Consider the following 115,343-nt stretch of genomic DNA (forward strand, 5'->3'; position numbering starts at 1 on the left):
AGGGAGCAGCGGGCGTGGATGGACTGGATATCAACCAGACTTCACGCCTTCTGGCGACCGAATGGCCGAACATCCGTAAACAACTGCTGGCAGGGGCGTATCGGCCTGAGCCGGTACGTCGGGTGACGATCCCGAAGCCGGACGGTGGCGAGCGCGAGCTTGGCATCCCGACGGTGACGGATCGCCTGATCCAGCAAGCACTGCTACAGGTGCTGCAACCGATACTTGATCCCACCTCCTGACCTCAACTACTCGAACCGCCCGGTGCGGACCCGCATGCATGCCGGGTGGTGTGGCAGGGGAGCGGCCATTCGCCGCCCCCTATGCCGATTTTACGGATGAGTGTGTTGCTGCGGTAATGGATATTTCCACGATTAAAAGGCTATGTGCGGTGGCGAACGGAGTTGAGGGTGTTAAAGGGCAATAGTGACTGACGTCGCTGCTTTCCGGCTATACGCTCACAACCAAGGAACCACAATGAAAATTACCACACACGCGAGGGCACTCATCTGCGCCGCGGGATTGCTCGCCGTTTCCCTATTAGCCGCCTGCGGCGGCGGCGGGGACCAGGGACGCGACCCGATCCTGGGCCAGCCGGCCGCGGCCCTGGTCAGCGTCGCCGTCACGCCAGCCAACGCCACGGTACTCACCGCTGAAACGCGCCAGTTCATCGCCACCGCCACTTACGCCGATGGGTCGTCGCGCGACGTGACGTCGACCTCGGCCTGGCTGTCCGCCTCGCCCGGGATCGCCGGCGTGGCCCCCGCCACCGGCCTGGCCACCGGCGTGACTGCCGGCAGCGCTGCCATCACCGCCACTTTTTCCAGCAAGACCGGTGCCGCCACCCTGGCCGTGACGACACCGTTGCCGCCGCCACCGCCGGTGGTCACCCTGTCGTCCATTGCGGTCACGCCGGCGACTGCGTCCATTACCGTGGGAGCGACCCAGCAATTCATTGCGATCGGCACCTACTCGGACAACTCGACCGCCATCATCACCAATGCGGTGACATGGAACTCGGCCACGAACGCCAGCGGCACGATCGCGGCGTCCGGCATGGCCTCCGGCGTTGCTGCCGGCACCACTGCGATCAGCGCCACCGGCGGCGGCAAAACCGCCAGCGCCGTCCTGACGGTCACCGCGTTGCCGGTCGTGCCGCCAGTCGTGCCGCCGGTCGTGCCACCAGTCGTTCCGCCAGTCGTACCGCCAGTCGTACCACCGGTCGTACCACCGGTCGTGCCGCCAGTCGTGCCACCGGTCGTTCCACCGGTGGTGCCGCCAGTCGTGCCACCAGTCGTACCGCCGGCTACCGATATCAGCCTGGGCCGCGCCGCCAGCTTTGCCGTGCTCGCCGGTACCTCGATCACCAATAATTCCGGCGGCACCACCTTGGTCACCGGCGACGTCGGTGCCCCATCGCAAACCACCGCGCCAACCCAGTCCGCCGGCTACGCGAATTACAGCTCCGGCGCGATCCTGGCAGGTGCACTGGAAGACTTGCAAATTGCCGTGACCAGCGCCAATAGCCAGACCTGCACTGTCAGCTCGGCGTCGGGTGTCGATCTTGGCGGGCTGGTGCTCACACCGGGCGTGTACTGCTATGCCGGCGCCATCAGCATCACCGGCACGCTGACGCTCAACGGTCCTGGTGTCTACATCTTCCGCACTGCCTCGACGCTCAACAGCACGGCCAATGCCATCGTGGCGCTGACCGGCGGCGCATCGGACGGCAGCCTGTACTGGATTCCGGCCGGCCCGACCACCCTGGGCGCGAACGGCGTCTTCAAGGGATCGATCTTGAGCCAGTCCGCCGCCATTACCGTCGGCGACAACACGAGCCTGTTGAGCGGCCGTGTACTGAGCGGCGCCGCGGTCACTCTGCGCAATAACCAGATCAGCAAATAATCCGCCCCAGGCCGACTTCCATTTTTTGAAAGCACATCATGACATTAGCAAAACACATCGGCGCCCTGAGCGTCATCGGCTGCGCCCTGCTGGCGAGCCAGGCCGCACGGGCCGACGAGCCCTTCGTCAACCCGGAGTGGGCCAACAGCGCCTGGTACATCGGTGCCGGGATCGGCCAATCGCGCGCCAATATCGACAATGAGCGCCTGACGCGCAGCCTGACGGCCAATGGCGCCATCCTGAACTCCTTCAAGGTCGACGAGCGCGACCTGGCTTACAAGCTGTTCGTCGGCAAGCAGCTGAACCGCTACTTCGCGGTCGAGGCAGGCTTTTTCGACCTGGGCAAATTCGGCTTCGATGCGAGCACGTCCCAGAATGGCCGGCTGGTCGGCCAAGCCGGTTTCCGTGGCGTCAACATGGATCTGGTGGCGCAGTTGCCGCTGTCGGACCGCTTTTCGGTACTGGGCCGGGTCGGCATGAATTACGCCAAGGCCAGCACGCACTTCAGCGGCAACCGTCTGTTCGCGGTGACCAATCCCAACCCGAGCGAGCGCAAGCTCAATGCCAAGGCCGGGGTGGGGCTGGAATTCAAATTCAGCGAAGCGCTGGCCCTGCGCGGCGAAGTTGAACGCTACCGCGTCAACGATGCCGTCGGCAATCGCGGCGATGTCGATATGGCATCGCTGAGCCTGGTGTACAAGCTGGGCCGTCCCGCAGCGAGCCGGCCGGCGCCGGTCGAGCCGATGGCGGCGCCTGCGCCAGTCGCGGCGGCACCGGCGCCGGTCCCCGTTGCGCCAGCGCCAGCCGCGCCGGTTGCCGTATCGGAAAAAGTGTCCTTTGCCGCAGAAGCGCTGTTCGACTTCGACAAGTCGGTGGTCAAGCCGGAAGGCAAGGCTGCGCTCGACGACCTGCTGGGCAAGCTGCAAGGCATGAATACCGAAGTGATGGTCACGGTCGGCCATACCGATTCGGTGGGTACCGATGCCTACAACCAGAAGCTGTCGATGCGCCGTGCCGAAGCGGTCAAGGCCTACATCGTCTCGAAAGGCGTGGAAGCGGCGCGCGTGTACACGGAAGGCAAGGGCGAATCGCAGCCGGTTGCCGACAACAAGACGGCCGAAGGGCGTGCCAAGAACCGCCGCGTGACGGTGGAAGTCGTTGGCACCCGCAGCGTCAATAAGTAAAGTGCCTCCAGCAACCGTTGCCTGACCGGGGGCAGGCCCCTTTGCATTTGCGGGGTCAGACCCCTTTGCACTGGGGTCATGTGACCGGGGTCAGACCCCTTTGCATGTGTGTTTGCATGACCTGACCGTGCATTTGTGGGGTCAGACCCCTTTGCACTGGGGTCATGTGACCGGGGTCAGACCCCTTTGCATGGGGGTCAGACCCCTTTGCATGACCTTTGCATGTGTTTGCATGACCTGACCGGGGGCAGACGCCGTGGCATGTGACCGGGGTCTGACCCCTTTGCATTTGGGGGTCTGACCCCTTTGCATTTGCATGTGTTTGCATGACCTGACCGGGGGCAGACGCCGTGGCATGTGACCGGGGTCTGACCCCTTTGCAGTGACCCCTTTGCAGGAATGGCAACGGTTGCAGGGGCAGCAGGAACGTGGAATGGGCCACCGGCCCCGTTTTTTGCCCGACCAAGGCATGCAAAGGGGCGCGCAGGACTTTCCCGTTGCGTTTTAGTACAATGTTGCCAATCTTTAAGTCGTTATGTTCGCTGACGCACAGAAGACCCTGATGCGTAGGAGAATAGTGTTGAATACGCTTCGTAGCGGCAAGAAATTTTCATTCCCAAGGATGCTTTGATGAACATTAAAAAATATACAACAACCCTGTTATGCGCGACCGGCCTGCTGGCCGCGTCCCTGCTGGCAGCGTGCGGCGGTAGCAGTGACCACGGCCGCGATCCGATTCTCGGCCTGCCGGCTGCGGAACTGGTCAGCGTCACGGTCACGCCGCCAACGGCCACCGTACTGACCGGCGCCAGCCAGCAATTCACCGCAACCGCCAGCTATGCCGACGGTACCTCGCGCAACGTGACCGATGTGTCGGTGTGGGCCTCGGCCTCGCCGACCATCGCCCGCGTCACCCCGTCCAGCGGCCTGGCCACCGGCCTGACCCCTGGCAGCGCCGCCATCACCGCCGCCTTCGGTGCCAAAACCGGCGCGGCGACCCTGGTGGTCAACGCACAAGTACCGGTCAACCCGCCTGTGGTCATCAGCCTGAGCGGCCTGTCGGTCACCCCGGCCGCTGCCAGCGTGCGCGTTGGCGCCAGCCAGCAGTTCACCGCGATCGCCACGTATTCCGATAGTTCGACCGCCGTCGTCACGAATGACGTGAAGTGGGCTTCGGGCAGCACCGCCATCGCTACCGTTGCCGCTTCGGGCAGCGCGACCGGCGTTGCCGTTGGCAATACCCTGATCACGGCCACCTCGGGCGACAAGAGCGCCACCGGCGCGCTGACCGTCACCCCGGCATTGATTATCGACCCGCCGCCGGTGGTTCCACCCGTCGTTCCGCCAGTCGTTCCACCAGTCGTGCCGCCAGTGGTGCCACCGGTCGTGCCGCCAGTGGTGCCGCCAGTGGTGCCGCCAGTGACCACCCCGCCAGTGGTGACGCCACCCGTCATTGACGTGCCTGCCGATGGCGGCATCGGCCTTGGCCGCGCGCGCGAATTTGCCGTGCTGGCAGTGACCACCATCACCAACAACGCTGGCGGCACCACCCTGGTGACCGGTGACGTCGGTGCGCCCGTCCAGAATGTCGAACCGCCGCAGCCTATCGGCTTTCGCAACGTCAAGTCCGGCTTCGAGCTGAGTGGTCCATATGAAGATCTGCAAGTGGCCGTGATCAATGCCAACAACCGTCCTTGCGCCATCCTGTCCGACGCCGGCATCGACCTCGGCGGACTGGTGCTCCAGCCTGGCGTGTACTGCTATTCCGGCGCGATCAGCCTGACCGGCAAACTGACCCTGAGCGGCAACGGTACCTACATCTTCCGCGCCAAGTCGACGCTGACCACGATGGCCAACTCCAGCATTGAGCTGACCAACGGTGCACGCGCCGACAATCTGTTCTGGGTGCCGGTCGAAGCGACCACCCTGGGCGCCAACAGCGCGTTCAAGGGAACAATCCTGAGCCGTGGCGAAGACATCACGGTCGGCGACGGCGCGACGGTGTTGAACGGTCGTTTGCTGAGCGGCAAGGCTGTAACGCTGCGCAACAACAAGATCACCAAATAAAAATAATTTTCGAGAGAGAGCAATGACATTTACTAAAAAAGCGGGCCTCATGGGCGCCATTGGCTGCGCCCTGGTCGCTGGCCAGGCAATGGCGGCGGACGACGTCTTCATCAACCCGGAGTGGGCCAACAGCGCCTGGTACGTGGGTGGCAACATCGGCCAGTCGCGCGCCAACATCGACGACGTGCGCCTGATCCGCAGCCTGACCGCCAACGGCGCCGGCCTGAACTCGTTCAACGCGGACGAGAAAGATGTCGGCTACAAGCTGTACGTCGGCAAGCAGCTGAACCAGTACTTCGCGGTCGAGGCCGGCTTCTTCGACCTGGGCAAGTTCAGCTTCAAGTCGACCACCACCCAGAACGGCACACTCAACGGCGAAGCCGGTTTCCGTGGCGCCAATCTGGACCTGGTGGCGCAAGTGCCGCTGTCGCAGCGCTTCTCGGTATTCGGCCGTGCTGGCATGAACTATGCCAAGGCGAGCACGCGCTTCAATGGTAACCGCCTGTTCGCGGTGACCAATCCGAGCCCGAGCGAGCGCAAGCTCAACGCCAAGGCCGGCTTGGGCCTGGAATACAAGTTCAGCGAAGCGCTGGCCTTGCGCGGCGAAGTCGAGCGCTACCGCGTCAACGATGCCGTGGGCAACCGTGGCGATGTCGATCTGTTCTCGTTCGGCCTGGTCTACAAGATCGGCCGTCCGGCCGCCAAGGCCGCACCGGCACCGGTTGCGCCGGCAGCGGCGCCAGTGGTGCCGACCGTGGCGCCGGAAGCGGCCCAGCCACAGCTTGAACCAGCCAAGCCGCTGAAACCGGTCGCCGAAAAAACCACCTTCTCGGCCGAAGCCGCGTTTGCCTTCGACAGCGCCGTGCTACGTCCGGCGGGCAAGGAATCGCTCGATGGGCTGCTGACCAAGCTGCAAGGCATGGATGCGGACGTCATGATCACGGTCGGCCACACCGACTCGATCGGGCGCGCCGCCTACAACGAGAAGCTGTCGCTGCGCCGCGCCGCGTCGGTCAAGGCTTACCTGGTGTCGAAGGGCGTCGACGCCGCGCGCGTCTACACCGAAGGCAAGGGCGAAACCCAGCCGGTGGCCGACAACAAAACGGCCGAAGGCCGCGCCAAGAACCGCCGCGTGACGGTGGAAGTGGTCGGTACGCGCCGCTAAGCCGATCCGGCTTGCTGTGCAAAAAAACCGCCGGGCTGCGCGCCTTGCGGTTTTTTTTCGTCGATGAGCGGCGTTTACGCATGCCACCGATCAATTTTTGTGTGGCAGCGTACGGTCGGCCGAGGCTGGCGGGGGTGTAATGGCGGCTGGCATATCATCGGCAGCTCCCCATGCGCAAGAAAAACGGCGACGCCCACGCCATCGCAGCGCTGGCCCGGCCCGGCTTCGTCCAGGTGCGCGGCGCGCGCGAGCATAATCTCAAGGACGTCGATGTCGACATTCCGCGCGACGCACTGGTCGTGTTCACCGGCGTGTCCGGCTCGGGCAAGTCCTCGCTCGCTTTCGGTACCCTGTACGCCGAGGCCCAGCGGCGCTACCTCGAATCGGTATCGCCCTACGCGCGCCGCCTGTTCCACCAGATGCCGGTGCCCGACCTCGACGATATCGACGGCTTGCCGCCCGCCGTCGCCCTGCAGCAGCAGCGCGGCTCGCCCACCACCCGCTCGTCGGTCGGCAGCGTGAGCACCTTGTCCAATTCCCTGCGCATGCTGTATTCGCGCGCCGGCGACTATCCGGCGCGCCAGCCGCTCCTGTACGCCGAATCGTTTTCGCCGAATACCCCGGAAGGGGCGTGCACCGAGTGCCATGGGCTGGGCCGCGTGTACCAGGTCACCGAACAATCGATGGTCCCCGACGACAGCCTGACCATCCGCGAACGCGCCGTCGCCGCCTGGCCCACCGCCTGGCACGGCCAGAACCTGCGCGATATCCTCGTCACGCTCGGCCACGATGTGGATAGGCCCTGGCGCGACCTGCCCAAAAAGGTGCGCAACTGGATCCTGTTCACCGACGAGCAGCCCAGCGTGCCGGTGTACGCGGGCTTCACGCCCGACGAGGTGCGCGCGGCGCTGGGGCGCAAGGAAACGCCGAGCTACCAGGGCACCTTCACGGGTGCGCGCCGCTACGTGCTGCACACCTTTGCCAGCACCGAAAGCGCCTCGATGAAAAAGCGCGTGGCGCGCTACATGGTCAGCGCCGAATGCCCGCTATGCCGCGGCAAGCGCCTGCGCCAGGAATCGCTGTCGGTGACGTTTGGGGGCATGGACATCGCCGACATCTCGCGCCTGCCGCTGGAACGCTTGTCGACACTGCTGCGGCCCTTCGCCGATGGCAGCGCGCCGCGCAATGCCAGGGCGGCGGCGCTGCATCCCGAAAAAACCATCGTTACGCGCCGCATCGCCGAAGACCTGGTCGCGCGCCTGGACGTGCTGCTGGCGCTGGGCCTGGGCTACCTCTCGCTCGAACGCAGCACGCCGACCCTGTCGCCGGGCGAGTTGCAGCGCCTGCGCCTGGCGACTCAGGTGCGCTCCAACCTGTTCGGCGTGGTGTATGTGCTCGACGAGCCGTCCGCCGGCCTGCATCCGGCCGATACCGAAGCCTTGCTCACCGCGCTGGCCCTGCTCAAGGCGGCCGGCAATTCGCTGTTCGTGGTCGAACATGCGCTCGACGTGATCCGCCACGCCGACTGGATTGTCGACGTCGGCCCCGAGGCGGGCGAGCAGGGCGGCCATGTCCTGTACAGCGGCCCGCCCGATGGCCTGCGCCATATCGAGGCTTCGCACACGCGCCGCTATCTGTTCGCGGCCGACCCGCCGGCGCCGCGCACGCCACGCACGCCAGGCGCCTGGCTGCGTCTCGAAGGCGTCAGCCGCAATAACCTCGACCGCCTCGATATCGACCTGCCGCTCGGCGTGCTGGCCAGCGTGACTGGCGTCTCCGGCTCGGGCAAATCGACCCTGGTCAGCCAGGCGCTGGTGGAACTGGTGGGCGCCGCGCTCGGCCAGCCGCAGGCGGCGCAGGCCGACGAAGCCGAGGAGCCGGAACACGAAGAGATCATTGCCATCGAGGGGCGCATCGTGTCGGGCATGGAGCGCATCTTGCGCCTGGTGCGGGTCGACCAGAAGCCGATCGGGCGCACGCCGCGTTCCAACCTGGCCACCTACACCGGCCTGTTCGACCATGTGCGCAAGCTGTTCGCCGCCACCGGCACCGCACGCGCGCGGCGTTACGACGCGGGCCGCTTTTCGTTCAACGTGGCCAAGGGACGCTGCACGCATTGCGAAGGCGAGGGACAGGTCATGGTCGAACTGCTGTTCCTGCCCAGCGTGTACGCGCCATGCCCGACCTGCAACGGCGCGCGCTACAACGCGAAAACGCTGGAGGTGACGTACAACGGCAAGAATATCGCCGAGGTGCTGGCCATGACGGTCGATGCCGCCGCCGCCTTCTTCGCGCAGGAAGCGCCGGTGGCGCGTTCGCTGGAGGTGCTGCGCGATGTCGGCCTGGGCTACCTGCGCCTCGGCCAGCCGGCCACCGAGCTGTCGGGCGGGGAGGCGCAGCGCATCAAGCTGGCTACGGAATTACAGCGCGCCGCGCGCGGCAGCATGCTGTATGTCCTCGACGAACCGACCACCGGCTTGCATCCGTCCGACGTCGACAAGCTGCTGGTGCAGCTGGAACGGCTGGTCGAAGCGGGCAACAGCGTGATCGTGGTCGAACACACGATGCGGGTGGTGGCCGCCAGCGACTGGGTGATCGATATCGGTCCGGGCGCCGGGGACGCGGGCGGGAAGGTGGTGTGCTCAGGGCCGCCGGCCGTGCTGGCGCGCGAGAAACGCAGCCGCACCGCACCGTATCTGGTCAAATTCCTGGCGGCGAAAAGCTGATGCGGCGAAGGGAAGGGAAGGTCAGTCGTGACGCTTGCGGCGGCTCCAGGCGCACGCCAGGGGCGCAGCGCATGGAGCGTGCACCGGTTTAATGAAAGAACAAGGCCGCCGCGGTACCGCTTAACACATCGGTGGAGCACAACAAATACGTTGCGGCGCTAGCCAGGGCGACGTGCAGGGCAGCCCAAGTCAGTGGAAATAAGCGCATCATGATGTCCTCCGGTCGTGCGTTAAGAGAATTGCTTTCGGTATGTGATCATCTTAGTCAATGTTCTCTGTGGAAACTATCGGCAAAACGTCCGACGACATGTAGGACTTTGGCTCGCCAGTTTCGCTGTTGCCATTATCCTACGAAAAATGTAGGCGGCGTCCTATGGTGAACCGTTGGCGTGCGCCATAAAGTCGTGCCATGACTACTCACAACCAACAACTCCTGCATAACGGCGCCCGCGCCGTCCGCCGCCATACCATCAACAAACTGCTGCGCTCGATTTTTGGGGTGGAGAGTTTGCGGGATGGCCAGCAACAAGTGATCGACAGCGTTCTCGACGACAAGGATACGCTCGCGATCATGCCGACCGGCAGCGGTAAATCGCTGTGCTACCAGATTCCAGCGCGCATCTTGCAAGGGACGACGATTGTCGTCTCGCCGTTGATTTCGCTCATGAAAGACCAGCTTGAAAAGCTCGACGCACTTGGCGTGCTTGCCGTGCAGGTCAACAGCAGCCTGACGCGAGAAGAGGAAGACGCGGCCATGGAGGGCATCCGCAGCGGCGTTCACGAAATCGTGTTCTGCACGCCGGAGCGGCTGTCGATGCCATCTTTCCTCGACGCGTTCAGGCAGATCGAGGTGGCGCTGCTGGTGATCGACGAAGCTCATTGCATTTCGCAGTGGGGCCACGATTTCCGCCCCGCTTACCTTGACATGGCGGCCGCCATCGATGCCCTGAAACGCCCGCCCGTGCTGGCGCTGACCGCCACCGCGACCGACGACGTGGTGACCGACATCGCCCGCCAGCTTGGCCGCGCGCGCATGAACGTGGTCAATACGGGCATTTACCGTCCCAACCTGCATTACCGCGTGGCGCAGGTCACCAACAACGACGAGCGCTATGCGCGCGCGCTGGACTATGTGCAGGCCTCGCAGGGCGTGGGCATCGTCTACGCGGCCACCGTCAAGGCGGCCGAAGAGATGCTCGCCATCCTGGTCAATGCCGGCGAAAGCGCCACGCTCTATCACGGCAAGCTGCCTGCGGCTGTGCGCAAGCGCAACCAGGATGAATTCATGTCCGGCGAAAAGCGCGTGATGGTCGCCACCAACGCGTTCGGCATGGGCATCGACAAGCCGGATACCCGTTTCGTGCTGCATTTGCAGCTGCCTGCCAACCTGGAAGCCTACTACCAGGAGTCCGGCCGCGCCGGGCGCGATGGGCTCGACGCCGAGTGCACCCTGCTGTACTTCCAGGACGACAAGCGCCTGCAGCAGTTCTTCCTCGTGAAGCACTACCCGACTGCGAACGACCTGAAAGCGCTCTACGACACCGTGTGCGCGATGGGTCAGGAAGAGAAGGTCAGTTTCGAGCGCGTGAACGGTGAACTGGACGAACTGGCATCGGGCAAGCTGAAAATCTGCCTCAAGCTGCTCAAGGACGGCAAGCTGCTGCGCCAGAACCGCAAGCTCGATTACATCGTGACGCCGAAAGAAGCCAGCGCCGGCCTGTTCGAGGAGCTGTCCGCCATTTACGCGCGCAAGCAGGAGCGCGACCGCGAATCGCTGGCGCAGATGGTGTCGTACGCGGTGAGTGGCTTTTGCCGCTGGAAGGTGCTGCTCGATTACTTCAAGGATGAAGTCGAGGGCTTCGACAAATGCTGCCGCTGCGATAACTGCCTCAATCCGCCGGCGGTGGCCGAGATCGAGATCCGCGACGACGAATTCGAGCGCGATCCCGAACCCGTCCCGGCCGCGCCGCGTTTCGAACCGGGTACCCAGGTGCGCGTGCCCAGGTTCGACGTCGGCACGGTGGTGTCGATGGCGGGCGACCAGGTGACCATCGTCTTCCCCGAACATGGCGAAAAGACCTTCCTGGCCGATTACGTGGAAGTCGCCTGAGCAGCGGTCTGACTGTCAGCGCCGTCCGGCGGCGCGAGGAGAAAAACATAGGAGTGCACGCATGTCGGACATGGTAGTGGTACGCAAGGAGGGACTGTTTTGCGTCCCTGGGCAGTTCTATATCGACCCGTGGCGGCCGGTGGACCGCGCCGTGATCACCCACGCGCATGGCGACCACGCGCGCGTCGGCCACGGCCACTACCTGTCGGCAGCCGGCGGCGTGAATGTGCTGCGCTCGCGCCTGGGCGACATCCACATCGACGGCCTCGAATACGGCGAGCGCATCGTGCACAACGGCGTGACGGTCTCGCTGCATCCGGCCGGTCACGTGCTTGGCTCGGCCCAGGTGCGCATGGAGCATCGCGGCGAAGTGTGGGTCGCTTCCGGCGACTACAAGGTCGAACCGGACCGCACCTGCGCGCCTTTCGAGCCGGTGCGCTGCGATACCTTCATCACTGAATCGACATTCGGGCTGCCGATCTACCGCTGGCAACCGGAGCAGGAAATTTTCGACGACATCAATCGCTGGTGGCGCAAGAATGCCGACCAGGGCCGTGCCAGCGTGGTCTTCGCCTACTCGTTCGGCAAGGCACAGCGCATCCTGTCCGGCCTCGATCCATCGATCGGCACCATCATCTGCCACGGTGCGGCCGAACCGATCAACCGCGTCTACCGCGAAGGCGGCGTGGCCCTGCCGCCCACCGTGCTGGTGACCCAGGTTGACAAGGCGGCCATCAAGCGTTCGATTGTGATCGCGCCGCCATCGGCGGGCAATTCCACCTGGATGAAGCGCTTCGGCGACTACAGCGATTCCTTCGCCAGCGGCTGGATGCAGTTGCGCGGCGCGCGCCGCCGGCGTGGCGTGGACCGCGGCTTCGTGCTGTCCGACCACGCCGACTGGCCCGGCCTGATGACGGCCATTCGCGCCACCGGGGCGCCACGCGTGATCGTCACCCACGGCTCGATTCCCATCATGGTGCGCTGGCTGCGCCAGGTGGGCCTGGACGCCTCGGGTTTCGATACCGAATACGGCGACGAGGACGAAGCCGTGGAAGCGGCGGCGCCGGTGGCCGATCCCGCGCCCGATGGGACGCCCGATGGGACGCCCGATGGGACGCCCTATGGGACGCCCTATGGGACGCCCTATGGGACGCCCTATGGGACGCCCGAGGTGACGGATGCGTGAGTTTGCCCGCCTGTACACCGAGCTCGACGAGACCACCGCCACCAACCGCAAGCTCGAGGCGCTGCAAGCCTACTTTGGCAGCGCGGCGCCCGACAACGCTGCCTGGGCGGTCTACTTCCTGGCTGGCGGCAAGCCGCGCCAGGCCGTGCCGAGCAAGCTGCTGCGCCAGTACGCCATCGACTACGCGCAGCTCGACGAGTGGCTGTTCGAGGAGTCGTACAACGCGGTCGGCGACATGGCCGAAACCATCGCCCACATCCTGCCGCCGCCCGGGCGCCAAAGCGACATCGGCCTGGCCGAGTGGATGCAGGAGCGCATCGGTCCCTTGCGCGGCGCCGATCCGGCCACCATTCGCACGGCCTTGTTCGGGTTCTGGAACGAACTCGATTGGCGCGAACGCTTTTTGCTGACCAAATTGATCGGTGGCGGCTTTCGGGTCGGCGTGTCGAAACTGCTGGTCACGCGCGCGCTGTCTTCGCTGGCGGCGGTCGACAGCAAGCTGATTGCCCAGCGCCTGATGGGCTGGACCGATGGCAGTGTGCGGCCCACGGCGGCCGGCTTCCTGCAGCTGATCGCCGCCCAGTCGGACGATGAGCACACACTGCGCGGCGGCCAGCCCTATCCCTTCTTCCTTGCGCACCAGTTGCAGGGCGAGCCGGAAGGACTGGGGGAGGTGGGCGACTGGCAGGTGGAATGGAAGTACGACGGCATCCGCGCGCAGCTGGTGCGGCGCGGCGCGCAAAACTATCTCTGGTCGCGCGGCGAAGACCTGATCACGGAACGCTTTCCCGAGCTGGCGGCGCTGCCTCTGCCCGAGGGCACGGTCATCGATGGCGAAGTGCTGATCTGGACCGGGGAAGACACGCCGGCCGCGTTTGCGGACCTGCAAAAGCGCATCGGCCGCAAGACCTTGTCCGCCAGGCTGCTGGCCGAACTGCCAGCGCTGCTGGTGGCCTACGACCTGCTGGAGCAGGATGGCGTTGACCTGCGCGCGCTGCCCCAGCACGAACGGCGCGTCCTGCTGGAGGTGCTGGTGCGCGAGACTGCCAAGCCGCAACTGAAGTTGTCGCCCCTGATCCGCGCGGCCAGCTGGCACGAACTGGCCAGGGTGCGCACCGAATCGCGCGCGCGCGGCGTGGAGGGCATGATGCTCAAGGCGCGCGACGCCCAGTATGGCGTGGGCCGCACCAAGAACGTGGGCACCTGGTGGAAGTGGAAGGTCGATCCGTACACCATCGACGCGGTGCTGATCTACGCGCAGGCGGGCCACGGCCGGCGCGCCTCGCTCTACACCGACTACACCTTCGCGCTGTGGGACGGCGAGGACGGCGAGCGCAAGCTGGTGCCGTTTGCAAAGGCGTATTCGGGCCTGACCGATGCCGAAATCGCGGTGGTCGACAATGCCATCCGCAAGACCACGGTCGAAAAATTCGGGCCGGTGCGCTCGGTGCGCCCGACCATGGTGTTCGAAATCGGCTTCGAGGGCATTGCGCTCTCCAGCCGCCACAAGGCCGGCATCGCGGTGCGCTTTCCGCGCATCTTGCGCAAGCGCGACGACAAGACCGTCGATGACGCCGATTCGCTCGATACACTCAAGGGCCTGCTGGCCGCCGCCGGTTCATGAGCAAGAGCCAGATGGGGCAGGCCATCGACGCCTGGTTCGCTGAGCGCAAATGGAAGGTGTTCCCGTTCCAGCGCGCGGTGTGGCGCGCCGCGCTGGCCGGCGAATCGGGCCTGCTGCACGCGAACACGGGCGCCGGCAAGACGTACGCGGTATGGCTGGCGGCGCTGCTGCGCGGTGCGCTGGCGGGCAAGCGCAAGGCGTCCGGCCTGCGCGTGCTGTGGATTACGCCGATGCGCGCGCTGGCTGCCGATACCCAGCGCGCGCTGGAGGAGTCTGCGGCGGTGCTGGCGCCCGGCTGGACGATCGGCGCGCGTACCGGCGACACCAGCTCAAGCGAGCGCGCGCGCCAGTCGCGCGCCATGCCGTCGGCGCTGATCACCACGCCCGAGAGCCTGTCGCTGTTGCTCAGTCACGCGGCGGCGCAGACCCAGTTCGCCAGCCTGGACATGATCATCATCGACGAGTGGCATGAACTGATGGGCAGCAAGCGCGGGGTGCAGGTGCAACTGGCGCTGGCCCGCCTGCGTTACTGGAACCCGCAACTGGTGGTGTGGGGCTTGTCGGCCACGATGGGCAACCTGGCGCAGGCGCAGGACGTGCTGCTTGGCGTTGGCAAGGGCACGCTGGTCGAGGGCGACCTGAAAAAGGAAATCCGGGTCGATACCCTGATTCCCGCCAATGTGTCGCGCTTTCCATGGGGCGGACATCTGGGCATCGCCATGCTGCAACCGGTGATCGACGAGATCGAGGAATACAACGCCACGCTGGTGTTTACCAATACCCGTTCGCAGTCGGAGCTGTGGTACCAGAACATCCTGGAAGCGCGCCCCGACTGGGCTGGCGTGATCGCGCTGCATCACGGCTCGCTCGACCGCGAGGTGCGCGAGTGGGTCGAAAACGGCTTGAAAAAGGGGGAGCTGAAAGCGGTGATCTGCACCGCCAGCCTGGACCTGGGCGTGGACTTCCTGCCGGTCGAACGGGTACTGCAGATCGGCAGTGCCAAGGGCATCGCGCGCTTGCTGCAGCGCGCCGGGCGCAGCGGCCACGCACCGGGGCGCGTCTCGCGCGTGACGCTGGTGCCGACCCACAGCCTGGAATTGCTGGAAGCGGCGGGCGCGAAGCACGCTGTCGCGGCGCGCCGCATCGAAGGGCGGCTGGTGCCCAACAAGCCGTTCGACGTGCTGGTGCAGCATCTGGTGACGGTGGCGCTGGGCGGCGGCTTTCGCTCCGAACAGCTGTACCAGGAGGTGCGCAGCGCCTGGTCGTACCGCGCGCTCACGCCGGAGGAGTGGCAATGGGCGCTCGATTTCGTGGCGCGCGGCGGGCAAAGCCTGACCGCGTATCCGGAATACCAGCGCGTGATCGCCGACGACGTGGGCGTATACCGCGTGCCGAGCGTGGCGCTGGGGCGGCGTCACCGCATGGGCATCGGCACCATTGTGTCCGATTCGACGATGCAGGTGAAGTACATGAGCGGAGGGCGCATCGGCAGCGTCGAGGAATCGTTCATCTCGCGCCTGAAGGCGGGCGATCATTTCCTGTTCGGCGGACGGATCCTGGAGTTCATCCGGGTGCACGAGATGACCGCATTCGTGAAGCGCGCCACCGGGGCGCGCGGGGCGGTGACGCGCTGGCAGGGCGCCAAGATGCCGATGTCGTCGGAACTGGCGCACGCCGCGCTCGAAGAATTACGCCACGCGGCACGTGGCGAGTTCCGAGGTCCGGAAATGGAGGCGATCCGCCCGCTGCTGGAAATCCAGCAGCGCTGGTCCGCGCTGCCGACCATCGATACGCTGGTGGTGGAGGCCATGACCAGCCGCGAGGGCTATCACCTGTTCATGTATCCGTTCGCGGGACGCTCCGTGCACATGGGACTGGCCTCGCTGTTCGCCTACCGCATCGCGCGCGTGCAGCCGATCACGTTTTCGATCGCGATCAATGATTATGGCTTCGAGCTGCTGGCGGCCGAACCGGTGGACTGGGCGCGCGCGTTTGTGGCGGCGTCGGCCAACGTGACGGGGCTTGAGGTGCCCTTGTTTTCCACCGAACTGCTGCTCGACGACGTGCTGGCGAGCCTGAACGCGACCCAGCTTTCGCAGCAGCGCTTCCGCGAAGTGGCGCGCATCGCCGGGCTGGTGTTCCAGGGCTATCCGGGCCAGCCGAAAAGCACGCGCCAGATCCAGGCATCGTCGTCGCTGTTTTTCGAGGTATTCCGCAAGCACGATGCGGGCAACCTGCTGCTCACGCAGGCGCAGCGCGAGGTGATGGAGCAGGAGCTGGAATTGACGCGCCTGCGCGACACCCTGATCGAGCTGCATGCGCGCAGCGTGGCTTTTCGCGAAGTCAAACGCGCCACGCCGTTCGGCTTTGCGCTGATGGTCGAGCGCTTTCGCGAAAAACTCAGCACCGAAAAGCTGTCGGACCGCGTGGCACGCATGCTGCGCGAACTGGAGAAGGCGGCCCTGCCATGACGTTCCGCGCGATGCAGCTGGCTGATGAAACGGTCTTGCTGCTGCCCGAAAAGGCCTTGTACTGGCCGGCGCGCCGGATGCTGGTCATCGCCGACATCCACTTCGGCAAGGCGGCCTCGTTCCGCGCGCAGGGCGTGCCGGTGCCGCGCGGGACCACCACCGAGAACCTTGACGCCCTCGACGCGCTGATGGCCGCGCATGAAACCCGCGAGATCGTCTTCCTGGGCGACTTCCTGCACGCGCGCGCCGCCCATGCCCCGGCCACGCTGAACGCGATGCTGGCGTGGCGCGCGCGCCATCCGGACCTGGTCCTGACCCTGGTGCGCGGGAACCACGACAAGCACGCGGGCGACCCGGCGGCGGCGCTGGCGATCGGCATGGTCGACGAGCCGCACACGGTGGCGCCGTTCTCGTTTTGCCACCATCCCGACATCGCCGCGCCGGGCTACGTGCTGGCGGGGCATGTGCATCCGGTATTCCGGATCTCGACCCGGCTCGATTCGCTGCGCCTGCCATGCTTCCTGATCGGACCGGCACGCATGGTGCTGCCATCGTTCGGCGCGTTTACGGGCGGCTTCGTGGTCGCACCGGGGCCGGGGGAGCAGGTGTGTGTCAGCTCGGGCGAGGCTGTGCATTGCGTACGCTAGCGCACCGACGCCCGTATACGTTGCGCGTAACTTGACATGACTGCTGGAAATATCCGGCTTCGCTGAACAACCTCCTAGGAGATCATCATCAAACCGACAACAATATTTCGCGCCGCATCGCGCGTCGCATCGCGCGTCGCATTCCTGGCTGCGCTGCCACTCTTTTCCGTGACCCTGGCCGCGCCTGCACTGGCGCAGCAATACAACAACAATGCCGCCGCCTACACTCCGGTGATCCGCGGTTTTGATGTGGAAGAAGTGCGCCGCCTCAAGCCAGGCGTGGAATTGAACTTCAACCTGTACGGCACTCCGGGCGGACGCGCGACCCTGAGCATCGCCGGCGCCAACCGCAACCTGAACCTGACCGAAACCGAGCCGGGCCAGTACGAAGGCACCTACACCCTCGGCGGGCGCGACAACATCACGGGCGGCAGCGCCGTGACCGCCAACCTGCGCGTCGGTAACCAGGTCACCAGTGGCGTGCTCAGCGAATCGCTGTTGCGCGACGTCGGCCGCCATCCGCGCGACAACCAGGGCCGCGAACGCACCGCCGATGTGCCGCGTATCGCGCGCTTCGAGGTGCAGGGCGATGATGATTTAACGCCGGGCAATGAACTGGTGTTTTCGGTCTACGGTACGCCGGGGGCCAAGGTCGACATGACCATCGCCGGCACCCGTGGCGTGTTCTTCTTGCCGGAAGTTAATCCCGGCGAATACAGCGGCGGTTATACGATCCGCCGCGCCGACCGGATTGCACCGAACAGCGCCGTGACGGCCACCATGCGCGTGGGCGGCCGCGTGTCGACCGCCGTCCTCGGCAAGCCGCTGCGTGTCGCGGCCGCCACGCCAACGCCACGCGAAGTGCGTTACTGCACCAATTGCGCCACGGTGGACGCGATCAATGTGGTCGAGGTCAATGGCGACGGTAATTATCTCGGCACCATCGGTGGCGGCGTGCTTGGCGCCGTGCTGGGCAGCCAGGTCGGCAAGGGCCACGGCCGTACCGCGGCACAGATCGCCGGCGCAGTCGGCGGCGCCTATGTGGGCCGCAATATCGAGCGCAATGCCCGCAAGACCCAGCATTACGAAGTGGTGATCCGCTTCAGCAACGGCGGTACCCAGACCGTGACGTACGAAAACGACCCAGGCCTGCGCGTGGGCGAAAAGGTCCGGATCACGGACGGCGTGCTGTCGCGCGACCAGTAACATGGTGTGATGCAATGCAAACGGCGCCCCGCAGGGCGCCGTTTTTGCAGGCGGAAACGTTTCAGACGGTGGTGGTGGCCAGCAGCTTGGCGTCGCCAGCCTGTTCGGCTTCGGCCTTGGCCTTGGCGGCGCTGTTCTGCTTGGCGCGCGAGCGCGATGGCGGCAGGCGGCGCAGGGTCTTGAGGGCATCGGCATCCTTGATGCCGATGGTGCGCTGGTCGACCGTGATCAACCCGATTTCGTTGAAAGCCGACAAGGTGCGGCTGACGGTTTCCAGGGTCAGGCCCAGGTAGCTGCCGATTTCATGGCGCGTCATGCGCAGGTTGAACAGCTTGCTGGAATAACCCATGGCGGCGAAACGGTCGGCCAGCGACACCAGGAAGCGCGCCACGCGGGCTTCCGCGCTGAGCGCGCCCAGCATGCCGATCATGGCTTGTTCGCGCACCAGTTCGCGGCTCATCACGCCGTACATGACGTTTTCCAGTTCCAGGTGCACGCGGCCGAGGGCCGTGAGCTTTTTGAACGGCAGCAAGATCAGATCGCAGTCGGACAGGGCCACCGCTTCGGAAGCGTAGTGGCGGGTGTGGATGCCATCGACGCCGAGCATGTCGCCCTTCATGGGGAAGCTGAGTACCTGTTCGTTGCCGAATTCGTCGATGAGCACGGTCTTGAGGAAGCCGGAGTTGACGATGTAGAGGGTGTCGAAGGCCTGGCCGATGGTGTGGACGCGCTGGCCGGTCTTGAATTGCACATGCTGGAACAGCAGTTCTTCGCTGTTGATCGACACCGCCGCGCTGATGTGCAGCAGGTCGCAGACTTCCTTGAGATTGGACCAGAGGCGGCCCTGGCGCTGCCGGCCTGCTTCCATCGGAGAGGAATGCATGGTCGACGTGGGGGTGTTGCGGTTGTCTTGCGGTGGCGTGGTCAGCATGCTCATCTCCAGGGTAAGGAAAATTCGAAGTTTCAGGCTGCGGGTATCAGGCTTGAACAACGATCTGAACGACCTGCGACCGGAGCTTCAAAAGTGATGTACAGCACGGCTGGCTAGCTTGCGTAAGAACAATTTATGAACCGCAGGAAAGCCGAATCGCTGGATTTAAGTATGCCAACACGAGCCCGGCATTGATATCAGCGAACGCTGAATCTGGGAGTAGGATAGGGCGCGCCCTTGTAGGACTATTCCTAGTGGAAGTGCCGATCCACAGAGTGAAAACATGATCGTGGGAGCGAGGCGGAGTGCGTGCTACTGATGGGTACAAAAGGCGATTACTTGAGGTTTCTCGGCACGAATTTATCGCGCCGGTGTCTAAAACTTTTCGCCCCCTGTTACGTCTTGAATGGCGACAGCAGGCGATGGGCCACGGCGTACTGCACCATTTCCGATAGCGAGGTCATGCCCATTTTTTGCATGATGCGCGTTTTGTGGGTGCTGACCGTCTTCACGCTCAGGTGCAGGCTGTTGGCGATCTCGGTAATCGACTTGCCGCCCACCAACAATGAAAAGACTTCGAATTCGCGGTCCGACAACTGCTTGTGCAGCAACTGTTCGTTGGGCGTCATGATGTTCAGCGCCAGCTGCTCGGCCACTTCGGTGCTGATGTAGGGCCGCCCCGAGGCCACCTTGCGGATCGCCCCCACCAGCTGGGTGCCGGCGCTTTCCTTGGTCAGGTAGCCCTGGGCGCCGGCCCGGATGGCACGCACGGCGTACTGCTCTTCCTCGTGCATGGTGAGGATCAGGATGGCCAGCTTGGGCGCTTCGCTGCGGATCTGGCGGATCAGGTCGACGCCGCTGCGCCCCGGCATCGACAGGTCCAGCAGCAGCAGGTCGAAGCCGCCCTGGCGCACGTGCGACAGCACTTCAAAGCCGTTGATGGCTTCCCCGACAATATCGATGTCGAGGGCGCCGTCGAGGATGCGCTTGAGGCCCTCGCGCATGATCGTGTGGTCATCGGCAACAACAATGCGTATCATAAAATTACAATCAGATAAGTGAGCATGGGACGGCAAACACGCCGCTGAAAAAGACGACTGGGCAGCAAGACGGCGGCAACGCCAGCGCGGACGCCCCGCAGCCCGGGACAGGGTACGGCAAAATGGTCGCTTGCGCTATAGGCAAATCTGCTAGGTAACTGCTAGGTTCCCGGTTCCTTGATCAGCCGGTGCACCAGTACCGGCTTGCTGGTGTGCGAGAGCACCTTGTTCGTCACGCTGCCCAGCAAGAGCTGGCCCCAGCCGCTGCGCCCGTGCGAACCCATGAAGATCAGGTCGCACTGGCGCTGCTCCGCCACCTCGACGATCTTGAGCGCGGCGGCATCGGCAAAGGCCGTCATGCCCTCGCAGCGCAGCCCCGCATCCTGCGCCGCCCGCAGGACCGAATCGAGGTGCTCCTGGCCGACGCGCCGCATCTGCGCCAGATATTCCTCTTCGCTGGGATAGGAGGGCGGGATGATTTCCACGTACACCGGGTACTGGTACTCCGGCGCCACATAGAGGGCCAGCACATCGGCCCCCATCTGTTTGGCGAAATCGACGCCGGCACAGGCGGTGTGTTTCGATACCGCCGAGCCATCTGTCGTAATCAGGATCTTCCGATACATGATGAGTTCTCCCCGCAGCAGGTCGTATTCTGTATTGTAGTGCGCGTTCTGACGATTGATAGAACGCAAACCTTTGATCTTGATCAAACCGACAAGCAAGCTGGAGGCGGCTGATGTCCCATTTTTTGCCGGGCGCGCGCGAATTGCCACTGCCCGCAGCGCCGCGCTTACGAAATACAACACTCCACAGTGTCAATTGCACATCAAAGTCACGTTTTCATTAGCGATGGCACAAGTTTCACGTGCCATTTTGGCGCGACCCATGCACAGTGATTTACCAAGGGCACCGCACGCTGCTAAACTCGCGTAAACCGGCGATGTTGCCGCGCATCATGCTCTACCCCGAACTTGCATGGCACCACCAGACACCAGCAGATTGATTGCGAACACCTTACAAACATGGAGAAGCAGGGACTATGACCGACGCCGCTGATGATTTCGACGCATTATTCGAGGAAGTGTCCGCGCAGCGCAGCAGCGAACCGGCGCCCGCAGTTGCGCCGGCGCCGGCCGCGGCTGCTGAAGACGATATGGAAGCATTGTTCGACCAGGTCGCTTCGACCCGTCCGCCCGAGTCCGCGCTCGCCGCCGTGGCTGCGCCAGCCGCCGTCGCTGCCGTCCCCGCAGCGGAAGGAGCCGTCGAAACCGACGAACACGGCAAACCCATGTTCGAACGCCTGGGCGGCATCGTGCGCCTGCTGCACGACTCCCTGCGCGAACTGGGCTACGACAAGGCCCTGTCGGAAGCGTCGACCCAGATCGTCGATGCCCAGGACCGCCTCGAATACGTCGCCAGCCTGACCGAGCAGGCCGCCAACAAGGTCCTCAATACGCTCGACGAAGGCATGCCGGCGCAGGACGTGCTGTCGAAGAAAGCCAAGGTCATGGACACGCGCTGGGCCGACCTGTTCGCGGGCAAGCTCAGTATTGACGAATTCAAGACCCTGGCCGGCGACTCGCGCGCCTTTGCCCAGGCCGTCACCGACGCCACCGAAGCGGAAAAAGCGCGCCTGCTCGACATCATGATGGCCCAGGACTTCCAGGACATCACCGGCCAGCTGATCAAGAAAGTGGTGATCATCACCAAGACGGTGGAACACGAACTGGCCGAATTGCTGCGCGATAACGCGCCGCCGGCCGTCCGCGAAAAACTGTTGCACAAGCCAGCGCTGATGTCGGGGCCATCGTTCCCGTCAGTCGCACTCGATCAAGACAATGTTGACGACTTACTTGCCGACCTGGGATTCTAATGGACGATATGCTCAAGGATTTCGTCGTCGAGGCGATGGATCTTGCAGTCAACGTAGAAGAACACCTGCTCGCCCTCGAGCGCGATCCGAACAATAAGGAAACGCTCAACGCGGTGTTTCGCTCGTTTCACACGATCAAGGGCGGGGCGGGCTTCATGAACCTGCCAGCCCTGGTGGCAGCCTGCCACCTGACCGAGAACCTGTTCGACGCGCTGCGCACCGGCGCCGCCCCGGTCACGCCGATCGCCATCGAAGCGGCGCTGCAAGCCTCCGGCTTCGTGGCCGACCAGCTGACCGACCTGTCGAACGGCGCCCGTCCCGAACAACTGGCCTCGATGCCCGACTCGCTCGAACGCATCCTGGTCAACGCCATCGAAGGCAAGGGCGACGCCCCGCCCAAGGCAGCCCCGGTGGCAGCGCCGGCACCCGCAGCGGTTGCCGCCGCCCCGGCCGCAGCCGCTCCCGTCGCAGCCGCCGCGCCCACCAGCACGCCCGGCTCCGATGGACTCGACTGGGAAGCCATGTTCATCTCGGTCACGCCGGCCGGTACCTACACGCCGGCCGACAAGCCTGCCGCCGTTCCCGCAGCCGCAGCCGCAGCCGCTCCCGTGGTGGCCGCCGCCGCGCACGCACCTGCCGCCGCCAAACCGGCTGGCGCCGACGCCGGCGCCGACGCCGGCGCCGACCGGCGCGAAGAAAAAGTGCAGGAATTCCGCGCCGCCTCCGCGCCCGCCAAGGAAGACAGCATCCGCGTCGACGCCGTCAAGCTTGACGCCCTGCTCGAAGTGGCCGGCGAGTCGGTGCAGGCCGCCAACCAGGCCGCCGTGCTGCTCGAACGCCTGCTGCAATTCAAATTCGAAGGTCCCGCCGCCACCCTCATGGCGACCCTGACCGAAACGCTGGAACGCGCCTCGCGCTATTCGGCCGAACTGCAGCGCGCCACGCTGGCCACGCGCATGCAGCCAGTCGGACGCCTGTTCCAGAAATTCCCTCGCCTGGTGCGCGAACTGGCCAAGGACCTGGGCAAGGACGTCGAACTGACCATCGAAGGCGCCGAGACCGAAGTCGACCGCGTGGTGGTCGACAGCCTGTACGACCCGCTGGTGCACATGCTCAGAAATGCGCTCGACCACGGGGTCGAGTCGCCCGAAGACCGGCTCGCGGCCGGCAAGCCGTCCAAGGCCTTCATCTCGCTCAAGGCCTGGCAGGAAGCGAACAGCGTCATGATCGTGCTGCAGGACGATGGCAAAGGCATGGACCCGAACGCGCTGCGCCGCAAGGCCGTGCAAAAAGGCCTGATCAACGAAAACGGCGCCCAGAGCGACGAAGAAGCCTACCAGCTGGTATTCCTGCCGGGCTTTTCGACCAAGGAAGTGGCGTCCTCGGTGTCCGGGCGCGGCGTCGGCATGGACGTGGTCAAGACCGCCGTGGAAAAGAACCGTGGCGCGATCCACATTGATTCCTCGCTCGGCCACGGCACCAAGTTCGCGATCCGCCTGCCGATCGAACTGTCGATCGTGCCGACCATGCTGGTGTCGACCTCCGGCGCCGCCCTGGCGCTGCCGATGGCGGTGGTCCAGCGCGTGGTCGAACTGCCCGATAACTTCATGAACGTCGGCGGCGCGCCGGTGCTCAAGGACCAGGGCCGCCCGCTGCCGGTGCGTTCGCTGGCAAGCTCGCTCGGCTACGAAGCCTGTTCCGAAAAAGTCGGCATCGTGATCGCCGCGCCCCAGCCTTACATCCTCGCGGTGGAAGCGGTGGACGGTACCGCCGACCTGGTGATCAAGCCGATGACCGCCATCAGCGTCGACGGCATCACCGGCACCGCGCGCTCGGCCGAAGGCGAGCTGGTACTGGTGGTCGGCCTGTCGTTCCTCATGGATGGCTGCCGCGGCACCCTCAAAGTCGCCGCCTGATTGTCCCCCCCGGGCGCTGCCGCCGGACCCGTTCCGTGGCAGCGCTTCTGGTTTTCTTCCCATATTGACGAGATTTCAGTTGTGCCGCCTGGCAATACATGTCAGGATGGCATCTTTTGTTTATTTTTGAAAACTTTAACTGAAAGTCGTTTATCGATGGTGTCGGAAACTTTTGAGCAAGTGCTGAGCGCTGCGCAGGCGGATGGATCCTTGCATCCGGCCTGGAAAAAATTGGTGAGCACGCATTTTTTCGTTCCCGTCCGATCGGCTTCCGGCAGCGCCGAATTGCATCTGACCGATGCTGCGGGCGACGGCAAGCGCTCTATCCTGATGGCGGAAGTGCGCGAGCGGGTCGAGCCGCTGCAAGGCAGCGTGCTGACCTCGCTGCGGGGGCTGGATCTGGTGCGCATGCTCCAGCCCGACGCCGGCATCCGGATCGCCTTGAGCGATCGCGTCTTCGACATCGCCAGCGACCGGGTCGAGTGGCTGCGGAAGGGCATCGAAGCGTCGCTGGCCAAGGCCGCAGCCAAGGCGCAGGCCGCCGCATCGGCAGCCGCACCCGCATCGGCAGCCGCACCCGCACCCGCACCCGCACCCGCACCCGCACCCGCACCCGCACCCGCACCCGCACCTGTCCCCGTGCCTGCTCGCGCAACTGAACCGGTGCGCGCGCCGGTCATCCTCGACAAGGCCCCACCGGCTCGGGCCAGCGTTCGCCGACCTGCCGTCGCCGCCCTCGACATCGCCGCGCTCCAGCCGCGCAGCGTCGTCATGCCCAACATCGGCCTGGCCTTGTTCGTGCCGGCCGCTTGGCGCGAAAGCAGCACGCCCGGTGGCCTGCGTTTTCAGGACAAGCAGGGCGGCACGGTGCTGGAACTGAGCGGATCACTGCGTCCCAACGTCTCGCTGACCCAGTCGATGAGCAACCGCGTCGGCATGGTGCAGCAGCAAATGCCCTGCCTGACGCAGGACGGCGCTGCCTATGACCTTCACGGCGAAGGCTGGGGCGAGCGCATCGAAGGCAAGGCCGCCGAATTTAGCGGCACGTTCGCCGGCGACAAAGCCGCGAGCCGCTTCCTGCTGGCCTGTTTGCGCATCGAGGGCACCGTGGTGGCGATCACGATCCGTGCCCCGGCGGCCGCCTTCGAGCGAAACCGCGCCGTGTACCAATGGCTGCTCGGTCGCGTCAATATCAATCCGGTGGCGGCCGAGCTGTACAGCATGGCCGCGGCTTCCGCCGGCGCCGGCACCAATGCCCTGGAAGCCGGGGTCTACAGCGTATCAGCGGCCTCCATGGGGAACGGCGCCGTCGCGCAGCGCGAAGCGGGCGACGAGCCGGCCATGATCGGCTGGTCGATGAAAGGCCGCATTGGCCGGCTCCGGGCAATGGCCTACTCGACACCGATCGTCGTCATGATGTACGGCTGCGCGTTGGTGGCGATGTTGGGCGGAATCAAAGTGGACGGGGCCGGGGTCATGTATGTCGTCGGCGGCCTGCTTTTCATCGTGACCTTGTATTTTCCCATACGGCTGATGGTGTTGCGCATGCACGATCTGAACTTGAGCGGCAAATGGCTGATCGGATTTATCGCGGCCATGATGCTCATGGGCGCCACCGGCATGGCGGTGTTCCTGGTTGCGGCGTCGACTATTTTCTCGTTGGGATTCATGCTCGTTTACTGCCTGCTTCCAGGTACCGATGGCGAGAACGACTATGGCGGTGTTCCCTCGCCCAATTCCACCTTGGTCAAGGTGGGCGCGGGGCTGTTGATCTTCCTGCAGTTCGGTTTCTTTCTGGTCAAGACGCTGTTCGGTTTCGTGCTGAGCACGCTGCTGTAGGCAAGCCGCGCGCCATCGCGCCGCGGAGGCGCGCTCCCGCTATCCTTACATTGAAAGTTGTTATTAGATGTCGCAAGATTTCGAGCAGGTGCTTAGCGCCGCGCAGGCGGACGGATCGTTGAATCCGGCATGGGAAAAATTCGTTAATACCAAATTTTCCGTCCCGGTCATCCAGCCGCCCGGCAGCGATGCCAGCAGCATCACGCTGCACCTGTCCGGTAGCGCCGGCGCCACCGGGCAATCGATCCTGATCTCGGAAGTACGCGAGCGGGTCGAGCGGCATCATGGCGGCGCCATTGCGACGCTGTCGGGCGCGGAGGTGGTGCGCATGCTGCATGCCGACGCGGGCATCCTGGTCGCTTTGAGCGACCGTACCTTCGACATCGCCGGCGACCGCGTGGCGTGGATCAGGAAGAGTATCGACGCCACTCTGGCCAAAGCGGCCCAGGCGCGCGCCGCCGCCGTTCCGGCCCCTGTTTCCGTTCCCGCTCCCATTCCCGCTCCCGCGGCACCGCGCGCCCCGGTTGCCCTGGAAAAAACAGATCCCGCCGCAGCGCAGCGCCGCGTGCGCGAAGCGGAAAGCATGCGCGTCCACGCGGAATCTGCGGAATCGGTTCACATGGACCCCGAACCGTCGCTGTTCGCCTTGTCGATGCAGGGCCGCGTAGGCCGTATGCGCGCGCTGGCCTGCAGCCTGCCGCTGTTTGTCGCGCTGGGCGCGCTGTTCGCGGTTGGCCTGCGGCTTTCGGCGCAATTCCAGTGGGTGGCGCTCACTCCGGTCGTTGCGGCCGGCCTCATGGTACTGTATTGGATGATGCGCTTGATGGTGCTGCGCCTGCACGACGTAAACCTGAGCGGCGCCTGGCTGGCCGGCGTCGTCCTGCTCATCTTTATCGGGGGCTTCGTGGGAGGCGAGCACCTCGTGGAGTTGATGTGGACCATGTTCTGGCTCGGCACGACAATCGTCTGCTGCCTGATTCCAGGCACTGACGGCGCTAACGCCCACGGCCCCGCGACGGGTCCGAATTCCACCCTGGTCAAAGTGGGCGCCTGGCTGTTCATCCTTACGTATCTGGTCTCGCAGGGAACAAAATCGACGCTGCGCGATGAGGCCGGGCGTGCACATTCCGCGCCGCAGCCCGAGCGCGCCGGCGATGCCGGGACGTGGCAAGCCGCGCCTGCCGGCAGTGCAGGCAAAGCCGGCGCGCCGCTCGCCGGCCAGTTCTGGACCTCGCCCGACGGCGCCATGACGATCGCGTTTCCCATCAAGCCGGACGAAGATGCCGTCCGCGCCAACGTGCTGCAACGTATGGGTGCGGTCCGCATGCGCCAATTCAGTGCATTCGCACACAGCGAAAACTACCGGGTCCAGGTGCTCGACCTGGGCGCGGCGCCCGCCGATCCCGAGACGGTCATGCTCCAATTGCAGGCAACCCTGCTCGGACTCAACGACGTCATGACCGTGCCGCCGATGGAGTTGATATTCAAGGGCTACCCCGGACGCGACATCAAGGCCGGGCAGCGCCTGATCCGAATGCTCGTGGTGGGCTCCACGGTGTATATCGTAACGGCCGACGCCGATCCCGCCCCGGCATCGATGGCGCGCGCCGGCGCCTTCATCGGATCACTGGCGCTGATCCAGTGACGATGGCTTCGTTCGCTGACACGATACATTCGGTGAATAAACTTCAGGAAACGCGTATCGAAAACTGCGAAAGTATCAAAATGGGGCAAGGCTTACTGCGCTGCACAAATATGGCATAATCAAATGCGGTACTTGATTCATGCAGTCGCCTACTACCTTCCATCATGATAAAAACGCTCTACGACAAACTCTGGGAATCGCACATCGTGCGTTCCGACGACGACGGTACGACGGTGCTTTACATCGACCGCCACCTGCTGCATGAAGTGACCAGCCCGCAGGCCTTCGATGGCCTGCGCGCCGCCAACCGCAAGCTATGGCGCAATTCGGCCAACCTGGCGGTGGCCGACCACAACGTGCCGACCACCGACCGCAAGGACGGCATCCTTGACCCCACCTCGCGCCTGCAGGTCGAAACGCTGGACGCCAACTCCAAGAGTTACGGCCTGACCTACTTCAACATGAACGACAAGCGCCAGGGCATCGTGCACGTGATCGGTCCGGAGCAGGGCGCCACCTTGCCCGGCATGACGGTAGTATGCGGCGACTCGCACACCTCCACCCACGGAGCTTTCGGCTGCCTGGCGCACGGCATCGGCACCTCCGAAGTCGAACACGTGCTGGCAACGCAAACGCTGCTGGCCAAGAAATCCAAATCCATGCTGGTGCAGGTCGACGGCGTGCTGCCGGCCGGGGTGACCGCCAAGGATATCGTGCTGGCCGTGATCGGCAAGATCGGCACCGCCGGCGGCACCGGCTACGCCATCGAATTCGGCGGCGCCGCGATCCGCGCACTGTCGATGGAAGGGCGCATGACGGTCTGTAACATGGCGATCGAAGCGGGCGCGCGCGCCGGCATGATCGGCGTGGACGACACCACCATCAATTACGTCAAGGGCCGCCCCTACGCGCCGGCCGGTCCGCACTGGGACCGCGCGGTCGACTACTGGCGCACCTTGCATTCGGACCAGGGCGCCCAGTTCGACATGGTCGTGCTGCTCAACGCCGCCGACGTCAAGCCGCAGGTCACCTGGGGCACCTCGCCCGAAATGGTCACCTCGATCGATGGCCGCGTGCCCGATCCCGACCAGGAAAAAGACGCCGTGCGGCGCGACGCCATGGAAAAGGCGCTGGTCTACATGAACCTCCAGCCCAACACCCTGATCGCCGACATCCGCATCGACAAGGTGTTCATCGGTTCGTGCACCAATTCGCGCATCGAAGATTTGCGCGCGGCTGCGGCCGTGGTGCGCGGCAAGCAGCGCGCGTCCAACGTGCGCCTGGCGCTGGTGGTGCCGGGCTCCGGGCTGGTGAAAGACCAGGCCGAGCGCGAAGGACTGGACAAGATTTTCAAGGACGCGGGCTTCGAATGGCGCGAGCCAGGCTGCTCGATGTGCCTTGCCATGAATGCCGACCGGCTTGAGCCGGGCGAGCGCTGCGCCTCGACCTCGAACCGCAATTTCGAAGGTCGCCAGGGGCAGGGCGGGCGTACCCACCTGGTATCGCCCGCCATGGCGGCGGCGGCCGGCATCACCGGCCATTTCGTCGACGTGCGCGCACTGCGCTAACATCCATCGTCAGTGAGTTTGTAATGAAAAAGCTGTTTGCCCTGTTCGCCATCGCACTGCTGCTCGCCGCTTGCAACACCGTATCGGGCCTTGGCAAGGACATTCAAAAAGTCGGCCAGAAAATAGACGGCGCCGGCAAAAAATAACAGGCGGCTCCGCGGACCGCCGCGTCGCTCCCGCCCAGGCGGGGGCGCGCCCACACTGCAAAAGACCATGGATAAATTTACGATATACGAAGGCCTGGTGGCCCCGCTCGACCGCGCCAACGTCGACACCGACGCCATCATCCCCAAGCAGTTCCTCAAGTCGATCCTGCGTACCGGCTTCGGCCCCAATCTGTTCGACGAATGGCGCTATCTCGACCACGGCGAGCCGGGCAAGGATAACAGCAGCCGTCCGCTCAATCCCGACTTCGTACTCAACGAGGCGCGCTACCAGGGCGCCTCGATCCTGCTCACGCGCAAAAACTTCGGCTGCGGCTCCTCGCGCGAACACGCGCCGTGGGCGCTCGACCAGTATGGTTTCCGCGCCATCGTCGCACCGAGCTTCGCCGATATCTTCTTCAACAACTGCTACAAGAGCGGCCTGCTGCCGATCGTCCTCACCGAGTCGCAGGTCGAGCACCTGTTCAACGAAGTCAAGGCGTTCCCGGGCTTTCGCCTGGTGGTGGACCTGGAGCAGCAGCGCATCTCGACGAGCAACGGTTCGCTCACGTATGAATTCCAGATCGACCCGTTCCGCAAATACTGCCTGTTGAATGGCCTGGACGACATCGGCCTGACCTTGCGCCACGCGGACGAGATCCGCGCCTTCGAAGAGCGCCACCTGGCGGCCCAGCCCTGGCTGGCCAACGTCATCTGAACCCCATGCATTATCTGACGACAAAAGAGATCACATGAAGATTGCAATCCTGCCGGGCGACGGCATCGGCCCTGAAATCATGGCGCAAGCGGTCAAGGTACTGAACGTCCTTGGCGAACAATTTGAAATGGAAACCGCCGACGTCGGCGGCGCCGGCTACGCCGCCCACGGCCACCCGCTGCCGCCGGCCACGCTGGCGCTGGCCAAGAGCGCCGACGCGGTGCTGTTCGGCGCCGTCGGCGACTTCAAGTACGACACCCTGGAGCGCTCGCTGCGCCCGGAACAGGCCATCCTCGGCTTGCGCAAGGAACTGGGGCTGTTCGCCAACCTGCGTCCGGCGATCCTGTATCCGGAACTGGCCGGGGCGTCGACCCTCAAGCCCGAAGTGGTATCGGGCCTGGACATCCTGATCATCCGTGAACTGACCGGCGACATCTATTTCGGCAAGCCGCGCGGCGTGCGCGAATGCCCGGATGGCCCGTTCAAGGGCGAGCGCGAAGGCTTCGACACCATGCGCTACGCCGAAACGGAAATCCGCCGCATCGCGCACGTGGCCTTCCAGGCCGCGCAAAAGCGCAGCAAGCGCGTCACCAGCGTGGACAAGGCCAATGTGCTGGAGACGTTCCAGTTCTGGCGCGACATCGTCACCGACGTGCACAAGGAATATCCGGACATCGAGCTCGATCACATGTACGTCGATAACGCCGCCATGCAGCTGGTGCGCGCGCCGAAGAAATTCGACGTCATGGTCACAGGGAATATGTTCGGCGATATTTTGTCCGACTGCGCGGCCATGCTCACCGGTTCGATCGGCATGCTGCCATCGGCCTCGCTCGACGCCAGCAACAAGGGCTTGTACGAGCCTTCGCACGGTTCCGCGCCCGACATCGCCGGCAAGGGCATCGCCAATCCGCTGGCGACGATTTTGTCGGCCGCGATGATGCTGCGCTTCTCGCTCGGTAAAACCGAGCAGGCCGAGCGCATCGAGACCGCGGTCAAGAAGGTGCTGGCGCAGGGCTTGCGCACCGGGGATATTTTTGAAGCCGGTACCACCAGGGTCGGTACCGAGGAAATGGGCAATGCAGTGGTCAAGGCGCTTGGGTAAAGCAGTCTCTTACATTAACGAGGAAAGAAGATGAAATTAGTTGGCTTGGTAGGTTGGCGCGGTATGGTGGGTTCGGTCCTGATGCAGCGCATGCAGGACGAGGGCGATTTCGCCCACATCGAACCTGTGTTCTTCACAACGTCGAACGCGGGCGGCAAAGCGCCTGCGATGGCGAAGAACGAGACTACCCTGAAAGACGCAACCGACATTACCGAGCTGTCGAAATGCGAGATCATCATTTCCTGCCAGGGCGGCGACTACACCAGCGAGGTGTTCCCCAAGCTGCGCGCAGCCGGCTGGAACGGCTACTGGATCGACGCCGCCTCGACCCTGCGCATGAATGACGATGCCGTCATCGTGCTCGACCCGGTCAATCTCGACGTCATCAAGAATGCGATGACGCGCGGCGTGAAGAACTACATCGGCGGCAATTGCACCGTGTCGTGCATGCTGATGGGCCTGGGCGGCCTGTTCCAGCACAAGCTGGTCGACTGGATGAGTTCCATGACTTACCAGGCGGCCTCCGGCGGCGGCGCCCAGCATATGCGCGAGCTGCTGACCCAGTTCGGCACCATCAATCAATCGGTGAAAGCGCTGCTGGACAACCCGGCTGCCGCCATCCTGGAAATCGACCGCACCGTGCTGGCGACCCAGCATGGCATGTCGGCTGACGAGACCAAGCAGTTCGGCGTGCCGCTGGCCGGCAACCTGATTCCGTGGATCGACAAGGACCTGGGCAACGGCCAGTCGAAGGAAGAGTGGAAAGCCGGCGCCGAGACCAACAAGATCCTGGGCCTGGGCGCCGCCTTCGGCAGCAGCGAGATTCCGGTCGATGGCTTGTGCGTGCGCGTGGGCGCGATGCGCTGCCACTCGCAGGCGCTGACCATCAAGCTGAAAAAGGATGTGCCGCTGGACGAGATCAACGACATCATCGCCGCCAATAACCAGTGGGTGAAGGTGGTGCCGAACACGCGCGAAGCGTCGATGCGCGACCTGTCGCCGGCGGCGGTCACGGGCAGCCTGACCATTCCAGTCGGCCGCCTGCGCAAGATGTCGATGGGCGGCGAGTACCTGTCCGCCTTCACCGTGGGCGACCAGCTGCTGTGGGGCGCGGCCGAACCGCTGCGCCGCATGCTGCGGATTATTCTCGATAAGTAAATACGTGTAGAATGGCGTGTTGTGCATGCAGTCGGTGCACAGCACGCAGCGGTGGCCTGTGCGTAACTTGCGTTTTTAGCCACCATTACCCCGGTTTTTCGTATACTTCTTGATAATTCAGTTGTTATATCTTGCAAGGTACTTGACATAGCGGCATGAATGCGGTTCTGACCGAGCTGTTACAGAAAGCGCGAAATTGCGTATTTAGTGAGCAACTGCCCGACATAGTTGCTCCAAAAACTTGCATGCTCTAGTGCATGATGATATGTTGAGACCTCCGGGAAACCAGCCTTCTCCCCCGTCAACTCATGATGCCGCCAACTATGCATTTAAACACTCGCTCCAAGCTCACTTCGTTCGCGTTGAAATCCCTCACAGGCGCAGTCGCCAGTGCGGTGTTTCTGTCCACCTCGGCATACGCGGCGGGTCTCGGTAAACTGACCGTACTGTCCGCACTCGGCCAGCCCCTGAACGCAGAGATCGAACTGACCTCGGTTGCCAATGACGAAGCGGGCGGTATGACCGCCAAGCTGGCCCCGGCGGAAGCCTTCCGTCAAGCCAATATCGATTTCAATCCGGCCCTGCTGTCGCTGCGTTTCAGCGTCGAGCAGCGCGGTGGCCGCCAGTTCATCAAAGTCACTTCTTCGCAACCTGTCAACGAACCGTTCGTCGATATGTTGCTCGAATTGAACTGGGGCTCCTCGGGCCGACTGGTTCGTGAATACACTTTCCTGCTTGATCCTGTCGAAATGCGTTCGACCCAGACCGCGCAAGTATCCGCGCCGGTCGACGTGCTGTCGCAGGGTAACCGCAACGGCGCCAAGGCGGATGCGAAAGCCGGCGCCAAGGCCGGCGGCAAGACGGGTGCGGCCACTGCCGCCAAGCCGCCTGCCGACGCGCCTGCGGAACCGAAAGCCGAGCCAAAGGCAGCGCCGTCGCAAGAGCCGCAGCGCGCCGCCGGCAAGGGCGAGGGCGACAGCGAGTACAAGGTCAAGCGTGGCGATACGCTGGGCAAGATCGCAGCACAGATCAAGCCGGCCGATATTTCGCTCGACATGATGCTCGTTGCGCTGTACCGCGCCAATCCGGACGCCTTTGCAGGCAACAACATGAACCGCCTGAAGTCGGGCCAGATCCTGGCGGTGCCCGAGGCGGCATCGATCAAGGGTTCCGAAGGCGAAGCGCGCGGCGTCGTGGTGGCCCATGCCACCGACTTCAACGCGTACCGCAACAAGCTGGCCGGCCAGGTCGCCAGCGGCTCGGCCGACAAGGAACCTGAAAAGACCCAGAGCGCCGCCGGCAAGATCACCGCCAAGGTGGCCGAGCGTCCAACCGCTGCCAACGAATCGAAAGACCAGCTCAAGCTGTCGAAAGCGACTGGCGCGACCGACGCCGCCGGCAAAACCGGCGCGCTGACGGCGGAAGACAAGATCGCCAAAGAAAAAGCCATGGCCGACGCCACCAAGCGCGTCAAGGAACTGGAAAAGAACGTTGGCGATCTCGAAAAGATCATGACGGTCAAGAGCAAGGCCGCCGCCGGCGCCACCGCGCCGAAGACGCCGATCACGGAAGTGGTCAGCGCCAAGCCGCCGGTCACGCCTGCGCCGGCCGCCACGCCTGCGGTGGTCGCGCCGCCACCGCCAGCGGCCGTACCAGTGCCGCCGCCTGCCGCCGTGACCCCGGCTGTCACCCCGCCGGCCGTGACGCCAGCGCCAGTGGTGGCCGATGCGCCTGTGGCAGCGCCAGTGCCGGCCGTCGTGCCTGCGCCGACACCGGTGATCAAGCCGGCTGCGCCAGCGCCGGAGCCCAGCTTCTTCGACATGTTGATGGAAAACATCGTCCTCGTGATCGCTGCCATCGTTGCCTTGCTGGCCGGCCTGTTCGGGCTGTCGAAATGGCGCGAGCGCAAGCAGGTCGAGCGCAATCCGTCGGAGCCGTCGATCCTCGGCGCGCCGACCGACCAGGCGCACTCCCTGTTCGCCGAAACCGGCGGCCAGAGCGTGGACACCAACAACAGCGTGTTCAACTCCAGCTTCGCCCCATCGGCCAGCCAGCTCGACACCAATGAAGTCGATCCGGTCGCCGAAGCCGACGTCTACATCGCCTACGGCCGCGATGCCCAGGCTGAAGAGATTCTCAAGGAAGCGCTGCGCACCCATCCCGACCGCTATCCGGTCCGCCTGAAACTGCTGGAAATCTACGCCGCCCGCAAGGATCAGCGCGCGTTCGAGAGCCAGGCCAGCGAACTGTATGGCATGACCAAGGGCCAGGGCGACGAGTGGGCACAAGCGGCCGCACTGGGCCTGTCGATCGATGCGATGAACCCGCTGTACGCCAGCGCCGGCAGCAGCGCAGCCGCCGCGACCAGCCAGCCAGTCGATCCGGCCGACCAGTTCGATGCTTCGGCAATCGACAACGGTCCGCACAGCGCACTGATGGACCTCGACCTCGACCTGAGCAAGGACACCAGCGCCGCGCCAGCTGCACCGGCACCGGTCGCGCCAGTCGCCAAGGCAGCCGAGGAGCACACCCTCGATTTCGACCTGGGCGGCCTGAGCTTCGAGCCAGTCACCCCAAGCGCGCCGGTGGTGACGCCGGCCGCCGAAGTCATGGACGAGCATCACCTGTCGTTCGACACGCCAGCGGCAGCGCCGGTGCACGTCGAGCCGGTCAAGGCGGAGACGCCGAACATGGACTTCGACATGGACTTCAATGCACCGGCGCCGGCAGCGGCCGCGGCCGCGGTGACACTGTCGAAGGCGCCTGCGGACGACGATTTCAACCTCGACGGCATGAACTTCGACCTGCCGCAATCGACCACGCCGGGCGCCGTGCCTAGCCTGGCCAACGACGATCCGTTCGGCGCCGATACCAAGAGCGCCAAGGCTGACGCCGTGCCGGAATTCGACATGCACTCGCTCGACCTCGACCTGCCCGCAGGCAGCGCCGACACCACCGCACTGCCGGACTTCAACGACATCGGCAGCGCCGGCGACGTGCAGGTCGGCGAACTGACGGCGGTCCAGATGGAGATGGAGACCAAGCTTGACCTGGCCATCGCCTATCAGGAAATCGGCGACAAGGAAGGTGCACGCGAACTGCTCGATGAAGTCATCAAGGGCGGCAGCGCTTCCCAGGTGGCCAAGGCGAACGACATGCGCATCAAGCTGGCTTGATGAGCGACGGCTGTTACTGGATCTAGATTGAAGCGAATAGCACTGGGAGTCCAGTACGACGGTACCGCCTTCAACGGTTACCAGAAGCAGCCAGACCGCAACACGGTGCAGGACCGGCTCGAAATCGCGCTCGAAAAATTCGCGCGCGTCGAGCTGGGTACCACCTGCGCCGGCCGTACCGATACCGGCGTTCACGCGCTCGAACAGGTGGTCCACTTCGACACCGGCCTCTCGCGCGGCATGCAATCCTGGGTGCGCGGCGTGAACGCCTTTTTGCCCGACGCGATCGCCGTGCGCTGGGCCACCGAAGTGCCCGAGCATCCGGGGCAGGAGTTCCACGCCCGCTTCGCCGCCTTTGCGCGCACCTATCACTACGTCCTGTACAACAATCCGATCCGCTCGCCGCTACTGGTGGGCCGCGCCGGCTGGGTGTTTCGCCCGCTCGACGTGGACCTGATGCGCGCCGCCGCCCAATGCCTGGTCGGCACCCACGATTTTTCGGCTTTCCGTTCCTCGCAATGCCAGGCCAAGTCGCCGGTCAAGCAGATGCACGCGGTGAACATCGAGCGGCACGGCGAGGTGATCGTGTTCACCTTGCGCGCCAGCGCCTTCCTGCATCACATGGTGCGCAACCTGATCGGCTCCCTGATCTATGTCGGCCAGGGACGGCATGCGCCTGGATGGCTGCGCGACGTGCTCGAAGGGCGCGACCGCAACGACGCCGCGCCCACTTTCATGCCCGATGGCCTGTATCTGGCCAAGATCGACTACGATCCCAAATGGGGCTTGCCGCACGAGGCGGCCCGTCCACTGCCCTGGTTCTGAGGCCACGCATGCAACGCACACGCATCAAGATTTGCGGGCTGACCCGCCCTGAAGACGTCCAGGCCGCGGTGGCCGCCGGCGCCGATGCACTCGGCTTCGTGTTCTATCCGAAAAGCCCACGCTCCGTGACGGCCGCGCAGGCCGGCGCCTTGATCTCGGCCGTGCCGCCGTTGGTCTCCACGGTGGCGCTGTTCGTCAACGCCAGCATCGACGAGGTGAGGGCGGTTGCCGCCGTGGCGCCGTTTGCGCAGTTGCAGTTCCATGGCGACGAAACGGTGGAAGAGTGCGCCGCTATCGCTGCTGCCGTTGGACGGCCGTTCATGCGCGTGTTCCGCGTGCGGCCCGAGACCACCGGCGCCGACCTGCTGGCCGAAGAGGCGCTGTGCCGCGCCGCCAGCCCGTTGTTTTCCAGCCTGCTGCTTGATACCTTCGTGGACGCTTACGGCGGCGCCGGCAAGGTCTTCGACTGGGCCGTCATTCCAGCCGAACTGGCCCCGCGCGTGGTACTGAGCGGCGGCCTGACGGTTGACACGGTGGCCGGCGCGGTGCGCCAGGTGCGTCCGTATGCGGTCGACATCAGCAGCGGCGTCGAACAGGGCAAGGGCATCAAGGATGGCGCCAAGATCGACGCCTTCACCGGCGCCGTACGGATGGCCGATCACGGGGCCTGAACCGCCTGCTGCGTCGGCGCCACCACAAGCGGCGCCGATTTGCTAGAATACGTTCAACAATACCGCACTACCAGTTGCCCGCAGCGGGGTACCGCCCTTGCGCAGATGACATCCACGGTGGTGCAGGAAAGGCTGCGATTGGTTTCTCATTCCAAAAGAACGCGCGCCTCGGGTCGTTTTGTGTGGTGGCTCGGGCGTACTAAACGCGATTGACGCGGGGCTGGTCACGCCCCCTGTTTTGCCAGCCATGGACCGCTGCCTTCGCGGCTGCGGCCGGCCTGCCGATATCACCTTTGAAAAGCGAGCACTCCCATGAAAGACGCACCTGCGCGCGGCCCTGCCGCCCCGATTTTCCATACCACCGACTACCAGCTGCCCGATGCGCGCGGCCACTTTGGCCCGTACGGCGGTTCCTTCGTCGCCGAAACGCTCACCCACGCGCTGGCCGAGCTGAAAGAAGCGTACGCCAAATACAGCCATGATCCCGAATTCCTCGACGAATTCCGCTATGAGCTCAAGCACTTCGTCGGCCGCCCATCGCCGATTTACCACGCCAAGCGCTGGTCCGAGCAGCAGGGCGGGGCGCAGATTTTCTTCAAGCGCGAAGACCTGAACCATACCGGCGCGCACAAGATCAATAACGTGATCGGCCAGGCATTGCTGGCCAAGCGCATGGGCAAGCCGCGCATCATTGCCGAAACCGGCGCCGGCCAGCACGGCGTGGCCACGGCCACCATCTGCGCCCGTTTCGGGCTCGAATGCGTGGTCTACATGGGCAGCGAAGACGTCAAGCGCCAGGCCCAGAACGTGTACCGCATGAAGCTCCTGGGCGCGACCGTGGTGCCGGTGGAATCGGGCTCCAAAACGCTCAAGGACGCGCTCAACGAAGCGATGCGCGACTGGGTCACCAACATCGAAAATACGTTCTACATCATCGGCACGGTGGCCGGTCCGCACCCGTATCCGATGATGGTGCGCGATTTCCAGTCGGTCATCGGCGAGGAATGCCTGGTGCAGATGCCGGAACTGGCCGGACGCCAGCCCGACTACGTGGTCGCCTGTATCGGCGGTGGCTCGAACGCGATGGGGATTTTTTATCCTTACATCGACGACAAGAACGTCAAGCTGATTGGCGTGGAAGCGGCCGGCGAAGGCCTCGATTCGGGCAAGCATTCGGCCTCGCTCACGGCCGGCATTCCGGGCGTGTTGCACGGTAACCGCACCTATCTTCTGCAGGACGAGAATGGCCAGATCATCGAGACCCATTCGGTATCGGCGGGCCTGGATTATCCGGGCGTGGGGCCGGAGCACGCATGGTTGAAGGACCTGGGACGTGCGCAGTACGTCTCGGTGACCGATGACGAAGCGTTGCAGGCGTTCCATGACTGTTGCCATATCGAAGGCATTATCCCGGCGCTGGAATCGTCGCACGCGCTGGCCTATGCGGCCAAGCTGGCGGCCACGCTGCCCAAGGATGAGCTGATCCTGGTGAACCTGTCGGGCCGCGGCGACAAGGACATGCACACGGTGGCGGAGCGGATGGGGCTCGATTTCAGCTGATTTTTCAATTCAGTTGTTTTCTGAAGCCCGACCTTTTCGACCACACTACAAGAAAGCATCGCCATGTCCAGAATCGCACCAACCTTTGCCGCTTTGGCGGCCAGTAAAAAAACCGCGCTCGTCACCTTCATCACGGCGGGCGACCCGGGCCCGGAAATGACCGTGCCGCTGATGCACGCCCTCGTTGCCGGCGGCGCCGACATCCTCGAACTGGGTGTGCCGTTTTCCGATCCGATGGCCGAAGGCCCGGTCATCCAGCGCGCCTGCGAACGCGCGCTCAAGTTCAATGTCGGTATCGGCGACGTGTTTGGCTTCGTGCGCGAGTTCCGCAAAACGAACCAGAGCACGCCGGTGGTGCTGATGGGGTACGCCAATCCGATCGAGCGCATTGGTACCGATACCTTCATCGCGCGGGCCAAAGAGGTGGGCGCGGATGGCGCCATCGTGGTCGATTATCCGCCCGAGGAATGCGAGGAATTCGCCACGGCGATGCGTGCCAGCGAGCTCGATCTGATCTTCCTGCTGGCGCCCACGTCGACCCCGGAGCGCATCGCGCAGGTGGCCAAGTTCGGCAGCGGCTTTAGCTATTACGTGTCGCTCAAGGGCGTCACGGGCGCGGGCAATATCGATGTGGACGATGTGGCGCGCCGCCTGGCGCCGATCCGCGAGCGTGTCAAGCTGCCAATCGGGGTGGGCTTCGGGATTCGCGATGGCGAAACGGCCAGGGCGGTGGCGCAGGTGGCCGACGCGGTGGTGATCGGCAGCCGCATCATCCAGGAGATCGAGGCGACGCCGAAGGACCAGGCGGTGGAGGCCGTGCAGCGTTTCGTCGCGGGCATCCGCAGCGCGCTCGATCGCTGACTTCGGCCCGAAGCGCGCTGCCTGCTTTTTGGCGGCTTGGCAGCCGCTTCCGCTCAGGCAGCCGCTTCAGGCCGGCCAGGGCCCGGTGTTAGCGGCGGCGGCGGCGCGCCGTTGCCGCCAGTACCCCAAGGCCAGCCAGCAGCATCCCGTAGGTAGCCGGTTCCGGCACCGGCGAGGTAGCCAGGGTGTGGGCCGAGGCCATCGCGTTGAAGGTCACCATATTGGTGATCGAGGCGCTCGAGCGGTTGTTGAGCACATAGTCCACATGGGTGGCCTGGAACAGGCTGGTGGTGCTCTCGTCAGGCATGTAGGTGGCGGCCAGGTGCTCGTCCGGACGGGAGTAGCTGGACGACTCGGGAACGTCCTGGAAAATCAGGAAGTGCACGTCGGCATACGAGCCGCCGTCGATCAGGCCCGGGGCGCGCGTCGCGCTTGCGTACAGGTCGGCCGTGATGCGCACCGCGGTGTTCGGGGACGGGATGAAATGAACGTGGCCCGAGGTGGCGAGACTGGTGGCCTCGGCCTCGCCACCCGCGCTGCTGGCCTGCGCCTGCATCACCAAGCCGTCCAACAAGTGGCCGCTCACGCCTGCCTAGGCATTCAGCGCCGTGCCGGCGGAGGGTGCATACGATGCGCTGCGCTGGTACGGTTCAGACATGGTCTCGTTGTGCCGCTGCGTGTCGGTGTAGCCGCTGCGCTGGTCGGCCAGCTTCAATTCCGTGTACGGATCTTCAAAATAATAACCGCCCGTGACGTTGAAATTGAGCGAAGGCGTGATGCCGTCGTTCAGATCGAGATCGATCAGCTCGAAACCGATATTGCTGACCGTGCCGCGTGCGGTCGTCGCGGCGTACGCGGGCGCGGCAGCGGCCAGACTGAGGACGGCCGACAGGATGGCTGTGCGGTAGGTGTTCATGAACTCTCCGTTAAAAAAAATGCAATCTTAATCGAAGATATAGCACAGCGCACATGATCTTTTTGCTGTCGTGTCGATCGTTTCCGCGTCAGACCTGGCAAACCGCCGTGCAGGCAAAAGCGAACCGGCAAGTGCCCGGATGCTCGTCTTGGTCGCCGCCTTATTCCACGCAATCGTCTCTTGCTTATGGACTGTATTTTTTGCTTGTAAACCATGCTAATTCGTCCATTGTTTTGTCAAATGCTTTCAAAATAAAGATTAGACACCCGTACATACGGGGCATAGCATGCTTTCGCTAACGTGTGCAAACGTTTTCATTTTCCACGCCAACAAGAAAAGCGAATCCCATGACCTTCATGCATCGACTCTCGACGATTGCAGCGGCTTGCGCCCTGTGCGCCGCCGCCTCCACACCGGCCTGCGCCGCGTCCGAAACTTACCAATGGAACAGCGTCGCCATGGGCGGCGGTGGCTTCGTCTCGGCGGTGATTCCGAGCAAGACCCAAAAAGGCCTGGCTTACGCCCGCACCGATGTCGGCGGCGCTTATCGCTGGGACAATACCGCCGCGCGCTGGGTGCCGCTGATCGATTGGGCGTCGGATGATGAAACGGGCCTGCTCGGCGTCGAATCGATCGCCCTCGACCCGAAAAATCCGGCCAAGGTCTACATGCTGGCCGGCATCAGCTACTTCAACAATGGCAAGACCATGATCCTGCGTTCTTCGGATTACGGCAAAACCTTCATCAAGACCGATGTGACGGCCCTGTTCAAGGCGCACGGCAACGGCATGGGCCGCCAGACTGGCGAGCGCCTGCAGTTCGATCCCGGTTCGAGCAACATCCTGTACGTGGGCACCCGCGCCAACGGCTTGTTCATAAGTAGCGACAGCGGCGCCACCTGGGCCCGCGTGAGCGGCCTGGACGTGACCACGACCCCGAACGAAAACGGCATCAGCTTCGTCGCGCTCGATCCGGCCAGCGTGGTGGGTGGCGCAGCCCAGCGCATCGTGGTCGGCGTGTCGCGCTTCGGCTACGTGGCTCCCAATCTGTACCGCAGCAACGATGGCGGCAAGACCTTTGCGCCCGTCACCGGCGCGCCGACCGACCTGATGCCGCAGCGCGTGGCGCGCGCCAGCGACGGCACCCTGTACCTCACCTACGCCAACGGCGCCGGTCCGCACGGCCACTGGGCCCAGCCGGAACCGATGGACCGCGGCCAGATCTGGAAGTACAACGTCGGCACCGGCGCCTGGACCAATGTCACGCCATCGGGCATCAGCTCGGCGTTCAGCGGCATCAGCGTGGCGCCCGACAATCCGAACAATCTGGTGGCCTCGACCATCAACACCTACCAGCAGCAGGGCAATGCCTGGGGCGACCGCATCTACACCTCGGCCAATGGCGGCGCCAGCTGGACCGACGTGGTCCAGCGCGGCTTCGCCAAGGAGAGTGCGGGCGTGTCCTGGGTCGGCGACAAGGCGATCCACTGGGCTGGAACGGTCGAGCTCGATCCTTTCGATACCAAGGCGGCGTGGGTGTCGTCCGGTAACGGCATCTTCAAGACCGCCAATATCAACGCCACCCCGGCCACCTGGACCTTCAACGTGGCCGGGCTGGAAGAAACCGTGCCGCTCAACCTGGTCAGCATCCCGGGCGGACCGCTGGTATCGGCCATTGGCGACTACGATGGTTTCCGCCATACCGATCCGACCCGCTATGCGCCGATCCACACGCCATCGATCGGCAGCACCACCGGCCTCGACTTTGCTGCGCGCAAGACCTCGGTGCTGGTGCGCGCCGGCGGCAACGATAACCCGGCCATGTATTACTCGACCGATACCGGCACCAGTTGGAAGAAGAGTGCGGCGATGAACGGCAAGAACGGCCAGGTCGCGCTCTCGTCCGACGGCACCGTCTTGCTGCACAGCCCGGAAAATTCGGCCACCAGCTACCGCTCGACCGATTTCGGATCGAGCTGGAGCGCCGTGAATGGCCTGAACGTGAGCGCTGCCCGTCCAGTGGCCGATGCCGTCAATCCGCGCAAGTTTTACGCGTATGACAATGGGCGCATGTTCGTCAGTACCGACGGCGGCGTGTCGTTCGCCCCGAAAGCGAGCTTGCAGTCGGGCGGCTCGAAAGTGATCCGCGCGGTGCCGAACCGCGAAGGCGAGCTGTGGGTGCCGCTGTACGGTGCGGGTCTTGCCCGCTCGACCGATTCGGGCGCCACTTTCAGCAGCATCGGCAGCGTGAGCTACGCCGCCGCGGTCGGCTTTGGCGCCGCCGCAGCGGGCGCGACTTTCCCGACGGTGTTTATCTGGGGGACGGTCAACGGCGGCAAAGGCGTGCACCGCTCTGGCGATGCAGGCGCCACCTGGGTGCGCATCAACGATGATGCCCACCAGTACGGCGGAGCGGGCAATGGCCAGTTCGTCATCGGCGACATGAACCGTTACGGCGTTGTGTATATGAGTACCGCCGGACGCGGCATCGCCATGGGCGTGCCGGGCGGAACCACGACCCCGCCGATCGATCCGCCGCCACCGGTGGAACCGCCGCCAACCCCGCCCCCAAGCAAGCAGTGCGTGTATCAGGTGCGCAGCCAGTGGCCGGGTGGATTCAACGGTGCGGTGCAGATCACCAACCGCGGTACCAGCGCCATGAACGGCTGGAGCGTGAGCTGGACCTACTCCGATGGCGCGACAGTGGCCAGCATGTGGAATGCGGTCTTGAGCGGCAGCAATCCGTACACGGCGAGCAATGTGGGCTGGAACGCGCTCATCCAGCCGGGTCAGACTGTCGAGTTCGGCTTCCAGGGCACCAGCGGCAGCGCCGCTTCCCAGGTGCCGGTACTGGGCGGCAGCGCCTGCGCCAAGACTGCAAAGTAAGTGCTCACTCCGACGCAAGTGGGCGCCAAGTGAGCATTTACTAGCGCCGCACGCAGCCGGGTCATTGATCCGGCTGCGATTTCCTTACAGCCAACCCTGGCGCCACTGCGTTTCGTCGCGCAGGGTTTTGCATGCGATGCGCCGCGTCTGCCGGCTGTGCACGGCATCGAGATCGACCCATTCCACGGCCTCGCCGGGCGGCTCGGACTCGATCACCTTGATGACAATGAAATGCTTCTCCTGGTTCACGGGAGCCAGCGCTGTCCATTTTGAAAGCAGTAATTTTTTAGGATGCAAGGGATTCATGCCTGGAGCATAACGCATCGCACGCCGTCGCGCCGCACGGGGAACCGTGCTGCTGAGTTGACGATCCAACCGCCATGCCACGACTGAAAAGAATGTTTAAAAGGTAATTTTCATTCCGTTGTGTTCGACAAGCAGTGTCTTAACGGCTAAACTACCGACCACTAAGATGCCGCAGAAGGAGAATGTATGAGTTGGTTAGAGAAACTACTGCCCCCACGAATCCAGCGTTCCGACGCTGCCGCGCGCAAGACCATGCCCGAAGGCCTGTGGGTCAAGTGCCCCTCCTGCGAAGCCGTCCTGTACCGTACCGACCTCGAATCGAATCTCCACGTCTGCCCGAAATGCAGCCACCACATGCGCATCCGCGCGCGCGAGCGCCTCGATGGCTTGCTCGACGAAGGCGGCCGCTATGAAATCGGCCAGGAAACCCTGCCGGTCGATACGCTCAAGTTCAAAGACAGCAAAAAATACCCCGACCGCCTGAAAGCGGCGATGGAAGCGACCGGCGAGACCGATGCGCTGATCGTCATGGGCGGCGCCATCATGAGCCTGCCGGTGGTCGTGGCTTGCTTCGAATTCGAATTCATGGGCGGCTCCATGGGTTCCGTGGTCGGCGAACGCTTCGTGCGCGGCGCCCAGATCGCGCTGGAGCAAAAAGTGCCATTCATCTGCATCACCGCCACCGGCGGCGCGCGCATGCAGGAAGGCTTGCTGTCGCTGATGCAAATGGCGAAAACCACGGCCATGCTGACCAAGCTGTCCGAGAAAAAGCTGCCGTTCATCAGCGTGCTGACCGACCCGACCATGGGCGGCGTATCGGCCTCGTTCGCTTTCATGGGCGACGTCGTCATCGCCGAGCCGAAAGCGCTGATCGGCTTTGCCGGCCCGCGCGTGATCGAGAACACTGTGCGCGAAAAGCTGCCTGAAGGCTTCCAGCGCGCCGAATTCCTGGTCACCAAGGGTGCGGTCGACATGATCGTCGACCGCCGCAAGATGCGCGAAGAAATCGCGCGCCTGCTCGCGCTGCTGCAAGACCAGGCGGTTGAAGTCCTGGCCTGATCGACTATTCTGACTGGTTGACGCCAGTTGTTTTATCGCGGTTCATGGCGGACGGGCATGCATGCCCGGCTCCCATGAGCCGCCGTTGTTTTTACAGGCTCTTTTCATGTCCACACTCCCCACCACCTTGCCCGCCTGGCTGGCCCTGCTCGAATCGCGCCACGCCGAAGTCCACATCAACATGGGCCTCGAGCGCGTGCGCCAGGTCAAGGAGCGCCTTGATCTGGCGTTCAGATGCCCGGTCATCATGGTGGCCGGCACCAACGGCAAGGGCTCGACCTGCTCGATGTTAGAGGCGATCCTGCTGCGCGCCGGCTACAAGGTGGGCCTGTACATCAAGCCGCACTTCCTCGACTTCAACGAGCGCGCCCGCATCAATGGCGACATGGCGTCCGATGACGCCCTCATCGCCAGCTTCAACGCGGTCGAAGCGCAGCGCGGCGACATCGACCTGACGTACTTCGAATTCACCACCCTGGCCATCATGCACCTGCTGGCCGGATCAACGCTCGACGTGGCGATCCTGGAAGTGGGCCTGGGCGGGCGTCTGGATGCGGTCAATGTGATCGACGCCGACGTGTCCATCGTCACCTCGATCGATATCGACCACACCGACTTCCTCGGCACCACGCGCGCGGAGATCGGGTTCGAGAAAGCCGGCATTTTCCGCCCGGGTAAAGCGGCCATCTGCAGCGACCCGGTGCCGCCGCCGTCCCTGATCGCACACGCCGAAGCGATCGGCGCCGACCTCTGGCTGCTGGGCCGCGACTTCAATTATTCCGGCGACAAGCAGCAGTGGAACTATGGCGGGCGCGAACAGCGCCGCAATTCGCTGGCTTACCCGAGCCTGCGCGGCGCCAACCAGCTGCTCAACGCCTCGGCCGCGCTGGCCGCGCTGGAAGTGCTGCGCTTCGAGCTGCCGGTGGGCGCGCAGGAAGTGCGCACCGGGCTGGTGGTGGTCGAGCTGCCGGGGCGCTTCCAGGTGCTGCCGGGACGCCCGACCGTCATCCTCGACGTCGCCCATAATCCGCACGCGGCATCGGCCCTGGCCCAGAACCTCGGCAACATGGGCTTCCATCCCTACACGTATGCCGTTTTCGGCATCATGCAGGACAAGGATATCGATGGCGTGGTCGCTCCGATGGCGCCCCATGTCGACCACTGGTGCGTGGCCAACCTGCCATCGCCGCGCAGCGCCGACCCGCAAACGCTGGCCGCTACCCTGGCGGCGCTGCCGGCGGGCGACGCCAAACCGGGCGAACGCAGCGTCACCACCTTCGCCGATCCGGCCCAGGCTTTTGCAAATGCAATGAGTCGAGCCGGGGAGAATGATAGAATTGTGGTCTTTGGCTCCTTCTACACCGTCGCCGGTGTGATGGCTGCCCGAAAAATCTCACATCACTGAAGAAAAACGCATGGGCTTGTTCTCGTTCCTCAATAAAAACAAGCAAGAATCCACGGAAGATAGTGGCTATTATTCCAAGTCGGACGACGACAGCGTCGCCGCCCGTGCCCGTTCCAAACGCGCATCTTCCGCAGGCGAGCCTGGCGCCCGCCGCGGCAAGGATGCGCGCGCCGCTGCCGATCCCGTGCTGCCCGAGAAAAAACGTGCGCGCCGCCGCCTGGTAGGCGCCGTCGCGCTGGCCCTTGGCGTGGCGGTCGGCTTGCCGATGGTGCTCGATTCCGAACCCCAGCCGCTGGCCGGCGACATCGATATCCGTATTCCCTCCAAGGACAAGGTCGCGCCGCAGGCGCAGCCGCGCGCCGTGGCTGCCGCCGATGCGCTCGACAAGCGCGAGGAAATCATCGACGTGCCGCCAGTGCCGATGGTGACGCTGCCGAAAGAAAGGCCGCTGCCGAAGGAAGAGGCCAAGCCCGAGGTCAAGCCCGCCGTCAAGCCGGTCACGAAGCCCGAGGTAAAACCGGTCGTCAAGCCGGAACCGAAACCCGTTGTCAAGCCCGAGCCCAAAGTGGTCGCCAAGCCCGAGGTCAAGCCCGAGAAACCGAAGCCTGAGCCGAAACCCGAACCTAAGGTCGCGGAAGCGAAGCACGTGGAGAAGGCGCCCGACAAGCACGTCGACAAAGTGGTGGAGAAGCCAGTCGACAAGCCGGCTGAAAAACCCGCCGTCGTCAAGGCCCCGCCCAAGGCCGAGGAAAAGGAAAAGCCGGCCGTCAAGCCGCCGGTGCAGGACGCGCAGCGCGCCATGTCCATCCTCGAAGGCAAGGCGCCCGAGAAGGCTGTCGACGAAAACCAGCGCTTCGTGGTGCAGGTCGCCGCGCTGGCCACCCAGGAAAAAGTCAACGAATTGCAGGCCAAATTGAGTGGCGCCGGCATCCGCTCGTTCACGCACAAGATACCGACCCAGTCGGGCGACCGGATTCGCGTGCAGGTGGGCCCGTTCAGCAAGGATGAAGCCGAAAAAGTGCGCGCCAAGTTAAGCAAGATGGGACTGTCGGGCATCATGGTTCCGGGTTGATGACACACGTTCGGGCGGATGCGCGGTGACCGAGTTCGATTATGTGGTGCTGGTGATCCTCATTTCGTCGCTCATCATCGGCACGCTGCGCGGTCTGGTCAAGGAAATCCTGTCGCTGATCAGCTGGGTGGTGGCCTTCGTCGTCGCCAACGCCTACGGCGCCAGGCTCGCGCCCATGTTGTCGGTGATCCCCGGCGAAACGGTGCGCCTGATGGTCGCCTTCGTGGCGCTGTTCCTCGGCACCCGCATCCTGATGGGACTTGTCATGATGGCGGTCGACCTGATGGTCAAGGCCACGGGATTGAGCCCGGCGAACCGCCTGCTGGGCGCTGCGTTCGGGCTCGCGCGCGGGCTTGTGATCGTGCTGGCCGCTGTCATCTTGTGCGGCATGACCGAGCTGCCCAAGCAGGCCTTTTGGACCAAGGCGGTATCGAGCCCCATGGCGGAAGAGGGCGCGCGGATGGTAAAGACATTGTTGCCCGCTGATTTGGCGCGGCATGTTCAGTTTTGACATTTTTTAAAATCAGTAGGTCCAGTCTCTAGGAGCGCACCATGTGTGGCATCGTCGGCGTCGTCTCGAATAACCCCGTCAATCAAGTGCTGTATGACGCTTTGCTGCTGTTGCAGCACCGCGGTCAGGATGCGGCGGGAATCGCAACCAGTCATTCCAATATGTTTTCCATGCACAAGGCCAATGGCCTCGTGCGCGACGTTTTCCGCACGCGCAATATGCGTTCGCTGCAGGGGAACTCGGGCATCGGCCATTGCCGCTATCCGACCGCCGGTTCGTCCAGCGAGGAAGAAGCGCAGCCGTTCTACGTGAACGCGCCGTTCGGCATCACGCTCGCGCACAACGGCAACCTGACCAACCAGGAACAGCTCAAGTCCGAGATGTTCCGCAACGACCGCCGTCACATCAACACCGACTCCGACTCGGAAGTGCTGCTCAACGTGCTGGCGCATGAAATCCAGGAATCGACCACCGGCTTCACGCTCGATCCCGATTCGATCTTCAAGGCGGTCGCCGCGGTGCACCGGCGCGTGCGCGGCGCCTACGCCGTCGTCGCCCAGATCGCCGGGCACGGCTTGCTCGCCTTCCGCGATCCGTTCGGCATCCGTCCGCTGTGCATCGGCACCAACGAAACCGACAACGGCACCGAGTACCTGGTGGCCAGCGAATCGGTGGCGCTGGAAGGCATGGGCTTTCGCTTCCTGCGCGATATCGCGCCGGGCGAAGCGGTGTTCATCGACATGGACATGAAGCTGCACGAACGCCAGTGCGCCGACAATCCGTCGTTGAATCCATGCGCGTTCGAGTATGTGTACCTGGCCCGCCCGGATTCGATCCTCGACGGCGCCTCGGTCTACGCCACCCGCCTGAAAATGGGCGAGTACCTGGCCGACAAGGTGCGCCAGCAATTCAAGTCGGGCGAGATCGACGTGGTCATGCCGATTCCCGATTCCTCGCGTCCTGCCGCGATCCAGCTGGCCTTGAAACTGGGCGTCGAGTACCGCGAAGGCTTCATCAAGAACCGCTACATCGGCCGCACCTTCCTGATGCCGGGCCAGGCGATCCGCCGCAAGTCGGTGCGCCAGAAGCTCAACGCGATCGGTTCCGAATTCAAGGGCAAGAACGTGCTGCTGGTCGACGACTCGATCGTGCGCGGCACCACCAGCCAGGAAATCGTGCAGATGGCGCGTGAAGCGGGCGCCCGCAATGTGTTCTTCGCATCGGCCGCGCCTCCGGTGCTGTTCCCGAACGTGTACGGCATTGACATGCCGACCCGCGATGAACTGATCGCCTACGGCCGCAGCACCGAGGAAGTCTGCCGCGAGATCACGGCCGACGCCCTGGTGTACCAGGATATCGATGCGCTCAAGCGCGCGATCTCGGACGTGAACCCGGCGCTGACCAGCTTCGAGGCATCTTGCTTCGACGGCGTGTACGTGACCGGCGACGTCACGCCCGCCTACCTGGACCGGCTGGAATTCGCGCGCCACAATCCGAAGGCCGCCCCGGCCGAGGATGCGGCACGCACCCAGCTGAACCTGAACCTGGCGACCGCCGAGTAACTGATGAGCGAGAAGAAAAGCTACGGCTTCACCACGACCATCCTGCACAACGACCGGCAAAAGCCGATCGAGCATGGGTCGCTGCACAAGCCGATTCATACCTCGGTGACCTTCGGCTACAACGACGCGCGCCAGCTGGCGTCGGTGTTCCAGGGGAAGGAGCCGGGCTTTCGCTACGGCCGCCAGGGCAATCCGACCATCTCCGCGCTCGAAGACAAGATCACGAAGATGGAAGATGGCGTCTCCACCTTGTGCTTCGCGACCGGGATGGGGGCCATTGGCGCCGTGTTCCAGGCGCTGCTGCGCGCCGGCGACCATATCGTGTCGTCCTCGTTCCTGTTCGGGAACACCAACAGCCTTTGGCAAACGGCGGCCGGGCAGGGCGTTGAGGTGGCGTTTGCCGATGCGACTGACGTGGCCAACGTGGAAGCGGCGCTGACGCCCGCCACGCGTCTGGTGTTCGTCGAAACCATCGCCAACCCGCGCACGCAGGTGGCGGACCTGGCGCGCATCGGGCAGTTGTGCAAGCAACGCGGGATTCTGTTCGTGGTCGATAACACCATGACCTCGCCCTACCTGTTCCGGCCTAAAACGGTCGGTGCGGGGCTGGTGGTGAACGCGCTGACCAAGTCGATCGGAGGCCACGGCAATGCGCTTGGCGGCAGCCTGACCGACACCGGCGAGTACGACTGGAGCGGGTTCCCGAACATTGCGCCCAACTACAAGCGCAATGCGCCGGCGCAGTGGGGCATGGCGCAGTTGCGTGCCAAGGCCCTGCGCGACTTTGGCGCCTCGCTGGCGCCGGAAGCGGCGCACCACATCGCGGTAGGGGCGGAAACGCTGGCGCTGCGCATGGAGCGCGCATCGGCCAATGCGCTGGCGGTCGCGCGCATGCTCGAAGCCGACGCGCGCGTGGCGGCGGTGTATTACCCGGGCCTGGAATCGCACCCGCAGCATGCGCTGTCGAGCGATCTGTTCAAGGCGTACGGTTCGCTGTTCAGCTTTGAACTGAAAGACGGCATCGATTGCTTCGATTATCTCAACCGCCTCAAGCTCGGTATCTCCGCCAGTAACCTGGGCGATACGCGCACCTTGGTGATTCCGGTGTCGCATACGATCTTCTACGAGATGGGCGCCGAGCGGCGCGCCAGCATGGGCATCGCCGAATCGCTGATCCGCGTCTCGGTCGGCATCGAAGATAGCGCCGACCTGCTCGACGATTTTCAGTCGGCGCTGGCCGGCTAGCTATCGCTGGCCAGGGTGTGCAGCAGCGCGTACAGCGCTGCCAGCCGTTCCGGCAGCACCCCGGCGTCGCTGCTTTTCACGCTCTCCAGCGCTTCGCTCAGGGCACTGGCGCAACGCGTCAAGCCCGCCACGCGCAGGGCTGCCGCCTGCTCGCTGGCGCGCAGCAAGGCGGCATCGCCCTGATGCCGCAATCCCTGGCGCAGGTTTTGCGCCAGCAGATTGATCGTCCCTTCCAGCAGTTCATGCAGCGCGCTCTTGTCCCCGGCGCTGGCGCTGGCCAGCGGCATGGGCGCGCCTTGCGCCGCCAGTTGCGGCACCTGCAAGCCGTGCGCGGTCAGTACCGCCAGCGGCGTCATGCTCACTTGTCCCGCCTCGCTCGACACGCTGCCCGCCACCGCCAGCGGTCCGTCAGCCAGCGCGCGCGCCAGTGCATCGACGGCGCCGGGAGCCGCCGCATCGTGCCGCAGGCGCAGCAGCAAGAGATCGTCATCGTCGCCGGCCACCCGCACGCGCGCGCACAGCGTCTGGCTGGCGGCATCCCACAGGCAGTCGATGACTGCCGCCACCGGCACCATATGCACATGCTCGATCGCGTGCAGCGGACGCACGAAATCGGGCGGCAGGGAACGCAGGTGCGCGCGCAGGCTTGCCACATCCGGCTGGCGCAGCGGGCTTGCCAGCCTGTCCCAGGCGCCGCCCGACAGCGGCAGCGCCGAGGTCTGGGTCGCGCCGGTGCCGACCGTGAGCAGGCCGTTGGCGCGCCGCCTGGCCGCGTTGGTGACGATCTGGCTGGCCGCCAGCCGGTGCAGCGGCATGCCGACCAGGCGCCGCTCGCGCAGGGCAACGGCGGTGGCGCCTGGCGCCGCGCGTGGCCAGCTTTTTTCCATGACGGTGACGGACAGGGTGTCGGGATCGGCCCAGATCATGCGCACGCCGTCGGCCGCCTCGTCGGACCAGCACTGGCTGCCCATTGGCACCAGGCGCAGGTGATCGAGCGCCACTTCGCCGGAGACGCCGATGCCCAGGATCTGGCTGGCCGGCAGGGGCGTGCGCGCGCGCGCCGCGCCAAGGCGCGCCATCAGCATCGACACCAGATGCAGCAGGGTGGCCGGATCGGCGTTGCTGGCGCGCGCATGCTGGCCCGCGACCGCCTGGCGCAGCTGGGTCAGCGCTTCGACCACCCAGCGCCATCCGAGCTGGCTGGCTTCCTGGAGCGCCTTTTCGAAGCGCGTGTCCAGGATCAGGGGACTCTGGCTGGTGCCGTCGAGCCAGAGCTGGGACGCCAGCGCCACGATCGCCTCGACCGCGCTGCCGCCATCCTGCACCGGCGCCCGCGCTGCGTCGGGAGCCAGATCCAGCTCCACCGTCATGCTGGCAAAGCCGCTCTGCTGGCGCTCGCCCTGCGCAAAGGCCCACACGGCCAGCGCAATGTGCGCGCAGTTCTCGGCCTGCTTGCAGTCGCAGCGCGCCAGCGCCAGGCTGGTACGCGACAAAAAGCGCACGTCGCACATCGGCAGGCGCGCATTCGGCGTTGACCCGGCCGTGAGCCGGATCGCCGGGCGCGCGGCCGCCATGCGGCGCGCCTGCTCGAGCGTCGTGCGCGGCAGCAGATCGACCGCGCCGGCCAGGGTCGACGGGCACCACGGCGCTGCGTCGGCCACTGCCTCGGTGGCGCCGCCGGCGTATGTGGACTGATACGCCAGCACCAGGGTCACCCGGTGCCGGCACAGGCCCGTGGCGGGGCAGCTGCAGCGTGCCTCGCGCAGCGGCAGGCCGGGTGGCAGGGTGGTCGTCACGCCATCGGCGTAGCGCGCCAGCACGGTGCCGTCGGGCTGCTGCTCGATCTCGGGCAGCTTGCCCTCGACCACATCTTTCTGCGCGCGTTTTACAAACCCCGCGTTCGACAAGGCGGTCAGCGCATCCACGCTCAGTTCCAGCAAATCGGTGCGGGTGCTCATTGCGCTATTTTCTCCGCCAGCCAGGCGGCCAGCTGGCCCGGCGTCATGGCGCCCACGTGAGCGCCAACGCGTACCAGGCGCGCCGCCGTCTCGCGGTCGTAGCTCGGATTGGCGGCAGCATCGAGCGCCGCCAGGCCCAGCACGGTGGCGCCAGCCGACACCAGCGCCTGTACGCGCCTGACCAGTTCCGTGTCATGCCCACCTTCGTAAAAATCGCTGACCAGCACCACCACCGTGCGCTGCGGATTAACCACCAGCGACTGCGCGTACGCCACCGCGCCGGCGATATTGGTGCCGCCGCCGAGCTGCACTTTCATCAGCAGTTCGACCGGGTCGGACACATCGGCCGTCAGGTCCACCACCGCGGTGTCGAAGGCGATCAGCGAAGTGCGCATACCGGGCAACTGCCACAGGCAGGCCGCCATCACCGCCGAGTGAATCACCGAATCGACCATCGAGCCGCTCTGGTCGATCAGCAGGATAATGTCCCAGCGCTCGGCGTGGCGCTTGACGCGGCTGATGAAGGCCGGCCGTTTGATGTACAGCTTGCGCCGCTCCGGGTCCCAGTGTTTCAGGTTGCCGGCCACGGTGCGCTTGAAATCGAAATTGGCGGCCGCCGCGATGCGCGACGGGCGCCGTCGGTCGCGGCTGCCGCCAAACGCCTGGCGCACTTCGGTCACCAGTTTTTCCATGATGCGGCGCACCACTTCCGCCACCAGGCGGCGCGCCGCCGACAGCACGTCGGGGTTCATCAGGTGCTTGGTGTGCAGGACGGCGCGCAGCAGCGTCTCCGATGGTTCGATCCGCTCCAGCACTTCCAGGTTGGTCACCACGTCATCGATGCCAAAGCGCTCGACCGCGTCGCGTTCGAGCCGCTCGATCACCTCTTGCGGGAACAATTCGTGGATGGCGTTGATCCAGTCGGGCGTGCTCAGTACCGACGCGCCGTCGGGCGAGCCGGTACGGTCCTGCGACTGCTGGCGTTCGCCGCGCGCCAGTCGCTCGGGATCGCGCCCGTACAGCCACTCCAGGGCCTCGTCGGCGGCACTGGCCGCACCGGACGGACAATTGATGCAGCATTCGGCGGCTTCGCCCAGCAGCAGGCGCCAGCGCACCAGCGGATCGGGCAGCGTCAATGGGGCGCTCATGGTGCGATTCCCCAGATGGCGAGGCGCTCGATGGCGGCGCGTTCGAGCGCGTCGTGCCGCGCCAGCAGTTCGGGCGCCGTGGCGAGGCGGCCGGTAAGGGAGCGCTGCGAGCGATGGCCGGCGCCGTGCAGCTTGAGCACATCGGCCGCCAGCGCGCCGCGTTCCTGGGTTGGCAGCCAGGTAAAGGCGGCGCGCATCGCCGGCAGCGCCAGCACGAAGTCGGCGTCGTCCAAAGTGCGCACCAGCGCGTCGAGCGCCCTGACGAAGCGCGCGTCTTCGCACAGGCACTGACGCGCCAGTGCCAGCAGGCCGGCCAGCGCGTCGCCCACCATGGACGGGGGCAGGGAGGCGAGCAGTTCGCTGGCCAGGTCGCCGCCATCGGGATCGGCATCGCTGGCCAGCAGCAGGCCCAGTGCCGCGCCACGGCTGACGGGCGCCGCGTCGGCGCTGGCGGCCACGCGCCGGCATACGGCAAGCGCGCGCAACGCTTCGACGCCGGGCAGCGCGGTGGCGCGTGCTTCGCGCACCAGCATGGCGATGGCGCTGTAGGTGGCGACGTGCGCATCCTGCTCCGTCGGCGCCACGCCGCCGGCCGCTTCCGCCAGCCACAGGGCGCGGTCGAAGGCGGCGCCGATGGCTGTTTGCAGCACCGCGCTGCCGCTCACGCCGAGCGCGTCGCCGTGGCGGTACAAGGCAAACAGTACCTGCATCGGGCCACCCAGTTCGCCGAAGTGCGTTTCCTGGCCAATGGCGTCGTGCAGTTCGGCGAGCAGGCGTTCGCTCACATCGGCCAGGCCGGCAAAGGCGGCGCGGTTCAGGGCGTCGGTAATGGCGCCGATACGGCTGCTGCCGGCGGGACGCTGGCGCAGGATTTCTTCGAGGCGGGCGCGGGCCGCGTCGTGCAGAGTGGCGCCGTAGGTGGCTGCTTCGATCAGGGCGGCGCGCTGTCCGAGCGGTGCGCGCACGTCCCAGGTTTCTTGCTGGCCGCGCCCGAGAGCCAGCTTAGGTCCCGTGGTGCGGACGATGCCAGGAATGTCGAGCATGGCCAGGCGGTGCAGCGCGCGGCTGCGCGCACGCTGGGCCGGATTGAGCAGGTCGATGCTGACCTGGCTTGGAACAACAATTCCGAGCGCCGACAGTTCAAGGTCGACCGCGGCCACCAGCGGCGGCTGCGGCGTGCCGGGCGCCAGTTCGCCGACGGCGTCGCCGGCCAGCACCGCCATCACTTCCACCAGCGCCGCATCGGTGCCCGCGCGCACGCGGCTGCGGTAGGTCCAGGGCAGGGGTACGTCCAGCGCCTGGCTGACCAGGCTGCCGGCCAGCGCATCGAGCCAGTCGCTGCGCAGCGGCGTCGGATGCGCGCGCATGCGTGCCAGGCCCATGGCGCGGCTGTGAATCGCAATCACGTCGGCGGTGGAGGCGGGCAGTTTTTTCGCGCGCAGGCGCGCCAGCACGGTGCGCAGCAGTTCCTTGCCGGCGCCGGCCAGGCCGAGCGTCCATGTCCATTCGTACCAGGCGGGCGAGGACATGCCGGAGGCGTAGCCGTCGTACGCGTCGAGGCGCTTGAAATGGTAGGGCACCAAATAGGAACCATAGCGCAGGCCGGGCGCGCCCGGTGGGATTGGTACCGGCGGCTCGCTGGCGCAATCGGCGGCGGCAATTGTGCGCCACAGCGCCGCCAGTGCCGGCGCATGGTAGCCACCGCAGACCACCACCACCGGGCCGTCGTCCTGGTGCATGGCCCAGGCGATGTGGCGCGCCATCATCGCTTCGCGCGCCTGGTTGCCCGGCGAACCGGGGGCGCCAGCACGCAGATGGGCGAAGTGCACGTCGAGCCGGGCCGACAGTTCATCGGCCGCCAGCTCGCCCTCGAACAGGTGGTCCCACAGGCAGTCGCGGCCGTCGATCGCCATTGCGCGGCACAAGGCGTCTTCGTAGGCTGCCGCCGCGTCGGGAGCGTCGTCATCGTAGCGGTTCATGATGTGCGCAAAGGCGTCGTGCCAGGCCGGCAGGTCGATGAAGCGCAGTTGCGCGCCGCACTCGCGCGCCGCCCGCATGGCCTGCCATTCGGGCGAATGCAGCGCGAACGGCGACCACGAGGCGCGCCGTTCAACCGCGTCTTCGGCCGCCGAGAAGTAGCTGTAGATCGCCACCGGCAGCCGGTGCGGCAGCGCCAGTTCGCCAAGGCGCGCATTGAAGTCGGCCGGACCTTCGATCAGCACGTGGCGCGGACGCAGTTCGGCAATGCGCTGCACCACCAGGCGCGCGCAGGCGGGGCTGAAGTGGCGCACGCCGATGATCAGCGGCTCGCGCTGCGAAGCCGGTGTCACGGCAGGCGGTGGCGCGCGTTGAAGTATTCGCGCCAGTGGTTGCCATCGCGCCGTGCGACGCGCTGCTCGAAATAGCGGCGCAGCTTGGCGCGGTCGTCCGGATTGTCCTTGACCACGGTGCCGGCGATGCAGTCGACCAGGTCGGCCGCGTTGCCGGCGCGCTGCTCCAGGAACCAGGCGCGCACGCCGACCGCATGCGCCACGTTGACCGCTTCGGCGGTCGACATCACGGCGGACAGCTTGTCCATGCCGTCCGGTGCGCCCTTGCCACCGCCGGAACGCAGGTCGCGGAAGGTCGATACCAGCAGGTCGAGGATGGGACCCGGCACCCGGTGCGGAATGCCGCTGCGCTCGAGCAGGCGGGCCGAGGCCTGTTCCACCAGCGCCAGTTCGTGTCCGAAGTCGAGGATCGGGAACACGGTTTCGAAGTCGAAGCGCCGCTTGAGCGCGGCGCTCATTTCATTGACGCCACGGTCGCGCGTATTGGCGGTGGCGATGATGTTGAAGCCCTCGCGCGCGTACAGCATGGCGTGCTCGTTTTCCAGTTCGGGCACCGCCATGACGCGCTCCGACAGCATCCCGAGCAGGCAGTCCTGCACTTCCAGCGGGGCGCGCGTGATTTCCTCGAAGCGCACGATCAGGCCGTCGCGCATGCCGTGGTACAGCGGCGCCGGCACCAGCGCGCGCGGGCTCGGACCTTCGTTGATCAGCAGCGCATAGTTCCACGAGTACTTGATCTGGTCCTCGGTGATCGAGGCGCCGCCCTGGATGGTGAGGGTGGAGCGCCCGCACACGGCGGCAGCCAGCAGCTCCGACAGCATCGATTTGGCGGTGCCCGGTTCGCCGACCAGCATCAGCCCGCGCCCGGTGGCCAGGGTCACCAGCATGCGCTCGATGGCGGCGACCGGCGCCACCACCTTGCGTTCGATGCCAAGGGCCTCGTCGCCGCTGATGAAGGCGCGCGCCGCGTTCAGGCTCAGGGCCCAGCCGGGCGGGCGTGGCGCCTTGTCGCCCTTGGCCAGCGTGGCCAGCTCGCCGGCGTACTGGATTTCGGCCGGTGGGCGCTGCATCGCTGCGGTTTTGGTTTTGCTCATTGTTGTGGTCCGACTCATGAAGGGTTGTCGTGCACCGGCTGTGGGTTTGCCGAGATAATAACGTCTTTTCTCATGCGCGCAACAATTCGAGATCGCGAATCAGCTCGCTGGCGGCAACCGGATCGAGCACCGACAGCGGCTGCGGCGTGCCGATGTCACCCCATTGGTTGATCGTGCCGACCTTGACCGCCTGTAAAGTCTGTTCCGAGTTGTCGTTGAGGTTATTCACGTCCAGGCCCGGATAGATCCCCAGCTCCACGCTCCACCCCGCGCCGATATCCTTGTTGTAAGCCCAGATGCCACCGGCGTCGCGTGCTTTTCCCCGATGCCAGCCTTTGTTCGTCAAACCCATCAGACGGTCGGCCGGCATTTCCAGGTGCACCCAGCGCAGCAGTTCATCGGTGGCCAGTTCGTCCTGCGTCAACGCATATGTCTCGCGGCCGATCTGGGGGAAGGGCTGCAGCAATTCATAATCCGCAAACAGCTTGCCGAATGCGTCCGCATCGCTGGCGGGCAGCTCGAGCGCATGCGCGATGCCGACGCGCGCCCCTGGCGGCATGACGTAGGCGTCGTCGGCGGCGTCCGTCAGCGCGCCGTCGGGGCCGACCCGAAAGCAGCCGGCCAGGCGCCCCCCGCAAGACGAATCGGCTTGGTAGACGCCCCATACGAGGCGCTGGACCAGGTGCCGCACCAGCGGATGCCTGGCCAGCAGCGCGAGAAAGGCGTCGCCGTCCCAGCGGCGGCGCGAGCACATCGCCGCTTCCAGCCGTTTTACCTGTTGCGCGGCGATGCTGCGGGCATCCTTCTTGAGCAGCTTGTAGGTATCCACAGCGCTTGCCGCCAGGTTGGTATCGTCGCTCCTGTTCGGCTTGGGCAGGTCGGTCAGGCGCATGCCGCCGGCGTCGCGCACAAATGGTTTCAGCGCTTCGTCGAAGCCAACCCGGAACTGGCGCGGACCGAAATCGAGCAGCAGCGAGCCTTGATCGTCCAGTCCCAACGTGGGCGCCAGGCGGTCTTCCAGTTCCTCCTGCGTCAGGCCGCGCGCGTCGGCGATCAGCTTGATTTTTTCGCGCGCGCTGTCCTGCAGCGCCTTGAACTTGAGCTTGAGCGCGACGCCGTTCAGGAGCATCAGCGCCAGGTCGGTCCCGATGCCGGCCAACACATCGAGTCCGATCACGGCGCGCGCATGCAGGCTTTCGCCAGGCCATGCGCGAATCAGCGGCGTGAGCTTGCGGGCGCTGTCGTCGTTGCCGAAGACGCCGAGGGCGGTCAACGCCCATTTTTCGGTTGGGTCGCCGCCGAGGTCGAGCCAGGCGCGGAACAGGTCCCATGCAAAGGCGTTCAGCGACGCCGGCGTGCAGGCTTGCCGCACCTGTTCGAGCCCGGCATACACCCCCTCGCTGCGCGGGAATTGCAGCATGATGCCGATCAGGCCGAGCGCCTCGTCGGACAATGGTTTGCCGTTGCTGCGCAGGCGAGGTCGGTACCAGCTGCGCGGCGCCCACAGGCCCGGCAGGGTGGGGATGTTGGCAGGATGGAGGTCGAGCGGGCCTTCGTCGAGCATCGCTTTCATGGCGCTGTCGACCGCCGCGATCCCATAACGGCGCGCGACGTCCGTCACTACCTGGCCGTGGCCATTGTCAGCCAGCAGGCGCAGTGCGGCGGCGGCGGCGGCGCGCGCCTTGCCGGCCTTGCCCAAGGCAGGTGCGATCAGTGCACAGGCGCTGTGTTCCGGGTTGGCCAGAAGCCAGCGGCGCGCGATTGCGCGGGCAGGCTTGTTCTTCAGTGTCGCCATTGCGTGCGCGACCGGGAACGCCAGCTCCACGGCGCCGAAGTGCAGCGCGTAGCACAAGTCTTCTTGCGGCCGTAGTTCACACATGGTGACCAGGCCCGGCAGGCAATCCAGGCCAAGCGTGGCGATCGCATATCCGGGGGAATTGAACTCGTGCTTTGCCAACGCCGTCCACACAGCCTTGTTGAACGGCGGCGGCAGATCGGCAATCAGCCGCACTTCGGCATGGAGGTTCATGCGCGGGTTCTGGTGCGTTTTCCACAGCGCGACGACAGCATCGACATCGCCGGCGGTAATCAGATCGGCCGGCGTGACAAAGCTGGTCTGTTCATACGGGTTATATTTATGGCGCCTCTCGTCGAGCACCGACTGGCGCTCTTCGGCGCTCCAGCGTTCGACCGGCGGCAGGAGCAAAGGTGCCAGATGGAGCGCCTTGGGGCGTGGTTTGCGGGCCGCCATCCATGGCGGGTTTTGGAGCACCGCCGGTAAATCGGCATTGTGGGCCATGTCGCCCGGAGCGCAGAAGCGCGCCGCCATATCGTCAAGCACGGTGAGCGCGGCGGGCGAAAGCCATGGGCGCAACGCGGGCAGGTCTGCAATATGGTCGGGAACCAGGCGGCTCAAGGCCGACCGCGCCAAACCAGGGGCTTGCTTGTCGTGGCCGAGCAGTTCGCTCAAGCCGGCAAGGGCCGCCCATGGCCAGCGCTTCGCTGCCGCTGCGAGCCGGGAGGGACTGCCGTTGTCCATGCCGCAGGCCAGTGCGAGTGCGCGGATGGCGTCCGGCGTGCCGATACCGGCGATGGCATCGGCGGTGATCCCGACGCTCACGCCATGTTTGAGCACTGCTATCGCATCGACGCCGCGGTCCCTGATCGCCGTGGCGATGAATGCCGGCTTGTCATAAAAGAGGGTGTAGGTAGCGCTGACGCTGTCGAGCAAGGCCAGGCTTTCGGGCTCGCGCACGGTCATGCGCAGCCATCCAGTCATGTCGTGCAGATAGTCGCCGCGCTGGACCATGGCGTCGGACAGCTCGGGCGCATCGGGTAGCAACACGGGGAATAATGGCTGCCGCCTGAGCGGAATATCGTTCAGCTTATCGCGCACGATCTGCACGCATGTTTGCCATACGTCCTGCGGCGCATGGACGAGATGGGTGCGCAGCGCCAGTTCGACGTTGGAATACGCGCCGAATGTTCCTTCAGAAGACCGATATTCCGCATTCCACATGGAGATTTCATGCCGGTGCGACGCGCCCAGATCGATATTGATTTTTTCCAGCTCAATTAAAGTGAGCAAGGCGTAGGGAAGCCCTTTTTCCGCCACCAGGAAGTCGAGGAAGTTCGTGTCGGCGCAAACGGCGTTCTCCCGGTCGAAGACGGTCGACGCAGCCAGCAGAATGACGTCGGACGCGGCCGAACCGCTGCGCAAGCCCTGTTCAATACGGATTGTCGCTTCAACGATTGCCTCTTTGCGCAAAGGACAGCAGTGTTTGGCATCAATGCGCGGCACTTCCCGTGCGCGTTTCAGGAATCGTGTCCAGCTCTTGTCGGCGTCGAGCACCGGTGGCGTTCCAGGGTACTGGCGCGTCGGCAGGGCCAGCGCCATCAGTGCGGGCGGCACATCGATCAAGGGCGACACCGCAAGCCATGGCGCGATGCCGGCTGGTGGCACGGGCGCTGGTTCATGCGCTGGTGCTATGGCGGGCAGCGGCGCGGGCGTGGCTGCCTGCACAACGGTGCCGGCGCCGGTTTCGACGTAGCCCTTTCCGGTTTTTTCGCGTATCAGTTTATCCATCGCCACCGCGGCTCCTGCCACGTCAGGGTGATGTTTGGTCTGCGCCTTGCCGCTGCTGCCATCTTGCGTGACTTCCCAGAATTTGCTGGACACGCCATCGTTCAATTCAAATCGTCTCATGTTCTCGTCATTGGCTTTATCAGGGACTGCATATGGTCAACACGCGCAGATGGTCAACATGCGCAGATGGTGAGTGGAGGAGCGCCGTATCAGGCGCGCAGCAGTTCGATGTCGCGAATCAGTTCGCTGGCCGCCACCGGGTCGAGCTGGGCCAGCGGCACGCCCGGGTCGACATTGCCATGCCGGTCGGAGTCGCCGAACAGCACCAGTTGCACGGTCTGTTCGGGATATTGGTCCATTGCGGCGATCACGATGCCCGGCTCGAACTGCAACTGGGCCAGGCGACCATCGCCCAGGGGCTTGCTGAAATCGCGAACGAAGCTGCGCTCGAGCGTGCGGCCACGGCGCCAGCCCCGGTTCGCCAGGCCCATGATGCTGCCGCTTGCTACCACCATGCCGTCCCAGCGCAGCAGCCGGTCCGACGCCAGTTCGGCAGGGTCGAGCGCATGCGTCGCGCGGTGGATCTGCGTGAACGGCTGCGTCAGTTCATAATCGGTGAACAGCTGGTCGAACGCGGCCAGGTCGCCGCCCTGCATATCGAGCGGATGGGGGATGCCGACGGCAATGCCGTCGTCCTGCGCCAGCAAGAAAGCATCGTCGGCGCCATCGGTGAGGGCACCGTCGGCACCGAGCCGGAAGCATGCTTGCAGGCGCTCGTCGCGATACATACCCCACACCAGGCGCTGCGCCAGGTGGCGCACCAGCCGATGGCCGGCGATGAGCTTCATGAAGTTGTCCACACTCCAGCGGCGCCGGGTACGCATGGCCGCATCCAGGCGGTTTACCTGAAGCGAGGCGATGCTGCGCGCATCTTTCCTGAGCTGCTTGTAGCGCTCCACTGCCGCGCGCGACAGCGCCTCATCATCGCTTTGCCGGGGCTTGGGCAAATCCGACAGCTGCGTGCCATACTGGTCGCGCACGACGGGACGCAAGGCTTCGTCGAAGCCGACCACGAAGTGGCGAGTACCGAAGTCGAGCCGCAGGACGCCTTGCTGGTCCAGTCCAAGGTCGGGCGCAAGGTGGTCTTCCAGTTCTTCGGGGGTCATGTCGCGCGCCTCGGCGATCTGCGCCATTTTCGCGCGCGCCGCTTCCTTGAGGCTGCCGGAATGGAAGTGGCGCACGATCGCGCTCAATTGCAGAAGGGCGGCATCGGTGCCGATCGCGCCCAGCACCTCGACGCCGCCGGCAGCGCGCGCATGCAGGGCTTCGGCCGGCCAGGCCCGCACCATGGGGCCGATCTTGTTGGCGATGGCGTCGTCACCCAGGATGCCGAGGGTGGAAAACGCCCAGTTATCCTTCGCGCTGCCGCCATCGTCCTCCCATGCGCGGAACAGATCCCATGCAAACGTGGTCAGCGAGTCCGGCGTGCAGGCCCGCTGTACCTGGGCCAGGCCGGCGTACACGCGCTCGTTACGGGGAAAGCGCAGCATGTCGCCGAACGCTTCGATCGCCGCATCCGGCAGTGCCTTGCCGTTGCTGGCCAGGCGCGGGCGGGGCCAGTCGCGCGGACGCCAGAATTGCGGTGCCGCGCCCCATTTGGCAGGGTAGAGGTCAAGCGGATGTTGGTCGAGCAGGGCGCGCAGCGCGGTGCCGGCCGCCCGTTGCCCGTAGCGCGCGGCCACCTCCATCAACAGGACATCGTGGCCTGCGGCGGCCAGCATGCGCAAGGTATCGGCGGCGTGTTCGCGCGCGCTGCCGGCCTTGCCCAGTGCAGGCGCAAGCAGGGCGCAGGCTGCGTGTTCGGGATACGCCAGCAGCCACTCGCGCGCGCTGGCGCGTATGGCTTTGGTCTTCAGTGTCATGTAGGCGCGCGCAATCGGCAGACCCAGTTCGACCGCACCGATGTGGCGCGTATAACGCAAGGCTTCGGCCGGGTGGTGCTCGCACATGGCCACCAGGGCGGGCAGGCCACGCAGGCCGAAGGTGGCAACCGCATAGCCGGGGGAATTGATCGGGTGCTGGGCGCATGCATTCCATACCGCCAGGCTGAACGGCGCGGGCATGTCCGCGATGATGCGCACGCAAGCGCTGAAGTACTCGCGATTGCGCGCCGCCTGCTCCCATATGGCGATCAGGGCGGGCACGTCGCCGGCCGCGATGGCTGCGCCAGCCTGGCTCGGCGCGCTGTGAGTATGGTCGAGATAGGGGTAGATGGTGAGGCGCTTGTCCATGCGCATTTGCTCGCGCTCGTCGTCACTCCAGCGCTCGACAGGAGCGAGCGGCAGCGCTGCCAGCGACAGGGCTGGCGCCGCTTTTTTGCGCGGCGCCAGCCAGGGCGGATTGGCCAGCACGGGCGGCAGATCGGCACTGTCGGCCAGCGCGTGGCTGGCATGGTCCGGCGCCAGGCTGTCGAGCAAGGCTGCCGCCGGTGCCGAAATCCATGGTCTGAAAGCGGCCAGGTTGTCGGCGTGGTCGTAGGCGAGTGTGATCAGCATGGCGCGGAACAGGTGGGGAACCTGCTGGTCGGCGGCAATCAGTTCAGCCAGGCCGGCAATTGACGCCAGCGGCCAGCGCTGCACGGCGCGCTGGAGGCGCAGGCGCGCATTGATGCTGCGCTGGCGCACAAAATAGTCGCCCGCGAGGATCAGGTCGCGGCCCAGCGCCTGGATCGCCTCCGGCGTGCCGAACCAGATCAGCGCTTCGGCAAGCCGGTCGGTTTCGGTGCACCTTTGCAGCAGTGCGATGGTCCCGCTACCGCGCTCCTGGACCAGCGTGGCCAGGGCAGTGTGGGCGTCGTCGTCCGACAGCCTGCTGCCAGTGGCCCCGATCGAGATCAGCGCCATGCTGACCAGAGGGGAAGCGGCCATCAGGTTCATCCACATGGAGACGTTATCCATCGGGTTTGCGCTGTTCTGCAGTATCAGGTCGGCGAGGTCGGTGGCGTCGGGCAGGATAACGGCCAGCAGGGGACGCCGCCGTGGCGGCAGGCGCACTACATTGGCGCGGGCCAGGTGCACGCACCGGTCCCAGTCGATCTGGCTGGCGTGCGCGAGGTGCCGTCGCAATGCCAGCTCGGTTGTCGTCAAGCGGTGGATTTCATCACCCGGCGCGCGCACCCGCCAGCACGCGACCGGCTCGGCGCCCGAGGTGTCGAGCAGTTGCTCGGCCACCACGTTTTCCAGTGCTGTCAGCAGCACTTCCAGCGCATGTGGCAATCCTTTTTCTGCGGCCAGGAAGTCAAGGAAGGGAAACCCGTCGCTGCCATCGCAGGGCAGTCGGAATCGCGCGGAGACCGACAACATGATGGCGTCAGACAGCAGGCTGCCGTCACGCGAACCCTGCTCGATGCGCCGGGTGGCCTCGGCAACGCCATCGCGCAGGTCTTTATCGCACATATCGACGCCTGCTGGGCAGAATTGGCGCGCATGCTTGAGGTACACCGCCCATGCGCGCTCGGCGTCGCCCTGTGGCGGCGCACCGGGAAAGCGGCGCGAGGGCAGGGCCAGCGCGGCGATATCGGGCGGGATATCGAGTGCCGGCCCAGCGGCCAGCCATGGCGCGGCCATGCCGACGAGCGATGGTGCGGGCGCTACGGGCATCGGTGGCGACGGTAGCGGCGCCGGTACGCTCGGCGCAGGTTTGACAGGGGTGGGCATGGGTGCCGGCGGCGCCTGCATGCATGCGCCGGACGTCGTCGCCACGTAGCCTTTGGCGGTCTTTTCACGCACCAGTTTTGCCAGGGCCGCAGCGGCCATGGCCTCGTCCGCGTGGGTTTTGCACTGGCGCTGGCCGCCAGTGCCGATCCGGCCGTAGCAGACCGTGACATCGCTGCCGTCCCGGCTCACTTCCCAGAATTTGCTGGAAACGCCATCGCTCAATTCAAATCGCCGCATCGTTCATCCTGAATATAAAAGTGTGGTCGCGCCGCTCAGGCGCCCAGATCCTGCATGTCGCGTATCAGTTCACTGGCGACGATGGCACCCAGCGTCGACAGGGGGTAACGTGCCGCTTTTCCGTTGACTGTATCGCCGTCCACAACGCGCACTTCCTTCAAGCGCTGTTCCGGCTCGTGCTCGGGCATGCCGACGATCAGGCCGGGATCGAGCTGCTCGCCGGGCCAGGCGCGGATCAGGGGCGTGAGCTTGCGCGCGATGCCGTCGCTGCCGAACAGCCCCAGGGCGGTGAAGGCCCAGTTTTCACCGGGGTCGCCGCCTGCGGCGGTCCAGGCGCTGAACAGGTCCCACGCGAAGCGGCTCAGCGACGATGGCGTGCACGCTTGCCGTACCTGATCGATGCCTGCGTATGGATGGTCGGACCTGGGAAAGCGCAGCATCACCCCGATGGCGTCGAGCGCCGCGTCGGGAAGCACCTTGCCGTTGAACAGGCATGGACGGGGCCATTTCCCAGGCTGCCAGAATGCTGGCAGCGGCGCGATTTTGCTCGGAAAACGTTCGAGCGGATCGTCGTCCAGCAGGGCGCGCAATGCCGTTTCCACGGCTTCCTGCCGATAGCGGCTGGCGACCTGCGTCAACACCGCTTCGTGGCCGCCGCTGGCGAGCAGGCGCAGCACCGCAACAGCGGCATCGCGCGCGCTGTTGTTCTTCTGGCTGGCGTAGGCGCGCGCCACAGGCAACGCCAGTTCGGTGGCGCCGAAATACTTCGCATACGGCAGCTCGATGGCGGGCCGGCGCTCGATCATGATGGCCAGCGCTGGCACGCTGGCCAGGCCGAGCGTGCCGATGGCATAGCCGGGCGAATTGATTTCCCGCTTTGCCACGGCGGTCAGCAAGGCCGCATTGAATGGCGCGGGCAGGTCGGTGACGCTGTCCACGCAGCTGCCGATTTTGTCGTTCCCCAGGTAATCGACCCAGAGCGCCACCACACGGTCCACATCGCCTACCGCCATCGCTGCTTCGGCGTCAGGCGGGCCCTCGTAGCGGCGCCAGTTATAGGGAGAGACGTCGTATCGGGTCGTGCTGCACATGGCCTGGCGTTCCTCCGGCGTCCAGCGCGCGATCGGCGCCAGTGCGAGTGGCTTGAGCGCCAGGATCGTGTGGTTCTTCCTGGCGGGCTTTGTCCACGGTGGGGCCGCGAGCACCGGTGGCAGCTCCTCCAGGCTGGCCGGCACGTTGTGCGATGCGGCCGCACACGGTGCGATCCCGCCCGCTGCCGGCGTCGGTTCGATGACTGCCCCGGCGCTGGTCTCGACATAGCCCTTGGCGATTTTTTCGCGAATCAGTTTTTCCATCGCGGCACCGGCGCTGGCGCTGTCGGCGTAGCTTTTACACTGGCGCTGACCGGCGCTGCCGATCCTGCCGAAGCCGATATGGAGATCGCTGCCTGCATGGTCGACTTGCCAGAATTTGCTCGAAACATCATCACTGTATTCAAATCGTCGCATCGCGTGTCCTGAATGTAAATTAGTGCCGGCGCCGTCTCATGCGCACAGATTGTTCATGTCGCGTATCAGCTCACTGACCGCCACCGGGTCGAGCGCGGACAGCGCAACCGGCTGGCCGATACCGCCCCATGTGTCGCCGCGCCCGACCCGCACGTCGCCCACGGTCTGCTCGGGATATTCGCCGGTGATCCCGGCGATCAGGCCCGGCGTGATGTGCAGCTCGGCCAGGTGCGCGGCATCGAGTGCCTTGGTGAAGGTCCAGATGCTGCCGCCGTCGCGCACCGGTCCCCGGCGCCAGCCCTTGTTCACCAGGCCCATGACGCGCCCACTCGGCACCAGCTTGCCGTCCCAGCGCGCCAGGGTTTCCCGGCCCGCTTCGGCGTCGTCCAGCCGGTAGGTGTCGCGCCCGATCTGCGCGAACGGTTGCAGCAGTTCGTAGTCGGAAAACAGGCTGGCGAAGGCTTGTGCATCGCCTGCGGGAAGGTCCAGCGCATGCACGATGCCGATCCGCGCCGCGTGGTCCGGCGGCAGGTCGACAGCGTCGTCGGCCGCCGTGGTGAACATGCCGTCGGAGGCGACCCGGAAGCACGCCAGCAGCGCATTGCCTTCGACACTGTACAGGCCCCAGACCAGGCGCTGCACCAGATGGCGCAGCAGCGGGTGGTGTGCCAGGAAGTCGATGAAGACCTGCCGCTGCCAGCGCCGCTGCGCGCACATCGCCATTTCCAGCCGCAGCACCTGTTGCGCGGCGATGGTGCGTGCGTCTTTCTTGAGCAGCGTGTAGCGTTTTACCGCCGCTGCCGACAAGGCCGGGTCGTCGCTCTTTTTCGGCTTGGGCAGATCCGGCAGGCGCGTGCCGGCGCTGTCGCGCACGCAGGGTTTGAGCGTTTCGTCGAAGCCGACGCGGAACTGGCGCGGGCCGAAGTCGAGCAGCAGCGTGCCTTGATCGTCCAAGTCCAGGTCGGGCGCCAGGCGGTCTTCCAGTTCCTCGGTGCTTAGGCCGCGCGCCTCGGCGATGGCGGCTATCTTGTCGCGGGCGCGGTCCTGCAGTGCCTTGAACTTGACCTTTTGCGCGATCCCATTGAGCAGCATCAGGGCGATATCGCTGCCGATCAATGCCAGCACATCCAGCCCGGCGATGGCGCGCGCGCTGAGGCTTTCGCCGGGCCAGGCGCGCAGCAGGGGCGAGAGCATGCGCGCGCTGTCGTCGTTGCCGATCAGGCCGAGCGCGAAGAAGGCCCAGTTTTCCTTCGGCTGCGCGCCATCTTCGACCCAGGCGCGGAACAGCTCCCAGGCGAAATCGGCCAGCGAGTCCGGCGTGCATGCTTCTTTGAGCAGGGCGACGCCGGCATAGATACCGTCGGCATGCGGAAAGCGCAGCATGGCGCCGATCGTGTCGAGCGTGGCGTCGGGCAGCGCCTTGCCGCTTGCGGCCAGGAGAGGACGGGTCCACAGATGCGGTGTCCATAACGGCGGCAAGGCGGTAATTTTGGCCGGGTGCAGGTCGAGCGGATCTTCATCGAGCATGGCGTGCATGGCGCCCGTCACGGCTGGCTGATCATAGCGGCTGGCGGCGTCGAGCAGCAACGCGCGCTGGCCGGCCGCATCGAGCAGCCGCAGCGCGCTGCGGGCCTGGTCACGCGCGCCGCCTGGCTTGCCGAGTGCGGGCGCAATCAGGCCGCTGGCGGCGTGTTCCGGGTTCGCCAGCAGCCAGTCGCCGGCACATGCACGCAGTTCTTTGCTTTTCAGGGTGGCCCAGGCGCGCGCCACTGGCGCGGCCAGTTCGACGGCGCCGAAGTGGCGTGCATACGCCAGGTCCTGCGCCGGGCGCCGCTCGATCATGCTCACCAGGCCGGGCAGCCCTTCCAGGCCAAGGGTTGCAATCGCGTAGCCGGGCAGATTGACCTCGACCTGCGCGACGGCGTTCCAGACCTGCGCGTTGAGCGGCGCGGGCAGATCGGCGATCATGCGCGCGGCGTCGTTGAGGTGCTTGCCGCCGGCAAGGCAGGCCAGCCAGGCGCCGATGATGGTCGCTGCCTCGGCGTGGGCGGTGGCCTCGGCCGACACCTGCGGGTCCGGCTCGCTCTTGTAAGAGCTGACCGTGTAGCGTGGCTGCTTGCGCAGGCGGGCGCGTTCCTCCTCGCTCCAGCGCATGATTGGGGCCAGCGGCAAGGGCGCCAGCGTCAGTGGCGGCGCGGCTTTCTTCTTTTTCGCCGTCCATGGCGGGTTGGCCAGGATGGCCGGCAGGTCGGATGCGGCCGCGATATCGCGCACGGTGAGGTAGTGCGCGGCGGCGTTGGACAGCACCTTCCATGCGCGCGGCGAGAGCCACGGCTGGTAAGCCGGCACGCTGGCGGTATGCCGCGCGACCAGCGCGGCCAGGAAGCGGCGCGCGCGCGCCGGGCCGCAGTGGTCCCTGCCGATCAATTCGCTCAGCACCGCAATGGCGGCCTGCGGCCAGCGTTCGGCCGCCAGCGCAAAGCGCGCGCACTGCGCCTCGCCGTGCTCGCATGCCAGCGCCAATACGGTCAGCGACTCGGTGGTGCCGATGCAGGCCAGCGCCATGGCCGCCGCTTCTTCATGCATCGCCCCGTGTTTCAGGGCGTCGACCGCATCGACGCCGCGATCGCGCACGATCGTCACAAGCGCTTGCTGCGAGCGGCCAAAGTCGATATCGGCGGCGTGGCACGTGTTGCGCCACTTACGGATCGCTTTCATCGCTTCCGGCGACGTGGCGTAGGCAAGCAGCCATCCATATTGGGACAGCCAGTCGAGGCCATAGTAGCTTGGCGGCGGCTGCAGCGTCAGGGTGATGGCGTCGGCGATGTGCGGTGCGTCGGGCAGCAAGGCCGCCAGCAGCGGGCGGCGGCAGGTGTACAGACGCTCGATCGCGGCATGGGCGATGCGCACGCATTCTTCCCAGACGTCGTCGGGCGCCAGCGCGAGGTAGCTGCGCAGCGTCATCTCGGTGGGGTCGTACATGTCGTTACGCAGGCAGCCGCGCGGGTCGGATGCGGCGCGCACGCCATGGCCAGCCCTGGTCGACTCGATGGCGGTGCATTCCATGCCGATCAGTGCTTCGAGCGCATGCGGCAGGCCGCGCTCGGCGGCCAGCACGTCGATCAGGGAGGCGCCACCGATCAGCGGCAGATAAGGAAAATCCAGATGGCGTTCGAGCGCCAGCAGCACCGCATCGCAGGCTGCCGAACCGAGCCGTTCGCCGCTGGCGATGCGCGCGGCCGCCTCGCGCACGAGGTGTAGGTCGTCCGAACCGGCCGGGTCGAGCGCGCAGTGCTGGCGCGCCGCCGCGATGAAGCGGTCCCAGATGGCGCCGGTGTCGGGGCAGGGCGCCGGCCCGGGAAAGCGGCGCGAGGGCAGCGCTTCGGCCGCCAGTGCGGCGGGAAGATCGACCAGTGGGCCGATTGCGAGCCAGGGCGCCAGGACGCCGCTTGCGCTATCGCGCGATTGAGGATGGTTCATTGTTTGTATTGTGTCGTAAGTGGCTGTTCATGCGCATAGTCGCACTAGTTCCCGAATCAGTTCGCTGGTGGCCGCTGTATCGAGCGACGCCAACGGCACGCTGGGGCGCATGCCTGCTTGGCCCGCGCACGCGATCACAACGCCGCCAAGCGTTTGTTCCGCGCTGTCGCCTGGCATGCCAACCATGATGCCGGGTGCGAAATCCAGTGTCGCGGTATATCCGCTGCCGAGGACCTTGACGATTTGCCAGATCGTGCCGCCATCCTGCATTTTTCCGCGCCGCCAGCCCTGGTTGAGCAGGCCGAGCAGGCTTGCGGTGGGAACCACCGTGCCGTTCCAGCGGCCGAGCGCATGATGCTTCTTTTCGAGGTCGTCCAGGGTGTACGTGTCACGGCCGATCTGCGCGAATGGCTGCAGCAGCTCGTAGTCCGCGAACAGCCGGGCGAAGGCGTCGGCGTCGGCTGGCGCCAGCGCGAGCGCGTGGGCAATGCCGACGACCGCGTCTTGCGCCAGCACGAAGGCGTCGTCATTGGCGTCGCTGAGCGCTCCTTCCGGCGTGACCCGGAAGCAGGCCTGCAACTGGCCGCCATTGGCGTCGTACACGCCCCATACAAGGCGCTGGGCCAGGTGGCGCACCAGCGGGTGCGCGACCATGCAATCGTAAAACACCCGCACCGGCCAGCGCCGCTGCGCGCACATGGCCAGCTCCAGCCGCAGCACCTGCTGACCGGCGATGGTGCGCGCATCCTTCTTGAGCAGCTTGAAGCGCTTGACCGCCGCCGTCGCCAGATCGGCATCGTCGCTCTTTTTCGGCTTGGGCAAGTCGGCGCTGCGCTTGCCGTCGGCCGCGCGCACGAATGGTGCGAGCGTTTCGTCGAAGCCGACCCGGAACTGGCGCGGGCCGAAGTCGAGCAGCAGGGCGCCTTGTTCATCCAGGCCCAGGTCGGGCGCCAGGCGGTCTTCCAGTTCGTCGCTCGCCAGGCCGCGCGCTTCGGCGATTTCCTTGATCTTTTCCTGCGCGCGGTCCTGCAGCGCCTTGAACTTGAGTTTTTGGGCGACGCCGTTGAGCAGCATCAGGGCGATATCGCTGCCGATCAGCGCGAGCACGTCCAGGCCGACAACGGCGCGCGCATGCAGGCCCTGGCCGGGCCAGTCGCGCAGCAGGCGGGTAAGCCTGCGCGCGCTCTCGTCGTTACCGAGCAGGCCAAGTGCGTGGAACGCCCAGATCTCCTTGCCCTTGGCGCCGTCGTCAGTCCAGGCGCGAAACAGGTCCCAGGCGAAAGCGGCCAGCGAATCGGGCGTGCATGCTTGTTTCAGTTCGCCGACCCCGGCATACACACCGTCGGCGTGCGGGAAGCGCAGCATGACGCCAATCGCATCCATCGCGTCATCCGGCAGGGCCTTGCCGCTGGCGGCCAGCAGGGGACGGGTCCATACCAGCGCAGTCCAGAAGGCCGGCAGCTTGCCGATCCTGGCCGGGTAGCGCTGCAGCGGGCTTTGGCCGAGCATGGCGCGCATGGCGGCGCTGACGTCGGGCTGGCGGTAGCGAGCGGCCACGTCCAGCAACAGGTCGGCATGGCCGGCGGCGGCCAGCACGCGCAGGGATTGGCGCGCATGGTCGCGTTCCACTCCCGCCTGGCCCAGGGCCGGGGCAATCAGGCCGCAGGCGGCGTGCTCGGGAAAATCGAGCAGCCAGGCGCGCGCCTGGGCCAGCAGCGCCTTGCTCTTGAGCGTCGCATACGCGCGCGCCACCGGCGCGGCCAGGTCGACCGCGCCGAAGTACTGTACATATTCCATTTCCCTCGTTGGCGCCGACGTGAACATGTCGACCAAGGCCGGCAGGGCGTCCACGCCGAGCCGGGCGATGGCGTAGCCCGGGCGCGTCATGCCCATGTGCGCCAGCGCGTTCCATACGCGCGCATTCATCGGTGCCGGCAAGTCCGCGATCGCGCGCGCCTGCTCCTGAAGGCATTCGTTCGGATCGAGGCAGTCGACCCAGGGCGCCAGGCTGCCGTCGGTATCGATGTCATCGACCGCCCGCACCGCGCCCGCCATCGGATATTGACGGCGAACGAGGTAGTCCTGGTAGCGGTAGCCGTCGGCGGCGACGCGTTCGCGTTCGGCCTCGCTCCAGCGTACGACGGGATCGAGCGCCAAGGCTGCGAGCGCAAACGGCTGCGCTTCTTGCATGGCCGGCTGGCGCCACGGCGGCGCGGCCAGCACCAGCGGCAGTTCGCTCGGGTCCGCACAGTCGCGGCCCCCGAGGTACTGGGCGGCGGCGACCGACAGCACTTCCCACGCCGGCGCCGAAATCCATGGTTTGAGGGCGGGCACGCGGTGCGCGTGGGTTGCCACGACGCTGGCCAGGGCCGCACGCGCGCCGCCCGGTCCGCAGTGGTCCTTGCCAATCAATTCGCTCAGCGCCGCCATGGCAGCATCGGGCCATCGCTGTCCGGCCGCGCACATATGGGTGAACCAATTTTCTCCATAGCCCCATGCCAGTGCGCGCAGCGCTTCCGGCGTACCGATGCAGGCCAGGGCCTGTTGCGCGGCGTCCGCGCCCCGGCCGCCTTCGAGCGCTTCGAGCGCTTCGGGGCCGCGGTCGCGCAATGCGGTGGCCACGCTCATCAAGGAGCTGTCGAAGTCGCGCGGCGACAGGCGCTGGTGCGGTGGCCAAAGGCGCAACGCCTGGCGCGCCTCGGGCGATGTGGCGTACGCGATCAGCCAGCTGTAGTTGCAGCACCACCAGCGGCCGCCTTCATAGTCTGGTTCGGGCGCCAGCATCAGAGCCAGTTCGTTAGCCAGTTGCGGCGCGTCCGGCAGCAGCGCGGCCAGCAGCGGCAGGGAACGCGAGGGCAGCGCCCCGGCCGCCTCGCGCGCGCGCTGTACCGCTTGCTCCCACAGCGCCTGCGGGGCGTGCGCCAGGTGGGCGCGCAACCCCAGTTGGGTGAGGCCGTACAGCGCAAAGGGACCGGCTTCCCTGGTCTCGACCTTGTTCCACGACTCGGCGCTCCATCGGCTCTGTTCCTCGATGCCGACGCGTTGCAGCATGATTAGGATATCGAAGGCGTACGCCAGCCCCTTGTCGGCGACCAGCACATCGATGAACGGGCAGCCTTCGGACGCTGGCCGCTGTTTTTCGTTGATGATCTCCGTGGCCAGCAGGATGACATCGGACGCTGGTGAACCAAGCCGCTTGCCCTTGGCGATGCGGGTGATGGCCTCGATCACGCCCTCCTTCAAACTGGCGTCGCAGCCGGTCGCCCGCAGTACGCAATGGGCGCGCACGCGCTCGAGGAACAGCGCCCAGCGCGCGTCGCCGTCGGTGCTCGGCGGCGGGCCGGGGTGGCGGCGCGAGGGCAGGGCGTGGGCGGCCAGTGCGGGCGTTAACTCGAACTGCGGATCGGCGTCGAGCCAGGGCGGCGCGTCACCCGGCGCCGCCGGCGTAACCGGCGCAGCCCTCGGGGCCACGGCCTTGACCGCAGCGGGAGTGGCCGCGGCGGCCGTCGCCACGGCGGCCGTCGCTGCGCTGGTTTCAGCGTAGCCCTTGGCGGTTTTTTCGCCGATCAGCTTAGCCATCGCCGCCGCCGCCCTGGCTGCGCCGGCGTGGTTCTTGGATTGGCGCTGTCCGGCCGTGCCGATCTTGCCGAAGCCGATATGCAGGGCGTCGCCGGCCTGTTCGATTTCCCAGAATTTGCTGGAAACGCCATCATTAAATTCAAATCGCCGCATCATTTACCTGCCTGTATAGTGTGTCAATGGTCCGCTCATGCGCATAACTGCTCCATCACCCGGATAAATTCGCCGACAACGACCGGGTCCAGCGCGGACAAGCGCGCGCCCGCGTCGACGCTGTAGTGTTCGAGAACCAGCCTGACCAGCGTCTGCGCCTTGTCAGCGTTGATCAGCCCTGTCGTCAGGCCCGGTGCGATGTGCACGTGCGCCACCTTGCCCTGGCCGAGCCACCTTGAAAATTCAAACGCTTCGCCGCCGCTGCCGATGTCGCGGTGCCAGCCCCGTTCGGCCAGGCCAAGCAGACGCCCGGTACTGACCACGGCGCCGTCCCAGCACCAGGTGGCGCAGCAGCGGGTGGCCGGCCAGGAAGTCACGGAAGGCTTGCACCGTCCAGCGCCGCCGCCCGCACATCGCCTGTTCCAGGCGCAGCACCCGCTGGGCGGCGATGGTGCGCGCGTCTTTCTTGAGCAGCTTGTAGCGCTCCACGGCGGCTGCCGCCAGTTCGGCGTCGTCGGTCTTTTTCGGCTTGGGCAGCTGGTCCAGGCGTGCGCCCTGCGCATCGCGCAGGCAAGGCTTGAGCGCCTCGTCGAAGCCGGCGCGGAACTGGCGCGAGCCGAAGTCGAGCTGCATTTCGCCCTGTGGGTCCAGGTCCAGGTCGGGCACCAGGCGCTCTTCCAGTTCCTCGGTGCTCAGTTCGAGCGCCGCAGCGATCTCGCCGATTTTGTCGTAGGCGTGGTGCTGCAGTGCCTGGAATTTGACCTTTTGCGCGATCCCGTGCAGGAGCATCAGGGCGGTGTCGCTGCCGATCATGGCCAGCACGTCGAGGCCTGCTCACGCAATAGCATGTCGCCCTCGCTGTAATTGTCGTAGATAGAGTAGCCTGAATTGTCCCGTTCGGCGCAGATGTCGATGTCGCGCGCTACGCCGGGAAACCGGCGCGACGGCATCGCCAGCGCCGCCACCTCGGGCGAGATGTCGACCAGCGGCTCGACCGCCAGCCAGGGCGCCGCGCCGCTTTCAGCGTAGCCCTTGCCGGTTTTTTCGCGAATCAGCTTGTCCATCGCCGCCGCCGTGGCGTGGTCCGGATGGGTCTTGGTTTGCCGTTGTCCCGCCGCGCCCACCTTGCCGTAGCGGACATGGACATCGCAGCCGTCCTGGTCGACTTCCCGGAATTTGTCGGACGCGCCCTGGTCATAGTCGAAACGTCGCAATGGGCGTCCTAACTGGGCTTGAAGGAAAGAGGGGGGCGGCTACCGGCGCGCGCCGCACTCTTGTTTCGCTTGCTCATAAGTAGTGATAAGTGTTGCAAAAAATAATACTTTACGGCAAAGCGGTGTCCCTGTCGAGCCGCACCAATCCGGTTATGATGCGCATCCGGACATCCCATCGTGAGACGTGCAATGAAGAAATCCCTGTTTTGCCTGGCATTGATGCTGGGCGGCGTGGCGCAAGCGGACGAGCTGGCCGACGCCAACGCCTTGTTCGCGAAAAAATCGTATCCGCAAGCGCTGCAGCTCTACACCAAGCTGGCCAACGCCGGCAATGCCGAAGCCCAGTTGCACATGGGCGAAATGTATTTTTACGGCGAGGCGGGGACGGTGGACCTGGCCAAGGCCGAAGCCTGGTTCAAGAAATCGGCGGCCAAGGGCAACAAGACCGCCGCCGGCTCGCTCGCGATGATCAACAAGCGCGCAACGCGGCGCGCCGAGCTTGATTACTGGATATCCAAATACGATGGCGCCGAGCTCAGCGCGGGCCAGTTCCGCTGCCCGGTGCCGCGCATTCCGGCCATGTCGAAGCAGAACGATGAAATCGAGAGCGTGTCGGCCAAGGTCGCGGCCTGGCAGGATTGCTACAACGGCTTCGTGCGCAACCTCAACGAGGCCAGTCCGCTGACCAAGCGCATTCCCAAGGAGGTGGCCGACCTGCTGACCAAGGACGAAGCCGAACAGTCGCGCGTGCATCTGGAAGGCGTGTATGCCGGCATCGCCGAAAACGCCAAGGTCTCGGCCAAGCTGGTGCTGGCCGACTTCGGCGCCTGGCGCAGTGCCACCGACGCCTATATCAAGGAACACAACCGGATCGTCACCGAAGCGGCGACGACGGCGCCGCGCAAGGGCGACTAGACGGCACGGGCGCAGTGGAACAGCGCCCGCACGCTCAGTTCCAGCTGCGCATCAATCCTACCGCGAGGCCTTCGAGCGCGAACTCGTCGGTCGCCGGATCGACATGGATGACCTTGAAGTCCGGATTTTCCGGCAGCAGTTCGATCAGCGAGCCGGTCTTTTTGTAGCGCTTGACGGTGACATCGTCACCGATCCGGGCCACCACGATCTGGCCATTCTTGGCGCTGTCGACCTTTTTGACGGCCAGCAGGTCGCCATCCATGATGCCGGCGTCGCGCATCGACCAGCCACGCACCTTGAGCAGGAAATCGGGACGCGCCGAGAACATCGCCGGGTCCACGCTGTAGGTCGCTTCCACATGCTCCTGCGCGAGGATGGGCGAACCGGCAGCCACGCGCCCAACCAGCGGCAGCGATATCAGCAGGTTCGGCGGCGGCATGGCAATGGCGTCGACGCTGGCGCCGATCAGGCGGATGCCGCGCGAGGTGCCGGGCGAAATTTCGATGGCGCCCTTGCGCGCGAGCGCCTGCAGATGCTCTTCGGCCGCGTTGGCCGACTTGAAGCCCAGTTCATTGGCGATCTCGGCACGGGTGGGAGGAAAGCCCGTGTTCTCGATCGCATCCTTGATCAGGTTGAGGATTTGTTCTTGCCGTGGTGTGAGCTTGATCATCGGTATGCGGGACTGTGTATATGGACAGACTGTATTTTTGTACAGTATTTCGCGCAATGCAAGGGTTAATTGGCCGAACAGGCGAATTATTTGCGATGGGCGCTGTCCAACAAGCAGCGGAGGAGGTGCGTCATGGGTCGGCGTGAGGTTCCACGGGTGAGTTATGAGGAGGATTTTGTGCTGTGGCTTGAGCCGCAAGTGAGTTTGTTGCGCGCGCGCCAGTTCGGGCAGCTTGATATCGACAATCTGGTAGAGGAGCTTGAGGGCATGACCGGCCGTGATCGCAGGGAGCTAAGCAGCCGCCTGAAGGTGGTGGCGATTCACCTGCTTGAGTGCCAATATCAGCCCAAGCGTAAGTCAAGCAGCTGGCTAAATACGCTTGCCCACCAGCGTGACGAAATCGCACAGTTGTTGCAAGACAGTCCCAGTCTTGTTCGTGACATTCCAGCACTTGCCAGGCGCCGCTATCGGCAAGCCGTACTGGCTGCGGCGCGAGAAACCCGCCTGCCCCCAAAGGCATTTCCAACCGAACTCCCCTACAGCGCAGCCCAACTGCTGGACGACGACTTCGTGCCGTGAACAGTGCCCGATCGCACAAGTGCCGCACTGCGTCCTTGATTGTTGCTGCATTACACGCTATAATTGCCGGCTTTCCCTTCCCACACTCGTCTTGACGCCGAGGTGGGCATTTGTTTAAACGTCCCTAAGGAGTTATGCATGCGTCATTATGAAATCGTTTTTATCGTCCACCCGGACCAAAGCGAGCAAGTCCCGGCGATGATCGAACGCTACAAAGCCAGCGTAACCACGCGCGGCGGTTCGGTTCACCGTGTTGAAGACTGGGGCCGTCGTCAGATGGCTTACTCGATCCAGAAGCTGCCAAAAGCGCACTACATCTGCCTGAACATCGAATGCGACAACGAGACCCTCGTGGAACTCGAAACCGCGTTCAAATTCAATGATGCCGTGCTGCGTCACCTCACCGTTAAGATGAAGAAGGCTGAAACCGCGCCGTCGCCGATGATGAAATCGGTACAACGTGAAGACGCAGCCAAGAGCCACCGCACTGAAGCCCCTGCTCCTGCAGCCGCTCCAGCGCCAGCTCCAGCCGCAGCAGCGTAATTGTTGACCGGGATCCCTGAACGCGACTTGACCTCACCCCGGTGAATCAACTCCAGTTCGTAGCCCTGATTTGCGAGCGCGACGTATTGCGCTATACCCCGGCCGGCGTGCCGATCGTGACCGCCACTCTGATGCACAGTTCGCAGCAGATGGAAGCAGGGGTAGCCAGGTTGGTCGAATTCGACATCACCGCGCTTGCCGCGGGCGAGATTTCGGGACGATTCAGCCAGGCCGAATTGGGCGCCGTGCATCAGTTCACGGGATTTTTGGCCAAGAAGAACCGCAGCAGCAAAAGCCTGGTGTTTCACATCATTGATTTCTGTGCCGCCGCCTGACGCGACAGCACATTTTTAGATACAGGAGCCTCAAATGGCATTCGGTAAAAAATTCGACAAGAACAAGCTCAAGCTTAAAGAAAAGCGCAAACAACAGAACCCACTGTTCAAGCGTAAGAAATTCTGCCGCTTCACCGCAGCAAACGTTGAACAGGTCGACTACAAAGACGTAGACACCCTGAAAGACTTCGTCCAGGAAAACGGCAAGATCATGCCAGCACGCCTGACCGGTACCAAGGCGCACTACCAGCGCCAGGTTGACACCGCAATCAAGCGCGCCCGCTACCTCGCGCTGCTGCCATACACCGATCTGCACCACGCTTAATCGCTGCGGATAAACTGGAGAAACTCTATGCAAATCATTCTGTTGGAAAAAGTTGTTAACGTCGGCAACCTGGGCGATGTTGTTAAAGTCAAAGACGGTTACGCACGTAACTTCCTGATCCCGCAACGCATGGCTCGCCGTGCTACCGCATCGGCCGTCGCTGAATTTGAAGTCAAGCGCGCCGAACTGGAAAAAGCAGCAGCTGCCAAGCTGGCCGCTTCCCAGGCCCAAGGCGACAAGCTGGGCGGCATGACCATCTCGATCGCTCAAAAAGCGGGCGTCGATGGCCGTCTGTTCGGTTCGGTCACCAACTTCGACATCGCTGAAGCGCTGACGAAAGCTGGTTTCGCTGTAGAAAAAGCGCAAGTACGCATGCCTACCGGCCCGCTGAAAACGACTGGCGAGCACGCTGTTGCAGTCGCCCTGCACACCGACGTCGTTGTCGAGATCACCATCGCTGTTGTTGGCGAAGCTGCCTAAGCGACATCAAGTCATATTGTTGCCTTGCAAGCATCATGCTTGCAAGGCAACTACAAAAAAGCCGGGTTTTCCCGGCTTTTTTTACGCCCGAATCTCCCCAATTATGTCAGCCAGTTGACCCGAAGCAGGTATAATTCGCGCCATGAACGCACCATCCGATCCGCAGCTAGACGCTCTCCGCATCCCGCCCCATTCCATCGAAGCAGAACAATCTGTGATCGGTGGTTTGCTGCGCGATAACGCCGCGTTCGACCGCATTGCCGACATGATGCATGCGGACGACTTCTACCGCTACGATCACCGCATCATCTTCGAGCAGATCGTCAAGCTGATCAACCAGTCGAAACCGGCCGACGTGATCACCGTGTTCGAGGCGCTCTCCAACATCGCCAAGGCCGAGGATGTGGGTGGCTTGCAGTACCTGAACGCGATGGCGCAGAACACGCCGTCGGCGGCCAACATCCGGCGCTACGCCGAGATCGTGCGCGACCGCGGCGTGCTGCGCAAACTGATCACCGTGGCCGACGAAATTTCCGGCAATGCGTTCAACCCGCAAGGCAAGGAAGTCAAGCAGATGCTCGACGAAGCCGAGTCCAAGATCTTCGCCATCGCCGAACAGGGCGCGCGCGGATCGCAAGGCTGGCTCGCGGTGCAGCCGCTGCTCACGCAGGTGGTCGAGCGTATCGATGAACTGTACAGCCGCGACAACCAGAGCGAAATCACGGGCGTGCCGACCGGCTTCATCGACCTTGACCGCATGACCTCCGGCCTGCAGCCGGGCGACCTGGTGATCGTGGCCGGCCGTCCATCGATGGGCAAGACCGCGTTCTCGGTCAACATCGGCGAGAACGTGGCGATCGAAGCCGGCTTGCCGGTCGCGATCTTTTCGATGGAGATGGGCGGCACCCAGCTGGCCATGCGTATGCTCGGTTCGGTCGGCCAGCTCGACCAGCACCGCCTGCGCACCGGCCGCCTGAACGACGAAGACTGGCCGCGCCTGACGCACGCGATCCAGAAAATGAACGATGCCCAGCTGTACATCGACGAGACCCCGGCATTGAATCCGATCGAGCTGCGCGCGCGCTCGCGCCGCCTGTCGCGCCAGTGCGGCAAGCTTGGCCTGATCATCATCGACTACATCCAGCTCATGACGGGCAGCCAGCCGGGCGACAACCGCGCCTCGGAGATTTCCGAGATTTCGCGTAGCCTGAAAGGCCTGGCGAAAGAGCTGCACTGTCCCGTGATCGCCCTGTCGCAGCTGAACCGGTCGCTGGAACAACGCCCCAACAAACGTCCCATCATGTCCGACTTGCGCGAATCGGGCGCTATCGAGCAGGATGCCGACGTCATCATCTTCCTGTATCGCGATGAAGTCTACAACCCGGATTCGCCCGACAAGGGCACCGCGGAGATCATCATCGGCAAACAGCGTAATGGCCCGATTGGCTCGATACGACTGACCTGGATCGGACAGTACACCAAATTCGGTAACTACAGCGGTAACCTGGCGGTCTACCAGGGCGACTAAATCACGATGCCGCCGCCACGAGCGGCGGCCTTCTGCAGTATCAATTACGCTTTAACGCGCTTTAACGGAGAAACCATGTTTGGACGCCTGATGCCCACCGAGGGCAAATTTTTTGAGCTCTTCAACCAGCACGCTGCACTGTGCGTGAAGGGCGCGCATGAAATGGTTGGCCTGATGACCAACTTCGACGATCTCGAAAACCGCGTCCACGCGATCGAAAGCATCGAAAAGCAAGCCGACAAGATCACCTACGCCACGGTCGACATGCTGCACAAGACCTTCATCACCCCGATCGACCGCGACGACATCCACAAGCTGATCACGCGCATGGACGACATCCTCGACCTGATGGAAGATGCGGCGCAGACGGTTTCGCTGTACGACCTGAAAGCGGTGACGCCGGAAGCGAAGCGCCTGGCCGAACTGTGCCTGGCCTGCTGCCAGAAAGTCGAGCAAGCCGTCGGCCTGCTGCACAACATGGACAACTCGCAAAAGATCGTCGCCATCTGCGAAGAGATCGACCGCCTCGAATCGGACGCCGACCATGTCATGCGCGCCGCCATGTCGAAGCTGTTCCGCGATGAACCGGACGTGCGCAACCTGATCAAGCTCAAAGCAATCTACGAGATCCTCGAAACCGTCACCGACCGCTGCGAGGATGTTGCCAACATCATCGAAGGCATCATCGTCGAAAACGCGTAAGCGGGACGAGCATGGAACATATCCAAATCAGCATTTACGTGCTCGGCATGTTGATCGCGCTGGCGCTGCTGTTCGACTTCATGAACGGCTTCCACGATGCGGCCAACGCGATCGCGACCGTGGTCTCGACGGGCGTGCTCAAACCGCAGAGCGCGGTGGCCATGGCTGCCGTCTTCAACTTCATCGCCATCGGCGTGGTCGGCCTGCACGTGGCCACCACCCTGAGCAAGGGCACCATCGACCCCAAGGTGGTGGACCACTACGTCATTTTCGGGGCCCTGGTCGGGGCCATCATCTGGAACCTGATCACCTGGTATTACGGCATTCCTTCCTCCTCCTCGCACGCGCTGATCGGCGGCCTGGTGGGCGCCGCGGTGGCCAAGTCCGGCACCGGTGCACTGGTTGGCGCGGGCTTGCTCAAGACCGTCATCTTCATCGTGGTCGCGCCGCTGCTCGGTTTTGCGCTGGGCTCGATCATCATGCTCATTGTGGCGTGGGTGTTCGTCAAATCGACGCCGCGCAAGGTCGATACCTGGTTCCGCCGCCTGCAGCTGGCATCGGCCGCAGCGTATAGCCTGGGCCACGGTGGCAATGACGCGCAAAAGACCATGGGCATCATCTGGATGCTGCTCATCGCCAGCGGCTACACCGACGCCGCCGACAAGGCGCCGCCGAGCTGGGTCATCATCTCGTGCTACGCGGCGATCAGCTTCGGTACGCTGTTCGGCGGCTGGCGCATCGTCAAGACCATGGGCCAGAAGATCACCAAGCTCAAACCGGTGGGCGGCTTTTGCGCCGAAACCGGCGGCGCGATCACGCTGATCCTGTCGAGCTATTTCGGTATTCCCGTCTCGACCACGCACACCATCACCGGCGCCATCGTCGGCGTGGGTTCGTCGCAGAAAATGTCGGCGGTGCGCTGGGGCGTGGCCGGCAATATCGTGTGGGCCTGGATTTTCACGATCCCGGCGTCGGCCTTCATGGCGGCGGTGGCTTGGTGGATCGGTACCCACATCATGTAAGCCAGGCACGCGCCTGACAAAAAAGAGCCGCCGGTTGCGACCTGCGGTTTTTTTTCGCCCAGCCGCTGCGGCACGCTAGCGGATGCATACCTGGCGCACCGTGCGCAGGTCGGTGATGCCCAGCAGGACCTTTTCGATGCCATCCATTTTCAGGGTCCGCATGCCGTCGTCCAGGGCGGCGGCGAGCAGGCTGGCGACCCGGCCGCGCTCTTGCAGCAGGCGCTTGATATTGTCGGTGCCGATCATCAGTTCGTGCAGGCCGACCCGGCCCAGGTAGCCGCGGTTGCACCCGGCACAGCCGCGCGCGCGAAACAGGGTGAAGTGGCCGTCACTGCCGGCATGGCGCGCGCGCCAGTCGTCCAGCACAGCGCTGCCGGCGGCGCTGGCGTGGGGCAGCTCGGCGCAGTATTCGGCCAGCAGTTGCGCCATCTCGGCATCGTCAGCGCGGTAGGGCTCCTTGCACGCGTTGCACAGGCGCCGTGCCAGGCGCTGCGCCAGTACCCCAAGCAGCGCGTCGGCGAAGTTGAACGGGTCCATGCCCATGTCGAGCAGGCGCACGATCGATTCGGGCGCGCTGTTGGTGTGCAGCGTGGCCAGCACCAGGTGCCCGGTCAGCGAGGCCTCGATGCCGATGCCGACAGTTTCGCGGTCGCGCATTTCGCCGACCATGATCACGTCCGGGTCGGCCCGCAGGAAAGCCCGCATCACGGTGGCGAAATCGAGTCCCGCCTTGCGGTTGACCTGCACCTGGCGCAGCCCTTTCTGGGTGATCTCGACCGGGTCCTCGGCGGTCCAGATCTTGGTGTCGGGCGTGTTCAGGTAGGCCAGCAGGGAGTGCAGGGTGGTGGTCTTGCCCGAGCCGGTCGGCCCGCACACGAAAAACAGGCCGTGCGGCTTGTCGACCGCCGCCCGCAGGCGCGCCAGGTTGTGCGGCAGGACACCGAGCTGGTCGAGCGCCATGGCATCGCCGTGCGGGAGGATGCGCATCACGATATCTTCGACGCCGCCGGCCGAGGGAATGGTGGCCACGCGCAGTTCGATGTCGAGCGGCCCGTATTTGCGGAACATGATCTTGCCGTCCTGCGGTTTGCGCCGCTCGGAGGTATCGAGGTCGCACATGATTTTTACGCGCGCCACCAGGGCGTTGCGGTAGCTGGCCGGGATGTCGATGTAGGGCACCAGCGCGCCGTCCTTGCGGAAGCGGATCGCCGTGCGTCCGTTGCCCGGCAGCGGCTCGATGTGGATGTCGGACACGCCCTGGCGGCGGGCATCCATGATCACCTTGTTGACCAGCTTGACCAGTTCATTCTCGACCGCCTGCGACACCGGCTGCACGGCTTCGCCGTCGCTGTCGTCGTGCGCCATGCCGGACAGGACCTCGCGCAGCGAACTGCCGTCGCTGCGCGCGGTGGTGCCGAAGAACTGGTCCAGCGTGCGCCGGAATTCGGCGCCCGTGGTCACGCACCAGGCCGGGGTGGACTTGGGGAAGACCTGGTTGACGATGCGGCTGGCGCGCACCCGTTCCGGATCGAGCGCCAGGACCAGCAGGCCGTCCTGGTTTTCGTCGAGCGGCAGCCACTGGTTTTCTTCGACGTACTGGGCCTTGAGGTTCCTGAGCAAGTACGCGGGCTTCATGCGGCCCGGCAGGAACGGCTCGTACGGCACCTTGAAGTGGCGTGCCAGCGCTTTGCCGATGGCCTCCAGCGGCACCTGAAAGTCCTTGACCAGCACTTCTTCGAGGTCGAGCAGCTGGGCGTGTGCCGCGCGGCGCGCGTGTTCGAGCTCGGCGGCGGACAGCAGGTCGTCCGCGACCAGTGCGTCGTATTTGGTAGGCGATTGCATGGGGTTCCCGTCATCGCGGTCGGCGAAAACCATTAGCATGTAGATTTTATGGCAACGCTGGCTTGATCCCGCTCACGCGTGCGGGCCGAACCGGCGGGCCGGCGCCGTGTCAGTTGGGACCGAGCAAGTCGTGCGCGTCGAGGATGGCGTAGATGATTTCCGGATGCCTGTCGAGGCAGCGCCGGATCGCGGTGGGGACCGCCTGGCGGGTCTTGCGGCACAGGCCCGGCCGCTCGGCCAGCACGATGCTCAGGCCGCGCGCGCTGCGCACTTCATTGTTGCTCGGGGTGATGCGCAGCACCACCCCGAGCTGGCTGTTGAGGCGCTCGGCCAGTTTGTTCAGCTCGTCGTAGCTGGCGATAGTGTCGATGTGCGCGAGCAGCTTCTTTTCTTCTTCGCGCGTCAGGCGCAGGATGCGCGTGTCGCTGTCGGCGTCGGCGAGCAAGACGTCGCGCTGGCACACGCAGGCGCCTGGCGGGCATTCTGTTCGGATCGGAAAGGGAAATGCCTGGAGCATCGTCATCAATCGCGGCAGCGGTGGGGCGGGGCGGAATCACAGAGTAGCGCCGCAGCGGTGGCGCTGTCAATCGCTGCCCGCGCTCGGCGCTTTAGCCGGTGCGTATGTCGACAGGGCTGCCATCGCACGTCACAAAGCCGCACGAAACAATCTCCCCTTCATTGGATGCGTTCAAGGATTGACGGCTGGTACGTTCATGCGGTGTCCAAGCTCCGCATTCCCATACGTGCGCACGACCTCCGAAATCACCACGTGATAGCCATCGAGCCATCTGGCCTGGGCCGCCTTGGCTTGCAGGTGTGCCGGGTGCTGCATCAGCGCCTGTAACGCTTCCAGGCTCTCCCAGTAATACACGTTGGAGAACAAGCCGGTCGTGCGATTTTCCCACGCTTCTTCACCCAGATAGCCGGGCAGTGCCTTGGCCGCGTCGGCGATGAGTTTGTCGAGCTGATGAAATTCTTCGTCGAGATGTTTGGTGCCGAAAATGAACGTGGAGGAGTACATGGCCTTGATGGTGGATGAGTGAATCGCGATTGTGCCACGTTGGCAACGATATTGCTGGCGGATCATAATTGCATGAGAGAATGCCGCACATTATCGTGAAGGAATGCCGTGAACTGGACGCCGAACAAGTGGATCGCCACTGGTCTGAACATCTTTTTCTCCCCGCTCGGTCTGGTCTACGCCGGCGCGCCGCGCCTGGCCGCGCTGCTGTTCGGCGGTGCCCTGGTGCTCGCGTGCGCAATTTTTTTCCTGCTACCCGGATCGCGCTCCGCACCTGTTATGGTGGCGCTTCAGGTGTTGTTTGCGGTGGTGTGCATGGCGGCTGCCTACAGCCTGGCCGGGCGAGCGCCGGCGCGTGCGGTGAGGCACGCGTCCACGCGCTGGTATGCCCTGCTGGCGATCGCCCTGGCATATGTCGTGGTCGTCGTCGGCCAGCGCGCTTGCTTTTACGAGGCCTTCCGCGCGCCGTCCGCGTCGATGGCGCCGATCATTCAAGCGGGCGCCAATCTGCTCGTGCAGAAATGGGGGTACGGGCATGTCAGTGCCTTCGGGCTTACCTTCGCATCGCGTCCGATTTCCGCGCCGATGACGCGGGGCGATCTGATCGTGTTCGATTTCCCGCGTGATCCGAGCCAGCAATACATCAAGCGCCTGGTGGGTTTGCCGGGCGATAAAGTCATGTACCGCGACCGCCAGCTCTTCGTCAACGGCGCTGCCACGCGGGTGCGCGAGCTCGATGCGTATCTGGACCCGGAACAGCTGGTGGCCTTCCAGCGCATGGAAGAGCAACTCGGCAACGTGCGCTTTCAAACCTTGCTGCGCACGGGCGACGCCCGCAGCGCCAAGGAGCCCGATGATTTCGCGTTGAAAGAAAACTGTGTGCACGACGCCAGCGCGATGCAATGCGAGGTCCCGCCCGGCCACTACTTCGTCATGGGCGACAATCGCGACAACAGTTACGACAGCCGCTATTGGGGCTTCGTGCGCGCCAACCAGGTGGTCGGCAAGGTGGTGCGCATCATGCAGTAAGGCGCCGCCTTACTTGATGCACACCTGGCGCACCATCTTGATATCGGTGATCCCGGACAGCACTTTCTCGATGCCGTCCATTTTCAGCGTCATCATGCCGTCTTCCAGGGCCGCCGCGAGCAGGGCGGCCACGCGGCTGTGCTCCTGCAGCAGCTTCTTGACCTTGTCGGTGCCGATCATCAGTTCGTGCAGGCCGACCCGCCCGCGATAGCCCTTGTTGCACTCGGCGCAGCCGAGCGCGCGGTACAAGGTGAATTGGCCGTCGGCGTTGGCATAGCGCTGGCGCCACCCGGCCAGCACCTGCGCGCGTCCCGCGTCCGGGTCGGCGATGAAGGCCTCGGTCGTGAGCAGTTCGGTGCAAAATTCGGTGAGCATCAGCTCCACCTCGGCCGCGTCGGGATGGTAGGCCACCTTGCACGATGAGCACAGGCGCTTGGCCAGGCGCTGCGCCAGGATGCCGAGCAGCGCGTCGGCAAAGTTGAACGGGTCCATGCCCATGTCGAGCAGGCGCACGATCGATTCCGGCGCGCTGTTGGTGTGCAGGGTCGCCAGCACCAGGTGGCCGGTGAGCGACGCTTCAATGCCCATGCTGACGGTTTCCTTGTCGCGCATTTCGCCGACCATGATCACGTCCGGGTCGGCCCGCAGGAACGCCCGCATCACGGTCGCAAAATCGAGCCCCGCCTTGCGGTTGACCTGCACCTGGCGCAGCCCCTTTTGGGTGATCTCGACCGGGTCTTCGGCGGTCCAGATCTTGGTGTCCGGCGTATTGAGGTGGCTGAGCACCGAATGCAGGGTGGTGGTCTTGCCCGAGCCGGTCGGCCCGCACACGAAAAACAGGCCATACGGTTTTTCGATGGCCGCGCGCAGGCGCTCCAGGTTAAACGGCAGCACGCCCAGCTTGTCGAGCGGGATCGGCTCGCCGGCGGCCAGGATCCGCATCACGATGTCTTCCACCCCGCCCGACGAGGGAATGGTCGCCACCCGCAGTTCGATGTCGAGCGGGCCGTATTTCTTGAACTTGATCTTGCCGTCCTGCGGTTTGCGCCGCTCCGAAATATCGAGGTCGCACATGATCTTCACGCGGGCGACCAGCGCATTGCGGTAGCTGGCCGGGATTTCAATGTAGGGCACCAGCGAGCCATCCTTGCGAAAGCGGATGCCGGTCTTGCCCTTGCCCGGCAGCGGTTCGATGTGGATGTCCGACACGCCCTGGCGGTAGGCATCCGTGATCACCTTGTTGAGCAGCTTGACCAGTTCATTTTCGACGGCGGCCGACACCTCCAGCGTGCCTTCGCCATCGATGTCGTCCTGGTCCATCCCGGACAGCAGCTCGCCCACCGAGCCGCCTTCGGCATCGACGGCGGCGCCGAAGAACTGTTCGGCGGTGCGCCGGAATTCCTCGCGCGTGGTCACGCGGTAGACCACTTTCGCCTTGGGGAAGATCTGGTTGACGATCTTGCTGGTGTTGATGCGCTCCGGGTCGAGCGCCATCACCACCAGGCCCTCGGTGGTTTCTTCGAGCGGCAGCCACTGGTTTTCTTCGACATACTGCGCCTTGAGGTTGCGCAGCAGCTCGCCCGGCTTGAGCCGGTCCGGCTTGTACGGCTCATACGGCGTGCCGAAGAACTTCGCCAGTGATTCACCGATCGCCTGCGCGCGCACCTGGAACTCGCGGATCAGCACTTCTTCGATATCGAGGTTTTTCTTGCGCGCCGAGCGCGTGGCCAGTTCCAGCTCGGGCGCCGACAGCACCGCTTCGTGCACCAGCCCCGCGTACTTGGTGCGCACCGTTTGCGGCGGCTTGAGGCGCTGGCTGAAGGCCACCGACAAGGTCTCGCACAGATCGCGCACGCCTTCTTCGCACACCAGGGAGAACGGCCCGCCCTTGCGGTTGTTGATGAACTGGATCACGCCGAGCAGTTCGTGCGATTGCACCGTCAGCAGCGGCGCCACCAGCATCTCGCGCGTGCGGTAACCGGTGCGCTGGTCCACCCCGCTCTGGAAGTGCAGGCCGGGCGCGAGGCGCTGCAGTTCTTCCTCGTCGTAGGCATCGCGGATGTTCAGGGGCTTGCGGCTCATGGCCACGAAGCCGGCGATCGAGCTCGGCGAAATCGACAGGCGCAGCTCGCGGAAGGTGGTCAGGCCGGTCTTGACCTTGGAGACGATATGGTCTTTTTCGGGCGTGACCGCGTACAGGGTGAAGCGGTCGCAGTCGAACAGGTCGCAAAAATCCATGCCCAGGTCGAGCATGATTTCATCGAGATTGGCGGTCGCATGAATCTTGTTCGTGACCGCCTGCAGCCTTCTGGAAAAGTCCAGGCGCGCGCCCGTGTCTTCGTCGTGACCACCTTGCTTGCCGCTTGCCGCTTCGTTCATGGGTGTTTTCGCTTTCGACAGGTGAGCCAGGTTCAGTTCAATGCGACTTCCAGGCCTTCGTAGGCCAGCACCACGCGCAGGCCGGCGGGCAGCGGCCCGTGGCGCTGGAGCGCATCGGCGAAGACGGCTTCGAGTTCGTCGTCGCCCCGGGTCGGTTCATGGTGGGTGCAGTACAGGGTGCGCGCCCCGACCCGCACCGCGGCTTCCAGCGCGGCGTCGAAGGTACCGTGCCCCCAGCCGCGCTTGGACGGGTATTCGTCGCGCGTGTACGAGCAATCGTAGATGAGCGCATCGACGCCCTGCATGGCGCGGTCGATGTCGCGCTGGCGCTGTTCCATCCGCAGCTGGTAGGGCGCATGGCGCGCATCGTCCTGCGCATACAGGTTGTAGAAGGGTTCATGGTCGCCCGTGAAAAACAGCGACTTGCCGTTGCAGCTGATGCGGTAGCCCAGATTGGTCACCGGGTGGTTCATGAGTACGTTGTCGACCAGCGCGTCGCCCACCGCGACGGCCACGCCGACTTCGAGCGTGCGGTATTCGATGGTGGCCGCCATCTGCGCTTCGCCGACGGGAAAATAACTGTTCTGGAGCTGCACGCCCATGATGTGTTCGATGCCCTGGCCGGTGGCCTCGTCGCGCGCTCCGTGCAGGCACACCCGGCTGGTGGGAATGAACAGCGGCGTGAAGAAGGGCAGGCCGTGGATATGGTCCCAGTGGCTGTGGGTGATGAAAATGTTCGCGTTCACCGGCAAGCGCGTGAGCAAGTCCTGGGCCAGCGCGAAAATGCCGGTGCCGCCATCGAGGATGATCAGGGTGCCGTCGTCGGTGCCGACTTCGATGCAGGTGGTGTTGCCGCCATAGCGGGCGGTGCGCGGTCCCGGCGAAGGAATCGAGCCGCGCACGCCCCAGAAGCGCAATTTCATGTTGTCACTCTCATGGCCGAAATCGTCGATGTTGCAATTACGGTCGATCATAGCGGTTTTGCCTGCGCATGGCTGCACAATTTATCTGCGGAATCGGACGCGCCCGCTTTCGTGCCCTTTTGCCCACGCTTTTCGTGCGGCGGTGTACAGGGCCGGCGGGTGGCGCTACACTCGAATTACCGCCAAGTAATGGTTCGGCGGCATCCTGAGATGGGCGGGTGGATCTTCATGCAAGCTTCTTACCGATGACAAAACGTGCGCGCATGCTGCGCAAGTACGGTCCGCGCTGGCTGCTCGGGCTGGCCCTGACCGTGGCGGCGGCGCTCTCCACGCTGGGCTTTTTTCACAGCGATTCGATCGAGCGCATGGACGGTTTCGTGGCCGGCCTGCGCATGCGCATCGAGGCGCCCGTGCTCGATGCGCGCGTGGTGATCGTCGATATCGATGAAAAAAGCCTGGCCGCGATCGGGCGCTTTCCGTGGAGCCGCGATATCCAGGCCAATCTGGTGACCCAGCTCACGCGCCACTATGGGGCGGGCGCGGTCGGTTTCGACATTTCCTTTCCCGAGCCCGATACCTCGTCCGGCTACGCCGTGCTCGAACGCCTGGCCAACGATGAACTGGCCGGGGTGGCGGGCTTGAAGGCGCAGCTGGCCGGCCTGAAAGCCGGCATGGATTACGACGGCTTGCTGGCCGAGGCCCTGCGTGGCCAGAACGTGGTCCTCGGCTACAACGTATCGGACAAGCTGCGCAAGGGCGTGCTGCCGGCCCCCGCGTTCACCCTGGAGAGCCTGAACGGGCGCGCGCTGCTGGCCTATACCTCGGACGGTTACGAGGCCAATATCGCGCGCCTGCAGCAGGCCGCCGCCGGCGCCGGCATTTTCACCGCGTCGACCGATGCCGATGGCGTGATCCGCTCCTCCATCCTGCTGCAGCGCATCGGCGACGCCTACTATCCCTCGCTGTCGCTGGCCACGGCGGCCGTGTACCTCAAGGCGCGCGCCATCGCGCCGTATTTCGACACCTCCGTGGAGCAACTGTCGGACGCCCAAAAGGATAGCGGCAGTGCCGCCTTCATCTCGCTGTTCCTGCCGCGCGGCCAGCTGCGCATTCCGGTGGGCGAGGGGCTGACCACCTACATACAGTTTCGCGGGCGCGGCGGGCCGGGTGGCGGCGCGTTCCGCTACGTGTCGGCGGCCGACGTGCTCACCGGCGCGGTGCCGCCCGCGCAGTTAAAGGGCGCGCTGGTACTGGTCGGCTCCACCGCGCCCGGCATTAATGACCTGCGCGTCACGCCCGTCAACCCGGAATACCCGGGCGTGGAGGTGCACGCCAACCTGCTCAAGTCGATCCTCGACAACGACTTCAAGGCGCGTCCGTCCGAGGCCTACCTGTTCGAGTGCCTGCAAGTGCTGGTCTTCGGCCTGGTGCTGGCGCTGGCGCCGGCGCTGCTGACGCCCCTGCGCGCCGTGCTGCTGACGGCGGCGGCGCTGGCGGCGGCCATCGGCATCAATTTCTACCTGTATTATGAATCCGACATGGTGCTCAACGCCGCCGTGCTGGTGCTGCTGATCCTGGCGCTGTTCGTGCTCAATCTCGGCTTCGGCTACTTTGTCGAGGTGCGCAAGAGCCAGGCGCTGGTGTCGCGCTTTCGCGAGTACGTCGCGCCCGAACTGGTGGCCGAAATGGCTGAAAACCCCGAGCAGTACACCATGGATGGCGAAAGCCGCGAACTGACCGTGCTGTTCATCGACGTGCGCGGCTTTACCACCATCTCGGAGCAGCTCACGCCCAAGGTCCTGCGTGAATATATCAATCTGTACCTGACCGCCATGTCGGAAGATATCCGCGACAGCCACTGCGGCACGCTCGATAAATATATCGGCGACGCCGTCATGGCCTTCTGGGGCGCGCCGGTGGCCTTTGCCGACCATGCCCGGCGCGCGGTGGCCACGGCGCTCCTGATGCAGGCCGGCGCCGCGCGCCTCGACCTCGAGTTCCAGGCGCGCGGCTGGCCGCCCCTGAAGGTGGGGATCGGCATCAACAGCGGCTTGATGCACGTGGGCGACATGGGGTCGACAATCCGCCGCGCCTATACAGTGATGGGCGACGCCGTCAACCTCGGCGCGCGCCTGGAAGGCATCACCAAGGTGTACGGCGTGGGCATCGCGGCGGGCGAGGCGACTCGCCACGCCGCGCCGCAATTCGCCTGGCGCGAACTGGACCTGGTGCGGGTCAAGGGCAAGCACGAACCGGTCGCCATCTTCGAGCCGCTCGGGCCGGCGGGTGCGCTGGACGACGCGGCCAGCGCGCGCCTGGCCACCTGGCACAACGCACTGGCGCTGGTGCGCGCGCAGCAGTGGGACGCCGCCGAGGTCATCCTCAACCAGCTTCTTGCTGACGAGCCTGCTTGCATCCTGTACCGGCTTTACCTCGACCGCATCGGCTTGTACCGCGCCAAGCCGCCGGCCCCGGGCTGGGATGGTGTTACCACTTTCGACACGAAATAGCGCGCCGCATGTGATCGTTTTGGCTCGCATTTGTCATTCTCTCAACGTCTGTTGACTCCGCCATACAACGCTTCGCGGAAATCCGCCGGATCGGGCGTGAATTTCTCACCCGTACGAGACAGCGCGATTACACTCGACAGACAAGTGCAAGCCGCGTTGCCACTGCTTTTTTCCGGGGTTGAACCTATGCCAACGATAAAAACACACCGCAGAGCTCATTCATGAACCGACCTTTTTCTCGTCTCGCCGCCGGCGCCTTGCTGGCCGCCGCCGTGGGCGCGGCCTGGGGGAGTGAACCCGCCGCGACCGATCCTATCCGCTTCGATATCGGCCGCTTCGAGGTGGCCGGCAATACCTTGCTCGCCGCCGCCGAGATCGATGCCGCGCTGCAACCGTTCGCCGGCAGCGGGCGCGATTTCGGCGATGTCCAGCGCGCGCTCGAAGCGCTCGAAGCGCTATACCACGCGCGCGGCTACCAGGTGGTCACGGTGCGCCTGCCGGAGCAGGAACTCAATCGCGGCGTGGTGCGGCTGGACGTGGTGCAAACCAAAATCGGCCGCATCCTGGTGAGCGGCAACAAGGTGGTCGACCAAGCCAACGTGCGGCGCGCCCTGCCGGCCCTGCGGCCGGGCCAGACGCCCAAGCTGGACCGCGTGTCGGCCAATCTGCGCATGGCCAACGACAATCCGGCCCGCAAGATCAGCCTGAACTTGCAGAACGGCAGCGCCGACGATGAACTCGATGCCCGCCTGGCGGTGGTCGACGACAAGCCGTGGAGCGCCATGCTCAACGTCGACAATAGCGGCACCGGGCAAACCGGCAAGACCCACGCCGGCGTGGTGCTTCAGCACGCCAACCTGTGGGGACGCGACCATGTGGGCAGCGTGCAGTACACCACCACGGTCGAGGAACCGGGCAAGGTCAGCGTGTACGGTGCGGGCTACCACATGCCGTTCTACGAGCTGGGCGATTCGCTCGACCTGTACGCCAGCTATTCGGACATCGATTCGGGCGCGGTCACGGCCGGCATCTTCAACCTGGCCGTCAGCGGCAAGGGCACGGTGGCCGGGCTGCGCTACAACCAGACCCTGGCGCGGCGCGGCAGCCTCGATCCGCGTCTGGTGTACGGCCTGGACCACAAGGCGTACAAGAACAGCGTGCTGCTCGCGGGCCAGAATTTTGGCAACGACATCACCGTCCATCCGCTCAGCGTGACGTATCTGGCCAGCACGCCGCTGGCCGGCGGGGAAGTCAACTTCTCGGCCGGACTGGTGCGCAACGTGCCGGGCGGCAGCCGAGGCGGCAGCGCCGATTTCGCGCGCACCCGTTCCGGCGCCAAGGCAGGCTACACCGTGGCGCGCTTTGCAGCCGGCTTGAACCGCGCTTTCGGCGCCGACTGGCAACTGCGCGCGCTGCTGAACGGCCAGCTCACCGGCGACGCGCTGGTTCCGGGCGAGCAGTTCGGCGCCGGCGGCGCGTCCTCGGTGCGCGGGTTTGACGAGCGCGCCGTGTCCACCGATTCGGGCTTGCTGGCCAACCTGGAAGTCTACAGCCCCAACTTCTGCGCCGCGCGCCAGCGCTGGCAGTGCCGGGTGCTGGGCTTTGTCGACGCCGCCCATGGCCGCCGCAATGAGGCGCTGCCGGGCGAAGCGGCGCGCGCCACGGTGTCCAGCGCCGGCCTGGGCTGGCGTTTTTCGATGGGCAATTCGCTCAATATGCAGATCGATTACGGCCACGTGCTGCGCCGCGATGCCGGCGTGAGCGACAAGAACAAAGTACATGTGCGCGTAGGCCTGGCCTACTAAAGGTGAACCCAATGATGATCCAGAACCCTCTTCCGCGCTTGTTGAAGCGTCCTTGTCTGGCCTTGTCGCTGCTGCTGCTGCTGGCCTTCGGCGGCGTTCCCGCGTCCCACGCCGCGCCAGGCTCGCCGCAGGTGGTGGCCGGCCAGGCGACCTTCGGGCAGCAGGGTAATGTCTTTTCGATTACCAATACGCCCAACACGATCATCAACTGGCAGAGCTTTTCAGTGGCGGCCGGCGACATCACGCGCTTTATCCAGCAAGATGCCAATAGCGCCGTGCTCAACCGCATCAGCGGGCAGGATCCCAGCCGCATCCTCGGCGCGCTGCAATCGAACGGCCAGGTATTCCTGATCAATCCGAACGGCATCCTGTTCGGGCGCGACGCCCGCATCGATGTGGGCGGCCTGGCCGCCTCGACCCTGAATCTCTCGAATGCCGACTTCCTGGCCGGCAAGCGCAACTTCAACGGAACGCCGGCGGCCGGCGCCATCGTCAACCAGGGCGCGATCACCACGCCCGGCGGCGGCAAGGTATTCCTGATCGCGCCCAATGTCGAGAACAGCGGCATCATCACCTCGCCGCAGGGCGAGGTGGTGCTGGCGGCCGGCCACAGCGTGCAACTGGTCGATTCCAGCAATCCCGACCTGCACGTGGTGGTATCAAGCCCGGCCAGCGCCGCGCTCAACCTGGGACAGCTGATCGCCCAGGGCGGCAAGATCGGCATCTACGGCGCGCTCGTCAGGCAGCGCGGGCTGGTCAGCGCCAACAGCGCCCAGGTCGGCGCCAACGGCAAGATCGTGTTCAAGGCGAGCGCCGATGCGCTGCTGGAAGCGGGCAGCGTCACCAGCGCCACCGGGGCCGGCAAAGGCGGCGAGATCAGCGTGCAGGGCGAGCGGGTCGGCCTGACCGGCGACGCCCGCATCGATGCCAGCGGCGCAGCCGGCGGCGGCAGCGTGCTGGTCGGCGGCGGCTACCAGGGCAAGAACGTACTGGTGCGCAATGCGCAGCAGACGGTGATGGGCAAGGCGGCCTCGATCCGGGCCGACGCCACCGGCAGCGGCGACGGCGGCACCGTGGTGCTGTGGTCGGATGGCGCCACGCGCGCCTTCGGCAGCATTTCGGCTGCGGGCGGCAAGGGCGGCCGGGTGGAAACCTCGGGCCACTACCTGGACCTGAACGGCATCCGTGTCAAGACCGGCGCGCACGGTACCTGGCTGCTCGACCCGTACGACGTGACCATCGGCGCCAATGGCAGCACCGACCTGCTCGACACGGTCGATGAATTTGCCGATACCCCGGCCAACACCATGACCTTGATCGATTCGGCGATGCTCAACGCGGCGGCGCCGGCGACCGATATCACGATCCAGGCCCGCCACGATGTGCTGATCAACGGCGCCATCACGCGGCCTGGCGGCACGACCGGCAAACTGTCTGTCGAAGCGGGCAATCACATTGCCGTCGATGCCGCCATCACGACCTCGGGCGGGGACCTGAGCTTGAGCGCCAACGTCGCGCCGTACGCGAGCGGCACCGGCAGCGTGGCCATCAATGGCGCACTCGGCACTGGCGGCGGCAAGCTGTCGCTCAGCGGCCAGAATGTCAGGATCGGCAACACCGGCAGCGCCCTGGTCGACGTCGGCGATGGTTTCATGGCCGTCACTGCGGTCGATACCTTCCTGCTCGCGGCGAACGGAAGCGTGCATGGCGGCGGCGATATCGCCATCGTGGCCGACAATGTCAGCATGCCCGGCGGCCTGATCGGGCCGGCGCTGGCGCAGCGTCCGACGGTGAGCATCAGCCCGTACAGCGCCAGCCGCGACATCGCGATCGCCAGCGGCGCGCCCATGACCGGCGTGCTGCAACTGTCGCCATTCGACCTCAATCCGATTCATTCGCAGGAACTGACCATCGGCGGCGCCGGATACGGCGGCAAGATCGGCGTCTACGCGGCGCTGGGCGGCCAGTTCACCCCGGCCGAAACGCGCTTGCTGCGCCTGAGCACCAGCGGCAACATCGACCTCAACGCGCCGATCACCCTGTTACCCGGCACCGGCAGCAAGCTGGCGCTGGAACGCTTCGGCGCCGGGGCCGGGCTGATCAGCACCGCTTCCAGCGCCACCCTCGGCGCCGACCATGTGCTGCTGGCGTCGGATAACATCAACATCGGTGCCAACATCACCGGCACCGGCAGCAACGGCGGCCTGGTGGTGCTCAGCCCCGGCAATCCCACTACCAATATTCACCTCGGCAACAACGCGCTCGATGCGAGCGCGCGCCTGGGGCTGAACACAAGCGAGCTGAACAAGATCTTTACGCGCCAGCTGACCATCGGCGGCGAACTGGCGCAGACCGGCGCGGTCGACATCAATGGCGCGCTCGACCTGTCGACCAGCCTGACACCGACCAGCAAGCTGGCGATCAAGGCCGGCGACGGCGCCATCAACCTGCGCGATCCGATCATCACGCCGGGCGCCTTGGTGCTGTCCGGTAAGAGCGTCAGCAACAGCGCCACGGCGCCGGCGCGCGCCGCGGCGATCGGGATCCAGACCCGGCAGCAGGCCGGCTCCGCGTCGACGCCGTTTTACACCCAGACGGCCTTCCTGACGGCCAATAACGCCATCGAGAGCAGCACCGGGCCGATCAATATCAGCAATACCGGCACGCTCAACCTCGGCAGCGTCACCCAGAACGGCGGCAACAACATGGGCGCGATCACGATTGCGAACAAGGGCGGCATGACCGTGCTCAAGGAGGAGCCGGTGACAACCATGCCGGTCGTCGTGAGCAGCCTCGGCGGCCCGATCAAACTGTCGACCGAGAGTCCGCTGACCATCAATGGCAGCGTGGCATCGAATGGCGGCGCGATCGGCTTGCAAGCCGGTAATGGCGGCATGCTGACCATCGGCACCAGCGCTAGCGTGGCCTCCGGCGCAGGCAATATTTCGATGGTGGCCGGCGCGATCGTCAACGATGGCAGCGTCAGCGCCACGTCCGGCAATATTTCGGTGAGCGCCGCCTCGCTCAGCGGCACCGGCACCATTGCCAGCACCAGCGGCGCGGTGTCGGGTGTGCCGGGGAAAGTGCCGACGCTCGACGCCTGCATCGCCACGCCCACCCTGGCCGGCTGCAGCACGGTGCTGGCCGACGCGGTGAGCGCCTGTAGCGCCAATCCAACGCTGTCCTACTGCGCCGCCGTGCTGCCCAGCGTCGACGCCTGTACCGCCAATCCGGCCATGCCCGGCTGCAGCGTGGTGTTGCCGACCCTGAGCCAGTGCGTGGCGACGCCAGCGGCCCCCGGTTGCAGCGTGGTGCTGCCAGCGCTCAGCGCTTGCATCGCCACCCCCGCCGCGGCCGGTTGCAGCGTGGTGCTGCCATCGCTCAAGGTCTGTATCGCCACGCCAACTGCCGCCGGTTGCAGCGTGGTGCTGCCGACCCTGGCCGTGTGCACCAGCGCGCCATCGACCCCGGGCTGCAGCGTGGTGCTGCCGACCCTGGCCCAGTGCGTCGTCAATCCGACCCAGCCCGGCTGCGCGCAAGTGCTGCCGAGTTTGACTACCTGTATCGCCGCGCCCGCCACCAACGGCTGCGCGGCGGTGCTGCCGACCCTCGCCGCCTGCCTGGCGACACCCTCGCGCGCCGGTTGCGTGGCGGTCCTGCCGACCCTGGCCGCCTGCGTCGCCAGCCCGACCCAGGCCGGCTGCGGCGTGGTGCTGCCATCGCTGGCGGCGTGCAGCGCCAGTCCCGGCCTGCCCGGCTGCTCGGTGGTGCTGCCGAGCGTGGCCCAGTGCGTGGCCGCGCCGACCCAGGCCGGTTGCGCGGCGGTGCTGCCGACCCTGGCCCAATGCATTTCCGCGACCAGCCTGCCCGGTTGCAGCGCGGTGCTGCCATCGCTGTCGCGCTGCGTGGCCAATCCCGCCACCCCGGGCTGCGCGGTGGTGCTGCCCTCGCTGAGCCAGTGCGTGGCCAATCCGGGCGCCAGCGGCTGCTCGGTGGTGCTGCCGACCCTGGCGCAGTGCGCAACAAATCCGGCCGTGCCGGGTTGTAACGTGGTACTGCCGACCCTGAACCAGTGCGTCGGCAATGCCGGCTTGCCGGGTTGTGGCGCAGTCTTGCCGAGCTTGCAGAGCTGCGTCGCCAATCCGGGCGCGCCCGCTTGTTCGGTGGTGTTGCCGACCCTGGCGCAATGCACGGTGACGCCATCGCTGGCGGCCTGCAACGTGGTCTTGCCCACCGTGGCGCAGTGCGCGGCGGCGCCTGGCCTGGCCGGTTGCGTGGCGGTCTTGCCGCCGCTTGCGCAGTGCGTCGCCACGCCATCGGCGCCCGGCTGCGCGGTGGTGCTGCCGGGCCTGGGCCAGTGCGTGGCCACCCCGGGCGCAGCCGGTTGCAGCGTGGTGCTGCCGACCCTGGCCCAGTGCGTGGGCAGTCCCGGCCTGCAAGGCTGCAGCGTGGTGCTGCCGCCGGTGAACAGCTGCGTTGCCAATCCGGCGCTGGCCGGATGCACGGTGGTGGCGCCGCCGCAGCAACTCGCCGACGGCGTGGTCAAGGAAGTCATCGTCAACACGATCAACGTCATCAACAGCGTGACGCCGTCCGCCGACAGCAAGGCGCCGGAAAAAACGGACAGCAAGAAAGCCGGCATCAAAACCGCCGATACGAGCACGATTAAAGGAGACGCGAGTGAACTGCGCAAAAAGACGTATTGCAACTAAGGCGCTCGCGGGTGTCTGGCTGGCGACCTCGTTCGGACTGGCGTGGGCGGCGCAGGTGGCCGGTACCATCGTCAACCTGAGCGGTCCGCTGATGGTCAAGAAGGCCGATGGCAGCGTCAAGGTGCTGGGCTTGAAGTCGGAAGTGGAGCAGGGCGATACCCTGGTGTCCGAAAAGAACACCTACGCCCAGATCCGCTTCATCGACAACAGCGAAATCACCTTGCAGCCGGGCACCACGTTCAAGGTGGAGGCCTTCGCTTACGAGGCCGCCAAGCCGGACGCCGACAGCGCCAGCTTCAGCCTGATCAAGGGCGGACTGCGCTCGCTGACCGGCTTGCTGGGCAAGCGCAACAAGGAAAAGTTTTCGCTCAAGACGCCCAGCGCCACCATCGGCATTCGCGGCACCACCTTCACTGCGCAGTATGTGCCGACAAGCAAGGTTGGCATGACTGCACCGGGCGCGCCATCGGCAGTGCGCACGCCGGCGGGGCTGCCCCCTGGTTTGTATGTGTCGGTGATCGATGGGGCGATTTCGATGTCGAATACCGGCGGCAGCATGAATTTTTCGGCCGGGCAGTTTGGCTATACCGCCAGTCCGCTCAAGCCGCCGGTCATGATGCCCGTCAATCCGGGCCTCAAGTTCACGCCGCCGCCGGCGTTCAGCACGCTTTTGGCGCCGGGTGCGCAAAACGCCAGCGTGCCGGGCAAGGCGGCAGCGGTCGATTGCGAAGTGAGGTAGCGCGCGCCAAAAGAAAACGGCCCCTGTCCAGATGACTGGACAGGGGCCGTTTTGACGGGTGCGGCTGGTCGGAACGCGGCGTGTTACAGCACTTCGCTCGCGTGGTCGGCCAGGCGCGAACGTTCGCCGCGCGCCAGGGTCACGTGGCCGCTGTGCGACCAGCCCTTGAAGCGGTCCACCACGTAGGTCAGGCCGCTCGAACCTTCGGTCAGGTAAGGCGTGTCGATCTGCGCGATATTGCCCAGGCACAGAATCTTGGTGCCGGGACCGGCGCGCGTGACCAGGGTCTTGATCTGTTTCGGCGTCAGGTTTTGCGCTTCATCGATGATCAGGAACTTGTTCACGAAGGTGCGGCCGCGCATGAAGTTGAGCGACTTGATCTTGATGCGCGAGCGGATCAGGTCTTGCGTTGCCGCGCGACCCCACTCGCCGCCATCCGAATCGGACTTGTTGAGCACTTCGAGGTTGTCGTCGAAGGCGCCCATCCACGGCCCCATCTTCTCTTCCTCGGTACCCGGCAGGAAGCCGATGTCTTCGCCCACCGGCACCGTGACGCGGGTGACGATGATTTCGTTATACAGCTTGGTTTCGAGTACCTGCGCCAGGCCGGCCGCCAAGGCCAGCAAGGTCTTGCCGGTACCGGCCTGGCCGAGCAGGGTGACGAAGTCGCATTCCGGATTCATCAGCAGGTTCAGCGCAAAGTTCTGCTCGCGGTTGCGCGCGGTGACGCCCCACACGTTGTTCTTGTTGTGGCTGAAGTCGCGCAGGGTCTGGATCACGGCGGTCTTGCCATTGAGCTGCTTGACCTGGCCGTAGAACGGCGCTTCGCCATTCTTCGGTTCCAGGTACACGAACTGGTTCACCAGCAAGGTCAGCATGGTCGGGCCGGTGACGCGGTAGAAGGTCGAGGAGACGCCGTTCTTGTTCTCCTGCCAGGATTCCATGTCCTTGCCGTTCTTGTTCCAGAAGTCGTCCGGCAACTGCACGATGCCCGAGTACAGCAGGTCGCTGTCTTCCAGCACGTGGTCGTTGAAGTAGTCTTCGGCGGGCAAGCCCAGCGCGCGCGCCTTGATGCGCATGTTGATGTCTTTCGACACCAGCACGATGGCGCGGCCCGGCTGCTCCGCTTCCAGGTTGCGCACCACGCCCAGGATCTGGTTGTCGGCTTTGCCGACTGGCAGGCCTTCGGGCAGGGTCGGGCCGCTCTGCAGGCGCGTCTGGAAGAACAGGCGGCCCTTGGCATCCTTGTTGCCCAGCTTGGCCAGCGGAATGCCGTTTTCGATGGCGCCATCGTCGATGCTGCCGACCAGCGCGTCGAGCGTGCGCGAGACCTGGCGTGCATTGCGCGCCACTTCGGACATGCCCTTCTTGTGGTCGTCGAGCTCTTCCAGGGTCATCATCGGCAGGTAGACATCGTGCTCTTCGAAACGGAACAGCGACGAAGGATCGTGCATCAGCACGTTGGTGTCGAGCACGAACATCTTGGTCTTGCCAGTCTGGTCGGCATTGCGGCTGGTGGAGGACTTGACCGTCATCTCGACCGCCTTGTGCTTGGCCGGGTGCGGCGCTTCCAGGTCGAGCGGCTGCTTTTCCTTGCCGCGGCTGGCAGGTTTGGCGACCGGGGTTTCCATCACCAGCGGCGAGGAAACCAGTGGCGCCGGCGGCGGAGCGACCAGGGCGGCTTGCTTGGCCGGTGCCTTGGCGCGCGTGGTTTTGGCCGGCGCCTTGGCAACCGGCTCGGCGGCGATCTCGGCGACCGCGCTCAGTTTCGGCTTGGCGGCCTGCACGGCGGCGGGCTTGCTGCGGTCGGCTTTTGGATAATCTTCGGCCAGCAGCAGGGTGGCTGGCTTGGTGGGGATTTTTGGCAGTGGCATCAGGGTCTCAATCTAAAAAGGTGCAGGAGGATAGCCCGGAGGCGTCGGCGCAGGCGGCGCTGGTGGCGGCGGGCTCGATGCGGCTGTGCGAACTAAGGGGGTGGTGGTCGGGCCCGGCATAGTGGCCGGGCCGGCAGGCCGCCAGATTGGGATGATGCGGAAAACGGCAGGTGTGACTCAAAATGTCTGGTGTAATCGGGTTCTGCTGCGGGTTGATCGACAGGGTTCCCTGGATGCGAGCAGTCCTTGTCAAGCTTGGCTCTTGATAAATTCAAGCACGTCCTCGGCGTGATTAGGGACTTTCACGCCTCTCCATTCTTTCATTAATTTACCATCAGCGTCAATTACAAACGTGCTGCGTTCGATGCCGCGCACTTGCTTACCGTACATATTCTTCATTTTCATCACACCGAACTGGAGGCACACGGCTTCCTCGGGGTCGGAAATGAGTTCGAACGGCAGGCCGAGCTTGGATTTGAAGCCATCGTGCGAGCGCAGCGAATCGCGGCTGATGCCGTAGATTTCGGTAGCGGCTTGCTGGAACTGCGCGTGCAGCTCGCGGAAAGCGATGCTTTCGGTGGTGCAGCCGGGCGTATTGTCTTTTGGGTAAAAGTACAGCACGGTGTAACGGGCAGGGCGGCCGGACAGCTGGAACGGCTTGTCGCCCGTCATGACGGCGGAGAAATCGGTATAAGGTGCTGCAGTTTGGCTATCAGCCACAGGTTCTCTCCTGAAGGTGAGTCAGCGCTGATTTTATACCCCGCAGCGCAACAGGGGAGGGGGAAACGTGTTTGGGCGGACAATATATGGGGGCGGGGTGTCCGATTGCAAGAACTGATCAATCATCGCCGCTGCCGCTAGCCTGCGATTCGTCGTTCCTGGCACTGCCAGAAACGACGGATTGGGCGGTAGCGGTCTTGCGAATGCTATCGTGCCTCGCCCAGGATCAGCGCCAGCGTCACCTTGCGCCCCTCGCCCATCAGGATGTTGTACGTCCGGCAGGCCGCCTTGTTATCCATGCACTCGCAGCCGATGCGCCGCTCCAGCAGCGCGGCGATCAGCTTCGGATGCACGAAGCGCTGGCGCGCGCCGGTGCCGAGAATGACCACGTCCGGCTTGTCCTGTTCGATTTTCTCGAAATGCTCGGCCGTGAGCGCATCGAAATCGGGGACGTCCCAGGCGCGCGGCGGCGTCTCGGGCATCACCAGCAGGCTGTAATCGAAGCGCTGGGCGTTGATTTCGACCCCGGTTTGGTCGTAACCGGTCACGGTCTGGTATTGTTGGGTGGTGCTGGAATGGAGCTTCATGGCATGGGCACTGAAAAGGTGATGCAGGGCACTCGGGCGCTGCGCGTGGCGTTAGCATGCCACAAAGTCCAGTAAACCGCGAATTTTCACGAAACATACGCCAAAGCGACACCATTTCACGGGTTTTTGCCCACTTTGCCGCAAACCTCAGGTTGATTAAATCGCCTCCTTTCGGCAGAATGGGTATTTTTCGCACTGCAACAAAGCGCCACTGAACAGGGAAATATTTTGCGACCGATTCTGAAATCGAACAAGCTCGACGACGTCTGCTACGAAATCCGCGGCCCCGCGCTGGAGAAATCCAAGCAGATGGAGGAAGAAGGCCACAAGATCATCAAGCTCAACATCGGCAACCTGGCCGTGTTCGGTTTCGACCCGCCTGACGAGATCGTGCAAGACATGATCCTCAATATGCACGGCGCCGCCGGCTACACCGACTCGAAAGGCATGTTCGCGCCGCGCAAGGCGGTCATGCACTACACGCAGAGCAAGCACATCAGCGGCGTGACCATCGAAGACATTTACCTCGGCAATGGCGCGTCGGAACTGATCGTCATGGCCATGAACGGCTTGCTTAATAACGGCGACGAAGTGCTGGTCCCGGCCCCGGATTACCCGCTGTGGACCGCGGCCGTGAGCCTGTCGGGCGGCAACCCGGTGCATTACATCTGCGACGAGCAGGCCGGCTGGTTCCCCGACATCGACGACATGCGCCGCAAGATCACCAGCAACACCAAGGCGATCGTGGTGATCAACCCGAACAACCCGACCGGCGCGCTGTATCCGCGCGAGATCCTGCTGGAGATCATCGAGCTGGCGCGCCAGCACCAGCTGATCATCCTGGCCGACGAAATCTACGACAAGGTCCTGTACGACGGCGAGCAGCACGACTCGATCGCCGCGCTGGCCGACGATGTGCTGTTCATCACCCTGAATGGCCTGTCGAAAAACTACCGTTCCTGCGGCTACCGCGCCGGCTGGATGGTGGTGTCGGGCGAAAAACGCCACGCCAAGGATTACATCGATGGCTTGAACATGCTGGCCTCGATGCGCCTGTGCGCCAATGCGCCGGGCCAGTTCGCGATCCAGACCGCGCTGGGCGGCTACCAGAGCATCAACGACCTGGTAGGTCCCGGCGGACGCCTGCTGCGCCAGCGCGACATGGCGCACAAACTCTTAACCGATATTCCGGGCGTGACCTGCGTGAAGCCAAAAGCTGCGCTGTACATGTTCCCGCGCCTCGACCCCGTGATGTACCCGATCGCGGATGATCAGCAGTTTGCCTACGACCTGCTGGCCGAAGAAAAAGTCCTGGTGGTCCAGGGAACGGGCTTCAACTGGATCGCGCCGGATCACTTCCGTCTCGTATTCCTGCCCAATTCCGACGACCTGACCGACGCTTGCGGCCGCATTGCGCGCTTCCTTGACGGCTACCGACGCCGCCACGGGCGCGGCTGATACCTCTTCCAGATAAAGACTATGAAACCCATCAAAATCGGCCTGATCGGCCTCGGCGTAGTTGGTGCCGGCACCTTTAACGTCCTCAAACGCAACCAGGAAGAAATCCGGCGCCGCGCCGGCCGCGGCATCGAGATTGCGATGGTCGCGGTGCGCAATGTGGAGCGCGCGCGCGGCATCGTGGGCACCGACTGCGAGGTGGTGAACGACCCTGAACTGGTGGTCAACCATCCCGACATCGACATCGTGGTCGAACTGGTTGGCGGCTCCGGCATCGCCAAGAGCCTGGTGCTCAAGGCGATCAACAACGGCAAGCACGTGGTCACCGCCAACAAGGCGCTGCTGGCGCTGCACGGCAACGAGATTTTTGCGGCGGCCCAGGCCAAGGGCGTGATGGTGGCGTTCGAGGCGGCGGTCGCGGGCGGCATCCCGATCATCAAGGCGCTGCGCGAAGGCCTCACCGCCAACCGCATCGAATCGGTGGCCGGCATCATCAATGGCACCACCAACTTCATCTTGTCCGAGATGCGCGACAAGGGGCTGGACTTCGCCACCGTGCTGAAACAGGCGCAGGAACTGGGCTACGCCGAAGCCGATCCGACCTTCGACATCGAAGGCGTGGACGCCGCGCACAAGGCGACCATCATCGCGTCGATCGCGTTCGGCATCCCGGTGCAGTTCGACAAGGCGCACGTGGAAGGCATCAGCAGCCTGCAGGCGGTCGACATCCGCTACGCCGAGCAGCTGGGCTACCGCATCAAGCTGCTGGGCATCACCAAGCGCACCGTGGTTGATGGCGTGGAAGGGATCGAACTGCGCGTGCATCCGACCCTGATTCCCGCCAAGCGCCTGATCGCCAACGTGGAAGGGGCGATGAACGCGGTGCTGGTGCAGGCCGACGCGGTTGGCGCCACGCTTTACTACGGCAAGGGCGCGGGCGCCGAGCCGACGGCGTCGTCGGTGATCGCCGACCTGGTCGATATCACCCGCCTGGCGACGGCCGATCCGGAATACCGCGTGCCGCATCTGGCGTTCCAGCCGAACCAGATGACCAACGTGGCGATCCTGCCGATGTCCGAGATCACCACCAGCTACTACCTGCGGGTGTATGTGAAGGACCAACTCGGTGTGATGGCCGACCTGACGCGTATCCTGGCCGACGCCAGGATTTCGATCGATGCGGTGCTGCAGAAGGAACCGGGCGAAGGCGAAACGCGCACCGACATCATCATGCTGACGCACCAGACGCAGGAAAAGAACATCGATGCGGCGATCGGCAAGATCGAAGCACTCGGTACGGTGGTGGGCAAGGTCGTCAAGATCCGCCTCGAAAACCTGAGTTAGTCCCCTGCCGCCCCCGCGCCGCCCTGGCGCGGGGGCGGCAGGTATTAAGGCATCTCGCAAGTCAGCTGCGCCACTTTGGTGGTGCACGCTCCATAGCTGTTCATCCCGCTGAACCCATACACGCGCGTGCCCGGCGCAGCCCTTGGTGTGGCAAACCGCGCCTTCCCGTTCACCACACGCTGCTGCGCCCAGTTATCGGTACGCTGCACGCACACGATATTGTTCGCCAGTGCGCTCAACGCCAGCGCGCCCGTTGCCGGTTCGATCACGCAGGCGTTCGGTTTTGTCTGCGCACACGTCGCGCCATCGCATTCGGCCGGCGTGCTGGTCGCCTTCGGGTCCTGGCTGGCGTTGTACAGGAAACCGTGCATCGCCGCATTCCACACCATGGTCTCCCAGGTACTGAACTCATTGCTGTTAATGAGTGACCAGCCGTCGCCCCAGCGCCGCAGGACTGGCAACCGGTCCCACGACGGATACAGCTTGTTGCTTACCGCCGTCTGATACGCCGCGCCGCTGCGTCCCTCGGTCGGCCCGTACACCACGATCCCCGGCACATTGCCGATCGCCTTGAGGTGCGGATCGGCGCCGGCGCCATCCGCCAGTCCGTACTTGGTGAAGTACGAATCGAGATGCGCCGGACTTTGCGGCGTGTCCGTTCCCAGCCCGGTCACGAACGAGCGTCCCAAGGGATTGAGCCCCAGCGAGAAGTCGGCATACTGGCTGACCGCATTGATGTAGGTCTGCTTCCTGGCGTCATTCGCCGCAAACAGGGACGCGAACGCGTACACGTCGGCATATTTTCCCTGGGTCGTGGTGGCACCCCATGACAGGAACTTGGTGGCGCCCTGCGGGTAGGCCTGACTTTCCGGTGCCGGTCCGACGTAGCCGCCGCGATCTGCGAAGTAGACGATGCGGTCCTTGAGCGCCTGCGTCAATGCCGGATCGACCGCGCGGCCATGCGCCGTCAGGTAGCTGACGAAATGCGCGCTCTGCACCGCGGCGCTGGCATTGCCGGGTAAATACTGCTCGGGCCAGGTGCCATCCCTGACGACGATGGCCTGCGCAGCGTTCTTGAATAGGGTGTGATAGCGTGCCTCGCCGGTGGCCAGGTACAGCTGCAGCGCGGGATACATGAAGCGTGCCTTGGCAGCTCCCGGTGCCGCGGTCTTTTCCAGATATCTCCAGGCGAGCCGGGCGCGTTGCACGAGGGCGTCGGCGCGCGCGCCATCGTGCGGGCGGATCACGCGGGCGGCGTGGGCGAAGATCCCGGCCGACAGCGCCGTGACTTCTTCGCTGACCGCCCAGGTGCCGTAGCGCCCGGGATCGCTGGCCGCGCTGTGCACGCCGTAGGCCGGATGACGGTTCATTTCGGTGCCGGCGCGAACGCCGCCGAACTGCGAATCGTGGGTGTCCATCACCTGCAGGTTTTCCCACGACAGCACTGCCCACAGGGCTTCATCGACGAAATCGGGAATGCCGTTACCGGACTCCGGAATGTTGTATTGGCGGTCGACGAAGTGGGTGGGGAAGGCGTCGAAATACGACAGCATCAGGATCGGAATGATGGTGTGCATCGGGCGGCGGTCAAAATCGCCGGCGTCGTGATGGCCGCCGATCAGCGGCTTCATGAGCGCGTTGTCCGGCACCGAAAGCACCGGCGTCGACACCCACGGCGTGCGTGTATCGGCCACGGTGGCGTGGCACATTTCGCGCGTGTAGCGCGTGTACGGCTGCTTGAGCGCCGTGCCGCAACGCTGGTGATACAGGCCGCGCGCCGAAACATAGGCGATCTTGCGGCTGGCGTCGTCGCCGATCGCGAACGAGCGCGAACGCCCGCAACCGGGCACCGACACGAAGTAAGGGCCGCCCTCGACCAACTGGTCGAGCCGCAGTCGGTAGACATGCTCGCCGGAGCTGGCGCTGGCGATTGCGGTATCGTCCTTGATGTATTGCGGTTCGCCGCCCAGCACCGTCCTGCCGCTTCGTTCATCGATCACCTCGTAGCGCGACCCGGCGGGCAGCTTGAGCGAGCCGGCGTCGCCCAGGTACGCGCCAAAATTGGCGAAGCGCGAGCTGGCCAGCTTGCTGTAGCCGGTCTGGTTGACCTTGATCGATTCGCAGTAGGTGACGCGGCTGTCGAAAGCCAGCCGCGTCGCGCCGTACGGCGTGGCGATGGTGTACGGCTGGCCCTGGGCCAGCGGTTTGTCGAGCCGCAGATAGATCTTGTGGCGCACCGTCACCGGGAACAGGTTGGGACTCGTGGTGGCCAGCGCCTTTTGCTCGTCGTACGGTGTCGACATGCGGCTGATCCCCAGCGCCGCCTGGCCGTTGACCGTCCATTTGGACAGGGCCAGGTCGAGTACATCGGGCCGGGTGGCCGTGCCGCCGGCTTCGTTGGTGGTGGCGGTTTGCAGTTCGACCACGATCACCTGCGGCGCTGCCGCGTGCACGCCGACGATGGCGCCTGCCGCCTGCGCGAAGGACGCCCCCAGGACAGACGCGCCAATGCCGGCCGCGATTGATAAAGTAATGGTATTCATCGGTCTCCTCTTGTTGTCGGCGCATTCTAGGCCGCTGGGAATTACCGATCGATTACCGATATGTCATGTGGGCAGCGTGGCCCGCGCCTGCGCTTCCAGCGCGGCCAGGCTTGCGCGCGCCGCCAGGGCCTGCTCGCGCAGTGCCGTCGCCGCTGCCGGAAGGACCGGCGACGCGTCTTGCAGCGCGCGGTGATACGCGTCCAGCAGGCGGCGATGCTCGAAAGTGGCCACCGCGCACCGCACCGCCAGCAGGAAACCGCTGGCGTCGAATGGCTTGGCGATGAAGCGATAAATTTGGCCGGCATTGACCGCATCGACGATAGCATCGAGGTCGAGGTAAGCCGTCACCAGGATGCGCAGGGTATCGGGCAGCATGACCGAGGTGCGCTCGAACAGCTGCACGCCGCTCATGCGCGGCATGCGGTGATCGCTGACGATGCACGCCAGTTCCTGCGACGGCGGCAGCGCGCCGATCAGACGCAGGGCTTCCTGGCCGTCGCGTGCTTCGACCAAATGAAAGTGCGGGCGCAGGATTGCCGCCATGACCGACACGTTGGCGTCCATGTCATCGACCAGCATGACGGTGTGGCGCGGGTCCGGCAAAGCGCGCTGCCGATCGAGCAGGGCCAGGTTTTCTGTTTTGAAAATTGCCATGGTTTTGAGAGAATGGAGATCCGCTCCGGCCCCCGGGCGGTAAGGAAAACTACGGCGATGGCGCTGTGAGCCCGTGTATTGTATACGCCTTCGGGCCCTGAACGACAGAGAGACCATGGCTACACGCGCAATCAGAACACGCACTCCCCCACGGCCGCACGCTGTTCCGGCCTACGCCAAGCTGACGCTTCCCCGCCTGTTCGAGCCGCTCCAGCGTACGCGCCTGTTCGCGCTGATCGACCGCTTGCGCGGCCGCCATGCGGTGCTGTGGATCTGGGGTTTGAGGTGCAGTGGAACGAAAAACCGGGTTAAGGGAAAACCACGATTGAACGCGGGATGGCCAGAGTGGCATCGCATTAAAAATTGGCCATTAACATCGCATTAAAAATTGGCCATTAATTGCTTTCGCGTCTATGTGTCATTTCTGGCTTTATCCCGGCTGGCCGCTCTACTCATCGTTGGCCGGGTTGCGCAAAGGCCGCAGCTCACCGCAACGCACACCAAGCGGCATCAGGCTGCCAAGCAGCTGCCCAGGCGGGCATTTGCTCTGGTGGCATGGGGCGGGCGATGCCGTAGCCCTGAGCAAGCTCGCAGCCTAGTTGCAGCAACAGGGTGCCGTGCGCCACGGTCTCCACCCCTTCAGCAATCACTTCGCGTTTGAAGGCTGCCGCCAGACCGATCACGCCCTGCAAAATGGCCAGATCGTCCGGGTCTTTGAGCATGTCGCGCACAAAGCTCTGGTCGATCTTGATTCGCGCCACGCGCAGTCGCTTGAGGTAAGTGAGTGACGAGTAGCCAGTGCCAAAGTCGTCCAGGGCAAACATCACGCCAATCTTGGCGCAATCATCGATCACCTGCCCCACCTGCGCTATGTCTGCCAGCGCACTGGTCTCCAGCACTTCAAGCTCCAGGTACGTTGGATCGACATGCGGGTGATTTGCCAGGATGGCTTGCAGTCGCGCCACAAAGTCATTTTGCTGCAACTGGCGTGCGCCGATGTTGACGCTGACGGGCAGGTCTATCCCGGCGGCGTGCCAGAGCTCGATTTGAGTCAAGGCCGTGTCAATCACCCATTCGCCCACGTCCACGGCCAGCGAATGGTCTTCGATTACCGGCAGGAACACGGCCGGCGCAAGCAGCCCTTTATCAGGGTGTTGCCAGCGGATGAGTGCCTCGGCACCGATGATTTTGCCGTTGCGCATGTTGACCTGGGGCTGGTAGTGCAGCACGAATTCGCGTAGCGCCAGTGCCAGGCGGATGCGTGCCAGGCTTTCGTGCTGGAAGCGCACGTGGCTGTCTTGCGCGGCATCGAAGATTTGATAGCGGTTTTTGCCGGCCAGTTTGGCGTGGTACATGGCCTGATCGGCCTGGCGCAAAAGTTGATCGGGTTCGATGTCTTGCGCCTGCGGGTAGAAGGTGACGCCCAGACTGGCCGAGACCTGGAGACTCAGCACTCCCACCTGCACCGGTTCGGCCACTGCCGCTAGCAGCCGGTTGAGCAGCGGCGCGCTGGCAGACGTGTCTTCCAGACCGACCAGCACAATCATAAACTCGTCGCCGCCCAGGCGCGCCAGCGTGTCACCCTTGCGCAACGTCTCCATCATCCGCTTCGACACGGTGATGAGCACCTGATCGCCGGTTGCATGTCCGTGGCGATCGTTGATGGCCTTGAATCCATCTAGATCCAGGTAGACCACCGCCAACTGTCGGCCGCACCGCTTCTCCTGCGCCATTGCCTGCTGCAGGCGATCCGCCGACAACACCCGGTTTGGTAGTTTGGTCAGCGCATCAAAGTGGGCAAGGTACTTCAACTGGTTTTCATACTCTTTGCGCTCGGTGATGTCCTGCACTAGTCCGGTCAAGCGAACCACACGCCCGCTGTCATCGCGCTCCGGAAAACCTTTGACTAAGCAGGCTCGCTGCTCTCCATCGGGCTGCAGAGTCATCAGCTCGAGTTCGTAGGGCGTGCCGTCCGACACCACCTTGTCAACCGCATCCAGCAGTTTTTGCGCGGACTGCGGTGTGAACAACTCGGCCTGCCCCTGCAGGTTCGGACTGCCCAAAGCCGGGTCGCGGCCGAAAATGTGAAACATTTCTGGCGACCAGGTCGTGATGTTGGCATCGATGTCCAACTCAAAACTGGCCAGATGCGCCATATTTTCCGTGCGCTCCATCATGATCTGTCGGTGTCGCAAGGATTTCTCGATGTGGTATTTTTCCGATACATCGCTAAACACGAGCACCACGCCAACGACCTGGCCGTCAGCATCCCGAATGGGCGCGGCGCTGTCAGCAATCTGGCATTCCTGACCGCCCTTGTCCCGCAATATGGTGGGGGCGGCAAGGCCGACCGGTTGACCGAGTGTTATCACCCGTTGTATCGGGTCGGTCACCGCCTCACGCGTCTCGGCATTGATGAGATGCAACACCTCAGATGAGGGTCGACCAACGCTCTCCGCCAGCGCCCAGCCAGTTAAGCGCTCGGCCGTCGGGTTCATGCGGACAATCAAACCGGTCGCATCGGTGGCAATGACCGCATCACCGATTGAGTTGAGCGTGATGGCCAGGTTCTGCTGGCTGTCTGTGAGCGCTGCCTCGCGCTGCGTCCAGGTTTGCACAATCTTGTTGAAGGCCGCCACCAGCTGGCCGATCTCGCCGGGCTGGCGCTCGGGTAAGGGCGCTGGGTTTTGCTTGGTATCAGCCAGGGAGACCATGGCCTCCGCTGTGACTACCAAGGGGGCGAGCTGGCGGCGCAATGCCCACCAGATTATCGCGCCGGTAAACAGGGCGAACAGCAGCGTGGCCTGAAGCAGGTTTTGTTGAAGCTCTTGCATAGGGGCCAAGGCTTCTGCGGTGGGTAAGCCAAGCAAGATGTACCAGCCCCACGCAGGAAGCTGCTTCACCGAGGCCAACTGTTCCTCACCCAGCGCGTTGACTAGCAGCCCATAACCCTCGTAACCCGCGATGTTACGGTCCACAAAGCGGTGGATACCCCGCGCTGGCAGCACCTCCATGATGCGTTTCGGATCAGTGGCCGTGATGATTTGCCGCGACTGCCGGTGAATCAGCAAATACCCGCCCGTCTTGCCATACGGGTTGAGCCTCAGGTTATCCAGAAAACTGATTTCTCCCAAATTGGTGACTCCAACAAGCGCACCAATCACCTTGCCCTGGGCATCGCGTACGGGCACGGCCATGGCGAAAGCGGGGGCTTTGAGCGCTCCGCCCATGACCGGTTTACCAATGGCTTCCTTGCCCTCCTTGAGCGCTGCCAGCATGTAATCCCGGCCCATAAAATTTATGCCCACGTGATTGGCTGAGCTCGGCATTTCGGCCATGGCGGTGCCATCTAGGCCAGCCACCCAGGCGCCGCCATTGAATAGCAGCGGCAGCAGGGGGCGCTGCTCCAGGAAGGCCTGCACGGCCGAGGGGCTGCGCAGCAGCTCGGCATCCATCTCTTTGGCAATGGTGCGCAGGGCCTGCATGCGGGTGGTCATCTCCCGGTCGACCTGTTGGGCCATCGCCGTAGCCACCGACAATTGCTGCTCGCCCAGCAGCCGCTCCAAATTTGCCTGCATGCCGCTGCTGACATAGGCCGACATCGCCCAAATGCCCAGCACAAAAACCAGCAGCGTAAACGCCGTGGCGCGGGTCCTTAATGACTGCCAGGGGGCGAGTCTTGAAGTCATGCTTGTGCCCTCAATTATGGTTTGAGCAGAATGTGCTCGCGTTTGACGCTAATTTCAGCTCGGATTAACTGCAAAGGAAAATGTGGCCGTACTCACACTATCTGCAAATGAGCTTGCAATTTGACAGCGCTGGCTCGCATTCCATGTTCACCGGCTCACACTAACTGCAAATGACAGCTCGGCAACCCCTCCTATGTGTCATTTCTGGCTTTATCCCGGCTGGCCTCTCTACTCATCGTTGGCCGGGTTGCGCAAAGGCCGCAGCTCACCTTTGGCCACCGCGTCCGGCACCGAGAACGAATACCGGCCCAGCATGTTGATGTGCTCATGCAGCAAAGGCGACAGCCTGGCCACGTCCTCATCCCGGACCTCAAAGCCGTCCGCGCGCAACTGAGTCAAAGCCGCCTCCATGTAGCTTGTGTTCCACAGCACGATCATGTTGAGCACCAAGCCAAGCGCACCTAGCTGGTCTTCCTGCCCTTCTCGGTAGTGCTGCCGCAGCTCGCCACGCTTACCGTGAAAAACGGCGCGTGCGACGCTGTGCCGCCCTTCGCCACGGTTGAGTTGGGTCAGTGTGCCTCGGCGCTTGGCTTCGTCATCGATGTACGTTAGCGTGTGCAAGGTCTTGTCGATGCGGCCGAACTCTGCGATGGCCTGGGCCAGTCGGGTCGGCCGCTCACCCACCTGGAGTGTGCGCATGATGCCCGCTGCCGGTACCCGGCCGAGCTTGAGCGAGCCGGCCAGGCGCAGCATGTCGTCCCAATGCGGTTCGATTTTTTGCAAGCTGATATTGTGTCCGGATACAGAATTGAGCATTCCGTAGTCGGCCTTCGGGTCGATCCGCCAGAAGCGTGTACCGCCGACATCGGCCAGGCGTGGGCTGAATCGGTAGCCAAGCAGGCGAAATAGACCAAAAACCACATCACTGTAGGCGCCCGTGTCGGTCATGATTTGGGTTGGCTGAAGGTCGGTCTGCTGTTCCAGGACGACTGCCAGCAGAACGAGGCTGTCGCGCAGCGTGCCCGGTACCGTGATGTCGTTCAGTCCGGAAAACTGGTTCGAGATCAAGTTGGACCAGGTCACGCCGCGCCCGACGCCGAAGTATTTCGGATTCGGCCCGGAATGGACTGACCTTACCGGCACCACGAAGCGCATGCCATCGGCCGAAGCGACCTCGCCGCCGCCCCACACGCCGGCCAGCGTCAAACGGCTTTGCGCGGCAACGAGCAAGGTGTTCGCCGCCGTGATAGTGTCATCGCGCAGATAGTTCTGGTCCACCCAGGACAACCTGTCCCGCTTAAGCGCCGGCACGTCGCCGCGAATCAGCGGCTCCGGTCCCGTGTTGCAGGCCTCGGCCATCAGGACCGCACAGATGCTCACATGCAGATCGGAAGCGCGCGCGGTGCGCTCCGATATGTGGGTGAAGGCGTCGGTAAAACGAGTGCGCGCCGCAATCTCCAGAATCAGTTCTGGCAAATCGACGCGGGGCAACATGGCCATGACCTTGGCGCGCAACGCGATCAGTGACGCCGGCTCATCCATCTTGTCCAACGGGCTAAGTACCAGTTCCTGTTTGTCGTCCACCTTGTCGAAGCGCACGGCCGGGTTGTCGGGCAACCTGGCGGCGACCCCCTGGTAGGTACGGTCCAGTTCATCGGCCAGCGCGGTCAAGGTCGGCCCCGGCGCCGCCGACAGGCCTAACGTGCGGCAAATGATCGGACGCGTGGATTCCCATTCGGCGCTGTCGAGCAGGCCGGCGCGCGGATCGGCGTAACGCCAGCTCGGGGCCACGAACACGTCGCGCCGGCGCAGCGCGATACGCAATTCGGACAAAACGCAGAAAGTGTAAGCGTGGAAGTCGATAACGTCATCCTCGCGCAGCACATGGCGTCGCCACGGCTTGGTGATGATGTCGCGCGGCGCGTCGTTACCGGGACGCTTCACCGTCATGTTGGCGCGGAGCCAGGCGAATGCGGCGATGAACGGCTCTCCTGCGGCATTCGCGCCAAACTGAATGTGTTCGGCCAGCGCGGGCAAGAAGCGCCGCACGGTCTTGTACTTGGCATCCAGCTCTTGGTAGTACACGTTGTCGGTCGGCCGAATCAGCTTGTTGACGCCGGCAAGGGCCAGCGCGAGCGCATCTGGTGAAATCCGCGCGAACAATTGCTTGCGTAGTTCGGCATCCGACACAGTATCGTCCAGCAGCATTTGACAAGCGCTGGCGAGGATGGCCGCCGCTTCGTCAAGGTCTTTGAGCGATCGGAGGCGGGATTTTCTGTCGGCCTTCACGGCGTCACCGAAAAGCTCTCGCAGGATGACTTCGAGCACTTCGAGAGCGTCGTCCTGCGCCGATGCTTCAAGACAGTGCACGAACGCGACCAAGGTGGCCAGGCGGCGCGGCACGGGCAAGCGCAGGATCGCGCTAGCCTTGGCGGCGCCGGCGAACCGGGCCAGCGCCGCGACCCGCGTGGCCGGGATGCGCGTAGCGGCCGGCAATCTGATGCCAAGCTCACGGACGGCTTGAAGTCGCATCAGCGCCAGGCTCATCGACCGGCTGCTGGCCACCACCGGCCCGCTGCGCAGGCGATCAAGCGGCGAGTTCCGAGTGCCGCCAGAGGAGACCAGGAGGCCTTCCAGACGCGTTTGCTGGTCCGGACTGATCCCATTGCCGAGCGAGCGCCATAAGCGTTCCTCGACGCGGCTGCGCAGCCGCGCAACGTAGCGCTCAAGGGTCGTGCAGCCTGGCAGCAGAACCTTGTGCGTTACGAGCCACGTTGTGGCTCGCTCGAACAGCACGCTCGGCCGGTCGGTGCCGGTCCAGCAAAGCGCATAGAGCCACCGGGTCAGACGAAAGGCGATCAGGGGCTCCGTGAATTCGACATAGCCGTAGGATGCACGAATTTCCGTCGCATGCTGCCAGCGCTGCTCGCCGGCGCCGTAGACGTTTGCCTTATCCGTCGCTTCGATGCGCAACTGCTTTGCCAGCGTCCGCAGAACGGGCTGAGGCACGGCCAGCGGGTCTTCCAAGAACGTGCCCAGGTAGCGCACCGTCCCGAGTTGGACGGCAAAGCCCAGCCGATTGTGCACGCCGCGCTTCGTTGCAATCAGCGCATGGTCGGTGTCATCCAGATGGAAATACCGGGCGAGATCATGAGGCGACGGCGGGCCAACGTAGCGGCCGTAGTTTTCTCGCTGCTCGTTTGAAAGATAGCTGACAGGCATGAATGGTCCTTTTGATCGGCGTAAGCAGCTTGTTTAATAAAACACCCCCCTTCGGATTCGGGGCGTACTGCTGGCGCAGCAGCGAGACTAAATGGAGCGAGGAAAAGCTGTGGCGGACCTATGCCATGTTTGCGGTCTGGAAAACGTACTCCGCAGTCCCAAGAGCTTTGCGCCCGGTCTTCCACTCAAAGGAAAATCGCTGCAATGAACATTCCCGCCGCACCAAAAGAGGCACCGTCCAAGTCCAAAAAAGCACGATTGCCGAACCTGCATTGAAGAAGATATACGCCGCCTTCGGCGTGACTGAACGTCGTGTAGGAATAAAGAGTGAATGCCTGAGTCGGAAAAATCACAGAAATTGACCGCGAAATATATACCAAGCACCCAGTCGCCAAGTCATTGATATTTGAGTAGCTTTCTACTTCTTGTTAAACCCCGGTTAGGCGCTTTCCGCAAATTCCGTTTGGTACTGTGCGGTCGGCATGGTGAACCAGAACAAGGATCCGCGTCCAACTTCACTTTCCACGCCGATCGTTCCGCCCATCGACTCGACCAGCTTCTTGGTCACGACCAGGCCCACGCCCGTGCCGTCTACCCCGCCGCGTTCCTGGCCGAGCCGGTTGAAAGGCTGAAATAGGCTCGCCATCTCTTTCGTCGTCAAGCCATGCCCTGTGTCGCGTACGCAAATGCGCAATTGCGCTGCTCCAACTAGGACATACGATACATCGATGCTCCCTCCACGGCGATTGTACTTGATGGCATTGGACAGAAGGTTGAGCATCACCTGCTTGATTCGCACCGGATTACAATGGATGCCGAGGCCATTGCTTGCGATGATATTGATCTGTAGGCCTGCCCCCAACACGAGAGGCGCAATCATTTCGCACAAATTGTGCACAAGAGGGT

80 protein-coding genes and 2 pseudogenes (1 of these 82 running past the window's edge) are annotated in these 115,343 nt (G+C 64.7%); 50 read left to right on the forward strand and 32 right to left on the reverse strand.

The window, feature by feature from the left end:
* The 12 genes and pseudogenes from PO883_RS14085 to PO883_RS14140 all read left to right on the forward strand — a co-directional run.
* Positions 1-233, forward strand: a pseudogene (locus tag PO883_RS14085) (group II intron reverse transcriptase/maturase); the annotation flags it as partial.
* Positions 234-477: 244 nt separating this feature from the next.
* Positions 478-1,905, forward strand: a complete 1,428-nt coding sequence (locus PO883_RS14090; protein WP_289310335.1) for an ice-binding family protein — start codon at positions 478-480, stop codon at positions 1,903-1,905.
* Between the two features lie 38 nt (positions 1,906-1,943).
* On the forward strand, positions 1,944-3,089 hold the full coding sequence (locus tag PO883_RS14095; protein WP_289310336.1) for an OmpA family protein: 1,146 nt from the start codon (positions 1,944-1,946) through the stop codon (positions 3,087-3,089).
* A 630-nt stretch (positions 3,090-3,719) separates the two neighbouring features.
* The gene (locus PO883_RS14100; protein WP_289310337.1) at positions 3,720-5,156 is read left to right on the forward strand and encodes an ice-binding family protein; all 1,437 of its coding nucleotides are present in this window, start codon (positions 3,720-3,722) and stop codon (positions 5,154-5,156) included.
* A gap of 22 nt (positions 5,157-5,178) precedes the next feature.
* The gene (locus PO883_RS14105; protein WP_289310338.1) at positions 5,179-6,321 is read left to right on the forward strand and encodes an OmpA family protein; all 1,143 of its coding nucleotides are present in this window, start codon (positions 5,179-5,181) and stop codon (positions 6,319-6,321) included.
* A 170-nt stretch (positions 6,322-6,491) separates the two neighbouring features.
* A complete protein-coding gene (locus PO883_RS14110; protein WP_289310339.1) occupies positions 6,492-9,047 on the forward strand; it encodes an excinuclease ABC subunit UvrA in 2,556 nt (851 codons plus the stop codon).
* Between the two features lie 409 nt (positions 9,048-9,456).
* Positions 9,457-11,157 carry an ATP-dependent DNA helicase RecQ gene (locus PO883_RS14115; protein WP_289310340.1) on the forward strand — a complete coding sequence of 567 codons (1,701 nt, stop codon included), beginning with the start codon at positions 9,457-9,459 and terminating at the stop codon, positions 11,155-11,157.
* Between the two features lie 61 nt (positions 11,158-11,218).
* On the forward strand, positions 11,219-12,343 hold the full coding sequence (locus tag PO883_RS14120) for a ligase-associated DNA damage response exonuclease (RefSeq protein WP_289310341.1): 1,125 nt from the start codon (positions 11,219-11,221) through the stop codon (positions 12,341-12,343).
* On the forward strand, positions 12,336-13,967 hold the full coding sequence (locus tag PO883_RS14125; RefSeq protein ID WP_289310342.1) for an ATP-dependent DNA ligase: 1,632 nt from the start codon (positions 12,336-12,338) through the stop codon (positions 13,965-13,967). Before PO883_RS14120 ends, PO883_RS14125 begins: the two co-directional genes overlap by 8 nt.
* Complete coding sequence (locus tag PO883_RS14130) at positions 13,964-16,438, forward strand: ligase-associated DNA damage response DEXH box helicase (RefSeq protein ID WP_289310343.1); 2,475 nt, start codon at positions 13,964-13,966, stop codon at positions 16,436-16,438. Before PO883_RS14125 ends, PO883_RS14130 begins: the two co-directional genes overlap by 4 nt.
* Entirely contained in the window at positions 16,435-17,085 is a 651-nt protein-coding gene (pdeM, locus tag PO883_RS14135; RefSeq protein WP_289310344.1) for a ligase-associated DNA damage response endonuclease PdeM, read from the forward strand. The genes PO883_RS14130 and pdeM overlap by 4 nt, the downstream gene beginning before the upstream one ends.
* Before the next feature lie 168 nt (positions 17,086-17,253).
* A complete protein-coding gene (locus tag PO883_RS14140; protein ID WP_289310345.1) occupies positions 17,254-18,291 on the forward strand; it encodes a glycine zipper 2TM domain-containing protein in 1,038 nt (345 codons plus the stop codon).
* Positions 18,292-18,352: 61 nt separating this feature from the next.
* On the opposite strand, the gene PO883_RS14145 is transcribed toward PO883_RS14140, so the two are convergent.
* The 3 genes from PO883_RS14145 to PO883_RS14155 all read right to left on the reverse strand — a co-directional run bounded on the left by PO883_RS14145 (position 18,353) and on the right by PO883_RS14155 (position 20,888).
* A complete protein-coding gene (locus tag PO883_RS14145) occupies positions 18,353-19,159 on the reverse strand; it encodes a Crp/Fnr family transcriptional regulator (protein WP_289310398.1) in 807 nt (268 codons plus the stop codon).
* 458 nt (positions 19,160-19,617) lie between these two features.
* Entirely contained in the window at positions 19,618-20,262 is a 645-nt protein-coding gene (locus PO883_RS14150) for a response regulator transcription factor (RefSeq protein WP_054263975.1), read from the reverse strand.
* 161 nt (positions 20,263-20,423) lie between these two features.
* Positions 20,424-20,888, reverse strand: a complete 465-nt coding sequence (locus PO883_RS14155; RefSeq protein WP_289310346.1) for a universal stress protein — start codon at positions 20,886-20,888, stop codon at positions 20,424-20,426.
* A 416-nt stretch (positions 20,889-21,304) separates the two neighbouring features.
* Here PO883_RS14155 and PO883_RS14160 point away from each other — a divergent pair, with 416 nt between their 5' ends.
* The 14 genes from PO883_RS14160 to trpA all read left to right on the forward strand — a co-directional run bounded on the left by PO883_RS14160 (position 21,305) and on the right by trpA (position 39,323).
* Entirely contained in the window at positions 21,305-22,138 is an 834-nt protein-coding gene (locus tag PO883_RS14160) for a protein phosphatase CheZ (RefSeq protein ID WP_289310347.1), read from the forward strand.
* Positions 22,138-24,054: a chemotaxis protein CheA gene (locus tag PO883_RS14165; RefSeq protein WP_289310348.1), complete on the forward strand. Its 1,917-nt coding sequence runs from the start codon at positions 22,138-22,140 to the stop codon at positions 24,052-24,054. The genes PO883_RS14160 and PO883_RS14165 overlap by 1 nt, the downstream gene beginning before the upstream one ends.
* A gap of 126 nt (positions 24,055-24,180) precedes the next feature.
* Entirely contained in the window at positions 24,181-25,893 is a 1,713-nt protein-coding gene (locus tag PO883_RS14170) for a DUF805 domain-containing protein (protein WP_289310349.1), read from the forward strand.
* A gap of 67 nt (positions 25,894-25,960) precedes the next feature.
* Complete coding sequence (locus tag PO883_RS14175) at positions 25,961-27,538, forward strand: DUF805 domain-containing protein (RefSeq protein ID WP_289310350.1); 1,578 nt, start codon at positions 25,961-25,963, stop codon at positions 27,536-27,538.
* 164 nt (positions 27,539-27,702) lie between these two features.
* Positions 27,703-29,106, forward strand: coding sequence for a 3-isopropylmalate dehydratase large subunit (gene leuC, locus PO883_RS14180; RefSeq protein ID WP_289310351.1), 1,404 nt, complete (start codon positions 27,703-27,705; stop codon positions 29,104-29,106).
* A 23-nt stretch (positions 29,107-29,129) separates the two neighbouring features.
* Positions 29,130-29,252 (forward strand): entericidin A/B family lipoprotein, encoded by a 123-nt coding sequence (locus PO883_RS14185; protein ID WP_167088474.1) that lies wholly within the window; start codon positions 29,130-29,132, stop codon positions 29,250-29,252.
* Positions 29,253-29,319: 67 nt separating this feature from the next.
* Positions 29,320-29,967 (forward strand): 3-isopropylmalate dehydratase small subunit, encoded by a 648-nt coding sequence (gene leuD, locus PO883_RS14190; RefSeq protein WP_167088473.1) that lies wholly within the window; start codon positions 29,320-29,322, stop codon positions 29,965-29,967.
* A gap of 34 nt (positions 29,968-30,001) precedes the next feature.
* Positions 30,002-31,072, forward strand: a complete 1,071-nt coding sequence (leuB, locus tag PO883_RS14195; RefSeq protein WP_289310352.1) for a 3-isopropylmalate dehydrogenase — start codon at positions 30,002-30,004, stop codon at positions 31,070-31,072.
* A 30-nt stretch (positions 31,073-31,102) separates the two neighbouring features.
* The gene (gene asd / locus PO883_RS14200) at positions 31,103-32,230 is read left to right on the forward strand and encodes an aspartate-semialdehyde dehydrogenase (protein ID WP_289310353.1); all 1,128 of its coding nucleotides are present in this window, start codon (positions 31,103-31,105) and stop codon (positions 32,228-32,230) included.
* A gap of 323 nt (positions 32,231-32,553) precedes the next feature.
* Positions 32,554-35,406 carry a FimV/HubP family polar landmark protein gene (locus PO883_RS14205; protein WP_289310354.1) on the forward strand — a complete coding sequence of 951 codons (2,853 nt, stop codon included), beginning with the start codon at positions 32,554-32,556 and terminating at the stop codon, positions 35,404-35,406.
* Between the two features lie 27 nt (positions 35,407-35,433).
* Positions 35,434-36,231: a tRNA pseudouridine(38-40) synthase TruA gene (truA, locus tag PO883_RS14210; RefSeq protein WP_289310355.1), complete on the forward strand. Its 798-nt coding sequence runs from the start codon at positions 35,434-35,436 to the stop codon at positions 36,229-36,231.
* Between the two features lie 8 nt (positions 36,232-36,239).
* Positions 36,240-36,902: a phosphoribosylanthranilate isomerase gene (locus PO883_RS14215; RefSeq protein ID WP_289310356.1), complete on the forward strand. Its 663-nt coding sequence runs from the start codon at positions 36,240-36,242 to the stop codon at positions 36,900-36,902.
* 312 nt (positions 36,903-37,214) lie between these two features.
* Entirely contained in the window at positions 37,215-38,462 is a 1,248-nt protein-coding gene (gene trpB / locus PO883_RS14220) for a tryptophan synthase subunit beta (protein ID WP_289310357.1), read from the forward strand.
* Between the two features lie 63 nt (positions 38,463-38,525).
* Entirely contained in the window at positions 38,526-39,323 is a 798-nt protein-coding gene (gene trpA / locus PO883_RS14225; protein WP_289310358.1) for a tryptophan synthase subunit alpha, read from the forward strand.
* Between the two features lie 88 nt (positions 39,324-39,411).
* On the opposite strand, the pseudogene PO883_RS35115 reads toward trpA, so the two are convergent.
* Positions 39,412-39,501, reverse strand: a pseudogene (locus tag PO883_RS35115) (PEP-CTERM sorting domain-containing protein); the annotation flags it as partial.
* A 414-nt stretch (positions 39,502-39,915) separates the two neighbouring features.
* Entirely contained in the window at positions 39,916-40,239 is a 324-nt protein-coding gene (locus PO883_RS14235) for a hypothetical protein (protein WP_289310360.1), read from the reverse strand.
* A 347-nt stretch (positions 40,240-40,586) separates the two neighbouring features.
* Here PO883_RS14235 and PO883_RS14240 point away from each other — a divergent pair, with 347 nt between their 5' ends.
* Positions 40,587-43,124 carry a cellulose binding domain-containing protein gene (locus PO883_RS14240; protein WP_289310361.1) on the forward strand — a complete coding sequence of 846 codons (2,538 nt, stop codon included), beginning with the start codon at positions 40,587-40,589 and terminating at the stop codon, positions 43,122-43,124.
* 84 nt (positions 43,125-43,208) lie between these two features.
* Here the strand turns inward: PO883_RS14240 and PO883_RS14245 are convergent, their stop codons facing one another.
* A complete protein-coding gene (locus PO883_RS14245; protein WP_289310362.1) occupies positions 43,209-43,499 on the reverse strand; it encodes a TIGR02450 family Trp-rich protein in 291 nt (96 codons plus the stop codon).
* A gap of 117 nt (positions 43,500-43,616) precedes the next feature.
* Between PO883_RS14245 and accD the strand changes: the two genes are divergently transcribed.
* The 6 genes from accD to PO883_RS14275 all read left to right on the forward strand — a co-directional run bounded on the left by accD (position 43,617) and on the right by PO883_RS14275 (position 50,284).
* Positions 43,617-44,489 (forward strand): acetyl-CoA carboxylase, carboxyltransferase subunit beta, encoded by an 873-nt coding sequence (gene accD / locus PO883_RS14250; protein WP_054263957.1) that lies wholly within the window; start codon positions 43,617-43,619, stop codon positions 44,487-44,489.
* 106 nt (positions 44,490-44,595) lie between these two features.
* A complete protein-coding gene (gene folC, locus PO883_RS14255) occupies positions 44,596-45,894 on the forward strand; it encodes a bifunctional tetrahydrofolate synthase/dihydrofolate synthase (protein WP_289310363.1) in 1,299 nt (432 codons plus the stop codon).
* A 10-nt stretch (positions 45,895-45,904) separates the two neighbouring features.
* A complete protein-coding gene (locus PO883_RS14260) occupies positions 45,905-46,966 on the forward strand; it encodes an SPOR domain-containing protein (protein ID WP_289310364.1) in 1,062 nt (353 codons plus the stop codon).
* A 25-nt stretch (positions 46,967-46,991) separates the two neighbouring features.
* Entirely contained in the window at positions 46,992-47,477 is a 486-nt protein-coding gene (locus PO883_RS14265; protein ID WP_289310365.1) for a CvpA family protein, read from the forward strand.
* Positions 47,478-47,518: 41 nt separating this feature from the next.
* Positions 47,519-49,039, forward strand: a complete 1,521-nt coding sequence (gene purF, locus PO883_RS14270) for an amidophosphoribosyltransferase (RefSeq protein WP_289310366.1) — start codon at positions 47,519-47,521, stop codon at positions 49,037-49,039.
* Between the two features lie 3 nt (positions 49,040-49,042).
* Positions 49,043-50,284, forward strand: coding sequence for a cystathionine gamma-synthase family protein (locus tag PO883_RS14275; RefSeq protein WP_289310367.1), 1,242 nt, complete (start codon positions 49,043-49,045; stop codon positions 50,282-50,284).
* Here the strand turns inward: PO883_RS14275 and PO883_RS14280 are convergent.
* The 12 genes from PO883_RS14280 to PO883_RS14335 form a co-directional block, all read right to left on the reverse strand.
* Positions 50,281-52,242, reverse strand: coding sequence for an SWIM zinc finger family protein (locus PO883_RS14280; RefSeq protein WP_289310368.1), 1,962 nt, complete (start codon positions 52,240-52,242; stop codon positions 50,281-50,283). The genes PO883_RS14275 and PO883_RS14280 overlap by 4 nt on opposite strands.
* A complete protein-coding gene (locus PO883_RS14285; RefSeq protein WP_289310369.1) occupies positions 52,239-53,390 on the reverse strand; it encodes a VWA domain-containing protein in 1,152 nt (383 codons plus the stop codon). The genes PO883_RS14280 and PO883_RS14285 overlap by 4 nt, the downstream gene beginning before the upstream one ends.
* Positions 53,387-55,720 carry a DUF5682 family protein gene (locus tag PO883_RS14290; protein ID WP_289310370.1) on the reverse strand — a complete coding sequence of 778 codons (2,334 nt, stop codon included), beginning with the start codon at positions 55,718-55,720 and terminating at the stop codon, positions 53,387-53,389. Before PO883_RS14290 ends, PO883_RS14285 begins: the two co-directional genes overlap by 4 nt.
* Positions 55,717-56,814, reverse strand: coding sequence for an AAA family ATPase (locus PO883_RS14295; RefSeq protein ID WP_289310371.1), 1,098 nt, complete (start codon positions 56,812-56,814; stop codon positions 55,717-55,719). The genes PO883_RS14290 and PO883_RS14295 overlap by 4 nt, the downstream gene beginning before the upstream one ends.
* 70 nt (positions 56,815-56,884) lie before the next feature.
* Positions 56,885-60,520, reverse strand: coding sequence for a WGR and DUF4132 domain-containing protein (locus PO883_RS14300; RefSeq protein ID WP_289310372.1), 3,636 nt, complete (start codon positions 60,518-60,520; stop codon positions 56,885-56,887).
* An 89-nt stretch (positions 60,521-60,609) separates the two neighbouring features.
* Entirely contained in the window at positions 60,610-64,353 is a 3,744-nt protein-coding gene (locus tag PO883_RS14305) for a DUF4132 domain-containing protein (RefSeq protein ID WP_289310373.1), read from the reverse strand.
* Positions 64,354-64,388: 35 nt separating this feature from the next.
* On the reverse strand, positions 64,389-65,861 hold the full coding sequence (locus PO883_RS14310) for a WGR domain-containing protein (RefSeq protein WP_289310374.1): 1,473 nt from the start codon (positions 65,859-65,861) through the stop codon (positions 64,389-64,391).
* A 36-nt stretch (positions 65,862-65,897) separates the two neighbouring features.
* Positions 65,898-69,341, reverse strand: a complete 3,444-nt coding sequence (locus tag PO883_RS14315; RefSeq protein ID WP_289310375.1) for a DUF4132 domain-containing protein — start codon at positions 69,339-69,341, stop codon at positions 65,898-65,900.
* Positions 69,342-69,368: 27 nt separating this feature from the next.
* Positions 69,369-73,076, reverse strand: coding sequence for a DUF4132 domain-containing protein (locus PO883_RS14320; protein WP_289310376.1), 3,708 nt, complete (start codon positions 73,074-73,076; stop codon positions 69,369-69,371).
* 32 nt (positions 73,077-73,108) lie between these two features.
* Positions 73,109-73,396 (reverse strand): hypothetical protein, encoded by a 288-nt coding sequence (locus PO883_RS14325; RefSeq protein WP_289310403.1) that lies wholly within the window; start codon positions 73,394-73,396, stop codon positions 73,109-73,111.
* The gene (locus PO883_RS14330) at positions 73,317-73,886 is read right to left on the reverse strand and encodes a DUF4132 domain-containing protein (RefSeq protein ID WP_289310399.1); all 570 of its coding nucleotides are present in this window, start codon (positions 73,884-73,886) and stop codon (positions 73,317-73,319) included. The genes PO883_RS14325 and PO883_RS14330 overlap by 80 nt, the downstream gene beginning before the upstream one ends.
* Positions 73,883-74,287 carry a WGR domain-containing protein gene (locus PO883_RS14335; protein WP_289310377.1) on the reverse strand — a complete coding sequence of 135 codons (405 nt, stop codon included), beginning with the start codon at positions 74,285-74,287 and terminating at the stop codon, positions 73,883-73,885. The genes PO883_RS14330 and PO883_RS14335 overlap by 4 nt, the downstream gene beginning before the upstream one ends.
* Positions 74,288-74,476: 189 nt before the next feature.
* Between PO883_RS14335 and PO883_RS14340 the strand changes: the two genes are divergently transcribed.
* Positions 74,477-75,202, forward strand: coding sequence for a tetratricopeptide repeat protein (locus PO883_RS14340; protein WP_289310378.1), 726 nt, complete (start codon positions 74,477-74,479; stop codon positions 75,200-75,202).
* A 34-nt stretch (positions 75,203-75,236) separates the two neighbouring features.
* Here PO883_RS14340 and lexA read toward each other — a convergent pair whose 3' ends face one another.
* Positions 75,237-75,872: a transcriptional repressor LexA gene (lexA, locus tag PO883_RS14345; protein WP_289310379.1), complete on the reverse strand. Its 636-nt coding sequence runs from the start codon at positions 75,870-75,872 to the stop codon at positions 75,237-75,239.
* A gap of 132 nt (positions 75,873-76,004) precedes the next feature.
* On the opposite strand from lexA, the gene PO883_RS14350 reads away from it, so the two are divergent.
* The 8 genes from PO883_RS14350 (at position 76,005) to PO883_RS14385 (ending at position 81,386) form a co-directional block, all read left to right on the forward strand.
* Positions 76,005-76,451, forward strand: coding sequence for a DUF29 domain-containing protein (locus PO883_RS14350; RefSeq protein ID WP_289310380.1), 447 nt, complete (start codon positions 76,005-76,007; stop codon positions 76,449-76,451).
* A 138-nt stretch (positions 76,452-76,589) separates the two neighbouring features.
* The gene (gene rpsF, locus PO883_RS14355; RefSeq protein WP_054263949.1) at positions 76,590-76,994 is read left to right on the forward strand and encodes a 30S ribosomal protein S6; all 405 of its coding nucleotides are present in this window, start codon (positions 76,590-76,592) and stop codon (positions 76,992-76,994) included.
* Positions 76,995-77,035: 41 nt separating this feature from the next.
* Positions 77,036-77,329, forward strand: a complete 294-nt coding sequence (gene priB / locus PO883_RS14360; protein ID WP_167088443.1) for a primosomal replication protein N — start codon at positions 77,036-77,038, stop codon at positions 77,327-77,329.
* A 34-nt stretch (positions 77,330-77,363) separates the two neighbouring features.
* Positions 77,364-77,654, forward strand: a complete 291-nt coding sequence (rpsR, locus tag PO883_RS14365; protein ID WP_008450941.1) for a 30S ribosomal protein S18 — start codon at positions 77,364-77,366, stop codon at positions 77,652-77,654.
* A gap of 27 nt (positions 77,655-77,681) precedes the next feature.
* Positions 77,682-78,134 carry a 50S ribosomal protein L9 gene (gene rplI, locus PO883_RS14370; protein ID WP_167088442.1) on the forward strand — a complete coding sequence of 151 codons (453 nt, stop codon included), beginning with the start codon at positions 77,682-77,684 and terminating at the stop codon, positions 78,132-78,134.
* A gap of 142 nt (positions 78,135-78,276) precedes the next feature.
* Positions 78,277-79,662, forward strand: coding sequence for a replicative DNA helicase (locus PO883_RS14375; protein ID WP_167088441.1), 1,386 nt, complete (start codon positions 78,277-78,279; stop codon positions 79,660-79,662).
* Positions 79,663-79,737: 75 nt separating this feature from the next.
* Positions 79,738-80,364 (forward strand): DUF47 domain-containing protein, encoded by a 627-nt coding sequence (locus PO883_RS14380; protein WP_054263945.1) that lies wholly within the window; start codon positions 79,738-79,740, stop codon positions 80,362-80,364.
* An 11-nt stretch (positions 80,365-80,375) separates the two neighbouring features.
* Entirely contained in the window at positions 80,376-81,386 is a 1,011-nt protein-coding gene (locus tag PO883_RS14385; RefSeq protein WP_289310381.1) for an inorganic phosphate transporter, read from the forward strand.
* Positions 81,387-81,461: 75 nt separating this feature from the next.
* On the opposite strand, the gene PO883_RS14390 is transcribed toward PO883_RS14385, so the two are convergent.
* The 3 genes from PO883_RS14390 to PO883_RS14400 all read right to left on the reverse strand — a co-directional run bounded on the left by PO883_RS14390 (position 81,462) and on the right by PO883_RS14400 (position 84,249).
* Complete coding sequence (locus tag PO883_RS14390; RefSeq protein ID WP_289310382.1) at positions 81,462-83,228, reverse strand: GspE/PulE family protein; 1,767 nt, start codon at positions 83,226-83,228, stop codon at positions 81,462-81,464.
* 109 nt (positions 83,229-83,337) lie between these two features.
* Positions 83,338-83,745: a hypothetical protein gene (locus PO883_RS14395; RefSeq protein WP_289310400.1), complete on the reverse strand. Its 408-nt coding sequence runs from the start codon at positions 83,743-83,745 to the stop codon at positions 83,338-83,340.
* Positions 83,746-83,916: 171 nt separating this feature from the next.
* Positions 83,917-84,249, reverse strand: a complete 333-nt coding sequence (locus PO883_RS14400; protein WP_233294332.1) for an antibiotic biosynthesis monooxygenase — start codon at positions 84,247-84,249, stop codon at positions 83,917-83,919.
* Positions 84,250-84,357: 108 nt separating this feature from the next.
* Here PO883_RS14400 and lepB point away from each other — a divergent pair, with 108 nt between their 5' ends.
* A complete protein-coding gene (lepB, locus tag PO883_RS14405; protein ID WP_289310383.1) occupies positions 84,358-85,278 on the forward strand; it encodes a signal peptidase I in 921 nt (306 codons plus the stop codon).
* Between the two features lie 9 nt (positions 85,279-85,287).
* Here lepB and PO883_RS14410 read toward each other — a convergent pair whose 3' ends face one another.
* Positions 85,288-87,657, reverse strand: a complete 2,370-nt coding sequence (locus PO883_RS14410) for a GspE/PulE family protein (protein ID WP_289310384.1) — start codon at positions 87,655-87,657, stop codon at positions 85,288-85,290.
* 32 nt (positions 87,658-87,689) lie between these two features.
* Entirely contained in the window at positions 87,690-88,580 is an 891-nt protein-coding gene (locus tag PO883_RS14415; RefSeq protein WP_289310401.1) for an MBL fold metallo-hydrolase, read from the reverse strand.
* Positions 88,581-88,825: 245 nt separating this feature from the next.
* On the opposite strand from PO883_RS14415, the gene PO883_RS14420 reads away from it, so the two are divergent.
* The 4 genes from PO883_RS14420 to PO883_RS14435 all read left to right on the forward strand — a co-directional run bounded on the left by PO883_RS14420 (position 88,826) and on the right by PO883_RS14435 (position 98,346).
* Positions 88,826-91,090 carry a CHASE2 domain-containing protein gene (locus PO883_RS14420; protein WP_289310385.1) on the forward strand — a complete coding sequence of 755 codons (2,265 nt, stop codon included), beginning with the start codon at positions 88,826-88,828 and terminating at the stop codon, positions 91,088-91,090.
* 221 nt (positions 91,091-91,311) lie between these two features.
* The gene (locus PO883_RS14425; RefSeq protein WP_289310386.1) at positions 91,312-92,895 is read left to right on the forward strand and encodes a ShlB/FhaC/HecB family hemolysin secretion/activation protein; all 1,584 of its coding nucleotides are present in this window, start codon (positions 91,312-91,314) and stop codon (positions 92,893-92,895) included.
* 11 nt (positions 92,896-92,906) lie between these two features.
* The gene (locus PO883_RS14430; protein ID WP_289310387.1) at positions 92,907-97,607 is read left to right on the forward strand and encodes a filamentous hemagglutinin N-terminal domain-containing protein; all 4,701 of its coding nucleotides are present in this window, start codon (positions 92,907-92,909) and stop codon (positions 97,605-97,607) included.
* Entirely contained in the window at positions 97,576-98,346 is a 771-nt protein-coding gene (locus PO883_RS14435; protein ID WP_373890067.1) for a FecR domain-containing protein, read from the forward strand. The genes PO883_RS14430 and PO883_RS14435 overlap by 32 nt, the downstream gene beginning before the upstream one ends.
* Before the next feature lie 83 nt (positions 98,347-98,429).
* Here PO883_RS14435 and PO883_RS14440 read toward each other — a convergent pair whose 3' ends face one another.
* The 3 genes from PO883_RS14440 to PO883_RS14450 form a co-directional block, all read right to left on the reverse strand.
* Positions 98,430-100,220, reverse strand: a complete 1,791-nt coding sequence (locus PO883_RS14440) for a PhoH family protein (protein ID WP_289310388.1) — start codon at positions 100,218-100,220, stop codon at positions 98,430-98,432.
* Positions 100,221-100,469: 249 nt separating this feature from the next.
* Positions 100,470-100,940, reverse strand: coding sequence for a peroxiredoxin (locus PO883_RS14445; protein WP_289310389.1), 471 nt, complete (start codon positions 100,938-100,940; stop codon positions 100,470-100,472).
* Positions 100,941-101,146: 206 nt separating this feature from the next.
* Positions 101,147-101,527: an Mth938-like domain-containing protein gene (locus tag PO883_RS14450; RefSeq protein WP_289310390.1), complete on the reverse strand. Its 381-nt coding sequence runs from the start codon at positions 101,525-101,527 to the stop codon at positions 101,147-101,149.
* Positions 101,528-101,755: 228 nt separating this feature from the next.
* Between PO883_RS14450 and PO883_RS14455 the strand changes: the two genes are divergently transcribed.
* Positions 101,756-102,985 carry a pyridoxal phosphate-dependent aminotransferase gene (locus tag PO883_RS14455; RefSeq protein WP_167088429.1) on the forward strand — a complete coding sequence of 410 codons (1,230 nt, stop codon included), beginning with the start codon at positions 101,756-101,758 and terminating at the stop codon, positions 102,983-102,985.
* Positions 102,986-103,006: 21 nt separating this feature from the next.
* Positions 103,007-104,329, forward strand: coding sequence for a homoserine dehydrogenase (locus tag PO883_RS14460; protein WP_289310391.1), 1,323 nt, complete (start codon positions 103,007-103,009; stop codon positions 104,327-104,329).
* A gap of 44 nt (positions 104,330-104,373) precedes the next feature.
* Here PO883_RS14460 and PO883_RS14465 read toward each other — a convergent pair whose 3' ends face one another.
* From PO883_RS14465 to PO883_RS14480, 4 genes are all read right to left on the reverse strand, one after another.
* Positions 104,374-106,872: a glycoside hydrolase family 9 protein gene (locus tag PO883_RS14465; RefSeq protein WP_289310392.1), complete on the reverse strand. Its 2,499-nt coding sequence runs from the start codon at positions 106,870-106,872 to the stop codon at positions 104,374-104,376.
* Between the two features lie 63 nt (positions 106,873-106,935).
* Positions 106,936-107,526: a response regulator gene (locus PO883_RS14470; RefSeq protein ID WP_289310393.1), complete on the reverse strand. Its 591-nt coding sequence runs from the start codon at positions 107,524-107,526 to the stop codon at positions 106,936-106,938.
* A 485-nt stretch (positions 107,527-108,011) separates the two neighbouring features.
* Entirely contained in the window at positions 108,012-111,215 is a 3,204-nt protein-coding gene (locus PO883_RS14475) for an EAL domain-containing protein (RefSeq protein ID WP_289310394.1), read from the reverse strand.
* A 228-nt stretch (positions 111,216-111,443) separates the two neighbouring features.
* Positions 111,444-114,437 carry a Tn3 family transposase gene (locus tag PO883_RS14480; RefSeq protein WP_289310395.1) on the reverse strand — a complete coding sequence of 998 codons (2,994 nt, stop codon included), beginning with the start codon at positions 114,435-114,437 and terminating at the stop codon, positions 111,444-111,446.
* A 2-nt stretch (positions 114,438-114,439) separates the two neighbouring features.
* On the opposite strand from PO883_RS14480, the gene PO883_RS14485 reads away from it, so the two are divergent.
* The gene (locus PO883_RS14485) at positions 114,440-114,799 is read left to right on the forward strand and encodes a hypothetical protein (RefSeq protein ID WP_289310396.1); all 360 of its coding nucleotides are present in this window, start codon (positions 114,440-114,442) and stop codon (positions 114,797-114,799) included.
* 77 nt (positions 114,800-114,876) lie between these two features.
* Here the strand turns inward: PO883_RS14485 and PO883_RS14490 are convergent, their stop codons facing one another.
* A protein-coding gene (locus PO883_RS14490) for a PAS domain S-box protein (protein WP_289310397.1) crosses the window boundary here: on the reverse strand, positions 114,877-115,343 show its 3' end. The gene runs 1,972 nt beyond the window's last position; only the last 467 of its 2,439 coding nucleotides appear in the window; its start codon lies off the right edge, out of view — the gene reads right to left on this strand; it ends in the stop codon at positions 114,877-114,879.

The sequence above is a fragment of the Massilia sp. DJPM01 genome, assembly GCF_030348125.1.
In the GTDB taxonomy this organism is placed as follows: Bacteria; Pseudomonadota; Gammaproteobacteria; order Burkholderiales; family Burkholderiaceae_D; genus Telluria_A; species Telluria_A frigida.

Bases quoted from the DNA above. Each gene is read 5' to 3' on its own strand.
- PO883_RS14470 (WP_289310393.1), bottom strand. From the start codon at position 107,526: ATGGCAATTTTCAAAACAGAAAACCTGGCCCTGCTCGATCGGCAGCGC.
- PO883_RS14090 (WP_289310335.1), top strand. From the start codon at position 478: ATGAAAATTACCACACACGCGAGGGCACTCATCTGCGCCGCGGGATTG.
- PO883_RS14095 (WP_289310336.1), top strand. From the start codon at position 1,944: ATGACATTAGCAAAACACATCGGCGCCCTGAGCGTCATCGGCTGCGCC.
- pdeM (WP_289310344.1), top strand. From the start codon at position 16,435: ATGACGTTCCGCGCGATGCAGCTGGCTGATGAAACGGTCTTGCTGCTG.
- PO883_RS14115 (WP_289310340.1), top strand. From the start codon at position 9,457: ATGACTACTCACAACCAACAACTCCTGCATAACGGCGCCCGCGCCGTC.
- PO883_RS14300 (WP_289310372.1), bottom strand. From the start codon at position 60,520: ATGAGACGATTTGAATTGAACGATGGCGTGTCCAGCAAATTCTGGGAA.
- PO883_RS14460 (WP_289310391.1), top strand. From the start codon at position 103,007: ATGAAACCCATCAAAATCGGCCTGATCGGCCTCGGCGTAGTTGGTGCC.
- PO883_RS14395 (WP_289310400.1), bottom strand. From the start codon at position 83,745: ATGCTCCAGGCATTTCCCTTTCCGATCCGAACAGAATGCCCGCCAGGC.
- PO883_RS14275 (WP_289310367.1), top strand. From the start codon at position 49,043: ATGAGCGAGAAGAAAAGCTACGGCTTCACCACGACCATCCTGCACAAC.
- PO883_RS14420 (WP_289310385.1), top strand. From the start codon at position 88,826: ATGACAAAACGTGCGCGCATGCTGCGCAAGTACGGTCCGCGCTGGCTG.
- PO883_RS14385 (WP_289310381.1), top strand. From the start codon at position 80,376: ATGGAACATATCCAAATCAGCATTTACGTGCTCGGCATGTTGATCGCG.
- PO883_RS14465 (WP_289310392.1), bottom strand. From the start codon at position 106,872: ATGAATACCATTACTTTATCAATCGCGGCCGGCATTGGCGCGTCTGTC.
- PO883_RS14105 (WP_289310338.1), top strand. From the start codon at position 5,179: ATGACATTTACTAAAAAAGCGGGCCTCATGGGCGCCATTGGCTGCGCC.
- PO883_RS14295 (WP_289310371.1), bottom strand. From the start codon at position 56,814: ATGAGCAAAACCAAAACCGCAGCGATGCAGCGCCCACCGGCCGAAATC.
- PO883_RS14155 (WP_289310346.1), bottom strand. From the start codon at position 20,888: ATGTATCGGAAGATCCTGATTACGACAGATGGCTCGGCGGTATCGAAA.
- PO883_RS14375 (WP_167088441.1), top strand. From the start codon at position 78,277: ATGAACGCACCATCCGATCCGCAGCTAGACGCTCTCCGCATCCCGCCC.
- PO883_RS14240 (WP_289310361.1), top strand. From the start codon at position 40,587: ATGACCTTCATGCATCGACTCTCGACGATTGCAGCGGCTTGCGCCCTG.
- PO883_RS14450 (WP_289310390.1), bottom strand. From the start codon at position 101,527: ATGAAGCTCCATTCCAGCACCACCCAACAATACCAGACCGTGACCGGT.
- PO883_RS14320 (WP_289310376.1), bottom strand. From the start codon at position 73,076: ATGATGCGGCGATTTGAATTTAATGATGGCGTTTCCAGCAAATTCTGG.
- PO883_RS14150 (WP_054263975.1), bottom strand. From the start codon at position 20,262: ATGATACGCATTGTTGTTGCCGATGACCACACGATCATGCGCGAGGGC.
- PO883_RS14145 (WP_289310398.1), bottom strand. From the start codon at position 19,159: ATGGAAGCAGGCCGGCAGCGCCAGGGCCGCCTCTGGTCCAATCTCAAG.
- PO883_RS14160 (WP_289310347.1), top strand. From the start codon at position 21,305: ATGACCGACGCCGCTGATGATTTCGACGCATTATTCGAGGAAGTGTCC.
- PO883_RS14485 (WP_289310396.1), top strand. From the start codon at position 114,440: ATGGTCCTTTTGATCGGCGTAAGCAGCTTGTTTAATAAAACACCCCCC.
- PO883_RS14330 (WP_289310399.1), bottom strand. From the start codon at position 73,886: ATGATCGGCAGCGACACCGCCCTGATGCTCCTGCACGGGATCGCGCAA.
- PO883_RS14260 (WP_289310364.1), top strand. From the start codon at position 45,905: ATGGGCTTGTTCTCGTTCCTCAATAAAAACAAGCAAGAATCCACGGAA.
- rpsR (WP_008450941.1), top strand. From the start codon at position 77,364: ATGGCATTCGGTAAAAAATTCGACAAGAACAAGCTCAAGCTTAAAGAA.
- PO883_RS14185 (WP_167088474.1), top strand. From the start codon at position 29,130: ATGAAAAAGCTGTTTGCCCTGTTCGCCATCGCACTGCTGCTCGCCGCT.
- PO883_RS14380 (WP_054263945.1), top strand. From the start codon at position 79,738: ATGTTTGGACGCCTGATGCCCACCGAGGGCAAATTTTTTGAGCTCTTC.
- purF (WP_289310366.1), top strand. From the start codon at position 47,519: ATGTGTGGCATCGTCGGCGTCGTCTCGAATAACCCCGTCAATCAAGTG.
- PO883_RS14440 (WP_289310388.1), bottom strand. From the start codon at position 100,220: ATGCCACTGCCAAAAATCCCCACCAAGCCAGCCACCCTGCTGCTGGCC.
- PO883_RS14125 (WP_289310342.1), top strand. From the start codon at position 12,336: ATGCGTGAGTTTGCCCGCCTGTACACCGAGCTCGACGAGACCACCGCC.
- leuC (WP_289310351.1), top strand. From the start codon at position 27,703: ATGATAAAAACGCTCTACGACAAACTCTGGGAATCGCACATCGTGCGT.
- PO883_RS14430 (WP_289310387.1), top strand. From the start codon at position 92,907: ATGATGATCCAGAACCCTCTTCCGCGCTTGTTGAAGCGTCCTTGTCTG.
- PO883_RS14475 (WP_289310394.1), bottom strand. From the start codon at position 111,215: ATGACTTCAAGACTCGCCCCCTGGCAGTCATTAAGGACCCGCGCCACG.
- trpB (WP_289310357.1), top strand. From the start codon at position 37,215: ATGAAAGACGCACCTGCGCGCGGCCCTGCCGCCCCGATTTTCCATACC.
- PO883_RS14400 (WP_233294332.1), bottom strand. From the start codon at position 84,249: ATGTACTCCTCCACGTTCATTTTCGGCACCAAACATCTCGACGAAGAA.
- PO883_RS14120 (WP_289310341.1), top strand. From the start codon at position 11,219: ATGTCGGACATGGTAGTGGTACGCAAGGAGGGACTGTTTTGCGTCCCT.
- PO883_RS14340 (WP_289310378.1), top strand. From the start codon at position 74,477: ATGAAGAAATCCCTGTTTTGCCTGGCATTGATGCTGGGCGGCGTGGCG.
- PO883_RS14130 (WP_289310343.1), top strand. From the start codon at position 13,964: ATGAGCAAGAGCCAGATGGGGCAGGCCATCGACGCCTGGTTCGCTGAG.
- PO883_RS14310 (WP_289310374.1), bottom strand. From the start codon at position 65,861: ATGCGACGATTTGAATACAGTGATGATGTTTCGAGCAAATTCTGGCAA.
- PO883_RS14415 (WP_289310401.1), bottom strand. From the start codon at position 88,580: ATGAAATTGCGCTTCTGGGGCGTGCGCGGCTCGATTCCTTCGCCGGGA.
- PO883_RS14165 (WP_289310348.1), top strand. From the start codon at position 22,138: ATGGACGATATGCTCAAGGATTTCGTCGTCGAGGCGATGGATCTTGCA.
- PO883_RS14110 (WP_289310339.1), top strand. From the start codon at position 6,492: ATGCGCAAGAAAAACGGCGACGCCCACGCCATCGCAGCGCTGGCCCGG.
- PO883_RS14285 (WP_289310369.1), bottom strand. From the start codon at position 53,390: ATGAGCGCCCCATTGACGCTGCCCGATCCGCTGGTGCGCTGGCGCCTG.
- rplI (WP_167088442.1), top strand. From the start codon at position 77,682: ATGCAAATCATTCTGTTGGAAAAAGTTGTTAACGTCGGCAACCTGGGC.
- PO883_RS14205 (WP_289310354.1), top strand. From the start codon at position 32,554: ATGCATTTAAACACTCGCTCCAAGCTCACTTCGTTCGCGTTGAAATCC.
- folC (WP_289310363.1), top strand. From the start codon at position 44,596: ATGTCCACACTCCCCACCACCTTGCCCGCCTGGCTGGCCCTGCTCGAA.
- PO883_RS14425 (WP_289310386.1), top strand. From the start codon at position 91,312: ATGAACCGACCTTTTTCTCGTCTCGCCGCCGGCGCCTTGCTGGCCGCC.
- PO883_RS14390 (WP_289310382.1), bottom strand. From the start codon at position 83,228: ATGCAATCGCCTACCAAATACGACGCACTGGTCGCGGACGACCTGCTG.
- rpsF (WP_054263949.1), top strand. From the start codon at position 76,590: ATGCGTCATTATGAAATCGTTTTTATCGTCCACCCGGACCAAAGCGAG.
- PO883_RS14175 (WP_289310350.1), top strand. From the start codon at position 25,961: ATGTCGCAAGATTTCGAGCAGGTGCTTAGCGCCGCGCAGGCGGACGGA.
- PO883_RS14235 (WP_289310360.1), bottom strand. From the start codon at position 40,239: ATGAACACCTACCGCACAGCCATCCTGTCGGCCGTCCTCAGTCTGGCC.
- PO883_RS14350 (WP_289310380.1), top strand. From the start codon at position 76,005: ATGGGTCGGCGTGAGGTTCCACGGGTGAGTTATGAGGAGGATTTTGTG.
- PO883_RS14480 (WP_289310395.1), bottom strand. From the start codon at position 114,437: ATGCCTGTCAGCTATCTTTCAAACGAGCAGCGAGAAAACTACGGCCGC.
- leuD (WP_167088473.1), top strand. From the start codon at position 29,320: ATGGATAAATTTACGATATACGAAGGCCTGGTGGCCCCGCTCGACCGC.
- leuB (WP_289310352.1), top strand. From the start codon at position 30,002: ATGAAGATTGCAATCCTGCCGGGCGACGGCATCGGCCCTGAAATCATG.
- accD (WP_054263957.1), top strand. From the start codon at position 43,617: ATGAGTTGGTTAGAGAAACTACTGCCCCCACGAATCCAGCGTTCCGAC.
- asd (WP_289310353.1), top strand. From the start codon at position 31,103: ATGAAATTAGTTGGCTTGGTAGGTTGGCGCGGTATGGTGGGTTCGGTC.
- PO883_RS14100 (WP_289310337.1), top strand. From the start codon at position 3,720: ATGAACATTAAAAAATATACAACAACCCTGTTATGCGCGACCGGCCTG.
- PO883_RS14410 (WP_289310384.1), bottom strand. From the start codon at position 87,657: ATGAACGAAGCGGCAAGCGGCAAGCAAGGTGGTCACGACGAAGACACG.
- PO883_RS14315 (WP_289310375.1), bottom strand. From the start codon at position 69,341: ATGAACCATCCTCAATCGCGCGATAGCGCAAGCGGCGTCCTGGCGCCC.
- trpA (WP_289310358.1), top strand. From the start codon at position 38,526: ATGTCCAGAATCGCACCAACCTTTGCCGCTTTGGCGGCCAGTAAAAAA.
- PO883_RS14215 (WP_289310356.1), top strand. From the start codon at position 36,240: ATGCAACGCACACGCATCAAGATTTGCGGGCTGACCCGCCCTGAAGAC.
- lexA (WP_289310379.1), bottom strand. From the start codon at position 75,872: ATGATCAAGCTCACACCACGGCAAGAACAAATCCTCAACCTGATCAAG.
- PO883_RS14280 (WP_289310368.1), bottom strand. From the start codon at position 52,242: ATGAGCACCCGCACCGATTTGCTGGAACTGAGCGTGGATGCGCTGACC.
- PO883_RS14305 (WP_289310373.1), bottom strand. From the start codon at position 64,353: ATGCGGCGATTTGAATTGAGCGATGGCGTTTCCAGCAAATTCTGGGAA.